General features: G+C 71.0%; 84 protein-coding genes, 2 pseudogenes and 1 riboswitch. Of the genes and pseudogenes, 47 read left to right on the plus strand and 39 right to left on the minus strand.

What is annotated here, in order from left to right; translation table 11 throughout:
- Nucleotides 1–259 precede the first annotated feature (259 nt).
- Entirely contained in the window at nucleotides 260–1,492 is a 1,233-nt protein-coding gene (locus tag AB0C46_RS26425; RefSeq protein ID WP_362830755.1) for an RICIN domain-containing protein, read from the minus strand.
- A gap of 323 nt (nucleotides 1,493–1,815) precedes the next feature.
- On the opposite strand from AB0C46_RS26425, the gene AB0C46_RS26430 reads away from it, so the two are divergent.
- Nucleotides 1,816–3,021, plus strand: coding sequence for an alpha/beta hydrolase (locus AB0C46_RS26430; protein WP_362830756.1), 1,206 nt, complete (start codon nucleotides 1,816–1,818; stop codon nucleotides 3,019–3,021).
- A 288-nt stretch (nucleotides 3,022–3,309) separates the two neighbouring features.
- On the opposite strand, the gene AB0C46_RS26435 is transcribed toward AB0C46_RS26430, so the two are convergent.
- Both AB0C46_RS26435 and AB0C46_RS26440 read right to left on the minus strand, forming a co-directional pair.
- Nucleotides 3,310–3,579 carry a helix-turn-helix domain-containing protein gene (locus AB0C46_RS26435; RefSeq protein ID WP_362830758.1) on the minus strand — a complete coding sequence of 90 codons (270 nt, stop codon included), beginning with the start codon at nucleotides 3,577–3,579 and terminating at the stop codon, nucleotides 3,310–3,312.
- An 89-nt stretch (nucleotides 3,580–3,668) separates the two neighbouring features.
- Nucleotides 3,669–4,484 carry a helix-turn-helix transcriptional regulator gene (locus AB0C46_RS26440; RefSeq protein WP_362830759.1) on the minus strand — a complete coding sequence of 272 codons (816 nt, stop codon included), beginning with the start codon at nucleotides 4,482–4,484 and terminating at the stop codon, nucleotides 3,669–3,671.
- Between the two features lie 71 nt (nucleotides 4,485–4,555).
- On the opposite strand from AB0C46_RS26440, the gene AB0C46_RS26445 reads away from it, so the two are divergent.
- Nucleotides 4,556–5,272, plus strand: a complete 717-nt coding sequence (locus AB0C46_RS26445) for an SDR family oxidoreductase (RefSeq protein ID WP_362830760.1) — start codon at nucleotides 4,556–4,558, stop codon at nucleotides 5,270–5,272.
- A gap of 46 nt (nucleotides 5,273–5,318) precedes the next feature.
- Here the strand turns inward: AB0C46_RS26445 and AB0C46_RS26450 are convergent, their stop codons facing one another.
- Both AB0C46_RS26450 and AB0C46_RS26455 read right to left on the minus strand, forming a co-directional pair.
- On the minus strand, nucleotides 5,319–5,567 hold the full coding sequence (locus AB0C46_RS26450) for a hypothetical protein (protein WP_362830855.1): 249 nt from the start codon (nucleotides 5,565–5,567) through the stop codon (nucleotides 5,319–5,321).
- Between the two features lie 90 nt (nucleotides 5,568–5,657).
- Nucleotides 5,658–6,080 carry a MarR family transcriptional regulator gene (locus tag AB0C46_RS26455; RefSeq protein WP_362830761.1) on the minus strand — a complete coding sequence of 141 codons (423 nt, stop codon included), beginning with the start codon at nucleotides 6,078–6,080 and terminating at the stop codon, nucleotides 5,658–5,660.
- Nucleotides 6,081–6,269: 189 nt separating this feature from the next.
- Here AB0C46_RS26455 and eno point away from each other — a divergent pair, with 189 nt between their 5' ends.
- The gene (gene eno / locus AB0C46_RS26460; RefSeq protein ID WP_362830762.1) at nucleotides 6,270–7,589 is read left to right on the plus strand and encodes a phosphopyruvate hydratase; all 1,320 of its coding nucleotides are present in this window, start codon (nucleotides 6,270–6,272) and stop codon (nucleotides 7,587–7,589) included.
- Between the two features lie 172 nt (nucleotides 7,590–7,761).
- Here the strand turns inward: eno and AB0C46_RS26465 are convergent, their stop codons facing one another.
- Nucleotides 7,762–8,574: a methyltransferase domain-containing protein gene (locus AB0C46_RS26465; protein WP_362830764.1), complete on the minus strand. Its 813-nt coding sequence runs from the start codon at nucleotides 8,572–8,574 to the stop codon at nucleotides 7,762–7,764.
- 305 nt (nucleotides 8,575–8,879) lie between these two features.
- Nucleotides 8,880–9,254, minus strand: a complete 375-nt coding sequence (locus tag AB0C46_RS26470) for a hypothetical protein (protein ID WP_362830765.1) — start codon at nucleotides 9,252–9,254, stop codon at nucleotides 8,880–8,882.
- A gap of 171 nt (nucleotides 9,255–9,425) precedes the next feature.
- On the opposite strand from AB0C46_RS26470, the pseudogene AB0C46_RS26475 reads away from it, so the two are divergent.
- The 10 genes and pseudogenes from AB0C46_RS26475 to AB0C46_RS26520 form a co-directional block, all read left to right on the plus strand.
- Nucleotides 9,426–9,515 (plus strand): annotated as a pseudogene (locus AB0C46_RS26475) (transposase); the annotation flags it as partial.
- A gap of 118 nt (nucleotides 9,516–9,633) precedes the next feature.
- Nucleotides 9,634–10,458 carry a HipA family kinase gene (locus tag AB0C46_RS26480; protein ID WP_362830766.1) on the plus strand — a complete coding sequence of 275 codons (825 nt, stop codon included), beginning with the start codon at nucleotides 9,634–9,636 and terminating at the stop codon, nucleotides 10,456–10,458.
- Nucleotides 10,419–10,850: a DUF3037 domain-containing protein gene (locus tag AB0C46_RS26485; protein ID WP_362830767.1), complete on the plus strand. Its 432-nt coding sequence runs from the start codon at nucleotides 10,419–10,421 to the stop codon at nucleotides 10,848–10,850. Before AB0C46_RS26480 ends, AB0C46_RS26485 begins: the two co-directional genes overlap by 40 nt.
- Before the next feature lie 251 nt (nucleotides 10,851–11,101).
- Nucleotides 11,102–11,863: a 3-oxoacyl-ACP reductase FabG gene (fabG, locus tag AB0C46_RS26490; RefSeq protein ID WP_362830768.1), complete on the plus strand. Its 762-nt coding sequence runs from the start codon at nucleotides 11,102–11,104 to the stop codon at nucleotides 11,861–11,863.
- Between the two features lie 29 nt (nucleotides 11,864–11,892).
- Nucleotides 11,893–12,663: an SDR family oxidoreductase gene (locus AB0C46_RS26495; protein WP_362830770.1), complete on the plus strand. Its 771-nt coding sequence runs from the start codon at nucleotides 11,893–11,895 to the stop codon at nucleotides 12,661–12,663.
- Nucleotides 12,664–12,786: 123 nt separating this feature from the next.
- Complete coding sequence (locus tag AB0C46_RS26500) at nucleotides 12,787–13,752, plus strand: aldo/keto reductase (RefSeq protein ID WP_362830772.1); 966 nt, start codon at nucleotides 12,787–12,789, stop codon at nucleotides 13,750–13,752.
- 111 nt (nucleotides 13,753–13,863) lie between these two features.
- Nucleotides 13,864–14,532, plus strand: a complete 669-nt coding sequence (locus tag AB0C46_RS26505; protein WP_362830847.1) for a uracil-DNA glycosylase — start codon at nucleotides 13,864–13,866, stop codon at nucleotides 14,530–14,532.
- Nucleotides 14,533–14,655: 123 nt separating this feature from the next.
- Nucleotides 14,656–15,195 (plus strand): hypothetical protein, encoded by a 540-nt coding sequence (locus tag AB0C46_RS26510; protein ID WP_362830774.1) that lies wholly within the window; start codon nucleotides 14,656–14,658, stop codon nucleotides 15,193–15,195.
- A gap of 365 nt (nucleotides 15,196–15,560) precedes the next feature.
- Nucleotides 15,561–15,686, plus strand: a pseudogene (locus tag AB0C46_RS26515) (monooxygenase); the annotation flags it as partial.
- 44 nt (nucleotides 15,687–15,730) lie between these two features.
- Complete coding sequence (locus AB0C46_RS26520; protein ID WP_362830775.1) at nucleotides 15,731–16,639, plus strand: Gfo/Idh/MocA family oxidoreductase; 909 nt, start codon at nucleotides 15,731–15,733, stop codon at nucleotides 16,637–16,639.
- Here AB0C46_RS26520 and lnt read toward each other — a convergent pair.
- The 4 genes from lnt to AB0C46_RS26540 all read right to left on the minus strand — a co-directional run bounded on the left by lnt (nucleotide 16,608) and on the right by AB0C46_RS26540 (nucleotide 22,583).
- Nucleotides 16,608–18,140, minus strand: coding sequence for an apolipoprotein N-acyltransferase (gene lnt, locus AB0C46_RS26525; protein ID WP_362830776.1), 1,533 nt, complete (start codon nucleotides 18,138–18,140; stop codon nucleotides 16,608–16,610). The two genes, AB0C46_RS26520 and lnt, sit on opposite strands and share 32 nt — an antisense overlap.
- Nucleotides 18,141–18,280: 140 nt before the next feature.
- Nucleotides 18,281–18,763, minus strand: coding sequence for a nuclear transport factor 2 family protein (locus AB0C46_RS26530; RefSeq protein WP_362830777.1), 483 nt, complete (start codon nucleotides 18,761–18,763; stop codon nucleotides 18,281–18,283).
- A gap of 60 nt (nucleotides 18,764–18,823) precedes the next feature.
- The gene (locus AB0C46_RS26535; protein WP_362830778.1) at nucleotides 18,824–20,767 is read right to left on the minus strand and encodes an ABC transporter ATP-binding protein; all 1,944 of its coding nucleotides are present in this window, start codon (nucleotides 20,765–20,767) and stop codon (nucleotides 18,824–18,826) included.
- A gap of 280 nt (nucleotides 20,768–21,047) precedes the next feature.
- The gene (locus tag AB0C46_RS26540) at nucleotides 21,048–22,583 is read right to left on the minus strand and encodes a GAF domain-containing protein (protein WP_362830779.1); all 1,536 of its coding nucleotides are present in this window, start codon (nucleotides 22,581–22,583) and stop codon (nucleotides 21,048–21,050) included.
- A 551-nt stretch (nucleotides 22,584–23,134) separates the two neighbouring features.
- Between AB0C46_RS26540 and AB0C46_RS26545 the strand changes: the two genes are divergently transcribed.
- The gene (locus AB0C46_RS26545; RefSeq protein WP_362830780.1) at nucleotides 23,135–23,491 is read left to right on the plus strand and encodes an STAS domain-containing protein; all 357 of its coding nucleotides are present in this window, start codon (nucleotides 23,135–23,137) and stop codon (nucleotides 23,489–23,491) included.
- A gap of 57 nt (nucleotides 23,492–23,548) precedes the next feature.
- Here AB0C46_RS26545 and AB0C46_RS26550 read toward each other — a convergent pair whose 3' ends face one another.
- The 3 genes from AB0C46_RS26550 to AB0C46_RS26560 form a co-directional block, all read right to left on the minus strand.
- Nucleotides 23,549–24,037: a glutathione peroxidase gene (locus AB0C46_RS26550; RefSeq protein ID WP_362830781.1), complete on the minus strand. Its 489-nt coding sequence runs from the start codon at nucleotides 24,035–24,037 to the stop codon at nucleotides 23,549–23,551.
- The gene (locus tag AB0C46_RS26555) at nucleotides 23,997–24,308 is read right to left on the minus strand and encodes a hypothetical protein (RefSeq protein WP_362830783.1); all 312 of its coding nucleotides are present in this window, start codon (nucleotides 24,306–24,308) and stop codon (nucleotides 23,997–23,999) included. The genes AB0C46_RS26550 and AB0C46_RS26555 overlap by 41 nt, the downstream gene beginning before the upstream one ends.
- A gap of 208 nt (nucleotides 24,309–24,516) precedes the next feature.
- Nucleotides 24,517–26,151, minus strand: coding sequence for an FAD-dependent monooxygenase (locus AB0C46_RS26560; RefSeq protein WP_362830849.1), 1,635 nt, complete (start codon nucleotides 26,149–26,151; stop codon nucleotides 24,517–24,519).
- 248 nt (nucleotides 26,152–26,399) lie between these two features.
- Between AB0C46_RS26560 and AB0C46_RS26565 the strand changes: the two genes are divergently transcribed.
- From AB0C46_RS26565 to AB0C46_RS26595, 7 genes are all read left to right on the plus strand, one after another.
- Nucleotides 26,400–27,518: a SchA/CurD-like domain-containing protein gene (locus tag AB0C46_RS26565; protein ID WP_362830784.1), complete on the plus strand. Its 1,119-nt coding sequence runs from the start codon at nucleotides 26,400–26,402 to the stop codon at nucleotides 27,516–27,518.
- Nucleotides 27,519–27,587: 69 nt separating this feature from the next.
- Complete coding sequence (locus tag AB0C46_RS26570) at nucleotides 27,588–28,022, plus strand: cupin domain-containing protein (protein WP_362830785.1); 435 nt, start codon at nucleotides 27,588–27,590, stop codon at nucleotides 28,020–28,022.
- The gene (locus AB0C46_RS26575) at nucleotides 28,019–29,287 is read left to right on the plus strand and encodes a beta-ketoacyl-[acyl-carrier-protein] synthase family protein (RefSeq protein WP_362830787.1); all 1,269 of its coding nucleotides are present in this window, start codon (nucleotides 28,019–28,021) and stop codon (nucleotides 29,285–29,287) included. The genes AB0C46_RS26570 and AB0C46_RS26575 overlap by 4 nt, the downstream gene beginning before the upstream one ends.
- On the plus strand, nucleotides 29,284–30,534 hold the full coding sequence (locus tag AB0C46_RS26580; protein WP_362830788.1) for a ketosynthase chain-length factor: 1,251 nt from the start codon (nucleotides 29,284–29,286) through the stop codon (nucleotides 30,532–30,534). Before AB0C46_RS26575 ends, AB0C46_RS26580 begins: the two co-directional genes overlap by 4 nt.
- A 15-nt stretch (nucleotides 30,535–30,549) precedes the next feature.
- Nucleotides 30,550–30,819, plus strand: a complete 270-nt coding sequence (locus AB0C46_RS26585) for an acyl carrier protein (RefSeq protein ID WP_042152343.1) — start codon at nucleotides 30,550–30,552, stop codon at nucleotides 30,817–30,819.
- Nucleotide 30,820: 1 nt separating this feature from the next.
- Nucleotides 30,821–31,294 (plus strand): SRPBCC family protein, encoded by a 474-nt coding sequence (locus AB0C46_RS26590; RefSeq protein ID WP_362830789.1) that lies wholly within the window; start codon nucleotides 30,821–30,823, stop codon nucleotides 31,292–31,294.
- A gap of 55 nt (nucleotides 31,295–31,349) precedes the next feature.
- Nucleotides 31,350–31,682: a TcmI family type II polyketide cyclase gene (locus AB0C46_RS26595; protein WP_362830790.1), complete on the plus strand. Its 333-nt coding sequence runs from the start codon at nucleotides 31,350–31,352 to the stop codon at nucleotides 31,680–31,682.
- Between the two features lie 113 nt (nucleotides 31,683–31,795).
- Here AB0C46_RS26595 and AB0C46_RS26600 read toward each other — a convergent pair whose 3' ends face one another.
- From AB0C46_RS26600 to AB0C46_RS26610, 3 genes are all read right to left on the minus strand, one after another.
- Nucleotides 31,796–32,824, minus strand: a complete 1,029-nt coding sequence (locus AB0C46_RS26600; RefSeq protein WP_362830791.1) for a methyltransferase — start codon at nucleotides 32,822–32,824, stop codon at nucleotides 31,796–31,798.
- Between the two features lie 7 nt (nucleotides 32,825–32,831).
- Nucleotides 32,832–33,935, minus strand: a complete 1,104-nt coding sequence (locus AB0C46_RS26605; protein WP_362830792.1) for a right-handed parallel beta-helix repeat-containing protein — start codon at nucleotides 33,933–33,935, stop codon at nucleotides 32,832–32,834.
- Nucleotides 33,936–34,428: 493 nt separating this feature from the next.
- Nucleotides 34,429–35,229, minus strand: coding sequence for a TetR/AcrR family transcriptional regulator C-terminal domain-containing protein (locus tag AB0C46_RS26610; RefSeq protein WP_362830793.1), 801 nt, complete (start codon nucleotides 35,227–35,229; stop codon nucleotides 34,429–34,431).
- Nucleotides 35,230–35,310: 81 nt separating this feature from the next.
- On the opposite strand from AB0C46_RS26610, the gene AB0C46_RS26615 reads away from it, so the two are divergent.
- On the plus strand, nucleotides 35,311–37,620 hold the full coding sequence (locus AB0C46_RS26615) for an excinuclease ABC subunit UvrA (protein ID WP_362830850.1): 2,310 nt from the start codon (nucleotides 35,311–35,313) through the stop codon (nucleotides 37,618–37,620).
- Nucleotides 37,621–37,713: 93 nt separating this feature from the next.
- Nucleotides 37,714–38,577 carry a siderophore-interacting protein gene (locus AB0C46_RS26620; RefSeq protein WP_362830794.1) on the plus strand — a complete coding sequence of 288 codons (864 nt, stop codon included), beginning with the start codon at nucleotides 37,714–37,716 and terminating at the stop codon, nucleotides 38,575–38,577.
- Nucleotides 38,578–38,584: 7 nt separating this feature from the next.
- Here AB0C46_RS26620 and AB0C46_RS26625 read toward each other — a convergent pair whose 3' ends face one another.
- Nucleotides 38,585–38,959 (minus strand): VOC family protein, encoded by a 375-nt coding sequence (locus AB0C46_RS26625; protein ID WP_362830795.1) that lies wholly within the window; start codon nucleotides 38,957–38,959, stop codon nucleotides 38,585–38,587.
- Between the two features lie 433 nt (nucleotides 38,960–39,392).
- Between AB0C46_RS26625 and AB0C46_RS26630 the strand changes: the two genes are divergently transcribed.
- Together AB0C46_RS26630 and AB0C46_RS26635 are read left to right on the plus strand one after the other, a co-directional pair.
- Entirely contained in the window at nucleotides 39,393–39,791 is a 399-nt protein-coding gene (locus AB0C46_RS26630; protein ID WP_362830796.1) for a metalloregulator ArsR/SmtB family transcription factor, read from the plus strand.
- Nucleotides 39,792–40,096: 305 nt separating this feature from the next.
- Entirely contained in the window at nucleotides 40,097–40,264 is a 168-nt protein-coding gene (locus tag AB0C46_RS26635; RefSeq protein WP_362830797.1) for a DUF6126 family protein, read from the plus strand.
- Here AB0C46_RS26635 and AB0C46_RS26640 read toward each other — a convergent pair.
- Nucleotides 40,233–40,976 (minus strand): CDP-alcohol phosphatidyltransferase family protein, encoded by a 744-nt coding sequence (locus AB0C46_RS26640; RefSeq protein ID WP_362830798.1) that lies wholly within the window; start codon nucleotides 40,974–40,976, stop codon nucleotides 40,233–40,235. The two genes, AB0C46_RS26635 and AB0C46_RS26640, sit on opposite strands and share 32 nt — an antisense overlap.
- A 166-nt stretch (nucleotides 40,977–41,142) precedes the next feature.
- Here AB0C46_RS26640 and AB0C46_RS26645 point away from each other — a divergent pair, with 166 nt between their 5' ends.
- The 5 genes from AB0C46_RS26645 to AB0C46_RS26665 all read left to right on the plus strand — a co-directional run bounded on the left by AB0C46_RS26645 (nucleotide 41,143) and on the right by AB0C46_RS26665 (nucleotide 45,605).
- Nucleotides 41,143–42,129: a zinc-binding alcohol dehydrogenase gene (locus tag AB0C46_RS26645; protein ID WP_362830799.1), complete on the plus strand. Its 987-nt coding sequence runs from the start codon at nucleotides 41,143–41,145 to the stop codon at nucleotides 42,127–42,129.
- A gap of 86 nt (nucleotides 42,130–42,215) precedes the next feature.
- Complete coding sequence (locus tag AB0C46_RS26650) at nucleotides 42,216–42,614, plus strand: 6-carboxytetrahydropterin synthase (RefSeq protein ID WP_018091685.1); 399 nt, start codon at nucleotides 42,216–42,218, stop codon at nucleotides 42,612–42,614.
- Nucleotides 42,611–43,729 (plus strand): glycosyltransferase family 4 protein, encoded by a 1,119-nt coding sequence (locus AB0C46_RS26655; protein ID WP_362830800.1) that lies wholly within the window; start codon nucleotides 42,611–42,613, stop codon nucleotides 43,727–43,729. Before AB0C46_RS26650 ends, AB0C46_RS26655 begins: the two co-directional genes overlap by 4 nt.
- Nucleotides 43,726–44,601, plus strand: a complete 876-nt coding sequence (locus AB0C46_RS26660) for a class I SAM-dependent methyltransferase (RefSeq protein WP_362830801.1) — start codon at nucleotides 43,726–43,728, stop codon at nucleotides 44,599–44,601. Before AB0C46_RS26655 ends, AB0C46_RS26660 begins: the two co-directional genes overlap by 4 nt.
- Nucleotides 44,601–45,605 (plus strand): lysylphosphatidylglycerol synthase transmembrane domain-containing protein, encoded by a 1,005-nt coding sequence (locus tag AB0C46_RS26665; RefSeq protein ID WP_362830802.1) that lies wholly within the window; start codon nucleotides 44,601–44,603, stop codon nucleotides 45,603–45,605. Before AB0C46_RS26660 ends, AB0C46_RS26665 begins: the two co-directional genes overlap by 1 nt.
- Here AB0C46_RS26665 and AB0C46_RS26670 read toward each other — a convergent pair.
- Entirely contained in the window at nucleotides 45,507–46,346 is an 840-nt protein-coding gene (locus tag AB0C46_RS26670; RefSeq protein WP_362830803.1) for a RibD family protein, read from the minus strand. The genes AB0C46_RS26665 and AB0C46_RS26670 overlap by 99 nt on opposite strands.
- Nucleotides 46,339–47,094 (minus strand): creatininase family protein, encoded by a 756-nt coding sequence (locus AB0C46_RS26675; protein ID WP_362830852.1) that lies wholly within the window; start codon nucleotides 47,092–47,094, stop codon nucleotides 46,339–46,341. Before AB0C46_RS26675 ends, AB0C46_RS26670 begins: the two co-directional genes overlap by 8 nt.
- A 123-nt stretch (nucleotides 47,095–47,217) precedes the next feature.
- Between AB0C46_RS26675 and ribA the strand changes: the two genes are divergently transcribed.
- The gene (ribA, locus tag AB0C46_RS26680; RefSeq protein WP_362830853.1) at nucleotides 47,218–47,898 is read left to right on the plus strand and encodes a GTP cyclohydrolase II; all 681 of its coding nucleotides are present in this window, start codon (nucleotides 47,218–47,220) and stop codon (nucleotides 47,896–47,898) included.
- Between the two features lie 112 nt (nucleotides 47,899–48,010).
- Here the strand turns inward: ribA and AB0C46_RS26685 are convergent, their stop codons facing one another.
- Entirely contained in the window at nucleotides 48,011–48,760 is a 750-nt protein-coding gene (locus tag AB0C46_RS26685; RefSeq protein WP_362830804.1) for a CbtA family protein, read from the minus strand.
- 15 nt (nucleotides 48,761–48,775) lie between these two features.
- Nucleotides 48,776–48,994 carry a CbtB-domain containing protein gene (locus tag AB0C46_RS26690; RefSeq protein WP_362830806.1) on the minus strand — a complete coding sequence of 73 codons (219 nt, stop codon included), beginning with the start codon at nucleotides 48,992–48,994 and terminating at the stop codon, nucleotides 48,776–48,778.
- Between the two features lie 64 nt (nucleotides 48,995–49,058).
- A riboswitch (cobalamin riboswitch) is annotated at nucleotides 49,059–49,145 on the minus strand.
- A 157-nt stretch (nucleotides 49,146–49,302) separates the two neighbouring features.
- On the opposite strand from AB0C46_RS26690, the gene AB0C46_RS26695 reads away from it, so the two are divergent.
- The 5 genes from AB0C46_RS26695 (at nucleotide 49,303) to AB0C46_RS26715 (ending at nucleotide 56,195) form a co-directional block, all read left to right on the plus strand.
- Complete coding sequence (locus tag AB0C46_RS26695) at nucleotides 49,303–49,875, plus strand: histidine phosphatase family protein (protein ID WP_362830807.1); 573 nt, start codon at nucleotides 49,303–49,305, stop codon at nucleotides 49,873–49,875.
- Between the two features lie 155 nt (nucleotides 49,876–50,030).
- On the plus strand, nucleotides 50,031–50,471 hold the full coding sequence (locus AB0C46_RS26700; protein ID WP_362830808.1) for an SPW repeat protein: 441 nt from the start codon (nucleotides 50,031–50,033) through the stop codon (nucleotides 50,469–50,471).
- A 593-nt stretch (nucleotides 50,472–51,064) separates the two neighbouring features.
- Nucleotides 51,065–52,105, plus strand: a complete 1,041-nt coding sequence (locus AB0C46_RS26705; RefSeq protein WP_362830809.1) for a methyltransferase — start codon at nucleotides 51,065–51,067, stop codon at nucleotides 52,103–52,105.
- Between the two features lie 129 nt (nucleotides 52,106–52,234).
- Nucleotides 52,235–54,061: an alkyl sulfatase dimerization domain-containing protein gene (locus AB0C46_RS26710; protein WP_362830810.1), complete on the plus strand. Its 1,827-nt coding sequence runs from the start codon at nucleotides 52,235–52,237 to the stop codon at nucleotides 54,059–54,061.
- A 100-nt stretch (nucleotides 54,062–54,161) separates the two neighbouring features.
- A complete protein-coding gene (locus AB0C46_RS26715) occupies nucleotides 54,162–56,195 on the plus strand; it encodes an NB-ARC domain-containing protein (protein ID WP_362830812.1) in 2,034 nt (677 codons plus the stop codon).
- 47 nt (nucleotides 56,196–56,242) lie between these two features.
- On the opposite strand, the gene AB0C46_RS26720 is transcribed toward AB0C46_RS26715, so the two are convergent.
- The 5 genes from AB0C46_RS26720 to AB0C46_RS26740 are packed head-to-tail and all read right to left on the minus strand — an operon-like array spanning nucleotide 56,243 to nucleotide 60,077.
- The gene (locus tag AB0C46_RS26720; RefSeq protein WP_362830813.1) at nucleotides 56,243–57,277 is read right to left on the minus strand and encodes a serine hydrolase domain-containing protein; all 1,035 of its coding nucleotides are present in this window, start codon (nucleotides 57,275–57,277) and stop codon (nucleotides 56,243–56,245) included.
- Nucleotides 57,274–58,197 (minus strand): hypothetical protein, encoded by a 924-nt coding sequence (locus AB0C46_RS26725; protein WP_362830815.1) that lies wholly within the window; start codon nucleotides 58,195–58,197, stop codon nucleotides 57,274–57,276. Before AB0C46_RS26725 ends, AB0C46_RS26720 begins: the two co-directional genes overlap by 4 nt.
- Nucleotides 58,194–59,177: a hypothetical protein gene (locus AB0C46_RS26730; RefSeq protein ID WP_362830816.1), complete on the minus strand. Its 984-nt coding sequence runs from the start codon at nucleotides 59,175–59,177 to the stop codon at nucleotides 58,194–58,196. The genes AB0C46_RS26725 and AB0C46_RS26730 overlap by 4 nt, the downstream gene beginning before the upstream one ends.
- Nucleotides 59,174–59,875 (minus strand): hypothetical protein, encoded by a 702-nt coding sequence (locus tag AB0C46_RS26735; protein ID WP_362830817.1) that lies wholly within the window; start codon nucleotides 59,873–59,875, stop codon nucleotides 59,174–59,176. The genes AB0C46_RS26730 and AB0C46_RS26735 overlap by 4 nt, the downstream gene beginning before the upstream one ends.
- Before the next feature lie 16 nt (nucleotides 59,876–59,891).
- Nucleotides 59,892–60,077 (minus strand): hypothetical protein, encoded by a 186-nt coding sequence (locus AB0C46_RS26740; RefSeq protein WP_042152426.1) that lies wholly within the window; start codon nucleotides 60,075–60,077, stop codon nucleotides 59,892–59,894.
- Between the two features lie 718 nt (nucleotides 60,078–60,795).
- Between AB0C46_RS26740 and AB0C46_RS26745 the strand changes: the two genes are divergently transcribed.
- The 3 genes from AB0C46_RS26745 to AB0C46_RS26755 all read left to right on the plus strand — a co-directional run bounded on the left by AB0C46_RS26745 (nucleotide 60,796) and on the right by AB0C46_RS26755 (nucleotide 63,824).
- Nucleotides 60,796–62,715, plus strand: a complete 1,920-nt coding sequence (locus tag AB0C46_RS26745; protein WP_362830854.1) for an MFS transporter — start codon at nucleotides 60,796–60,798, stop codon at nucleotides 62,713–62,715.
- Complete coding sequence (locus AB0C46_RS26750; RefSeq protein ID WP_362830818.1) at nucleotides 62,715–63,242, plus strand: MarR family transcriptional regulator; 528 nt, start codon at nucleotides 62,715–62,717, stop codon at nucleotides 63,240–63,242. Before AB0C46_RS26745 ends, AB0C46_RS26750 begins: the two co-directional genes overlap by 1 nt.
- Nucleotides 63,243–63,416: 174 nt before the next feature.
- On the plus strand, nucleotides 63,417–63,824 hold the full coding sequence (locus AB0C46_RS26755; protein ID WP_362830820.1) for a TOBE domain-containing protein: 408 nt from the start codon (nucleotides 63,417–63,419) through the stop codon (nucleotides 63,822–63,824).
- A gap of 66 nt (nucleotides 63,825–63,890) precedes the next feature.
- Here the strand turns inward: AB0C46_RS26755 and AB0C46_RS26760 are convergent, their stop codons facing one another.
- Nucleotides 63,891–65,090, minus strand: coding sequence for a helix-turn-helix domain-containing protein (locus AB0C46_RS26760; RefSeq protein WP_362830821.1), 1,200 nt, complete (start codon nucleotides 65,088–65,090; stop codon nucleotides 63,891–63,893).
- A gap of 345 nt (nucleotides 65,091–65,435) precedes the next feature.
- Here AB0C46_RS26760 and AB0C46_RS26765 point away from each other — a divergent pair, with 345 nt between their 5' ends.
- Complete coding sequence (locus AB0C46_RS26765; RefSeq protein WP_362830822.1) at nucleotides 65,436–65,990, plus strand: molybdopterin-dependent oxidoreductase; 555 nt, start codon at nucleotides 65,436–65,438, stop codon at nucleotides 65,988–65,990.
- A gap of 37 nt (nucleotides 65,991–66,027) precedes the next feature.
- Here the strand turns inward: AB0C46_RS26765 and AB0C46_RS26770 are convergent, their stop codons facing one another.
- Nucleotides 66,028–66,447 (minus strand): TOBE domain-containing protein, encoded by a 420-nt coding sequence (locus AB0C46_RS26770; protein ID WP_362830824.1) that lies wholly within the window; start codon nucleotides 66,445–66,447, stop codon nucleotides 66,028–66,030.
- A 293-nt stretch (nucleotides 66,448–66,740) separates the two neighbouring features.
- Between AB0C46_RS26770 and AB0C46_RS26775 the strand changes: the two genes are divergently transcribed.
- The 3 genes from AB0C46_RS26775 to AB0C46_RS26785 all read left to right on the plus strand — a co-directional run bounded on the left by AB0C46_RS26775 (nucleotide 66,741) and on the right by AB0C46_RS26785 (nucleotide 70,156).
- Entirely contained in the window at nucleotides 66,741–67,136 is a 396-nt protein-coding gene (locus tag AB0C46_RS26775; RefSeq protein WP_362830825.1) for a helix-turn-helix transcriptional regulator, read from the plus strand.
- A 148-nt stretch (nucleotides 67,137–67,284) separates the two neighbouring features.
- Complete coding sequence (modA, locus tag AB0C46_RS26780; RefSeq protein WP_362830826.1) at nucleotides 67,285–68,088, plus strand: molybdate ABC transporter substrate-binding protein; 804 nt, start codon at nucleotides 67,285–67,287, stop codon at nucleotides 68,086–68,088.
- 91 nt (nucleotides 68,089–68,179) lie between these two features.
- Nucleotides 68,180–70,156: an ABC transporter permease gene (locus AB0C46_RS26785; protein ID WP_362830827.1), complete on the plus strand. Its 1,977-nt coding sequence runs from the start codon at nucleotides 68,180–68,182 to the stop codon at nucleotides 70,154–70,156.
- A 19-nt stretch (nucleotides 70,157–70,175) separates the two neighbouring features.
- Here AB0C46_RS26785 and AB0C46_RS26790 read toward each other — a convergent pair whose 3' ends face one another.
- Complete coding sequence (locus AB0C46_RS26790) at nucleotides 70,176–70,622, minus strand: nitroreductase family deazaflavin-dependent oxidoreductase (protein WP_362830828.1); 447 nt, start codon at nucleotides 70,620–70,622, stop codon at nucleotides 70,176–70,178.
- A gap of 196 nt (nucleotides 70,623–70,818) precedes the next feature.
- Here AB0C46_RS26790 and AB0C46_RS26795 point away from each other — a divergent pair, with 196 nt between their 5' ends.
- The gene (locus AB0C46_RS26795) at nucleotides 70,819–72,288 is read left to right on the plus strand and encodes an APC family permease (RefSeq protein WP_362830831.1); all 1,470 of its coding nucleotides are present in this window, start codon (nucleotides 70,819–70,821) and stop codon (nucleotides 72,286–72,288) included.
- Nucleotides 72,289–72,442: 154 nt separating this feature from the next.
- Here AB0C46_RS26795 and AB0C46_RS26800 read toward each other — a convergent pair whose 3' ends face one another.
- From AB0C46_RS26800 to AB0C46_RS26830, 7 genes are all read right to left on the minus strand, one after another.
- On the minus strand, nucleotides 72,443–73,897 hold the full coding sequence (locus AB0C46_RS26800; RefSeq protein WP_362830833.1) for a SulP family inorganic anion transporter: 1,455 nt from the start codon (nucleotides 73,895–73,897) through the stop codon (nucleotides 72,443–72,445).
- Between the two features lie 17 nt (nucleotides 73,898–73,914).
- The gene (locus AB0C46_RS26805; protein WP_362830834.1) at nucleotides 73,915–74,517 is read right to left on the minus strand and encodes a carbonic anhydrase; all 603 of its coding nucleotides are present in this window, start codon (nucleotides 74,515–74,517) and stop codon (nucleotides 73,915–73,917) included.
- 93 nt (nucleotides 74,518–74,610) lie between these two features.
- Nucleotides 74,611–74,985 carry a hypothetical protein gene (locus AB0C46_RS26810; protein ID WP_362830835.1) on the minus strand — a complete coding sequence of 125 codons (375 nt, stop codon included), beginning with the start codon at nucleotides 74,983–74,985 and terminating at the stop codon, nucleotides 74,611–74,613.
- 196 nt (nucleotides 74,986–75,181) lie between these two features.
- Nucleotides 75,182–76,492, minus strand: coding sequence for an MFS transporter (locus AB0C46_RS26815; RefSeq protein WP_362830837.1), 1,311 nt, complete (start codon nucleotides 76,490–76,492; stop codon nucleotides 75,182–75,184).
- 31 nt (nucleotides 76,493–76,523) lie between these two features.
- On the minus strand, nucleotides 76,524–77,039 hold the full coding sequence (locus AB0C46_RS26820; RefSeq protein WP_362830838.1) for a hypothetical protein: 516 nt from the start codon (nucleotides 77,037–77,039) through the stop codon (nucleotides 76,524–76,526).
- A gap of 53 nt (nucleotides 77,040–77,092) precedes the next feature.
- Nucleotides 77,093–78,331, minus strand: a complete 1,239-nt coding sequence (locus AB0C46_RS26825) for a hypothetical protein (RefSeq protein ID WP_362830839.1) — start codon at nucleotides 78,329–78,331, stop codon at nucleotides 77,093–77,095.
- 127 nt (nucleotides 78,332–78,458) lie between these two features.
- Nucleotides 78,459–78,614: a hypothetical protein gene (locus AB0C46_RS26830; protein WP_167536049.1), complete on the minus strand. Its 156-nt coding sequence runs from the start codon at nucleotides 78,612–78,614 to the stop codon at nucleotides 78,459–78,461.
- A gap of 355 nt (nucleotides 78,615–78,969) precedes the next feature.
- Here AB0C46_RS26830 and AB0C46_RS26835 point away from each other — a divergent pair, with 355 nt between their 5' ends.
- Nucleotides 78,970–80,679: a hydrogenase maturation protein gene (locus tag AB0C46_RS26835; protein WP_362830840.1), complete on the plus strand. Its 1,710-nt coding sequence runs from the start codon at nucleotides 78,970–78,972 to the stop codon at nucleotides 80,677–80,679.
- A 180-nt stretch (nucleotides 80,680–80,859) separates the two neighbouring features.
- Here the strand turns inward: AB0C46_RS26835 and AB0C46_RS26840 are convergent, their stop codons facing one another.
- Nucleotides 80,860–81,387, minus strand: a complete 528-nt coding sequence (locus tag AB0C46_RS26840) for a winged helix-turn-helix domain-containing protein (protein ID WP_362830841.1) — start codon at nucleotides 81,385–81,387, stop codon at nucleotides 80,860–80,862.
- Between the two features lie 964 nt (nucleotides 81,388–82,351).
- On the opposite strand from AB0C46_RS26840, the gene AB0C46_RS26845 reads away from it, so the two are divergent.
- Together AB0C46_RS26845 and AB0C46_RS26850 are read left to right on the plus strand one after the other, a co-directional pair.
- On the plus strand, nucleotides 82,352–83,308 hold the full coding sequence (locus AB0C46_RS26845) for a hypothetical protein (RefSeq protein ID WP_362830842.1): 957 nt from the start codon (nucleotides 82,352–82,354) through the stop codon (nucleotides 83,306–83,308).
- 204 nt (nucleotides 83,309–83,512) lie between these two features.
- The gene (locus tag AB0C46_RS26850; RefSeq protein ID WP_362830843.1) at nucleotides 83,513–84,964 is read left to right on the plus strand and encodes an amino acid permease; all 1,452 of its coding nucleotides are present in this window, start codon (nucleotides 83,513–83,515) and stop codon (nucleotides 84,962–84,964) included.
- The last annotated feature ends 184 nt before the right edge of the window (nucleotides 84,965–85,148 follow it).

Raw genomic sequence — 85,148 nt, forward strand, 5'->3', positions numbered from 1 at the left:
GGCCCGGGCTCCTGTCGAACGCGGCATGGCACGGCCCTCGCCGACCTTCCCGCTCGTCGCTGGGCAGGCCGGCGAGCAACCGCCTTCGACCGCGGGGTCTCCAAGCTGCGCAACACCGTCGAGCGATGCAGCAACGCCTCAAGCAGCGGCGAGGCATCGCCACCGCTACGCGAAGGCCGCAACATCCACGGAGCCGGCACCATGCGGCCCGGTCAGGCCCGCCGATGTGCCGACGGGCCTGACCGGGCCCGCGAATGCACTACGGCTTCCCGGGATCGCTCTTCGTGCAGATCGGGTCTTTGCTGTCAGAGGTGCAACCGGTGACCTTGCTTTCCATGCCGTCGACTTTTTCGACAGGTACGGTGGCGGTTCCGAGGCCGGTCCACGTCGTCCCCATGTCGTTGGTGATCGTCCACGGGCCGCGCACGGTCTTCTCCAGCTGGGCCCGCATGATCCAGCCGTACGTGCCGGGCTTGATGTGGATGGTCCGGGTGCTAGTGAGCGTTTGATCCTGTCTCGTGGCCGTCGACCAGTTGACCCCAACCGCCAGGGAAGACTGAACCGTCGCCTTTACCGGACCGAGTTCGAACCCCATACTGGCGCCTGTTGTGTAGGTGACATCTCCTCCAACGGTGTATGTCGTCCCGGTGGTCTGGGCCCAAGCCACGGCTGCGTCCATGATTTCAGTCGTGAGGTTCTCCGTGACCCCACCCACCGTCACGTTTTCGTAGTTACCGAGCTTCGCTGTGGTCTCTCCAGTCACCTCGTACGTTGCCGATTTGATGACACTGGACTTGCGGTCGAACTGGCTCAGACCGTATTTGACGGCCAGTTCAGAGAGCATGGGTTGTGGAGACTCGGAGCCGCTCTTGGAGGACATGAGCCACGCTTGTTCCTTGTCGCCCTTAGCGCAGTCTTCGAGCCCCACCACGGGGTTGTCGGTTCCGCCAACGGTGGCCATGCACTTATCGTTGTTGACGTTCCGTATCACGAAGTAGTCGCCGCCAATATCCGATGGCTGGGCGTACCAGTTCTGTTTGCTGTTTTTCCAGTCACAGCTATTCTCGACGACGTGATTGTTGTCGGTGTTGAAGTCGAGGCACGCCGTAAGTGAGTCATTGCGAATTGCGAATCTTCCGTCGTTAGTTTGGGGATTGATCCCGAAACTCCAGGTTGAGTTGGCTCCCCCTCGCTCGATTTTGGCGTCAGTCCAATACTCTGCGTCGTACGGCACACCCACCTGGAGATCGACACCGTGATGGGCCGTCGACATGGAGATGCCCAATAGGGCGTTGGGACTTGCTGCGTGGGCTGGTCCGGCACTGAGCACCGGCAAGGCGACGATGAGTGCGAGCGGGATGGATGCCGCTACCGTACGTAGCGGACGGCGCGAGGTCGCGTCAATAATTACGGTCTTTCCATTCTCCTTCGGCGGGTCATGCTCTTTGGGATCGGCCCAGATCGCTGGCCGCTCACGGGCTTGCCCCTCCATTGCTGTGATCCGTCATGGAGCCTGCACGGTACGAACCATTCGAGGGCTGATGCCTCCGTCAACTGACGTAGCGCTGCTTCCAGGGCAGTCGTCGGACAGCGGGAGGTGGTGAGTCCTGTGGGTACTCCAAGGCGTGGTCGCGAGTGTGGTTGTCCTGGAGACCGTGGATGAGTCGTGCGGCCACGTCGTCGGCGAGTTCGGTTCGGTGGCACCATTACGGAAGTTGCTCAGGGGCAGCAATCAGCCGTCGGAACCCCTCATTCGCCATACGCATCCTTCCAGCTGTGAATACGCGAAAACTCCGGTCTGCGAGCTTCACGGCCGTGACCGCCACCCTCGCCATGACCCTCGTATGCGGCGCCTCCGAAGCGTCGGCGGATACCACGAGCACGCCGAAGCCCAGTGACCGAGCAAGCCTGACCAGCTATCAACTCGCCCCTGGCCTCCTCAAGATCACCAGCTCGCCACTGGGGAACCCGACACAGGTGCACGGCGTCCTCGGCATGCCCAAGGGGAAAGGACCCCACCCGGTCGTCGTCGTCATGCACGGCTCGCATCACAACTGCGCCTACTCCGACAAGCCGCCCTACTTCCCCCGTAAGCCGGTCAAGGCTCAATGGCCCTTGGTCTGCGCCAAACCCGGCGATGCCGGAAACCCCAACCTTGGTCCTGACTACCTGCGCCATGACGTGGGTCTGTCACACGTCGTGCAGGCACTGACCCGCAAGGGCTTCGCCGCCGTGTCCATCGACGTCGTCTCCCCGGAAACATGGTGGTCAGGCGAGACCCATCCGGAGAAGGGCTACACGGAACTGATCAACGCGCATCTACGACTGCTCTCCGATCTCAACAACGGCGTCAACCACGGCCTGAACATCCCAGGGGTCCAGGGGCGGATCGACACCTCCCGCGTGGGGCTGGTCGGGCACAGCCGGGCCGGTGGCTACGTCCTGTCACCGCAGGCCGCCAAGCGGGCCGGCCTCTTCGGCGCCGTCGCCCTCGAACCCGCCGCAGGGGCCGAGAAGCCGACGCACAAGGTCCCCGTCCTCAATGTCCGCGGAGGGTGTGACGAGGACGTCGAACCGAGCGCCGGCCTGGAGGAGATGAAGGATCTGGCCAAGTCGGGCTCGACGAAGGTCGCGGCGGACGTACTCCTCGCGGGTACGGGCCACCGGATGCTCAACACCAACCTCCCCCCGACGGACACGAAGGAGGGCGGGGTCGGGGACTGCCCGGCCTCCAAGGTTGCCGCACCGGCGGCAGCCCAGGCCCAGGCCGCTCAGATCACCGCTTCCTTCCTGGACCAGGCGCTGCACGGAGCGAAGTCCTACCGGCTCCCGGCGCTCAAAGGCCTCGCCCCCAAGGGGGGCAATCTGCGCAAGACAGGCCCGGCCGTCACCTTCCATCAGGCCCCTCAACAGACCTTCACCAACCCTCATGCGATCCGCGAGGTCACCTCGAAGCAGCGACTGCTGCCGGCGATTCCGAAGGACCTGAAGGTGAACAAAACGCCGGGAGCTGATATCTGACAGCTCGAAGGGCGGCCCGCTGACCGGCCGTCCGAGGCCGAGAGCAGACAGAGGTGTGGTGGTGCCTCCCGGGCCAACCGGCAGGTACCACCACGTGGGTACCCCGCTCTGAGGAGTTGAGCCGTTTCAGGACTGGGGGGTGGCCGGCGTGGGCACCGCTGGACTCCGGCGCCCCGCTGACGCCGCGCGCTGTGTGGCCTGCGAGGACGTAAAGCCGGCGCGGTCCCCGCCCGCGACGGTTGCAGGATGCGCGGGGGAGCGTGGCAAGGAGGGAAGGAGAGGCTGGGTCTACCTCCGGGCTGCCGTGTCCGAGGGCAGTTCGTGAAAGCGGTGGCGATACTGGCCGGCGAAGCGGCCAAGGTGGTGGACACCCCACCGATAGGCGATCGTGCTGATGGGGTCGGTGGAGGCGAGGATGTCCTCACGAATCCGGTCGAGTCGCAGGTTGCGGACGTAGGACATGGGCGAGAGGCCGAGCCGGTCGCGGAATGCCGAACGCCTCGAAGGCCGCCACGGAGCGAAAACCTTAAGAACCCGCGCGGACAGGCGGCGTGGCAAGCCTCAGCATCGAGATGGGCACCAGCCCCGGTGACCATGGAGGTGCGACGCTCCGTGACGGCTGGTGAGACCTGTGCGCATCCTTCGTGTCAGGTCGTCTGCCTGGCCAGCCTGCGCAGGGTCCGCGCGGCAGGTGATCCGGGGTCGGCCGATATCAGGACGACCTCCTGGTCATCCTCGGGCACGAGCAGGACGTCGCAGTTCAACCGCAGCGCACCGGCCTCCGGATGGTCCAGGGTCTTGGTGCGGTGGCCGGGAGTGTGGACCGGACGCGCCTGCCAGATCTGCCGGAACTCCTCACTCCCGGCGTGCAGTTCGGCCAGCAGGGCGGCCAGCTGCGGGTCATGCGGGTAGCGGTCCGCGGCCCGGCGCAGCCGCGCCACCACGATGTGCCCGAATTCCTCGGCGCTGGAGCTCTCGCGCATCCGCTCCTGGCTCAGGAAGCGGCGTCGGGCCAGGTTCGTCGTCCCGTCTCCAGGGCCGGCGCGGAGCAGTGCCCGGGCCAGGGGGTTCCAGGCGATGACGTCGTACACCGCGTCGGTGACGATGGCACCGGTCTCCGGCAGCCGCTCCAGCATCCGGGCCACGTGCGGGCGTACCCGCCGCACGGCGCTGATGCCGGGCGGCGCGCTCGAACCCGCCAGGCGGAACAGGTGGCTGCGCTCGGCCGGTGTGAGCCGCAGTGCGCGGGCCAGCGCGTCCAGGATCCGGGCCGATGGCCGCGGCCCCCGGGCCTGCTCCAGCCGCGTGTAGTAGTCGACCGACATGTGCGCGAGCTCCGCCACCTCTTCGCGGCGCAGACCCGGTGTGCGGCGGTCGGTGCCCGTCGCCGCCAGGCCGATCTCGTGCGGACGCAGGGCCGCCCGGCGGTCCCGCAGGTAGTGGGCCAGCTCCTGCCGCACCATGCCGCCTCCTCCCACTGCCTGGTACAGGCTGTCCCTGGCAGGGCACCCACGACCAGGGAAACGTAGTGGCCATGAACGCACACACAGCTCTGGTCACCGGTGCCGACAAGGGCATCGGCCAGCATATCGCCCGGCTGCTCGCCGCCGAGGGCCTCACCGTGTACGTGGGCTCCCGCGACCCCGGACGCGGGCAGCGGGCCGTCGAGGAGATCGGCGCCGGGGCCCGCCTGCTGGTCCTCGACGTGACAGATCCCGGCAGCATCGCACCGGCCGCGGCTCAGGTGGACCGCCTGGACGTGCTGGTCAACAACGCCGGCATCGCACCGTCACTCGCCCCGCCGGCCGACACCGGCGTCGAGGATTTCCGGCGTACATACGAGACCAACGTGTTCGGGGTGGTGGCGGTGACCAACGCCTTCCTGCCCACCCTGCGCCGGTCCCCGCGCCCGCGCATCGTCAACGTCTCCAGTGGCACCGCGTCACTGACCTGGAGCACCACCCCCAACCCCCAGTTCACCCCGGGAAGCGGAGGCGGAGCCGCTTACCGGTCCTCCAAGGCCGCCCTCAATGCCCTCACCGTCTTCTACGCCCAGACGCTGGCCGAGGACGGCTTCAAGGTCAACGCGCTCGCCCCTGGCCTGCGGGCCACCGATCTCAACCCCCGGGCCGCCGCTGCCGGGGGCGATCCGGCCGAGGCCGCCCAGGGTGCTCTCCGCCTGGCCCTGCTGCCGGATGACGGCCCCACCGGTGGCTTCTTCTCCTGGGACGGAACGCCCGTGCCCTGGTGATCAGTCATGGGCGGCGCCGGGGACGGGTGTCCCAGCGGTGGGTGGTTCAGGCTCGGCGGATCAGACGACGGACCGTGACGAGCGTGTCGGCAAGGTCGAAGAAGGCGACGAAGAAGGCGACGAAGAAGGCGACGAAGAAGGCGTCGAAGAAGGCGTCGATGACGGTGGCGCGGCGTTCGTAGCAGCGAGCGAGGCGCTGGGAGGCGTTCTGCCACGCATGGGTGCCGGGCGTTTTGGTGATCGCGCCGTCCACGGCGATCTCCTCCAGGACCAAGCCGACGATCGAAGGGGGCACGTCGCTGCTTGAGCGAAGCCGAGAGCTTGGAGGAGCGTGCCGGGCGTCACGACGGGGCGAACGCTGCCTGTCGGGGCGCTAGTCGGGGCACTAGTGGGTGGCGAGCCGCTCCAGCAGGGCGGCGCTCTGTGCCAGCAACGCCCGTTCCTCATCTGTGAGTTCGGCCTCGATGGCCTGCGCGAGCCAACCGGCCCTGCGGCCGCGCTCCGCTTCGAGCGCGGTCCGGCCCGCGTCCGACAGCTCGACCAGCGACTTGCGGCCGTCCGTGGGGTGTGCCCGGCGCGTGATCAGGTTCTGTTCCATGAGCAGCCCCACCGACCGGGCCATCGACTGGGGGCGTACGCGCTGATCTGCGGCGAGGTCGCTGGTGGTCATGGCGCCGTTGCGGTCGAGTGCACCGAGCACGGCGGCCTGGCCGAGGGGGATGCGGTCCTCGTGTTTGACGCGTCGGGTGAGCTTGCCCATCGCGGTGCGCAGTTCGGCGGCGATGGCGGCGGCTTCCGAGGTGGGCATAGGGCACTTTACCCCGTTGGTCAGCAGGCCTGCGTGCCTGACCTGCATACCTGACCTGCGCAGCAATGCTGCATAGGTCAGATATGCAGCAAAACTGAGCAGCATTGCTGTAGGGTTTGGCGTTGTCGGGCTCAGCGCCAGCGTTGTCGCAGCCGGGGCCACGGCACACGACAACGGGAAGGAACTCCCATGTCCGCAACGGCAGTCGGAACCGTCAACGCCGCCATTGAGACCGCCATCGAGACCGTCATCGCCCGCCGGATCATCGACAGCCGGGGCAACCCCACGGTCGAGGTCGACGTCGTCCTGGCGGACGGGGCCCTGGGGCGCGCGGCTGTCCCCTCCGGTGCCTCCACCGGTGCGCGGGAGGCCGTGGAACTGCGCGACGGAGACTCCGCGCGCTGGCACGGCAAGGGCGTCGACCGCGCGGTGGCCCACGTCAACGGGGAGATCGCGGCGTCCGTGCGCGGCCGGGACGCGGCGGACCAGGCGGGTCTCGACGCCGCGCTGGTCGCCCTCGACGGCACCGCCACGAAGTCCCGGCTCGGCGCCAACGCGATCCTCGGCGTCTCCCTCGCCGCCGCCAAGGCCGCCGCGGCGGCCCACCGCCAGCCCTTCTACCGCTACCTCGGCGGCGCCGACGCCCACCTCCTGCCGCTGCCGATGATGAACATCGTCAACGGCGGCGCCCACGCCGACAATCCGCTGGATTTCCAGGAGTTCATGATCGCTCCCGTGGGCGCGGACACCTTCGCCGAAGCCGTCCGTATGGGCAGCGAGGTCTTCCACTCCCTGCGCCGCGATCTGCTGGCCGCCGGGCACTCCACGGGCGTCGGCGACGAGGGTGGCTTCGCGCCCGCGCTCCGTACCGCTGAGGAGGCGCTCGACTTCGTGATGACCGCCATCGAGCGCACCGGCTACCGCCCCGGCACGGACATCGGCCTGGTCATGGACCCGGCGTCGTCGGAGTTCTTCCGCGACGGGGTGTACGACTACGCGGGCGAGGGGGTGCGCCGCAGCCCCTCCGAGCACGCCGACTACCTGGCCAAGCTCATCGACGCCTACCCGGTCGTCTCCATCGAGGACCCGATGGCGGAGAACGACCTGGACGGCTGGCGCGAGCTGACCGCCCGCGTCGGCGACCGCTGTCAGCTCACCGGCGACGACGTGTTCTGCACCAACGAGACGCTGCTGCGCGAGGGCATCCGCACCGGCGTCGGCAACTCGGTCCTGGTCAAGGTCAATCAGATCGGGACCCTGACCGAGGCGCTGGCCGCGGTGGCCACGGCCCACCAGGCGGGCTGGACGGCTGTCATGTCGCATCGCTCGGGCGAGACGGAGGACACCACCATCGCGGATCTGGCGGTGGCTACCGGCTGCGGTCAGATCAAGACCGGCTCACTCTCCCGGTCCGACCGCACGGCGAAGTACAACCAACTGATCCGGATCGAAGAGGAGTTGGGCGACTCGGCGCGCTTCGCGGGCCACTCCGCACTGCGCCGGGCGTGAACAGCAGGCAGAGGCAGAGGCAGAGGCAGAGGCAGAGGCAGAGACCACGCGGGCCCCCAGCACAACCAGAACGACACCCGGTCCGCGCTCCGCCCAAGCGGCGTCACCCGCGGCTGCTCTGGCTTGCCTGTGCCGTGGGCGGAAGGCCAGGGAAGGCTTGACGGTCTCCCGATCAGACCGACGCGTTCGGCATTTCCCGGGGGCGGCGGCCCCATGCGGAGATGGTGACTTGCGGGATGTCGATGAACGTTGGGTCCTTCAACAGGGTGGCGAACTCGGTCAGGTCGGCTTCAGTGATGAGACCGTCGGCGAGAAGAGCGGGGGCCGCCTGGGTGATGAGAGGGAGCCAGCGGTCCTTGTCCAGCCCGCCCATGCAGCCGAGGTTTCCGGCGAAGGCCACCTCGGTCAGTGCGTTGCGCGCGAGGAGTGAGGGCAGGGCGCGGGCCCAGGTCATGTCGGCTCCGTGCGCGCGGTAGGTGCGCTGATAGGCGTCGAGGATGCGCCGGACCAGCGGGATGGGCGAGGTGTCGGCCGGCAGGTGGTAGGGCTCTTCGAGGACGAGCCAGCCACCGGGGGAGAGCCAGCGGGCGGCCCGCGCGACCATCTCGTCGCGGTCCGGAAGATGGCAGAACAGGTAACGGGCATGGATGAGGTCGAAGCTGCCAGGCCGGTAGTCCCCGCGCGTGATGTCGGCTTCCTGGATCTCCAGATTCGCCGCCCGGCCCGCGTCCAGGTGGCGGGTGTCGAGATCGACAGCGACCACGCGTCCATCCTGGCAGCGGTCGGCGAGCCAGTAGGCGATGGAGCCGGTGCCCGCGCCCAGTTCCAGGCAGTTCCATGAGGCTTCGATGGGAAGGCCATCAAGGATTCCGGTGGTGAACGCGTCGACGCTGCGTTGGATGGACTCCAAGCGGTCACGTTCACGCTGGGCGTCATTGCTCAACAAGCCGCTGTTGTACGGGGTGGTGGCAGGCCGCTGTGTCATGGGTACGTCTCTCTCGTGCGAGTGGCCGGAGTGTGGGGATCGCGCCGCCACCAGAAGGGCCCTCCTGTCGTGGCTGTCAGACCGGCTGTGGGCCTCGGACACCGGCCGTGCGAACCTGCCGACTTCGCGCCGCCGGACGAGCGGACGACGTATCTCGCTGTGCTCAAGCTCCTCATCGCTCGGCTCAGCCGAGGACATCGGCGAGGATGCCCCGAGGTGGGGCGAAGCACAGCGAGGGCTGTACCCGAGGGAACTCGTACAGCCCTCCCCATGTGCGCGCCCGTGTCAGCCGGTGCCGCCCGGCCTCAGCGCTTCTCGCAGGCAAGCGTCAGGCACAGCATCAGCACCTCGTAGGGGATGCTGTCGCTCTGTGCGGTGGTCGCCTTGTCGAAGTCCGCGACGAACCGCCACTGCGATGGGTGGGCGTGCTTGGTCTCTCCCTTCTTCTCCACCTCGACGTGGAGTGTGCGGGCCTGCGGATCGTTCGTCTCGACGAGCACTTCGTCGCCGCCGACCGAGAAGTGGTCGTGTAACAGGACCAGACCGAACCGGTCCAGGTTGCCGTGCTTCTCCAGCACGGCCTTGATGTCCCTGGCGAACTCCGCGTCCTGTGGGCCGAGCGGTTCTGCGTCTTCGAAGCGAGGAAGGTTGTGTGATGCGCGGCTGGTCTGCGTAGGCATGAGTATCTCCCTTCGACCGCGCTCTGCGGTCTCAAGACACCATACGCAAAGGGTGAGTTGCGACAGAAGTGCCGGACGGGGCCGGCCGTCCCATGGCAGGGGTCCCACGCGAGCCGGACGGCGCTGCTGGGACTCAACGCCCACGCCGGACTGCGCCGGCACCGGTCCGCCATCGAGCGCCTTGGCGGCCCCGAGGCCGTGCTCATCGTGGATGACACCGGTTTCCTGAAGAAAGGCGTGTGCTCGGCAGGTGTCCAGCGTCATGCCGGTCGAGACTCTCCAGATTCTCCCCGGCGTGCAGGAAGGGCATTCGTGTGCGCGCTGGCGGTGGAAGAAAATCCTTGGATCTCCCATCTGGGGTGCCAGGTAGCCTGGGAAAATGCTGACTGAAGTCACCGCGACCCGCTATGTCACGCCCTTGCGTGAAGGTGGATCGCTCCCGGGGATCGTGGAAGCGGACGATCTCGGTACGTACATCATGAAGTTCACCGGTGCCGGGCAGGGGCGCAAGACGCTCGTTGCCGAGATCATCTGTGGGCAGCTGGGGCGTCGGCTCGGGCTGCGGGTGCCGGATCTGGTGCAGATGCAGCTCGACCCCGTCATCGGTCTGAGCGAGCCCGACCAGGAGGTCCAGGAGCTGTTGAAGGCCAGTGGCGGGCTCAATCTGGGGATGGACTACCTCCCTGGGTCGCTGGGCTTCGATCCGCTCGCCTTCGAGGTCAGTGCCCGCGAGGCGGGTCGTGTGGTGTGGTTCGACGCGCTGATCAACAACGTCGACCGGTCCTGGCGTAACCCCAATCTGCTGGTGTGGCACGGCGAACTGTGGCTGATCGACCATGGCGCGGCGATGATCTGGCACCACAACTGGCCCACTGCGGAGAAGGCTTCGGCCCGCCCGTACAACGCCTCCGACCATGTCCTCGCCACCTTCGGCCCGGACATCGCATCGGCGGCCGATGAATTCGCGCCGCAGATCACCGAAGAGCTGCTGACCGAGATCGCGGCGGACGTCCCGGACGAATGGCTGGCCCACGAGCCCGGCTTCGACTCCCCGGACGTCCTGCGCCAGGCCTATGTGAAGACCCTGGTGGCCCGCGCCCGGACGATCAGCGATCACATTGCCCTCGGGGAGCCGTCCCAGGACACGCCCTCGCGGGCACCGGAATGGCTGGCCGGAAAGCCGCCGCGGAGGGCAGTGAAGTGACCGGTCTGCACAACGGGCGCGATGTTTTCGAGTACGCCCTGCTGAAGGTCGTACCCCGGGTCGAGCGCGGCGAGATGATCAATGCCGGTGTGGTCGTGTACTGCCATGCCCGGCGCTTCGTCGAGGCCAGGACCTATCTGGACGAGGCCCGGCTGCTGGCCCTTGACCCCACGGCCGATGTGGCCGGCGTACGGGCCGCGCTCGGCGCCGTCGAGGGCATCTGCCAGGGCGGTGAGCGGGCCGGACAGGCGGCGGGGGACGACGCGGGACGTCGCTTCCGCTGGCTGATCGCACCGCGCAGCACCATCGTCCAGCCGGGACCGGTGCACACCGGCCTGACCGCCGATCCCGCCGCCGAGGCCGAGCGGCTGGTGGAGTTGTTGGTGCGCTGAGGAGCACGGGGTCGCTGTGAGGGGCGCCCGGCACCGCCATCGGGCGGGCCGGGCGCTCCGTCGTGGGGCGCCCGTGCACCGGGTCCCGGCCTGTCTCACAGGTGAGGTGGGCAACGGCGCGGTGGTGGGGCGTTGACAGCGGGTTGCCGGGCTTCTAGCGTCAGCCCTGCTCAGGCTACTAAGCGGTTGCTCACCTACGGGATCGGTGCGGCGGACCGCTTGTCGAGGTTTCGAGGGTGAGGAGAACCCGCATGTCCACCACCGAGCAGCGCGTCGCCATTGTCACGGGCGCGGCCCGCGGTATCGGCGCGGCCACCGCCGTACGCCTGGCCGCCGAGGGCCGTGCCGTCGCCGTACTCGACCTCGACGAGGCGGCCTGCAAGGACACCGTCGAGAAGATCACCGCGGCCGGAGGCAAGGCCATCGCGGTCGGCTGTGACGTCTCGGACGCGGAGCAGGTCGAGACGGCGGTCGCCCGGGTCACCTCCGAGCTCGGTGCGCCGACCGTCCTCGTCAACAACGCCGGTGTGCTCCGCGACAACCTGCTGTTCAAGATGAGCGAGAGCGACTGGGACACGGTCATGAACGTGCATCTGCGCGGTGCGTTCCTGATGTCCCGCGCCTGCCAGAAGCACATGGTGGACGCCAAGTTCGGGCGGATCGTCAACCTCTCCTCCAGTTCGGCGCTCGGCAACCGCGGTCAGGTCAACTACTCGGCGGCCAAGGCCGGTCTGCAGGGCTTCACCAAGACCCTCGCCTTCGAACTCGGCAAGTTCGGCGTCACGGCCAACGCCGTCGCCCCCGGCTTCATCGTCACCGACATGACGGCCGCCACGGCCGAGCGCGTCGGTATGGGCTTCGAGGAGTTCCAGGCCGCGGCCGCCACCCAGATCCCGGTCCAGCGCGTGGGCCGGCCCGACGACATCGCCAACGCGATCGCCTTCTTCACCGGCGACGCGGCCGGCTTTGTCTCCGGCCAGGTCATGTACGTCGCCGGCGGCCCGCTCAACTGACCGCCCCACCGACCTCAGGAGTTCTGGACATGACCGAGCAGGACAGCGGGCTCCCCGAGCCCACCGGCAAGGTGGCGCTGGTCACCGGCGCCAGCCGCGGGATCGGCTACGGCATCGCCGAGGCCCTGGTGGCCCGCGGCGACCGGGTCGTCATCACCGGCCGCAACGAGGACGCCCTCACGGAGGCCGCGGAGAAGCTGGGCGCCGATCGGGTGCTCGGCGTCGCCGGAAAGGCGCATGACGAGGCCCACCAGGCCGTCGCCGTCGAGCGCGCGATGGAGACCTTCGGCCGCGTCGACTACCTCGTCAACAACGCCGGAACGAACCCGGTGTTCGGCCCCATCGCCGACCTCGACCTGGGTGTGGCGCGCAAGGTGTTCGAGACCAATGTCGTCTCGGCGCTCGGTTTCGCGCAGCGCACCTGGCACGCATGGCAGAAGGACAACGGCGGCGCCATCGTCAACATCACCTCGATCGCCGGCCTCGCGCCCTCGCCCTTCATCGGTGCGTACGGGATGAGCAAGGCCGCGATGGTGAATCTGACGCTGCAGCTCGCCCACGAGTTCGCGCCGGGCGTGCGGGTCAACTCCATTGCGCCCGCGGTGGTCAAGACCAAGTTCGCGGCGGCGCTCTACGAGAACCGCGAGGAGGAGGCGGCGGCCGGCTACCCGCTGGCGCGGCTCGGCGTCCCGGAGGACATCGGCGGGGCCGCGGCCTTCCTGCTGTCCGACGCCTCGGGCTGGATCACCGGCCAGAACCTGGTCGTCGACGGCGGGCTGTTCCTCAACGCCGGGGCCTGACAGTACCGGGCGGGTCCCGAGCGCCCTTGCCTTGGTGTGCGCTCCAAGAGGCAGAGTCCGTGGTGCCGGTCCTCATCTGGGCCGGCACCACGCGCGTCAGCGGACCTGTCAGGGAGACATGCCATGCACTACCGCACGCTCGGCGGCGATCAGGGACCGCGCATCAGCGCGATGTGCCTGGGGACGCTGCCGTTCGGCACCACCGTCGACGAGCCGGCCGCCTTCGCCGTGCTGGACCGCTTCGCCGAGGCCGGCGGCACCTTCGTCGACACCGCGAACCACTACGCCTGCTGGGTCCCCGGCGCCACCGGGGGCGAAAGCGAGCTGCTGCTCGGCCGCTGGCTGCGCAGCCGGGGCGCGGCCGGCCGTACGGTCCTGGCCACCAAGGTCGGCGCCCGGCCCGACCCGGCCCGTGGCGCCGTCTGGCCCGCCAATGCAGAGGGCCTGGGCGGACCGGCCATCCGCGCCGGGATCGAGGGCAGCCTGCGCCGCCTGGGCACCGACCGGGTGGATCTCTGCTACGCGCATCTGGAGGACCGTCGCGTACCGCTGGACGAGACCGTCGAGGCGCTGGCCGGCCTCGTCCGGGACGGCACCGTGGGCACCCTCGGGGCCGGCAACCACCGGACCTGGCGGCTCGCCGAAGCCCGGCAGACCGCCGCCGGGCGCGGCCTGCCCGGCTTATGCGCCGTACAGCAGCGGCACACCTATCTGCGGCCGCGCCGGGGCCTGCCGCCCGACATGCAGGGGGAGGCCGACGAGGAGCTCCTCGACTACGCGGCGGCGCACCCCGATCTGACGCTGGCCGGCTATGGGACGCTGATGGCGGGCGCCTACTCCCGTACGGACAGACCACTGCCGGAGCGCTACGACCATCCCGGCTCGGTGGCACGGCTCCGGGTGCTGGCGGAGGTCGCGGCGGAGTGCGGAGCCACCGTGAACCAGGTGGTGCTGGCGTGGCTGATGGGCGGCCCGGTGCCGGTGGTGCCGGTGCTCGGGGTGAGCTCGGTGGCGCAGCTGGACGAATGCCTGGCGGCGCTCGATCTGCGGCTGGACCCGGTCCAGCGCGCCCGGCTGGACACCGCCTGAGGGGGCAGGCCCTGGGCCGATCGGCCCGCGGACGGCGTTGTCAGTGGTCACCGGTAGGTTCTGTGACGGAGAACGCAACGTACACCGGAGGTTGTTGACGTGGTGACCGACATGCTGCCCGAGTCCTGGCGCGGGGTCCTCGGCGAGGAGTTGGAGAAGCCCTATTTCAAGGAGCTCACCGACTTCGTCGAGCAGGAGCGGGCCAACGGTCCGGTTTATCCGCCGCGTGATCAGGTCTTCGCGGCGCTGGAGGCGACGCCCTACGACCAGGTGAAGGTGCTCATCCTGGGCCAGGACCCGTACCACGGTGCGGGGCAGGGCCACGGCCTGTGCTTCTCCGTGCAGCCCGGCGTCAAGACGCCGCCTTCGCTGCGGAACATCTACAAGGAGATGAAGGAGGAGCTGGGCCACCCGGTTCCGGACAACGGCTATCTGATGCCCTGGGCCCAGCAGGGCGTGCTGTTGCTGAACGCCGTCCTGACGGTCCGCGAGGCCGAGGCCAATTCACACAAGGGCAAGGGATGGGAGAAGGTCACCGACGCGGTGATCCGCGCGGTGGCCTCCCGGCCCGACCCGGCGGTCTTCGTGCTGTGGGGGAATTACGCCAAGAAGAAGCTGCCGCTGATCGACGAGGAGCGGCATGCCGTGGTGCAGGGCGCCCACCCCTCCCCGCTGTCCGCGAAGAAGTTCTTCGGCTCCCGCCCGTTCACCCAGATCAACGCGGCGGTCGCCGCGCAGGGCCATACCCCGATCGACTGGCGCATCCCTGACCTGGGCTGAGTCGGCAGGCCTGGCCGGCGGGCCCGACCACCCGGTGCGTCGCGCACACCGCGCGCAGCTCCCTTCCGGCGGTTAGCGTCGAGGGAACGGCAGCGTGGTGTGAGCGGATACGGGAGTGCAGTGGTGGAAACGCGGCGGGAGGCGACGCCCGAGGACGGGGTGCTGACCCGGATCGGCCAGGCGATCATGCTGCATCGCGCCGGCGACCGGGAAGAGGCCCGCAACCGTCTCTCGGCGCTGTGGCACGAGATCGGGCCGCAAGGAGACGCCTTCCACCGCTGCACCCTCGCCCACTACATGGCCGACACCCAGGATGATCCCCGGGACGAACTCGACTGGGATCTCCGGGCCCTGGAGGCGGCCGAGGGCTTTGTCACCGAGCGGCCCGCGGGCACCGGCACCACGCCGGGGGAGTCCAGGGTCGCCGACGGCCCCGGCCCCCGCCACCCCCTCGTCGCGCTCCGGGCGTTCTTCCCCTCACTGCATCTCAATATCGCCGCCGACTACGCCGCCCTCGACCGGCCGGCCGATGCGCGCGCCCAGCTGCGGCGCGCCCGGGTCTCGGTCAACGCCCTCGCCGACGGTGAATACCGCCAAGGCCTCAGGGACGCGATCGAACGGCTGCAACTGCGGATCGACCGGGCGGCGGGGCACACGCCGTAGGGGGCGCCGAGGGGCTCGGCCGCCTCGGAGGTACCTCACCCACACAGCATCCCGTTCACCCACGCAGCATCCCGTCGAGCAGCTCCGCGCGGGAGGTGCGCAGCGCCGTACGGGTGGGGACAGCCGTAGGGAACTGTCCCGCGGTGCGGAGAACAGCACTCCGTCGCAACAGGCGATCATGCTCAGTGCGTGCCGTTCGGGTGCGGTGGACCCGGCCGCCTACCCGGGCATCTCGCGCGGCGTCAGCACCGCCGCCTCCCGCTCCGCCGGCCGCCGTACCTCCGTACCGCCGTTTCCAGCAGGGCCGCCCGGGTGCGCGCGAGATTCGACGTGGAGCCCTGGGCAGCCCGGCCGCCTGGCACGACTCCCGGCCGGCCTGTGCGCTGCGCGCCGCCCTGATGGCCGCCACCGCCCGCCTGGCACCGGATCTGGCAGTGCGGAGCATGGACGGGATCGCCGACTGGCGGCCGCCGGCCGGCACGTATGCTTCCGGCACGTGAGGCACCAGGGCCGCGGCGCAACCCAAGGAGCACGAGTGAAGGTCGGCTGCATCGGACTCGGCGACATCGCCCAGAAGGCGTACCTCCCCGTCCTGGGCACACAACCGGGGCTCGAACTGCATCTGCACACCCGCACCCCGGCCACCCTGCAACGGGTCGGCGCCACCCACCGGCTGCCCGCGTCGCAGCTCCACCCGGACCTGGACTCGCTGCTCGCCACGGGCCTGGACGCCGCCTTCGTGCACGCCGCCACCGCCGCCCACCCCGAGATCGTGACCCGGCTGATCGAGGCCGGCGTCCCGGCCTATGTCGACAAGCCGATCTCCTACGAACTCGCGACGTCCCAGCGCATCGTCGCGCTCGCCGAGGAGCGGGGAGTGGGCCTCACCGTCGGCTTCAACCGCCGCTTCGCGCCCGCCTACGCCCAGTGCCGTGAGCACGCCCGCGACCTGATCCTGATGCAGAAGAACCGCATCGGCCTGCCCGAGGACCCGCGCACGCTGGTGCTGGACGACTTCATCCACGTCGTCGACACTCTGCGGTTCCTCGTCCCCGGGGAGGTCGACCACATCGATGTGCGGGCCAGGATCCGTGACGGGCTGATGCAGCATGTGGTGCTGCAGCTGTCCGGCGACGGCTTCACCGCCCTCGGCACCATGAACCGCCTCAGCGGCTCCGCGGAGGAGATCCTCGACGTCTCCGGGCAGGACACCAAGCGCCAGGTCGTCAATCTCGCCGAGGTCATCGACCACAAGGGGCAGCCGAGCATCCGGCGCCGCGGGGACTGGGTGCCGGTCGCCCGCCAGCGCGGTATCGAGCAGATCGTCCTGGCGTTCCTGGACGACGTACGGGCCGGCCGGCAGCCGTCCGCCCGGGACGCGCTGCGCACCCACGAACTGTGCGAACGGGTGGTCACCGACGCACTGGCGCAGACCGCCTGCTGAGCGCCCGCAGCCCCGCATACCCGCCGGCGAGCACCAGCGCACCCATCGCCCCGTACACCGCCCAGTCGCCGAACCGGGTGTACGGGCTGGTGCCCTCGGCCAACGGCAGGTCGTAGACGGCCGCCGCGCTGCGGTCGGTGCCGAGCCGTTCGCCGATCTGCTCGCCCCGTGGGCCGTACACGGCACTGATGCCGGTGAGGGTGGCGTGCACCATCGGCCGCCAGTTCTCTGCGGCGCGCAGCGCGGCCAGCGAGGCGTGCTGCGCGGGTGCCCAACTGCCCTGGAAGGTCGAGGTCGAGGACTGTGCGACCAGCACCTGCGCGCCGTCGCGCACCAGATGGCGGCTCATATCGGGGAAGGCGCTCTCGAAGCACACCAGCGGTCCGATGCGCAGTCCGCCCGCGGTGGCGACCGGCATCACCACCTGGTGGGTGCCGCGCAGCCGGTCCGTCGGGGCGGCCTTGCCCACCCGGGTCGCCCAGCCGAGCAGCGACCGGAACGGGATGTACTCGCCGAAGGGCACCAGCCGCATTTTGGCGTAGCGGTCCCCGGTAGGTCCGTCCGGCCCGATCAGCACCGCGCTCTTGGAGATGCCCGGCCGATCGGCGTGTGCGGAGTCGGCGTTGATCAGCAGCTCCGCGCCGGTCTGCCGGGAGAGAGCGGCCAGGCGCTCGGCGAGCGCCGGGTGGTCCGCCGGATCCTGGGAGAGGCTGCTCTCGCCCCAGACGACCAGCCGCACCCCGCGGCCCGCCAGCGACCGGGTGAGGGTTTCGCTCCGGACCAGCCGTTCCGTCGGGGTGCCGGTCAGGTTGGGCTGGACGACGGCGACCCGTACCGTGCCGGCGGCGCGGGGGACCGGCGCCCAGAACCAGGCCGCGGTGACCGCCAGCGCGCACACCAGCAGCCCGGCGACGGCGGGCAGCCGGGCCGCGGGGCGGGCGATCAGTTCGGCCAGTGCGGTGTTCACCGCCACGATCAGCAGACTGACCAGCCACACCCCGCCGATCGACGCCAGCCGCAGTGCGGGCGGCACCTGCCACTGGCTGGCGCCCAGCAGCCCCCACGGGCCGCCCAAGTACTCCCAGGACCGGACCAGTTCGACCATCAGCCAGCCCGAGGGCACCAGCACCAGCGCCGCGGTGCACCGGGCCGCGCCGGGCGCACCGCCCAGCAGCGCACGCACCAGCAGCCCCCAGGGCGCCCACAGCGCACCGAGCAGCAGGGCGAGCACGAGGATGAAGACGTGCAGGCTCGGCAGCAGCCACTGGTGGACGGCGAGTATGAAGCCGGCGCCGCCCAGCCAGCCGTCCAGCGCCGCCCGCCGGTTTGTCGGCGCTGTCCGCAGCAGCAGCAGCCAGGGCACCAGGGCGGCACCGGCCAGCCACCACCAGGACGGGGCGGGAAAGGTGAGGGCCGGCACCGCACCGGCGAGCGCGGCGGCCACGCCCCGTGTCCAGGGGGAGCCGGGCCACCGCGCCTGCCGGCCGAGCGGTCTGTCCATGCCGGGCTCCCTGGTGCCGGTTTTCGCCGGTCGGACGGCCAGTGTGCGCGGGTGCGCCGATCAAGGAAAGGGGGTGTCGCCGCAACAGCCGATAGCGGGACATAACGGTTGCCGCCGGGTCGCGACGGACGGCGGGCCGGTCAGTCGTCCACCGGCCGCACCTGGCGCCACTTCTCGTGGACGACGACCCCGGTCAGCCGCCAGCCGTCGGTGGTGCGGCGGGCGGCGAATTCGTAGCGCCCGGCGCAGGTGTAGTTGGGGGCGGTCGGTCCGTCCCCGGCGTCCGACGCGGGGTCGGCGAGCCGCATCGGGTTGAGGTAGTCGGCCTGGATGGTGGCCGTGTCGCCGGGGGCGCCGTCCCGCCGGGCGAGGGTGATACGGCGGTTGACGACCAGATGCTGCCGTATGGCGAAGTGCCGCAGCATCTCGGCGAGCCAGGAGGCCATCTCCTCGGCGCCGCCCTCGATGCCGCCCGCGGAGCGGTAGTCGGCCCGCCCGTCCGGGGTGAACAGGGCCAGATAGCCGGGCCAGTCGCCGTCGTCCACGGCGATGGCGTACCCGGTGACCAGATCGTCGAGGGCGAGGCGGTCCATGAGCGTGGAGTGTTCCGCGCGCTGCGTCATCGCCTCAGTTTTCGGCATACGGAGGCCCCCGCCAAGAGGCGGGGGCCTACCGGCGCGGCGTCAGTTCACCAGCGCCGACTCCGGCAGGAGATCCGGGCCGGAATCCGGGTGCCCGGTTTCCGCTGCGGCGGCCTGCCGGTCCTCCGAGTCGGTGAACTGGGTCCGGTACAGCTCCGCGTACCGCCCCTCGGCCGCCAGCAGCGTCTCGTGCGTCCCGCGCTCGACGATCCGCCCGCCCTCGACGACCAGGATCAGGTCCGCGGCCCGCACGGTCGACAGCCGGTGGGCGATGACCAGGGCGGTACGGCCGTCCAGCGCCTCGGTGAGCGCCTCCTGCACCGCCGCCTCGGAGGTGTTGTCCAGGTGGGCGGTGGCCTCGTCCAGGATCACCACCCGGGGGTGGGCGAGCAGCAGCCGGGCGATCGTCAGCCGCTGGCGTTCACCGCCCGAGAGGCGGTAACCGCGCTCGCCGACGACGGTGTCCAGCCCGTCGGGGAGCCCGGCGATCAGCTCCTCCAGACGCGCCCGGCGCAGCGCGTCCCACAGCTCCGCCTCGGCCGCCTCCGGCTTGGCGAGCAGCAGGTTCTCGCGGATCGAGTCATGGAAGAGGTGCCCGTCCTGGGTGACCATCCCGAGGACGTCGCGCAGCGAGGCGGCGGTCAGATCGCGGACGTCCACCCCGGACAGCCGGACCGCCCCCGCGTCGGTGTCGTACAGCCGCGGCAGCAGCTGGGCCACCGTCGACTTCCCGGCGCCCGAGGAGCCGACCAGGGCGACCATCTGGCCGGGTTCGGCGCGGAAGGAGATGCCGTGCAGGACCTCTTCGCCGCCGCGGGTGTCGAGGGTGGCGACCTCCTCCAGGGAGGCCAGCGAGACCTTGTCGGCGGCCGGGTAGCCGAAGCGTACGGAGTCGAACTCCACGGACACCGGGCCCTCGGGGACGGTGCGGGCGTCCGGCTTCTCGGTGATCAGCGGCTTGAGGTCGAGCACCTCGAAGACCCGCTCAAAGCTGACCAGCGCGCTCATCACCTCGATATGGGCGCCGGACAGCGCGGTCAGCGGGGCGTAGAGCCGGGTGAGCAGCAGGGCGAGCGAGACGATCGCGCCGGCCTCCAGCTGGCCGCGCAGCGCGAGGAAGCCGCCCAGGCCGTAGACGACGGCCAGCGCCAGGGCGGAGACCAGGGTGAGGGCGGTGACGAAGTACGTCTGGACCATGGCCGAACGGACCCCGATGTCGCGCACCCGGCGGGCCCGGGTGGCGAACTCGGCGGACTCGCGGTCCGGGCGGCCCATCAGCTTGACGAGCGTGGCACCCGGCGCGGAGAACCGCTCGGTCATCTGCGTGCCCATCTCCGCGTTGTGGTCGGCGCCCTCCCGGCGCAGATCCGCCAGCCGCCGGCCGACCCGGCGGGCGGGCAGCACGAACACCGGCAGCAGCACCAGCGCGATCAGCGTGATCTGCCAGGACAGACTGAGCATCACCCCGAGGGTGAGCAGCAGCGTCACGATATTGCTGACGACCCCGGACAGGGTGTCGCTGAATGCCCGCTGCGCACCGATCACATCGTTGTTCAGACGGCTGACCAGCGCTCCGGTGCGGGTGCGGGTGAAGAAGGCGATCGGCATCCGCTGGACGTGGTCGTACACCGTGGTGCGCAGATCCAGGATCAGGCCCTCGCCGATGCCGGCCGACAGCCAGCGGGTCAGCAGCCCCAGGCCGGCTTCTGCGACCGCGATGACGGCGATCAGTACGGACAGGCCGACGACGATGGAGGGTGAGTCGCCGCCCACGATGGCGTCCACCACCCGGCCCGCGAGCAACGGGGTGGCCACCGCGAGCGTCGCGGTCACCGTGCTCAGGACGAGGAACCACACCAGGTGGCGGCGGTGTGGGCGGGCGAACGCCGTGATGCGGCGCAGGGTGCCGCGGGAGAAGCGGCGCCGCCCCTGCTGCGCGGTCATCGAACTGTGCAGTGCATGCCAGGCGGTGACTTCCATGTCCATCGTGGCCTCCAGGGTGCCGGGGTCGCATCACGGGATCGCCGTGAGTGACCGGCGACATAACAGGAACCTAGGACCTCAACCAATGTTGAGGTCAAGCGATTCCGGTGCGGTCACCCGCCAGGGCCTCCACGGGGCACCACGGCCACCGTGCAACGGGGCCCGGAGGCACCGCGAGGTCCCACGCGGCGCGCCCACGCGTCGTTCCGCGCCCACGCGCCGCGCCGCGCCCACGCGCCGCGCCGCGCCCACGACCGTCCCGCCGAGGGGCCCGTCCGGCGGATCAGGAGCCGGACCGGCCGTGGAGGGGACGCTCCCAGGTCATGGGCGGGTGCCAGCCGTCCGGGCAGCTCACCGTCAGCCGTACGCCCGCCCGTCCGTCGGGCAGCGTGACGGTGGCGTCCACGACGACCGAGACCCGGGCCGGCTGCGGCGGTGCCGGCGCCGAGGCCTCCACGGCCGCCAGCGCCTCGCCGAGCGCGGCCACCAGCTCCCGGCCGCTCCGGTCGTCGACCCGCGCGTCGACCGGGCCGGCGAACCGCACCGACGGGCGGCCGCCGAGGGCCGCGGTGGCCGCGCCGGCCGCCCGCAGCACCCGTGCCCGGAGGCCGGGCGGCGCCTCCGGCGGCCCCTGCTGCAGCGCGACGATCGCCGTCCTGATCTCCTGGATCGTCGCGTCCAGCTCGTCGATCGCCTCGCCGAGCCCCTCCTGCACCTCCGGCAGCAGAGCCTTGCGCCGGGCGGTCTCCAGCAGCATTCCGGTGGCGAACAGCCGCTGGATGACCAGATCGTGCAGATCGCGGGCGATGCGGTCGCGGTCCTCGAAGACGGCGAGCCGCTCCCGGTCCCGGTGCCGGTCGACGAGCACCAGCGCCACCGCGGCCTGGGCGGCGAACTGGGTCCCCAACGTCCGTTCGGTGTGGCTGAAGCGGCGGTCGCCGGACATCCGGCACAGTGCGAGAGCTCCCAGCACCCGCCCGTTGCTGCGCAGCGGCAGCAGCATCGTCGGGCCGTAGTGGCGCGACAGCGGGGAGATCGAGCGGGGGTCGGCGGCGAAGTCGTCGGAGAAGACCGCGAGCCCGGCGTGCAGCTGGTGGAGCACCGGGCTCTCCGGCGGGATCCGGCCGCGAAAGGCCTCGGTCCGTACGGCCTCCGACAGCACGGTGGAGATCGCCACCACCTGCATACCGCCCTCGGCGTGCGGCAGCAGAACCGCTCCGGTCGCGGCCTCGGCCAGCTCCCGGCCCTGCTCCGCGACGACGGTGAGGGCGTTCGTGGCCGTGGAGCGGGTCCCGGGCCCGGCCAGCAGCGCCGTGGTGACGGAGGCCGCCCCGTCGATCCAGCGTCTTCGCTGCCGGGCGGCCGAGTGCATCCGGGCATTGCCCAGGGCGATCCCGGCCTCGGTGGCCAGCACCCGCACCAGATGCAGATCCCCGTCACCGAACTCCTCGCCGTCCCCCTTCCCCGCGAGATACAGGGTGCCGAACAGCTCCCCCTGCACCTGGATGGGTACCTCCAGCGAGACTCCGGTGACCGGCCCGGCCTCGGGGGAGACGCCGTGGCTGATCGGACCGCCTGTCCCGCCGCCGTCCTCGTCGTGGATGCGGACGGCGGCATGGCGCGCACTCGTGAGGGAGGCGGCGGTCTCGGCGATACGGTCCAGCGCGCGGCGCAGATCGTGGTCGGAGCCGACCGTCACCATCGCTTCCAGGAGCTGCGGAAGCCGGGAGATCGGCCCCCCGGCCAGCGCACGCAGGCTCTGCGCGGTCCGTTCGGGGAGATCTCCCGCGGGATCCGACGGCTTCAGGGCACACCTCACACTTTCCGGCGATCCGGACAGTCTAATTCGCCCGAAAGTGTGTTGTTCGAGCTGCTCGGGTGATGGGCGAGGGAGGCGCCGCGGAGGCGGTCAGGGGCCGATCACTCGGGGCACCGGGCCGGTCCGACCGCCGGGACGACCGCCGGGAGGTGCGCCTGGACGGGCGACTGGAGGGCGTTGCCCGTCGTCAGCGGGGGAGCGGGCCCTTGGTCACCTATCTCGGCCACGCCGACAAGGGGCGACTTTGAGACAACCTATAGATGTCCCGGCCGCTGGGACTTGGAGGCCGCGGCCTGCGGGTAAGCCGTAAACAACTACGGACAGCTGCAGAAACGCAGGAACACAGACGACACACCAACGCATCACCCACGACCCGGAAACGGGCCGACCCGCCCGGATTGCGCCGGGCGCCCCCCACACCTACCGAACGTCTCCGCCGCAGACGCGTGGCCATATCCCGCGCCTCGGCACGAAAGTGGGCCGGGCCGATGGATGAAGGTCAGTACTACCCGAGACTTGTGGGACCCAGCTGCGCGGCAGGGGGCACGACCGTGCTCGAACTCCGCGGTGAACTGGACATCCTCGCCGTGTCGGTGCTGTCCGACCGGCTGGACGACCTCACCGGTGTCCAGGGCACCGATCTCCTGCTCGATGTGCGCGCGGTGACGTTCATCGACTGCGCCGGTCTGTCACTGCTCAGCCGCGCCCGCTACCGGACCCGGCAGCGGGGCGGCCGGCTGCGGCTGACCGGTGTCACCCGCGGCGGAAGCGTGGCGCGGCTGTTGCGCATGACCGGGCTGACCGGCGCCTTCGAGATCGTGTCCGACGAGGACGGTGCCGCGGAACCGGCCGGCGGCACCACCGGATCAGCCGGTGTCACGGACGGCGCCGGCACCGCCGTTGCCTGACCGGCGCCCCCGTACGCCGCCCGCCCGCCGCTGCGGACCGGCGGCGCGGCCAGTGGCTCAGGCCGGCAGGACCGCCTCGATGGCGGTGACCAGCTCCTCGGCCTCCGGATCGGTCCGCGGCCGGAAGCGGCCCGCGACCTCGCCCTCGGCATCGATCAGGAACTTCTCGAAGTTCCACTGGACGTCGCCGGACGCCCCCTCGGCGTCCTCGGTGCCCGTCAGCGCCGCATACAGCGGGTGCCGTTCCGCGCCGTTGACCTCGGTCTTCTCGAACAGCGGAAAGCTCACGCCGTACGTCGCGGAGCAGAAGGTGGCGATCTCCTCGGCGGTGCCCGGCTCCTGGCCCGCGAACTGGTTGCTGGGGAAGCCCAGCACACTGAAGCCACGGTCCCCGTAGCGCTGCTGCAGCCGCTCCAGGCCCGAATACTGCGGGGTCAGCCCGCACTTGGACGCCACATTCACCACCAGCAGGGCCTTGCCCCGGTAGTCGGCGAGTGAAGCGGGCTCACCGGTCAGGGTGCGCAGGGGAATGTCGTACAGGCTCACGGTCATGCTCCTCGTCGCGGTTCCGCGGATAGGGACGGCCATCATCCATCCCAACAGCGGAGCCCACTCTGATCTTCCCCGGATCGTCCACCGGCCAGGACACGACCGGCCGCAGCTCCCCCGAGCGCCACTCCTTGAGCAGCTGGTCGAAGATCGGCGTCTCCTCCTCGGCCGGGCGGCGCGCCTGTGGAGCGGGGGGCGGCAGGGGCGGCGGCTGGTGGGGGAGCGAGATGCGCTGAAAGGGGTGTGCGGCGGGCTTCTTGGCGTCCATGCCCGGACTCAACCGGAAATCGGTCCCCGAGTTGCGGGACGCGGCCGGGACGGCCCTCAGATGCCCCTGCGGTGGTGACGGGCAGAAGATACGTTCGCGCGCCGGAGGGGCCGGCGGATGTCCCGCCGGCCCCTCCGTCATCAGCAGCCTCGTGCGTCACGCGGCCCGGCCCCTGCCGTTCGAACAGGGCCGGAGCGGGCCGCCCCGGTCAGCTCCGGCACAGCAGCGAGGCGAGGACCTCCCGGAGCGCCGCCTCGGGGTCGGCCACCCGCCCCTCGGCCCGCCACGCGACAAAGCCGTCGGGGCGCACCAGCACCGCGCCTTCCGGTGTCGTCCCGTGCTTCTCGGCCCAGTCGGCGCCCTCTTCGGGAGCCAGGTCGTCGTTCGGCCCGGTGCCGATCATGTAGCACTGCAGCCCCAGGGAGAACTCCTCGTTGGCGCCCTTGGCCGCGGTGCGCCACATCTCGCCGTCGGAGCCGGTCAGCAGGACGAAGGACTTCTCGTACAGGTCGATGGTCGAGCGGCGTTCACCGGCGGCGTGCAGCCACATGTGCGGGGCGCGGGTGCCCGGCTCGCCGGTCAGCCGCATCTGCTCGGGCACCACCGGCAGCTCGGGATCGGCGCCGACGACCGCGCCGTGCGGATAGCAGTAGCCCAGAGCCACGGTGAGCACCCCGCGCTGCCGGCCGCCGCCCGCGCCGGGCGCCGGGGCGTACCCCGGGTGGCTGTGCTCGGCGGAGCGGGCCGAGGCACGGGCACTGGTCTCGCGCGCCACCGGCTGCCGCTCCGCCTCGTACGAGGCCAGCAGTTCGGGTCCCGCCGAGCCGTTCAGCACGGTGGCGAGCTTCCAGGCGAGGTTGTGGGCGTCCTGGATACCGGTGTTCGAGCCGAACGCCCCGGTGGGGGACATCTCGTGGGCCGCGTCGCCGGCGAGGAAGACCCGGCCGGCCCCGTACCGTTCGGCGACCCGTTCCGCGGCGTGCCAGGGCGCCTTGCCGGTGATCTCAACCGCCATGTCCGGTACGCCTGTTGCCCGGCGGATGTGGTCGATGCACCGCTCGTCGGTGAAGTCCTCCAGGGTCTCGCCCCGGTCCGGGTGCCACGGGGCGTGGAAGACCCATTCGGCCTGGTTGTCGACCGGCAGCAGGGCCCCGTCCGCCTCGGGGTTGGTCAAGTAGCAGGCGATGAAGCGGCGGTCGCCCACGGCGTCCGCGAGCGCCGGCGCGCGGAAGGTGATGCTCACGTTGTGGAACAGGTCGCCGGGTCCCGTCTGGCCGATGCCCAGCCGCTCCCGGACCGGGCTGCGCGGGCCGTCGGCCGCGATCAGGAAGTCCGCGTGGACGGTGCTCTGCTCGCCGGTCTCCCGGTTCCTGAGGACCGCGGTCACACCCTGCGCGTCCTGCTCGAAGGAGCTCAGCTCAGTGGAGAACCGCAGGTCACCGCCGTGCTCACGGGCGCAGCGCACCAGCACCGGCTCCAGGTCGTTCTGGCTGCACAGGCACCAGGCGGACGGGCTGAACCGGGCCAGCCCGCCGCCCGGGTCGATCTCCTTGAACAGCCACTCCTGGTCGTCGCCGGTGAGTGAACGGGCCTGCAGGATCCCGTGGTTGTCGGCCAGCGTTGACGCGGCCTCGCGGATCCGCTGTTCCGCGCCGGCCACGCGGTACAGCTCCATGGTGCGGACGTTGTTCCCCCGCCCGCGCGGGTGGCGGGAGGTGTCCGAGTGCTTCTCGACCAGCAGATGTCGGACACCCAGACGTCCCAGGAACAGCGACGCGGACAGGCCGACCAGGGACCCGCCCACGATGAGTACCGGAACCCGGTCTTCGGCGGTGGGATTCATTGCGTGCTCCAGCTCCAGGGGCGTGTACGGCAGATGGAGCACGAATGCCCGGCCGCGGCCCTGTTCGATCACGGTTCACCTGCATGGCTCACAGATCTCGCGCCGCCCGTGGGTCCCGGCCACGATCGAATCCGGGACGCCCCCGGACACCGGGCGGGCCGCCCCACCATCCGGCTCAGTCACCGGATCGCACCGGAACTGACGACGCACCACTGGGGCCGTCGGGCCCCGAAGGAGATGCGTAGACGATGACAACGCTGTCGGAACGAATATCGCAGTCAGCCTTCGACGGCTCGCGGCTTCGGGTCGTGCTGCTCCTGGATCTCCACGAGGGAGCCCAGCAGGACTTCCTGGAAGCCTACGAGCACCTGCGCAACCAGGTCGCGTCCGTTCCCGGGCACATCACCGACCAGCTGTGCCAGTCCATCGAGAACCCCTCGCAGTGGCTCATCACCAGCGAATGGGAGAGCGCACCGCCGTTCCTGGCCTGGGTGAACAGCGAGGAGCACGTCAAGATGGTCCAGCCGCTGCACGGCTGTGTCCGCGACACCCGGTCGCTGCGCTTCAGCGTGCTGCGCGAGACCTCGAACATCGCCAGCCTCGCGCCCGAGCCCCCCAAGGGACGGCTGCAGGCCAACCCCCGCGTCGGTGACGGCGTGGTCCGGCACGCGCTGACCTTCACCGTGAAGCCGGGCAGTGAATCGATGGTCGCGGAGATCCTCGCCGGGTACACCTCCCCGGAGGCCCGGGTCGACGACACCACCAGGCTCCGCCGCACCTCCCTCTTCATGCACGGCAACCGCGTCGTGCGCGCGGTCGAGGTGCAGGGCGACCTCGTCGCGGCGCTGCGGCACATCTCCCAGCAGCCCGAGGTCCGGGCCGTCGAGGAAGCCATCAACCCGTATCTGGAGCAGGACCGCGACCTCAGCGACCCGAACTCCGCCCGGGTGTTCTTCACCCGCGCCGCACTGCCCGCGGTGCACCACGTCGCGGCGGGCGGACAGCAGCCCGACGGCATCCGCCGGCATGCGCTGTACTACCCGGCCAGGGAGGGCTGCGGCATGGCGCTGGCCCGGATGCTGGCCCGCCAGGACGAACTGGCCGCCGACGACCCGTCCTGCCCCGTCGCCGGCAGCACCATCTTCCAGCGCGACGACGTCGTGGTCCGGATGGTCGATCTGCGGATCCCCGTCGACAGCGATCCCATGCTGTCGCTCGGTGTCCGCGGCCCCCGCAAGACGGCGGTGCTGCGGCGCCTCATCGACACCGATGTGGCCGGCGGTCTGTCGAACGACCGCGAGATCGCGCACTTCCTGGAGCGCTCGGACATGGCCCTCATCACCGACCGCCGGGCACCGGGCGCCTGACCGCCGCCGGCCGTAGCAGGCCTCCCATCCCCATTCAACCGCCGGCACCACGCCCCTGGAGGAACAGCCATGACCACGCACCGCCCACGCATCGTGGACCTCAGCGAGACCCAGCCCAACCGCCGGCGCGGAGGTGATCTGCGCGCCATGCTGACACCCAGCGCGGTGGGCGCCACGAGCGGCTTCATGGGCATGGCACTCGTGCAGCCCGGCGAGCGCATCGGCGAGCACTACCACCCGTACTCCGAGGAGTTCGTGTACGTCGTGCAAGGCGCCCTCGAAGTCGACCTCGACGGGGAACCGCACCCGCTGCGCCCGGACCAGGGTCTGCTGATCCCCCCGTACATGCGGCACCGCTTCCGCAATGTCGGGGACGAAGAGGCCCGCATGGTCTTCCACCTCGGCCCGCTGGCACCGCGCCCCGAGCTCGGACACGTCGATACCGAGGGCACGGAGGAGAGCACACCGGCCGCGCCACCGGAACGCACGGAGCCGGTGTCATGACCCGCCGCGTGGCGGTCACCGGCGTCGGCATCGTCGCTCCGGGCGGCGTGGGTGTGCCCGCCTTCTGGGACCTGCTGTCCTCCGGCCGTACGGCGACCCGTGGCATCACCCTCTTCAACCCCGAGGGTTTCCGTTCACGTATCGCCGCCGAGTGCGACTTCGATCCCGCGGCCCACGGTCTGAGCGAGGAGCAGGTGGCCCGCTCGGACCGGTACATCCAGTTCGCGCTGGTCGCCGCGGACGAGGCGCTGCGCAGCGCCGGCCTGGACACCGAGGCCGAGGACCCCTGGCGCGTCGGGGTGTCCCTGGGCACCGCGGTCGGCGGCACCACGCGGCTGGAGCACGACTATGTCGCCGTCAGCAGCCACGGTGCACGCTGGGACGTCGACCACCGGCCGGCCGGCCGCCACCTGGAGCGGGCGTTCTCCCCGAGTTCGCTCGCCTCCGCGGTGGCGGAACAGATCGGCGCCCACGGCCCGGTGCAGACCGTCTCCACGGGCTGCACCTCCGGCCTCGACGCCATCGGGTACGCCTTCCACTCCATCGAGGAGGGCCGGGTCGATGTGTGCATCGCCGGTGCCTCGGACTCGCCGATCTCCCCGATCACCGTGGCCTGCTTCGACGCGATCAAGGCGACCTCGGCGAACAACGACGATCCCGCACACGCCTCCCGTCCGTTCGACGCCAACCGCGACGGATTCGTGATGGGCGAGGGCGGCGCAGTGCTCGTCCTGGAGGAGCTGGAACACGCCCGTGCCCGTGGAGCGACCATCCACTGTGAGATACGTGGCTATGCCACCTTCGGCAACGCGTACCACATGACCGGTCTCACCCAGGAGGGCCTGGAGATGGCCGAGGCGATCAACCGCGCACTCGGCCACGCCAGAGTCGACGCCACCCAGGTGGACTACGTCAATGCGCACGGCTCGGGCACCCAGCAGAACGACCGGCACGAGACGGCCGCGGTCAAGCGGTCGTTGGGTGCCCATGCTCACAAGGTGCCGATGAGTTCCATCAAATCCATGGTGGGCCATTCGCTCGGGGCGATCGGCGCGATCGAGATCGTGGCCTGTGTGCTGGCACTCACCCACCAGGTGGTGCCGCCGACGGCCAACTATGAGACTCCGGACCCGGAGTGCGACCTCGACTATGTGCCCAAGACGGCCCGGGAGCTGCCGCTGCGTTCGGTGCTCTCGGTCGGCAGCGGCTTCGGTGGATTCCAGTCAGCGGTGGTACTGACCCGACAGGGTGGGAGGGCATCATGAGCTCCCCGAAGGAACGTCGTTCCGTCGTCACCGGCATCGGCGTCATCGCCCCCAACGGGGTGAGCACCGAGACCTTCTGGAAGGCGACGGTGGAGGGCATCAGTGTCCTCGACCACGTCACCCGTGAGGGGTGTGAGCATCTGCCCCTGAAGGTCGCCGGTGAGGTCCGGGGGTTTGATCCGGCGGATCTGATCGAGGAGCGTTACCTCGTCCAGACCGACCGGTTCACCCACTTCGCCATGGCGGCGGCCAATCTCGCGCTGGACGACGCGCGTCTCGGCCGTGCCGACTACAACGACTCACCGTTCGCGGTGGGAGTCGTCACGGCCGCCGGATCGGGTGGTGGCGAGTTCGGCCAGCGGGAGCTGCAACGGCTCTGGGGCCAGGGCTCCCGCCATGTCGGCCCGTACCAGTCCATCGCCTGGTTCTACGCGGCGAGCACCGGACAGATCTCCATCCGTGGCGGCTTCAAGGGGCCGTGCGGAGTCGTGGCCAGCGACGAGGCGGGCGGTCTGGATGCCCTGGCGCATGCCGGCCGCACCATCCGGCGCGGCACCGACGCGGTCGTCGTGGGTGCCGCCGAGGCACCACTGGCCCCCTACTCGGTCGTCTGCCAGCTCGGCTACGACGATCTGAGCAAGCTCGACGATCCGGCCCGCGCCTACCGCCCGTTCACCAGCGGCGCATGCGGATTCGTGCCCGCCGAGGGCGGCGCGATGCTGATCGTCGAGGAGGAGGCGGCGGCCGGGAGCCGCGGGGCGAGTGTCCGGGCCGTGCTGGCCGGGCATGCCGCGACCTTCACCGGGGCCTCCCTGTGGGAGGAGTCCCGGGAGGGGCTCGCCCATGCGATCCGTGGCGCGCTGGAGGATGCGCGGTGCGCCCCGGAGGAGATCGACGTGGTGTTCGCGGATGCGCTCGGTGTTCCCGCGGCCGACCGGGCCGAGGCGCTGGCGCTCGCGGACGCCCTGGGCCGGCACGCCTCGCAGGTCCCGGTGACCGCACCCAAGACGGGCACCGGACGGGCGTATTGCGGCGCCCCCGTCCTGGACACCGCGGCCGCGGTGCTCGCGATGGAGCACGGCGTCGTGCCGCCCACCCCCAACGTCGTCGACGTCTGCCACGACCTTGACGTGGTGACCGGCCGGGCCCGCCCGGCCGAGTTGCGGACGGCGCTGGTGCTGAGCCGGGGACTGATGGGTTCGAACGCGGCGCTGGTGCTGCGGAAGGGCTCCGGGTCCCCCTCATGAGAAGGAGAACCTCAGATGACCGCTCAACTGACGCTCAATGAGCTGGCCGCACTGATGAAGTCCGCGGCCGGCCTCACCGTCGACCCCAAGGAGCTGGCGAACCGGCAGGACGCGACCTTCGCGGACTTCGGACTCGACTCGCTCGGCCTCCTCGGCATCGTGGGCGAGCTGGAGAACCGGCAGGGCCGGCCGATGCCGACCGACGCGGAGCGCTGCAAGACGCCGCGCGACTTCCTCGCCCTCGTCAACACCGCCAACGACACCGTGCCTACGACAGGAGCATGACATGCCTGGCCACACCGAGAACGACATCACCATCGCGGCCCCCCTGGACCTCGTCTGGGACATCACCAACGACATCGAGAACTGGCCGCAGCTGTTCAGCGAGTACGCCTCGGTCGAGGTGCTGTCTAGGGAAGGTGACAAGACCACCTTCCGGCTGACGATGCACCCGGACGACAACGGCACGGTCTGGAGCTGGGTCTCCGAGCGGGTCGTCGACCGTCAGAACCGCTCGGTCCGCGCCCGCCGCGTCGAGACCGGCCCGTTCGCGCACATGGACATCCACTGGAAGTACGCCGAGATCCCGGGCGGCACCTCGATGCACTGGACCCAGGACTTCGCGATGAAGCCCGACGCTCCGGTCGACGACAAGGGCATGACCGAGATGATCAACCGCAACTCCCGGATCCAGATGGAGCTCATCCGGGACCGGATCGAGCAGCGGGACCGCGAACTCCGGTCCGCCACCGTCAGCTGACGGCCCGCCAGGCCGCGTTCGGACCGCCGCTCGGCGGTAACGAAGGGACCCCCTGATGCATCACGCTCTGATCGTCGCTCGGATGGCACCCGGTTCGGCTCCGGACATCGCCGAGGTCTTCAAGGCCTCCGACCGTACGGAACTGCCCCACCTGGTCGGTGTCTCGCGGCGGACCCTCTTCCAGTTCGGTGACGTGTATCTGCACCTCATCGAATCCGACCGGCCGCCCGGCCCGGAGATCGCCAAGGTGACGGAACACCCCGAATTCCGCGCTGTCAGCGACAAGCTGTCCGCCTTCGTCAGCGCCTACGACCCGGAGACCTGGCGAAGCCCCAAGGACGCGATGGCCCAGCAGTTCTACAGCTGGCAGCGCGACGGCAGCAGCTGACGCGCCCGCGGAGCCGAGGGGACCCCTCGGCTCCCGCGCATCCCCGGGCAGGGGCAAGGCCGCCCGGTGAGGAGCACTCTCCTCACCGGGCGGCCTGCCGTGCCCGGACCTTCTCATTCGGGGACGGTGCATTCGAAGGCGTGCAGATACGGGTTGACGACCAGGATGTCGCCGACCTTCAGGCCGGCCTCCGCCATACGGCTGACGAGGCTCGCCTTGGAGTGCTTGGCGCCGCCGACATTGAGCAGCAGCAGCAGATCCATGGCGGTGGTGAACTTCATGGAGGGGCTGTCATCGACGAGATTCTCGATGATCACGACGCGGGCGCCGGGGCGGGCGGCCCTGACCACGTTCCGCAGCGTTCTGCGGGTGCTCTCGTCGTCCCATTCCAGGATGTTCTTGATGATGTAGACATCGGCCTGGACCGGGATGTCGTCGCGGCAGTCCCCGGGCACGATCCGTACCCGCGGGGCCAGCGCGCCGCCGTCCCGCAGCCGCGGGTCCGGGTTCGCCACGACCGTGGGCAGATCGAGCAGGGTGCCCTGGAGCGTGGGGTACTTCTCCAGCAGGCCGGCGAGGACATGTCCCTGGCCACCGCCGATGTCCGCCACCGAGGACGCCCCGCTCAGATCGAGCAGCCCCGCGATGTCCTGCGCCGACTGCTTGCTGGACGTGGTCATCGCCCGGTCGAAGACCTCGGCGGACTCCCGTGCGTCCTGGTGCAGGTAGTCGAAGAACCCCTTGCCGTACAGGTCGTCGAAGACGCTGCTCCCGGAGCGCACCGCGTCGTCCAGCCGCGGCCAGGCCTCCCAGGTCCACGGCTCCGTGCACCACAGGGAGATGTAGCGCAGGCTGTTCGGGGTGTCCTCCCGCAGCAGCCGGGACATCTCCGTGTGGACGTACTTCCCGTCGTTGGTCTCGGCGAAGATCCCGTAGCAGGACAGCGCGCGCAGCAGCCGGTCCAGCGGCTGCGGCTCGGTGTGCACCGCGGCGGCCAGCTCCTCCGCGGTGGTGGGCCGGTCGCCGAGGGCATCGGCGACGCCGAGGCGTGCCGCCGCCCGTACGGCCGCCGCACACGCGGCTCCGAAGATGAGCTCCCGGAGCTGCATGGCGGGCTGGGGAGTGGGACTTACGGTCGTCATGGCGCCTCTATTCTCCCGTTGACGACGGGTTCAGCCCGTCCCGGTGCAGCCGCCGGCACAGCCCGGCCGGCTCCGAGGTCCGGCAGACGTTGTGGATGAACCGGTTCCCCTTGCCGGGGAGGTCCCGGTTGGCCAGGTCCACCGGCTTGTTGTGCAGCACGATGTTGTGGCTGATGACGTTGTGGTGGTTGAGCACCTTCACGAAGCTGTGGAACAGCACGACACCGCCGGAGAGCCGGGACTTGCCATGGTGGTCCCGGATCACATTGCGCCGCACCAGGACGTGCTCGGCGCCGGTGAGCACGATGCCGGATCCCTGGATGTCCGGCAGCCGGCTGTTGCCCTTGCAGAACTTGTTGTTCTTGTAGATGGAGTTGTTCCGTACCGTCAGCGCTCCGGCCTGGGGGCGGGACTCGTCGCCGACGACGAACACCCCACCGCAGTTCCTGGTCATGGTGTTGTAGCTGACCGTCAGGTTCCTGACCCGCCGGATCGTGACCCCGATCCGGTTCCCTGCGAGGTAGTTGTCGCTGATCACGGCGCCCCGGGTGTCGGAGCCGCCGCCTTCTTCCTTGGTCTTGTTCGCGAGGAAGATGCCCGCGTCGCCGTTGTCGACGACGGTGTTGTCCCGGAACATGCCCCGGATGGACTTCTCCTGCGCGATGCCCCACACGCCGCTCTTCCGCACGGTCACGTGGTGTACCGAGAGCCGGTCGGTCCCGGAGGCCCAGATCCCGGTCTTCTTGGCGCCCCTGACGGTCAGCGAGCGGATGCTGACGTCCCGGAGCGTTCTGTTCTTCCCGACGACGCAGATGCCGTGGCCGGCCTGCCCGCAGGCGTTCGTGGCCCGTCTGCCCGACGGAGTGATCACCGTCTTCCGGCCCGCACCGACCAGGTGCAGCCGGGACTTGTTGATCTGCACGCTCTCTCTGTAGATCCCGGGCCGGATGACGATGGTGTCACCCGGCCTTGCCTTGTTCACCGCGCGTTGGATCGACTCGCCTGCGTGGACGACATGGTGTCCCGTCGCATCGCACGGTGACGCCGCACCCAGGCCGCCGATCATCATCGCGGCGACGCAGCCCATGTATTTCACGTGTCGTAGCACCATGAGGCGAAGCTATGGGTGATCACTCCGGCTCGCCACATGTAGTGACCCGATCGTCACGGTGTGTGCAGACGCCAGCTTTCGACACGCCGTCAGCTCCCTTGCCCGGCCCGCCGTCGGGCCCGCTGTCAGGGCCGGTCAGCGGGCTTGTCCGGGGCCTCGTCGAGGGCGCCGGGGGAGTCGGGGCGCGACCGGCAATCGGTCGGTCCGGAATCAGCTGACCGGGTATCGGACGGGGTGCCGGACGGCGTGCCCGACGGCGCGTCGGGCCCGGCGCCGGGCCGGGCATCCGACGGGTCATCAGCCGGCCCGTCCGGCCACACCTCGGTCAGGAAGGCCGCGAGGCTGGTCGGCAGAAACCATGGTCGGGCACGGAAAACGGTCACGGAAGACCAACGCGCCAGGCCCGGCCGACGACACCGGCCCGGGGGCAGTGAGCGCGCTTGATCACCCCAACGGCCGTGGGGAAGCCGGATCGCCGCCCGCGGGAGACCGCTCAGCGGCCCCGACGGACCGCCGCCTCGATGCCGTCCAGGATGACGCCGAGTCCGATGTCGAAGGTGCTCCTCGCCTCACGTTCCAGATAGGGGACCGAGTCGCCGGGGTCCGCGGCGGCGCCCTCGGTCTCAAGCCGGACCAGGAGGGGATAGCGCTCCGCGAAGTCGGGGACCATCTCGGTCAGCAGGCCGGAACGGGCCTGCCACCACTCCTCGTCGGAGACCCCCGTCGAGGCCGCGGCCAGCCGTGATTCCGTCACCGTCTGCGCGGCGCCGCGGATGAAGTGGAACAGTGCTCCGACGACCCGCCGCAGTACCGCGGAGCTCAGCTCCGTCGCGTACAGCAGGCGGAGCAGCGTCTCCAGGGCGCGGTACTCGTTGGGGCCGAGCACCGGACGTGCCTGGGAGACCTGGAGTACCCAGGGGTGGCGGAGGTAGAACTCCCAGGTGTCCTCGGCCCAGGAGGTCACCGCGGTGCGCCAGCCCGGCGTCAGGTCGTAGTCGGTGGGCATCTCGGCCAGCACCTGGTCGTACATCAGGTCCACCAGCTCGCTCTTGCCGGGGACGTAGGTGTAGAGCGCCATCGCGGTACGCCCCAGCCGCTCGCCGACCGCGCGCATGGACAGCGCCGCCATACCGTCGGCGTCGGCGACCGCCACCCCGGCGTCGACGATCGCCGCCACGCTCAGTGCCGGCTTGGGGCCGGGCCACCGCCTCGTCCGCGCTCCGGCGGAGCCTTCGGCCCGCCACAGCAGCGCCATCGAACGACGGGCGTCGCCCTGGCCCGCGAAAACCACCACTTGCGACTCCTTACGCCATAAAGTAACGTCCCCGAGCGAACTCTTTACGGTGTAAAGATATCAGGAGGGGTGGCAGCACACATGGGGGACCAGCAGACCCGCCGGCGGGCGGGCGACGGGGAAACGTCCGCCGCGGACAGTCACGACATGATCCAGGTCCGCGGCGCCAGGGAGAACAATCTCGCCGATATCTCGCTCGACATACCCAAGCGCCGCCTCACGGTCTTCACCGGCGTCTCCGGCTCGGGGAAGTCCTCCCTGGTCTTCGGCACCATCGCCGCCGAGTCGCAGCGGCTCATCAACGAGACCTATACGGCCTTCCTCCAGTCCTTCATGCCGAGTCAGGGACGTCCCGACGTCGACGCGTTGCGCAATCTGAGCGCGGCGATCGTCGTGGACCAGGAGCGGATGGGCGCCAACTCCCGCTCCACGGTCGGCACCGCGACCGACGCGCACACCATGCTGCGGATCATCTTCAGCCGCCTCGGCACCCCGCACGCCGGCACCTCCACCGCCTTCAGCTTCAACAGCGCCGAGGGCATGTGCCAGGAATGCGAGGGCCTCGGCCGGGTCTCGGCGATCGACACCGACGAGCTGCTGGACACCGAACTCTCCCTCAACGAGGGCGCGATCACCGCTCCCGGCTTCACCGTCGGCTCGTGGTACTGGCAGACCCTCGCGCACTCCGGATTCTTCGACCCGGACGTCAAGCTCAAGGACTACACCCCCACCCAGTGGGACGACTTCCTGCACAAGCCCGCCACCAAGATCAAGGTGGGCACCTCCACCATCACCTACGAAGGCCTGCTGGTGCGGGTGCAGCGCACCTATCTCGCCAAGGACCGCGCCGCCATGCAGCCGCACATCCGGGCCTTCGTCGACCGGGCGGTGACCTTCACCGCCTGCGGTGCCTGCGGTGGTGCCCGCCTCAACCCCGCCGCGCTCGGCTCCCGGATCGCCGGCCGTAACATCGCCGAATGCTCGGCCCTGCAGATCAGCGACCTGGTCAGCTTCGTCCGGGGCATCGACGACCCCGCCGTGGCCCCCCTGGTCGCCACCCTCTGCCACACCCTCGACTCGCTCGTCGAGATCGGACTGGGCTATCTGAGCCTGGACCGGGAGTCCGCCACGCTGTCCGGCGGTGAGGCCCAGCGGGTGAAGATGGTCCGTCACCTCGGCTCCAGCCTGACCGATGTCACCTATGTCTTCGACGAGCCGACCACCGGACTGCACCCGCATGACATCCAGCGGATGAACGACCTGCTGCGGCGGTTGCGCGACAAGGGCAACACGGTCCTGGTCGTCGAGCACAAACCCGAGACGATCGCGATCGCCGACCATGTGGTCGACCTCGGCCCGGGAGCCGGAGCCGCCGGGGGAGAGGTCTGCTTCACCGGCGATGTCGCCGCGCTCCGCACCTCCGGCACCCGGACCGGGCGCCATCTCGACCACCGCGCCACGCTGCGTGAGCAGGTCCGGCGGCCCGCGGGAGAGCTGTCGATCAGTGGCGCGAACGCCCACAACCTCAAGGACGTCAGCGTCGGCATCCCGCTCGGGGTGCTCACCGTCGTCACCGGCATCGCGGGGTCGGGCAAGAGTTCCCTGATCCATGGGGCACTGCCCGGGCGGGACGGCGTGATCATCGCCGACCAGTCCCCGATCCGGGGCTCCCGGCGGTCCAACCCGGCCACCTACACGGGGCTGCTCGGCCCGATCCGTACGGCGTTCGCCAAGGCCAACGGCGTCAAGGCCGCCCTGTTCAGCGCCAACTCCGAAGGGGCCTGTCCCACCTGCAAGGGCATCGGCCTGGTCTACACCGACCTCGCGATGATGGCCGGGGTGGCCTCGGTGTGCGAAGAGTGCGAGGGCAAGCGGTTCACCCCCAAGGTCCTCACCTACACCCTGCGCGGCAAGAACATCAGCGAGGTCCTCGCCATGTCGGTGGCCGAGGCCCGGGAGTTCTTCACCGCCGGGCAGGCCCGCACCGTCCTCGACCGCCTCGCGGAGGTGGGCCTGGGCTATCTCGGTCTGGGCCAGCCGCTCACCACCCTCTCCGGCGGCGAACGCCAGCGGCTCAAACTCGCCCTCCACATGGCGGAGCGGGGCGCCGTCTATGTCCTCGACGAGCCGACCACCGGACTGCATCTCGCCGATGTGGACCAGCTGCTGGGCCTGCTGGACCGGCTGGTCGACGATGGCAACACCGTCATCGTCATCGAGCACCACCAGGCCGTGATGGCCCACGCCGACTGGATCGTCGACCTCGGCCCCGGCGCCGGCCAGGACGGCGGCCGGGTGGTCTTCACCGGCACCCCCGCCGATCTCGTCGCCACCGGCGACTCGCTGACGGCACGCCATCTGCGGAGCTACCTCACGACGCCCACCGCATAAGTCCCCGTACGAGGGCCTGTCCGGTGGGCCCACACCGGCCCACCGGACAAGCCCTGGGGAGACCACCAGCCCTGCTGCCCCATGGAGGCCCCGATGACGGCCGTGCCCGTCGCGCTCATCCAGGTCACCGACGTCCGGCGGATCACCCCGCGCATGGTCCGGGTCACCTTCGCCGGTGACGGCCTCGACGACTTTCCGACCTGGCCCGACCAGCAGCTCAAGCTGCTCTTCCCGAGACCGGGCCGGCGTGCGCCCCGGCTGCCCGACGCAGCCGCCGACGGCGATCCGATGCGCTGGTACCAGGCGTTCCTCGCCCTCCCCGAGGACGAACGGCCGTGGATGCGCAGCTATACGGTGCGCTCCTACGACCCCGTCCGGCACCGGATCACCATCGACTTCGTGCTGCACGGGACGACGGCGACGGCCGGTCCGGCGACCCGGTGGGCGGCCTGTGCCGCCGTGGGCGACCTCCTCGCCCGGTACGGCCCGGTGGCCGCGTACGCCAAGCCGCTGCCGCTCGACCGGGCCGACTGGCTGCTGCTGGCCGGTGACGCGACCGCACTGCCGGCCATCGGCTCCCTCGTCGAGGCGCTGCCGGCCGGCGCCCGCGCACTGGCCTGCGTCGAGGTGGCCGACGCGGCCGAGGAGCAGCACCTCACGACCCGGGCGGACCTCACCGTGCAGTGGGTGCACGCGGACGGGCGTCACGACGCCCTGCCGGCGGCCGTGCGCGCCCTCACCTTCCCGCCCGGACCGGTCTTCGCCTGGCTGGCCGGCGAGGCGGGCGCGGTCCGTGCGCTCCGGCGCCATCTGGTCGAGGAGCGCGGTATCGGCAAACGGCAGATCGACTTCAGCGGGTACTGGCGCCGCACGCTCACCCAGGACGACGCCCCGACCGAGGAGGACCTCGCGGAGGCACAGGAGCGCCTCGCCGCCGCCCGGTCCCCGCAGGACTGAGGCAGGCTCAGCCCGCCCGCTCCGCCGCGCTGCGCTCCACGCAGAACTCATTGCCCTCGATATCGGCCAGCGTCACCCACCCGGTCCCGTCCGCCCGCCGATGGTCGGCCACCAGGATCGCGCCGAGCGCCAGCAGCCGCTCGACCTCGTCGTCCCGGTCCCGGTCCTGCGGCTGCAGATCCAGGTGCACGCGGTTCTTGCCGGTCTTGGCCCCGGGGACCGCGACGAACAGCAGCGCACCGTTCGCGGCCGTGACCGTGGCCTCCGGATCGCCGGGCAGATCGTCCTCGGCGAGCGAGCCGTCCAGCACCTCCGCCCAGAAGCTCGCCAGGCGATAGGCGTCGGTGCAGTCGATGGTGGTGTGACGAACCAGTGAAGTCATGGGCGTCACTATGTGGTTGGAGGGTGGAGCTGTCCACCGGAATTCCGGCGGGCGGGCTCCGGCGGCTCCGGCACCGGTGCCCGGTGCACGCCTGGCCCGAAACGCCTCGTCCTCGACGGTCCCGCCCGGCAGGTGCGGCAACTGCGCGCGGAGGCCGAAGAGTTCGTCCGGGCGGGAGATCCGGGTGGTGCGCGGGCGGGCGAGTGCGCGCCGTACCGCGCGCCGTACCGCACCCGCACCGGGATTGTCCGCCACACCCATTCAAGTGGCCCGCCCCCGTCGTCTACAGTTGCGGAATTCCGCAATTCAACAGATGACGCGATGGCCATGCGGCCTGAACGCGGAGGACATGCGTGGGCGGTTTCGCCGAATCGGCAGGGGAACGGGTGTGTGCGGCGTGGTCCGCGGCCGGTCCCGGGAGCGGGGCGCGGACATGAACGGTGCGTGGTTTCCGGTCTGTCAGGCCAAGGCCGATTTCTTCCGGATGCTGGGCCATCCGGTCCGGATCCGGGTGCTGGAACTGCTCCAGAGCGGGCCGATGCCGGTGAGCGGTCTGCTCTCCGCGATCGGGGTGGAGCCGTCCGCCCTCTCCCAGCAGCTGGCGGTCCTGCGCCGCTCGGGCATGGTGACGGCCACCCGCAGCGGATCCACCGTCGTCTACGAGCTGGCCGGCGGCGAGGTCACCGAGCTGCTGCGGGCCGCCCGCCGGGCCCTCACCGAGGTGCTCACCGGGCAGCACGACCTCCTCACCGAACTCCGGCAGGCCGACGCCCGCGCGCGGCCGACGGCCGGTGGGGTGCCGGCGACCGGTGGTGTGGGGGCGGTCTCGTGATCCGCTCGCTCCGCTCCGTCAACGCTGGCCGGACGGGAACGGTCCGCATGTGCCCCACCGGAACAGGGTGATCGCGGATGTCCGGCGCACCGCGGCGTAAGGGGCCGCCGCCCTGGCGGGCGGTCCGCTCCCGTACCTGCATACCCATGCCCTCCGGTCCGGGCACCGTACGGCCCTGCCGGGGGCGCCCCCCTGGACGCGGGACGATCCGTACGGCACGCGGCCACGGCCGTGCCTGCCCGGAGAGCGCCGTCCGCCCGCACCCCTCGGCGCGCTGCGGTGTCCGGCGTCCCCGGGCGACCGCGGTGCGCCCCGGGACCCAGCTGGCGCGGCTGCCCGGCGCGGTACTGCTCACCCACCGGGCTCCGCGGCGCGGCCTGTGGCGACGGGTGTTCCTCTACTTCGCCGTCAGCCATCTGCTGCTGGTCTTCCTGGCCCTCGTCATCTATCTGGGCCGGCACGCCGGGACATAGCGGGCGGGGCGGCCTCGGCCGGGTCCCGGCCATGTACCGCGGCCGGGGCGCCCGTGAGCCCCCTGACCCGCCACAGCCAGGCGACATCACGCCCGAAGGACCACACGAGCAGCGCCAGCGCCCCGCTCACCGCGGTGACCGCCGAGGCCGGCGGCAGCACCCCCGCACCGGCCACGACCAGCACGACGCCCTGCAGCGCCGCCACCGTCTTCCGGGCCATGCTGTGCGGCAGCGCGCCGCGCAGCCAGGGCCATGGCCAGGACGCCGCGACGAAGACGTACCGCATGAGACCGATGGCCAGCACCCAGGCGCCCAGAGGCATCGCGAGATAAACACAGAGCACCAGGATGAGGAAGGCGTCGACCTCCATGTCGAAGCGCGCCCCCAGCGGTGTCACCGTGCCGGTGCGCCGGGCCACCTGACCGTCCACCGCGTCCAGGATCAGCGCCACGGCGGCGAGCGTGACCAGCACCGCGACCGGCACCGGCCGCTCGAAGGAGTCCGCGACCAGCGCCGTCACCCCGCCGACGAGGATCGTGCGGGCCAGCGTGACGCGGTTGGCCATGCCGAACGACGGGGTCCACGACCGGCGCAGCGCGAGGGTGAGCACGAGCCAGGTGGCCACGGCGAACGCGCAGCCCGTCAGCCACCCCGTGGTGCCCAGACCGGCCACCCGGCAGAGCGCTTCCAGTACGAGCAGCTGCACTCCCATGCCCGCCGTTATGTCCGGTCCGAACGGCCTTGTGTCGTAACGCTCTTGTACGGCCACCATGCCTCCCGGGATGTGTGGCGGAGTCGAGAGGTGCCGCGTATGGTGACGGCGTTCTCATGATCCCCAGCATCGACGAATCATCGCCGGAGCGTCCAGGAGGATTCCGATGCCGCGCGTCGCTTGTGCGTTTTGGCTAAACGCTCCAGGTCAGGGTGAAATCCGGTCGGTGCCGCTGCCGGACCCCGGTGCCGATGAGGTTCTGGTGCGCACACTCTGTTCCGGAGTGAGCCGCGGAACGGAGACCCTGGTCTTCCGTGGCGGCGTCCCCGCGAGCCAGCATTCCGTGATGCGGGCGCCCTTCCAGGAAGGCGACTTTCCCGCACCGCTCAAATACGGCTACCTCAATGTCGGTGTCGTCGAGGAAGGGCCGTCCGCGCTGCTGGGCCGCACGGTCTTCTGCCTCTATCCGCACCAGACGCACTATGTGGTCCCGGCGAGCGCCGTCACTCCGGTACCCGATTCCGTCCCCGCCTCGCGTGCCGTGCTGGCGGGCACGGTGGAGACCGCGGTGAACGCTCTGTGGGACGCCGCGCCGCTGGTCGGCGACCGGATCGCGGTGATCGGCGCGGGCATGGTGGGCTGCAGTGTCGCCGCGGTCCTCGCCCGCTACCCCGCGGTCCGGGTGCAGCTGGTGGACGCCGACCCCACGCGGGAGGCGACCGCGAAGGCACTGGGCGTGGACTTCGCGCTGCCGCAGGACGCCCTGGGCGACTGCGACCTCGTCGTCCACGCCAGCGCCACCGAGGAGGGGCTGGCGCGCTCGCTCGAACTGCTCGCCCCGGAAGGCACCGTCATCGAGCTGAGCTGGTACGGAGACCGGCAGGTCAGCCTGCCGTTGGGGGAGGCCTTCCACTCCCGTCGGCTGGTCGTCCGCAGCAGTCAGGTGGGCGCGGTCTCCCCGGCCCGGCGTGCCCGCCGTACCTTCGCCGACCGGCTCGCCCTCGCCCTGGACCTGCTCGCCGACCCCGCCTTCGACGCACTGATCACCGGCGAGTCCGCCTTCGAGGATCTGCCGGCGGTGCTGCCCCGGCTCGCCTCCGGCGACCTCCCGGCGCTGTGCCACCGCATCCGGTACGCGCCGGCGGACGGCTGAACCCCCTCGAAGCCCCCTCGAAACCGCCCTGAATTCGACCCCGGCGACACCGCCACTGAGACCGACATCACACCGGAGGAACGGCCTTGTTCAGCATCACCGTCCGCGATCACCTGATGGTCGCCCACAGCTTCCGTGGCGCGGTCTTCGGCCCCGCGCAGCGTCTGCACGGCGCGACCTTCATCGTGGACGCGACCTTCCGCCGGGCGGAACTCGACGCCGACAACATCGTCGTCGACATCGGCCTGGCCACCCAGGAACTCGGCGGCGTGGTCGGTGAGCTGAACTACCGCAATCTCGACGACGAGCCCGCCTTCGCCGGTATCAACACCTCGACGGAGGCCCTGGCCAAGGTCATCGCCGACCGGCTTGCCGACCGCATCGAGGCGGGCAACCTCGGCGAGGGCGCACGCGAGCTGGCCGGGATATCGGTCACCCTGCATGAGTCACACATCGCCTGGGCGACGTACGAGCGCACTCTGTGACCCGCACCGGCGCCACCGCGGCGGAGCGGGTGGTGCACGTCGTCCTGCCCGGTGACGTCGACGATCCGGCGGCACCCAGCGGCGGCAACACCTACGACCGCCGGGTGTGCCGCGACCTCCCGGCCGCGGGCTGGCAGGTACGGCCGTACGCGCTGCCCGGCAGCTGGCCGCGGCCGGACGCCACGGCCGGCGCCGGGCTGGCGCAGCGGCTGGCGGCGTTGCCGGACGGCGCCGTGGTCCTCCTCGATGGCCTGGTCGCCTGCGGCGTCCCCGAGATCCTCGTCCCCGAGGCGGAACGGCTGCGGCTCGCCGTCCTGGTGCATCTCCCGCTGGGTGACGAGACCGGCCTCGACCCCGCCCTGGCGGCGGAGCTGGACGCCCGTGAACACCGCACGCTGCACGCCGTGGAGGCCGTCGTCGCCACCAGTGACTGGGCCGCCCGCCGGCTCGTCACGCACCACGGACTGCCGGCCGCGCGCGTCCACGCGGTCCTCCCCGGCGCCGACCCGGCGCCCCTCGCGCCCGGCACCGACGGCGCCACCGGGCTGCTGTGCGTCGCCGCGGTCACCCCGCGCAAGGGACAGCACCGGCTGGTCGACGCGCTGGCGACCGTCACCGATCTGCCGTGGAGCTGCGCATGTGTCGGCGCGCTCGGCCGCGACCCCGGGTACGTCGCCCAACTCCGCAGCGCGGTGGCCACGTTCGGCCTTGGCGACCGGATCACCTTCACCGGGCCACGGGCGGGCGCGGACCTGGAGGCGAGCTATGCCGCCGCCGATCTGCTGGTGCTCACCTCGTACGCCGAGACGTACGGCATGGTCGTCACCGAGGCGCTGGCGCGCGGGATTCCGGTGCTGGCGACGGCGGTGGACGGCGTACCGGAAGCGGTCGGGCAGGCCCCCGACGGCAGTGTGCCCGGTCTGCTCGTACCGCCCGGCCCGCCGGCGGCGCTCGCCGATGCGCTGCGCGGCTGGCTCGGCGATCCACAACTGCGGGACCGGGTCAGGAGTTCGGCACGCGGACGGCGTGCCATGCTGGAGGGGTGGGAGATGACGTCGCACAGTCTGGCCGGGGTGCTGGAACGGCTTCGGCACAAGCCCCGGAGCACGCGATGAGCGCGCCCGACCGGCCTCGCTTCGCCCCGCGGTGGCTGGATCTGCGGGAGCGCGCCGACGCCGCGGCCCGGGCGCCCGAGCTGCTGCGCCCGCTGCGGGCGTGGCTGGCGGCGCAGCCCGCCCCGGCGGGCCCGCCCGGCGGCCCCCGCGGTCTGGTGATCCGTGATCTCGGCTGTGGCATCGGCTCGATGGGGCGCTGGCTCGCCGTCCGGCTGCCCGGCCCGCAGCAGTGGATCCTGCACGACCTGGACCCCGCGCTGCTCGCCCTCGCCGGTGCGCGGATGCCGGTAACGTCCGCCGACGGCATGCCCGTTGCCGCCACGACCGCGGTCGGCGATCTGGCCGCGCTCACCGCCGACGACTTCGCCGGCACCTCGCTCGTCACCGCCTCCGCGCTGCTCGATCTGCTCACCCGCGAGGAGGTGGACGACCTCGCCGAGGCCTGTGTGGGCGCGGGCACCCCGGCGCTGCTGGCCCTCTCCGTCGCCGGGCGGGTCGAGCTCACCCCGTCCGATCCGTTCGACGCCGAGATCACCGACGCCTTCAACGAGCATCAGCTCCGCACGGATCAGGGCCGCGCACTGCTCGGTCCGGACGCGATCGCGGCGGCGGTCACGGCGTTCGAACGGCGCGGTGCGACGGTGCTGGTGCAGTCCAGCCCGTGGCGGCTCGGCTGCGCCGAGTCCGCGCTGACCGCCGAATGGCTGCGCGGCTGGGTCGGTGCCGCGCACGCCCAGCGGCCGGAGCTGGCACCCGAGGCCGTCGCGTATCTGCGGCGGCGGCTGGAGGAGTGCGCGGCGGGGGAGTTGACCGTCGCGGTGCACCACACCGATCTGCTGGCGCTGCCCCGGCACCCGGCAGGGAGCGTGTGATGAAGCGGTCCGAATGGGCGGCATGGCTCAGGATGCTCGCGGGACTGGGCATCCTGGTGGCGCTGGTGTGGCATCTGGGATCGCAGGCCTTCCTGGCCGGGCTGCGCCGGATCGACGCCGCCACCCTGCTGGCCGCGCTCGGCATCGGCGTGCTGACCACGGTGTTCAGTGCCTGGCGCTGGTGTCTGGTGGCCCGCGGCCTCGGCCTGCGGCTGCCGCTCGGCCGTGCCGTCGCCGACTACTACCGGGCGCTGTTCCTCAACGCGGCGCTGCCGGGTGGCGTCCTGGGCGATGTGCACCGCGCCGTACGCCACGGCCGTACCTCCGGCGACCTCGGCCGGGGCGTCCGTGCGGTGGCCCTGGAACGGACCGCCGGCCAGGTCGTGCTGCTCGTCACCGGGGCGGTGGTACTGCTCGCCCGGCCGTCGCCGGTCCTGGCACCGGTCACCCGCTTCCTCGCCTCGCCCGCCGTGGTGCTGCCGGTGGCCGCGGTGGGTCTGCTGGTGCCGGTGGTGGCCGTCCGGCTGCGCCGGCGCCGGGGCGCCTCCCGCGGCGAACGCGCCCTGCGCACCGTACTGGCCGAAGCACGCCAGGGCCTGCTGGCCCGCGGTGTCTGGCCCGGTGTCGCGCTCTCGTCCGTGGCGGTCCTGGCGGGCTACCTCGGGATGTTCGTGCTGGCCGCCCGGGTCGCGGGAGCCACCGCACCGACCGCCGAGCTGGTGCCGCTGGTGGTGCTGGCGCTGCTCGCGATGGCGCTGCCGTTGAACGTGGGCGGCTGGGGCCCCCGGGAAGGCGTCGCCGCCTGGGCCTTCGGCGCCGCCGGACTGGGCGCGGCGCAGGGGCTCACCACCGCGGTGATCTACGGCGTGCTCGCCTTCGTCGCAAGCCTCCCGGGGGCCGCGGTACTAGTCCTCCGGTCCGCCGGATGGCGCACCGCTCGCCCGCAGTTCGAGCTCGAAGAGCGTGTCCTCGCCGAGCAGGGCGCGCCGCAGCGGCGGGCGTAGCGCCTCCCGCATCACCGGCGTCCCGGGAAACCGCAGGCCGGGGACGCCGTCGCCGAGCAGCACCGGCGCGACGGTGACATACAGCCGGTGCAGCGCCCCCTCCTGCAGAAACCGCGACACGGTGACCCCGCCCCCCTCGATCAGCACCCGGCCCAGCCCGCGCTCCGCCAGCGCCGCCAGCAGACGTTCCGGGGCGAACGCGGCCACATCCGGCAGCGCCAGGACCTCGGTTCCGGCGCCCCGGGCGGTGGGGGTGACCTCCGGTCCCACCACCCACAGCGTCGGTGCGGCCCCGTCCGTGAACACCCCGCTGCCCCGCGGCACCCGGCCCCGCGGATCGAGCACCACCCGCACCGGGTGGTCGCCCGCACAGGCGCGTACGGTCAGCTGCGGATCGTCCGCCACGGCGGTTCCGGCCCCGACGACCACGGCATCGGACAGTGCGCGCAGCCGGTGCAGATGGCAGCGGTCCTCCGCGCCGGTGACATAGTCGGCATCGCCGGTACGGGTCGCGATGAAGCCGTCCAGGCTCTGCCCGAGCTGCGCGAACGCGACCCGTGGGCCGGCCAGGCAGAGCGGCAGATAGCGGTCGGCGAGCTCCACCGCCTCGGGTGTCGCGGGCCGTCCCCAGCGCAGCCCGCCGTCCCCGTCCGCCACCATCCCGGCGGCGAATGCCTCATCCGTCGTCCGGATACGCCGCAGCCGGTCCCAGGCGGCCGACGCGTCGAGCGGCTCAGACATCGGCTTCCGCCCGGTCGCCGAACAACACGGCATATTCGCCGAATGAGTTGGCCAGACCGGCCAGCAATTCCCGTCCCTTCCGGGCGGACGCCAGCGACGGCCGCCCGATGACGCCGGATTCGGTATAGGCCGACATGCCGAGCGTCAGCAGGTGCTTCCGGTCATCGGCGACGCAATCCGCCGATTCATAGCCTTCCTTGACCAATTCGGGATGGGCATACAGCAGAATGGACGTCTCGACCTCTCCCGCATGCATATCGGTGTGCGAAGGTGTCGCCACCCCGGCCCGGGTGCGTGCCGCGTCCCAGTCGGCCGATCCGGGGAACAGCGCCATGCGCACGCCGTGCCCGGCAGATTCCTGCACCACATTGCGCAGGACGTAATTTCCGCCATGTCCGTTGATGAGAATCAGGGTGTCGATACCGGACCGGCGGAGCGAATCGGCGATGTCCGTGACGACCGCATGCAGGGTGCGCGCCGAAATACTGACGGTTCCCGGCCAGGCGGCGTGCTCATGCGAACAGGACACTGTCAGCGGCGGCAGCACCTGGACGGGACGGCCGGCGGCCACCTCCCGGGCGATGGTGCAGGCGATGACGGTATCGGTGGTCAACGGCAGGAAGGCGCCGTGCTGTTCGAAGCTGCCGATGGGCAGTACGGCCATCGTCGGCCGCCGTGCCCGTACGTCCTCCGTGGTGTCCGCCGGCAGCGGGCCGGGGGCCGAAGTCGGGTGTCCCGAAGCGGTCATGGGTGCTGCGGCCTTTCGTCGCCGACTCGCGGAGTCGTGGTTGTCACGGCGTCGCAGCATACTTGTTGTCATGTTGAGTGAGTTCTGCCGATCATTTACCCGCGCGGGTACGATCGCGCCATGATGGACCCCGACGGCTCTGCCGGCCCCGATCTCCGTGTCGCAATCGATGATGCCCTCGGCCAAAAGCCGGGCGTGGAACAGGTGGTGACGGCCAGGCTGCCCACGACCTACGGCGAATTTCTCGCCGTCGGCTATCTGGACCTCCGCAGCGGGATCGAGCAAGTGGCCCTGGTTCACGGCGATGTTGTGGGGGAGGCGGTGCTGACCCGGGTGCATTCGGAATGCCTGACCGGTGATGCCTTCGCGTCCACCCACTGTGAATGCGGCGATCAATTGTCCGCGGCGCTGCGCGCGATCGTGGCGGCCGGGCGCGGCATTCTCGTCTACCTTCAGGGCCATGAAGGCCGCGGTATCGGGTTGTTGGCCAAGCTCCGCGCGATGAAGCTGCAGGAGGGCGGGCTGGACACGGTCGAGGCGAACATCGCGCTCGGGCTGCCGGTCGACGCCCGTGAGTACGGCGTCGCGGCGGAGATTCTGCAGGATCTCGGTGTCCGGTCCGTGCGGCTGCTGTCGAACAATCCGCGCAAGCGCGAGGCCCTGCTGCGGCACGGGATCGCCGTCGACGAACAGGTCCCGCTGCTGATGCCGCCCGGTGCGGAGAACATCCGCTACCTCCGCGCCAAACGGGAGCGCCTCGACCACGATCTGCCGCATCTGGACGGCATCCCCGGTCTGTCCTGATACGTCCGCACGCGGCCGGACCGTGCACCAGCACGGCACCCCATGCGACGAGGGAGGGCCCGCGACACGGAGTCGCGAGCCCTCCCTCGTGGGGTTGCGGCCGGCCGGCGGCTCAGGAGACGGCGGGTGCCGCCTCGGCCGAGGTGGCCTCCTGCCGCGCCGGTACGACGCGCTCCGCGAGGTGACCGAAGAGCAGCCCGAAGGCACTCCACAGCACCAGTTGGATGGCGAGCGCCGACAGCCGGAACTGCCAGAGCAGTGTGCCGGGGAAGCCCGCGGGCACGTTGTCGTACGCGGGCAGGAACGCATAGGCGAGGCCGATGGCGACCACGAACGCGGCGCCGGCCGCGACCGTGGCGTTCCAGTTGCCCAGCTTCGGAGCCAGCCGCCGGCCGAACAGCGTGGCGGCGACTGCCAGCAGGATGCCGAGCAGCATCATCAGGAAAAACAGGGCGGTGCGGGTCCCGATCGTGTCGGGATCGCCGACGGCCGGGGGATTGGCCGGGTACTTGAGGAACGGTACGAGGTAGACGGCCACCAGCGCCGCGCCGGAGAGCAGCGCCGCCGTGGTGCGGGCACCGAACCGGCCGATCCGCCCCAGGGCGAAGCAGAAGACCAGTGCGGCGATCCCGCCGAGTGCCACGCCGTAGACCAGTACGCCGGTCGCCAGCCCCGCCGTGGACTGCACGCCGCGGCTGACGACCTCCATCCCGTGTTCGTGGCTGTGTGCGTCCTCGAACGCGATGGCGGCGTCCACCTGCGGTTCGCCCAGCAGATAGGCGACGACGAGGGCCAGGAGACCGGCGGCCAGACCGGCGAGCATCCCGCGCACCAAGAGGGTTCTGACGGTGACGGAGTTCATGGGTGCGGGGTCCGATCAGTGGCAGGGGAAGCCGAGAAGGTGGCGCCCGTCGTGGACCCACTCGTGGACGTCCGTACCGGAGAGCAGTGAAGTGGCACCCTGCTCCGCGCCGATGAAGTACAGCAGGACCAGCATCAGGACGCCGATGAACAGCGCCCACGGGGCGATTGCCTTGAGGGGGATCGGAGCCGGGGTGACGGCGCCGCTGGCCGGGGGTGCGATGGTCTGGGCCATGGCAGGACCTCCTGTGCGGGGGAACTCGCGTCCCTGTTCGTTGGAGTGCGTAACGACATGCCGGGTCTGGCTCGCCCGGTCCCGGCCCTGTGGGGCTGGTAAAAAACCGGACATACAGTGGCGCGACCGCGCCGGGATCCCACCGGCTTCCGTCATGTCGTCGTCAATATCATCGGGAAGGTACCGCGAACCGACCCCCCGGCCAAGGCCGCGGAGGGGGCGGAAAGGCGCAGGGCAAGGCGTGCCGCCCGGGCAACTCCCTTGTGCGGGCATGGGGTTGCCGCCCCTGTGGAGCGAGAGAAGAGGACATGACAACTCGGGTGATGTTGGTCTCACCGGCCGCGGGCGATGCCCAGCGTGAGGTGCGCTTCGATGACGACGGCCCGCTGAGTGAGGCCGGGCTGCGCCGTGTCCGGTCCGCCGCCGGGGCGCTGCCGGCCGTCGACCGCACCTTTGCCTCGCCCTCCGTCCGGTGCCGCCGCACGGCCGAGGAGCTGGGGCTGTCGGTGCTGCCCGCGGGGGAGCTGGCGGGCTGTGCGATGGGTGGCTGGCGCGGGCGGACCCTGGCCCAGGTCGCCGACGCCGAGCCGGTCGCGGTGTCCGCCTGGCTCTCGGACCCGGATTTCACCGGGCATGGCGGGGAGTCGCTGCGGCAGCTGTGCGACCGGATCGCGGGCTGGCTGACGCGGATGGCCCTGGACGCCGGCCGGGTGCTGGCCGTCGTCGAACCCGATGTGGTGCGCGCCGCGGCGGTGTGTGCCCTGCGGGTCTCTCCGGACGCGTTCTGGCGGCTGGACGTGCCGCCGCTGACCGTGACCGAGCTGAGCGGCCGGGGCGGGCGCTGGAATCTGGGGCTGGGGCGGGAACTGGGCCGCGGGTGACAGTGGCGCGACGGCAAGACAGTGGCGCGACGGCAAAACTTTAAAATTCACCTGCCCCTTCATCTACACATAAAGGCGACATAAGCGCAGAATAAAGATGCGCGGCCCGATGCCGCGCGGAACGGCCAGACTTGTGAACGAAGGAGGCGAGTCGCATGGCCGACGTCTCACACCACAGGGGAGATCTCGCAGGTCACCCCGACGCTTCTGAGATGCAGGCACGGTATGAGCGGGTGCTCGGCGGGCGTGATGTGGTACTCGTCGACGGACCGGTGCTCCTGGTCGGCCTGTACTGCGCCGTCTCACCGTGGGTTCTCCACTTCGCCGCCGCACAGCCGGCGCTCGTGGCGCACAACCTCATTCTCGGTATCGCGATCGCCCTGATGGCGGTCGGGTTCACCGTGGCCCCTGAGCGGATGTACGGCCTGAGTGGCGCGATGTGCGCGATCGGCGTGTGGATGATCATCTCGCCGTGGATCGTCGGCAGCGCTCCGGACGCCGGCGTGATCTGGAACAACCTCATCATCGGTGTCCTGACCTTCCTGCTCGGTGCCATGTGTGTCGCCGCAGCGTCGAAGAGCCGCCGCGGCACCTGACCGCACTCCCCACGGGGGCGTGAAAAGCCGCCGGCCGCTCGCCTCTGATGGGGGCAAGTGACCGGCGGCTGTGTGTGCGGGGCGGTGCGGCGCGCGGCGCCACGACCTGCCCGGCGGATCAGGGCCTGACAGGCCCTAATGGCGCCGGTCGCGGCCGTTCGCGGAGAGCTGCCCCAGTAGTCCGGCCAGCACCAGCCCGCTCGCCAGGAGCAGGCCGTGGGCCAGCGCGATACCGGCGGCCAGGCTGCCGGCCGCGACGACCGGTGCCAGCCAGGCGAAGCGGTGGTGCAGACGTGGCCGGGCGGGGTGACGTAAGGGCGGACGGGGGCGGGGGCACTGGGCGGCGCCGTGCCGGAACAGCTCGGTGAGCTCACCGAAGGCGCGGTCGTCGTGCGGGGACAGGGACGTCCCTCCTCTCCCGGTCGTGCGGACGGCCGCGCCGTAGAGGCAAGGCGAAGGAGATGTGGCATTGCCCCGCTGATCGCGCGAAGTTAGGGTTGCCTAACCAAGGTGTCAAGGGTGCAGTGCCGCCTGCGTTGTTGTGCCCTGTCACGCCCTGTCCGTAACGCCGTTGACCGGAGAGGTGTCACACCATGTCGCACGAGAACCAGCCATCGGACGAGGCCCAGGGGACCCTGGTCCGGCTCGCCTTCGGAGCGATGGCGACCCATACGGTGGGCGCCGCCGCCCGGCTGGGGATCGTCGATCTGATCGCTGACGGCGCGCGGACCGCGGACGAACTGGCGGCGGAGTGCGCGGCCCACCCGCAGGCCATGGGCCGGTTGTTACGGGCGCTGGCCGGTCTCGGACTGCTCGACGAGCGGTCCGGCGGCACCTTCGCCGTCACCCCGGCCGGCGCACTGCTGCGCCGCGACGGCCACCGGTCGCTGCACTCCTTCGTCCGGATGTTCAGCGACCCCACCATGCTCCGGGCCTGGGAGCGGCTGGACGACAGTGTGCGCACCGGCGAGACCTCCTTCGACGCGGTCTTCGGCAGGGATTTCTTCTGCCACCTCGCCGAACAGCCGCAACTCTCCGCCGACTTCAACGCCGCGATGAGCGAGGGCAGCCGCGACACCGCCGCCCTGCTGCCGTCGGCCTTCGACTTCGGCCGCTTCACGACCGTGGCCGATATCGGGGGCGGTGACGGCACCCTGCTCGCCGCGATCCTGCAGGCCCATCCGTCGCTCGGCGGCATCCTCTTCGACAGCGTGGAGGGCCTCGCCCAGGCCGGCCCGAAGCTGGCGCACGAGGGGCTGGCGGACCGCTGTTCCCTCGTGGCCGGGGACTTCTTCGCCACCGCCCCCGAGGGCGCCGAGGTATATCTCCTCAAGAGCGTGATCCATGACTGGAACGACGCGCAGTGCACGGACATCCTCCGCCACTGCCGGCGGGTCGTCCCCGACGGTGGCCGGCTGCTGATCGTCGAGCCGGTGCTGCCGCCCGTGGTCGATGCATCGGTGTCCGGGGTCGTCTACCTCAGCGACCTCAACATGCTGGTCAACGTCGGCGGCCGGGAGCGCACCCGGGACGAATTCGCGCAGCTGTGCCATGGCGCGGGCTTCGAGGTCCGGACGGTCACCCGGCTCCCGGAGCCCAGCCGCTTCAGCACCATCGAGGCCGCACCGGTGTGAGACGGCGGCGAGTGCCCGTGTGCGGGCGCCGGCGGGCGCCCGCACGCATGCGACAACCCGGCACATTGGGTTAAATCGGTGACATGGGTCTTCCGACTGTGGCCCGCCGCCCCGGAGAGGTAGCGCCCCGTGACCGCTGTACCCGTGGATGATCACGAAGACTTCGCCGACGCCGACCGTGGCTTCATCGCCGCGCTCGACCCGCCCCAGGTCACTGCGGACGACGGCCGGGTGATCTGGGACGCGGAGGCTTACGGATTCCTGGCCGGAAACTGCCCCGACACCGCCAACGAGAGCCTGTGGCGGCAGGGCCGGCTGGTGAGCCGGCAGGGCCTCTACGAGGTCACCGACGGTATCTACCAGGCGCGTGGTCTGGACCTCTCCCATATGACGCTGGTCGAAGGCGACCACGGCGTCATCATCATCGACCCGCTCCTCTCCCTCGAAACCGCCGCCGCGGCCCTGGAGCTCTACCGCAAGTACCGCGGCGACCGGCCGGTCACCGGCCTGATCTACACCCACTCGCACGGTGCGCACTTCGGCGGTGGCCGGGGCGTGCTGCCGCCCGGCCACCACCCCGTGCCGGTGCTCGCCCCGGCCGGCTTCCTGGCGCACGCGGTCAGCGAGGGCGTCTACGCCCGTACGGCGCTGAGACGGCGTGCCGTCTACATGTACGGGGCGGAGCTCCCCAAGGGGCCGGAGGGCCAGATCGGCTGCGGCCTGGGCGCCGGCCGCTCCACCGGCACCATGACCCTCATTCCGCCGACCGTCGACATCACCCGCACCGGCCAGGAGGAGATCGTCGACGGCATTCGCATCGTCTTCCAGCTCACCCCGGGCACCGAGGCACCCGCGGAGATGAACTTCTGCTTCCCGGTGCACCAGGCCCTCTGCCTGGCCGAGAACGCCACCCACACCATGCACAACATCCTGACGCTGTCCGGCGGTGCTGTCCGTGACGCCCGGGCCTGGTCCCACCACCTGGGTGAGGCGCTCGCCCTCTTCGGCGACGAGGCCGAGGTCGCCTTCGCCTCCCACCACTGGCCGACCTGGGGCCAGGACCGCGTCAAGGCCCTGCTGGCCAACCAGCGGGATCTGTACGCCTACCTGCACGACCAGACGCTACGGCTGCTCAACGAGGGGCTCACCGGCGCCGAGATCGCCGAGGAACTGCGGCTGCCGCCGGGCCTGGAGCGGGTCTGGGCCCACCACGGCTACTACGGTTCGCTCAGCCACAACGTCAAGGGGATCTACCAGCGCTACCTGGGCTGGTTCGACGGCAACCCCGCCCATCTGTGGGAGCACCCGCCGGCCGAACAGGCCCGGCGTTATGTGGACACCATGGGCGGCGTCGAGGCCACGGTGGACGCGGGCAAGCGGTACGCCGCCGACGGCGATCTGCGGTTCGCCGCCACCCTTCTCAACCATGCCGTCTTCGCCGCCCCGAAGAACCTCCGCGCCCGCCGCGAACTGGCCCTCGTCTACGAACGGCTGGGCTACGGCAGCGAGAACGGCACCTGGCGCAACGTCTACCTCACCGGCGCCATGGAACTGCGCGGCAGCCTCGCCGAGTCGATGCCGGGCATCGTCCACCCCGACATCGCGATGGCGCTGACCGTCGACCAGTTGATCGACTCGCTCGCTATCCGTGTCGACGGTCCCCGGGCCTGGTCCACCGCGCTCACCCTCGACCTCTACCTCCCCGAAGAGGACCGCACCTGGCAGCTGACGCTCTCCCACGGGGCCCTCACCTACGTCAGTTCGCCCGGTGTCCCCGCCCCGTCCGAGGACCGCACACCGGATCTCACCCTCACCCTCACCAAGCCCCAGCTGCTCGGCCTGCTCACCGGCCAAGGACCGGGAGACGCCGCACAGCACGGCGAGACGGGGGCACTGCAGCAGCTCCTGGGCCTGCTCAGCACGCCGCACCCCACCTTCCCCGTCGTCACGCCCTGACGGAGAACGCGCCGAGCCTGGCCGGCGGCCGTCAACCTCGTGCCCCGGCCCGCTGCCACCGCTGGACCGCCGGACGCCGCGGCTGGGGCAAACTGGGCCGGTGGCGAGCAACATTCCCGAGGAGTCGACCAGCTTCGTCGGCCGGCAGGCCGAACTGCGGCGGATCGACGACGAGTTGACGGAGCACCGGCTGATCACTCTGACCGGCCCCGGTGGTGTGGGCAAGACCCGGATCGCGATCCGGGCCGCGCGTGCGGCGGCGGCCCGGTTTCCCGACGGGGTCTGCTGGGCCGATCTGTGGCCCTTGCAGGGTGACGGACTGCTGGTGGCCAGTGTCTGCGATGCCGTCGGCCTGGCCGACCACACGGCGCGGACCCCGGTGGCCGCGCTGTGCGAATGGCTCTCCGACAAACGGCTGCTGCTGGTGCTGGACTCCTGCGAACACCTCGTCGACGCCTGCCGTGACCTTCTCGGAGACCTGCTGACCGCCGCCCCCGCCGTGACCGTGCTGGTCACCAGCAGACAGCCGCTGGACATCGTCGGCGAGTGGACCACCGAGATCGGCCCACTGCCGTACACCGGCGACAACGACGCCCTGACCCTGTTCACCCAACGGGCCGGCGCCGCGGCCCCCGGACTGCGGCTCACCACCCCGCTGCACGCGCAGGCCGCCGCCGTCATCTGCCGCCGCCTCGAAGGTATCCCGCTGGCCCTGGAGCTGGCCGGCGCCCAGCTGGCGAGCAGCTCCGTCGAGCAGATCGCCGAGCGGCTCACCTCCCGCTTCGACACCCTCGACCCCGCAGACGGACCGGTACGGCTGCCGCGGCACCGCACCCTGCGCTGCGCCATCGGCTGGAGCCATGAGCTGTGCGCACCGCTGGAACGGCTGCTGTGGGCCCGGCTGTCCGTCTTCCGCGGCACCTTCGACGAGGACTCCGCCAGTGCCGTGTGCGCCGGGGGGCCGCTCACCGGACCAGGGGTACGCAGCACACTGGCCGCCCTGGCCGCCAAATCGGTGCTCACCCGTGAGGGCACGCGCTTCCGCATGCTCGACACCCTGCGCGAGTACGGCCGGATGTGGCTGGCCGAACTGGACGAGGTGACCGCCCTCGCCGACCGCCACGCCGCGCACTTCGCCGACTTCGGCCGCCGCGCCGAGCTGGGCTGGCTGGGCCCCGAACAGGTCAGCTGGTACCGCCGGGTCGCCGACTCCCATGTCGACCTGTGCACCGCACTGGACCACCTCCTGGTCACCGACCCGCAACGCGCCCAGGAACTCAGCGCCTCGATCGGCCTCTTCTGGAGCTGCTGCGGCCATCTGCACGAGGCCCGCGACTACGTGGCCCGCGCCCTCGCCGCGCACCCGGCCCCGAGTCCGGCCCGCACCCGGGCGCTGTGGGCGCTCGGCGTCGCCGTACTGCTCCAGGGCGATCTGGCGCTGGCCGACGCCCTGGGCCTGGAGTGTGCCCGCGCGGCACGGGCGGCAGACGACGCGGAGGCGGTGCTGGCGGCCGGCTACCTCATCGGCCTCACCCATCTGATCGCCGGCCGCCCGATGTCCGCACACACCGTCGCGGAACAGGTGCTGGGCCCGCCGCCGTACGACCCGTTCGACTCTCCCGGGCGGCTGCGCTGCCAGCTCGTACAGATCTTTGCGCTCACCGGCCTGGGCGAACTCGCCCGCGCCCGGGCCGAGGCGACCGCACTGCGCCGCGGCTGTGTGGAGCGCGGCGAATACTGGACCCGCTCCTACACCGACTACCAGCTCTCCCTGATCTCGCTGTTCCAGGGCCGCCCCGAGGAATCGGCGGACCACGCCCGCGCGATGCTCGCGGCCAAGCAGGGCATCGGCGACAAATTCGGGATCGCGCTCGGCCTGGATCTGCTCGCGGCCGCGGTCGCGGCCCAGGGCGACGGTGCCGCGGCCGCCCGCGTCTACGGAAGCGGCCAGGCCATCTGGCGCACCGTCGGACATCCGCAGCGCGGCACCCCGGAACTGCGCGCCGTACGCGAGGAGTGCGAGCAGCGGGCCCGCGCGGCGATCGGCGACGAGGCGTACACGGAGCTCTTCCTCCGGGCCAGCGAGGAACGCCCGGGGACCTCGCTCGGCAGAATCCTGGCGGGCGACCTGTGACCTGTGGCCTGTGACTTGTGACCGGCGGCGCCCCTCCCGGTTCGCCCCTAGGGATCGCCGGCCAGGTTGTACAGCAGCTCGTAGGCGGTGCTGATCATTTGGCAGGTACGGCCGCGGCGGGTGGCCAGCGCGACCAGGCCGGTGTGCGACGCCGGGTGGTAGCCGAGGAACGCCTGCTGGCCGAAGGTCGCCCCGACATGGAAGAGCAGCGGCCCGCGCGCGGCGGGGTGCTGATACCACGTCAGGGTATGGGTGTCGCGCTTCCGCCAGCCGCGGCGCAGCAGCGGCACCTGGACATCGCGCAGCGGCCGGGCCAGTGGTGTGTCGTCGGGGGAGAGGTGCGCTTCGAGATAGGTGAGCAGATCGCCGGGGGTGGCGCGGACCGACCCGGCGGCGATGAAGGCTCCCATGTCGGCGCTGCGCACCGGCGTCACCCCGTTCGTCCGGTGGCCGATGGCGTCGGTGCCGGTGGTGCCGGGGCCCAGGGTCGTGTCGGTGAGTTTGAGGGGGTTCAGCACCCGGTCGGTGAGCAGCGCGGGGTAACCGGCGCCCGCCGCACGGGACATGGCCGGGCCGAGCAGCGCCAGCCCGAAATTGGAGTAACGCCAGCGGGTGCCCGGTACGTTCCGCGGCCGGGTCCGGGCGAAGGTGCGCAGCAGACGCTCCGTGTCGTAGCGGGCATAGCCGTTGGCGTACGGGTGCACCAGTGCACCGGCGATCAGATCGGCGGGGATCCGCGGCAGCCCGGAGGTGTGGGTGGCCAGATGCCACAGGGTGATCCGGCGTGAGTACGGATGCGGCAGCGGCAGATCCGGCAGATGGGCGGCGAGCGGATCGTCCAGGGACAGCACACCCGCTCGGGCGAGATCGGCGAGCAGCAGCACGGTGAAGGTCTTGGACAGCGACCCCAGCTCATAGCGCAGGGCATGACGGGGGGTGGGCGGTGCCATGGCCGAACCGCCGGTCATCACGGTCCGCCGGCCGCGCCGGGTGACGGCCAGCACGATGTCCGGGGCATCGATCAGGGTGACCGCGTCCGCAAGACGGTCGGCGAGCGCGGGTCCGGGGCGGTCGGGGCTCATCCGACGGCGGACATGGCCCGGGAAGTGGCCATCGCGGAGGCGAACGCGGCGACCAGGGTGGGGTGGTGGACCAGGTCGAAGACCCGCGCCGCGTCGCCCTGCGGCATCCGGCGCTGGATGGGCATCGCGCCGGTGGCCGACTGTGCGGCGGCGTACCGCTCCCACAGCTCCGCGTCCAGGGTGGGCCGCGGCAGACAGGCGTCGACGACGAGGAGTTCGCCGAGCAGATCCCAGTGTTCGAGGTCCGCCCAGTCCTCCATCCAGGCGGGCAGGTAGCACGCCAGGTAGTCGGCGATGGCCGGCGGGATGCGCTCGGGGGCCTCGCCCCAGTTGGTGAGGTGGAAGACGGTGTGGGTGAGGTCGTAGGCGATGTGCAGCTGCACCGTCCACGGCTCCGGCAGCTGCCCCAGCCAGGTGCGCGCCACCGCCTCGTCGAAGTTGCTGCTGGGCGGCAGGCCGAGCTTGCGTTCCGCGTTGAGCACACCGAGCCGCCGGTTGGGCATCATCTCCAGCGCCGTCCAGGTGGTGGTGCGCCGGCACACCTCCAGCGCGGACTCCAGCCCCGGATGACGGTGGCCCAGTTCGTGGAAGGTCGCATAGACCTCCAGGGGCACCGGGGAGATCGGCTCGTCGTGCTGCAGCCTGGCCAGGACGTTGCCGCCGTCCAGCAGCTCCCGCCAGGTGAAGTCCAGCAGCTGCCCGGCCCGCGCCTTCTGCCGGGAGCCCGCCACACCCTCCCGGAACAGCACCTGCATATTGAGCGCCAGCTCCCCGATGGGCTTGAGCCGCTCGACGACCGCGCCGTTGTTGGCGAAGTCGTCGGGGGTCAGCCGGAAGTGCTCACGGTGGTCGTCGAGCCAGGTCAGGGCCCGGTCGCCGACACTGTGCAGCAGGGCGGGGGATGCGGCCGTCACGGTCACGGGGCAGTCTCGCTTTCGCAGGGGGTCCGCCCGCCCGCCAACGCCGCGTTCCCGGCCGGGGCACCGGCCTCGGCCTCGTCGGAGGCGATACGGGCGAGGGTGGCGGCGAACGCGGTCACCAGGGTGGAGTGGTAGCAGGCCGTGAACGCCTCGGCCCGGTCGCCCGTGGACGGTGCGGCACCCAGCTCGGGCACACTGCCGTCGGCCGCCTGCGCACCGGCCAGCCGCTGCCAGGCCACCGCCTCGTGGGGAGCCGCGGGCAGACAGGCCGTCACGGCCAGCAACTCGCCCACCAGGTCCCACAGTTGTTCCTCCAGCCAGTTCTCCAGCCAGGAGGGGACCCACAGCCGCAGGTAGTCGGCGAGTTCGGGGGACACCCGCTGCCGGTTGCGCCCCCAGTCGGTGAGGTGGAAGACGTCATGGGTGATGCCGTAAGCCGCCTTGCGGTCCAGCGCCCAGGGCTCCGGCAGCCGGCCGAGACCGGTCAAGGCGAGCACGGCACCGAAGTCGGCGTGCCGGCGCAGGCCGATCCGCCGCTCCGCGTTGAGCACGCCGAGCGTACGGGTGTGGTCCTCGCGGGCCACCCGCCAGCCGCGCAGCCGCGTCGTGGTCTGCGTCAGCGCATCGGCCTCGGCATGGCGCAGCCCGGCCTGGGCGAAGACGCCGTAGAGCTCCACCGGATAGGTGGCGAACGGCTCACCGCGGATCAGCTCGGCGAACAGCTCACCGTCGCGGGTCTCGTTCCAGGCGAACGCGAAGAGACCGCGGGCCGTCTGCCGGATGTCGTCCCGCGGGTGCAGTTCTCCGATCAGCTGGGTCAGTTCGGCCAGCTCACCGAGTGGTTTGAGGGTCAGATTGGGATCGGCGTCCGTGGTCACGTTCGGGGGCAGGCGGAAGAAGGGGCGCGCCTCGTCCAGCCACCCCAGGCTGTCGCGGACCATCCGGTCCAACAGCCCGGGGTCGCCCCGGTCCCCGGTCACCAACCCCGTCCGTAGAAGCGCTGGGCGGCCACGACATGCAGCGTCACCCGGGGATCACCACCACCCATTTGGCGGACGAACGCCAGCCCGCTGTCGAGCCCCAGGGTCTGGGGTGCCTCGGGCAGCCGGGCCAGCCAGCGGCCCAGACCGGCCGCCTGCAGCCAGTCCCGGCGGCGTACCGCCCGGACGAAGCCGCGGGCCAGATCGTCGGTGCGGGTGGCCAGCTGCTCGGCAAGACCGGGCGACAGCCCGGGCAGGGCGAGCGCGGCAAGCTGGGACACCCGATGAGAAAGCTTGGGCCATGGGTCGTGGTCGACCCATCCGGCCGCGGCCTCGGGCGGCGGCGGCCAGTGCTGTGCGCTTCCGGGGAGAAACGCATGCGAGGCCTCGACCAGGCCCCGGTAGCTCCACACCGAGACCTCCGAGGCATCCGCTCCCGGCGGATAGGCCGTGAGCGCCTGCCGGACCACCGCTTCGTCGTCCGCGCCGACGGGCGCCCCGAGGTGGTCCATTGCGTACGGCGCGAGTGCGTCGGCGCCGAGCACCCGGAGGGCGGCCGGGCTCAGTGCGTCACTCTGCCGCAAAATGCCGGACAACGCATAAGGGTCGCCCTCACCCCGCAGGGCGAGGGCGACCCCGGTTGCGGCATCGGCAATCACAGCGCTCAGCGGGACTGCTCCCTGCGTCTGTTCAGCCAACGCTTTCCCCTCAGCCTTAGCGAATGTCAGTCTTGGGCCGGGGGGTGGGCGGCGAGATCAGGAGCAGCGCGGCCAGCAGCAGCGCACCTCCACACTCGCGGGTATCGCGGAAAACACCGTCGGCCTCGGCGGGTTCAAGCAGTCCCTCGACCTCGGCGGCCAGGGCAGCCGTCTCGACCGGCGCTGTGCGATCCGTAACCATGCGATCAACTCCTTCGACGAATGGGATACCAGATTCACATCGGCATAATTCGGGCGCAAGGGGAGAAATGGGGTAAATCGCAATCTTTTGGGTGGGGGTGATGGATGTTCAGCAGGGCCGTGGGCTCTCAACTCTCTTGATATGTAAAGCAGATGGCGAGGTGTCGGGCCGGGCAGGCGGGGGTATGACGCGACCGCGCCAGGAGTGCGAATGATGCGCTGATGGCGGAGCGAACTGCTCTGTTCGGATGCACCCACGCTGCACGGATGGCCCCCCGCGGAAGGCGTCCGGGAGGGCCCGGCGGGACGGAAGCGGGCCCCTCCCGGCGCCTCCCGGCCCCCCTCCCGGCACCCTCGCTCCGGTCGTCGGCCGGCGGCCTCCCGTCCGCCGCGACCGTCGCGACCGCCGACCGAGTGGCGCCCCGTACCGCCTCGCGATCCCTCCGCCGCCCGCGAGGCCCCCTCTGCCCCGGCCGACCGGCACCGCTCCGGATCCACCCCGCCGGAACCCGGAACAAAGGGGTAAAATTGGTTGAAATCAAGCAAGTAAATGTCCCGGTGGGAGTGGGTGTCCCGTGGGAAGAATCGCTGCTGAGGACGGCGCCCGGGCCGCGCCCGGCCCGGGGCCGCGCCGTGCGCCGCAGCCGCACCGTGAGCCGCAGCCGCACCGTGCGCCGGGGCCGCGCCCTGCGCCGGGGCCGCGCTACAAATGGGTCGCCCTGTCGAACACGACCCTGGGTGTGCTGATCGCCACCATCAATATGTCGGTCATGCTCATCGCGCTGCCCGACATCTTCCGGGGTATCGGGGTGGACCCGCTCCAGCCGGGCAACACCGGGCTGCTGCTGTGGCTGATCATGAGCTACCTGGTCGTGACCGCCGTGCTGGTGGTCAGCTTCGGCAGGCTCGGCGACATGTACGGCCGAACCCGGATGTACAACCTGGGCTTCGCCGTCTTCACCGTCTTCTCCGTGCTGCTGTCGGTTACCTGGCAGCACGGCACGGCCGGCGCCCTCTGGCTGATCGCCATGCGGGTCCTGCAGGGCGTCGGCGGCGCGATGCTGATGGCGAACTCCAACGCGATCCTCACGGACGCCTTTCCCGCCCGGCAGCGCGGCCTCGCCCTCGGCCTGAACCAGGTCGCGGGCATCACCGGATCGTTCGTCGGGCTGGTGCTCGGCGGGCTGCTCGGGCCCGTCAACTGGCGGCTCGTCTTCCTGGTGCCGGTGCCGTTCGGGGTGTTCGGCACGGTCTGGGCCTATCTGAAGCTGCGGGACACCGGCATCCGCACCCCGGCCCGGCCCGACTGGTGGGGCAACCTCACCTTCGCGGCCGGCCTGATCGCCGTGCTCGCGGGGATCACCTACGGCATCCAGCCCTACGGCGGACACACCATGGGCTGGAGCAACCCCGCCGTCCTCACCACGATGGCGGGCGGCGTGCTGCTGCTGGCCGTCTTCTGTGTCGTCGAGACCAGGGTCCCGGCGCCGATGTTCCGGCTCGGGCTCTTCCGGATCCGCGCGTTCACCGCGGGCAATCTCGCCAGTCTGCTCGCCTCACTCGGCCGTGGCGGCCTGATGTTCCTCCTCATCATCTGGCTGCAGGGCATCTGGCTGCCCCGGCACGGCTACGGCTTCACCGAGACACCGCTGTGGGCCGGCATCTACATGCTGCCGCTGACGCTGGGCTTCCTGGTGGCGGGGCCGGTCTCCGGATGGGCGTCGGACCGGTTCGGGGCACGGACCTTCGCCACCGGCGGGATGCTGCTCGCGGCCGGTACGTTCACGGCGCTGCAGGCCCTCCCGGTCGACTTCGGCTACCCGGGCTTTGCGCTGATCCTGCTGCTCAACGGCATCGGCATGGGCCTGTTCGCGGCCCCCAACCGCGCCGCCGTCATGAACAGCCTGCCGCCGGACCAGCGCGGGGTGGGCGCCGGCATCAGCACCACCTTCCAGAACTCGGCCATGGTGCTGTCCATCGGGATCTTCTTCTCCCTGATGATCGCGGGCCTGGCCGGGACCCTGCCCCGCGACCTCACCAGCGGCCTGACCGCCCAGGGTGTCCCGGTGGCCGATGCCGCCAGGGTCGCCGCACTGCCACCGGTGGGCGTGCTGTTCGCCTCCCTGCTGGGCTACAACCCGGTCCAGACCCTCCTCGGACCCCAGGTACTCGACCGGCTCCCGCCCGATCGTGCCGCGTATCTGACCGGCCGGGACTTCTTCCCCCAGCTGATCTCCCAGCCGTTCTCCGACGGCCTGGCCGTCGCCTTCGGCTTCGCCACCGCGGCCTGCCTGATCGCCGCCGTCGCCTCGCTGCTGCGCGGCGGACGGTACGTCCATGACGACGCCCGGCCCTGCACGGAGGCGCGGCAGGCACCGGCACCCGTCACGGCGGGGGTGGCCGGGAAACCAGGGTCCGCGACCTCCGACGGACCCGGCACGGCCCCCGGTACCGGCCCGCCCACCGGCATCGGCCCGCCCACCAGTACCGGCCCGCCCACCAGTACCGGCCCGCCCACCAGTACGGGCCCGCCCACCGGCACCGACACCGGCGTCGCGAGGGTTACCGGCGCGGCGAACGGCACCGGCGTGCCGCCACCCCCGCCACCCCCGCCACCTCCGCCCCCCAGGAGCCCTTGATGGAGCTGCCCGACACCCCGGCCGAGCAGTCGCTGTCCTCCCGGACCGAACCGCCGGAGCTGGCCGGGCGGCTGCGCGCGGTGCTCCAGCAACTGCTGCCGCTGATCCGCGGCCGGAGCCCGCACCGCGACCTCACCCCCAGCCGCACGGCCGCCCTCGCGGCGCTCGCCGCCCACGGCCCGATGCGCATCAGTGAACTCGCCGCACGGATGAACATCGCGCTGTCCACCACCTCCCGCATGGTGGATCTGCTCGACCATTGCGGCTGGATCGCCCGCCGCCCCGACCCCGCGGACCAGCGCGCCAGCCTGATCAGCCTCAACGAGGACGGGCTGGCGCTGCTGCGCGCCGTACGCCGGGAAACCACCGGCCTGCTCGCCGAGCGCATCGGCCGGCTGGCCCCCGACCGGCAGCGGCTGCTGTACGACGCGCTCCCGGCGCTGGAAGAAATGGTCGAGTGGACACCGCCCCCGGCCGGCCCGCCGAGCCGCGGCCCGGCGGCCGGCGCCACCGACCCCGCGCCCTGACACCCCGTCGCTCCGCTCCGGCAGCCCCCGACCGCGGCAAGGACCGTACGGGGACGGCGGGCAGTAACGGACCGTCCCGGCCACACCCCAGCCGGCCGCGTCACCAGCCTCTCCGATCAGCACACCTGAGGCCGGTCCGACCCTGACCCATCGGACAGGCCCTAGAGTGCGGGGGTGCCGACGTACAGCATTGGTCAGGCAGCGGGGCTGCTGGGTGTGAGCGCGGAGACGGTCCGCCGCTGGGCCGATGGCGGTCAGCTGCGGATGGAACGGGACGGCGCGGGAAACCGGGTGCTCGACGGGGTGAGCCTGGCGGCGTTCGCCAAGGAGCGCGCGGCGGGCCTGCATCCGGTGCCGGGCGAGGTGCTGACCTCCGTACGGAACTCGTTCGCGGGGATCGTCACCCGGGTGACCCTCGACGAGGTGATCGCCCAGGTCGAGATCCAGTCCGGACCGCACCGGCTGGTGTCCGTGGTCAGCCGGGAGGCGGTCGAGGAACTGGGGATCGAGGTCGGGGTGACCGCCACGGCCCGGGTGAAGTCGACCCATGTACATGTCGACCTGCCGGACGCCCGTCGTTGAGCCGCCCGTCGTTGAGCCGCCCGTCGGGGCGCCGACCGGGCCGCCCGGCCCCGCCGCGCGCGCCGTTCAGCGGCAGAGCAGCGCCGCCTGCAGATCCAGTTTGTGCTCGAGCCGGGACAGATCGCGGCCGGTGAGCGACTCGATGCGCTGGATGCGGTAGTGCACCGAGTTCACATGCAGCTGCAGTGCCGCGGCCGTCCGTGCCCAGGACCCGTGATGCGTGAGGAAGACCTCCAGCGTCCCCAGGAGCATCCGGTGCGAGCCGCCACCGCGCGACAGCGGACCCAGCACCCGGCTGCTGAAGGCCGTACGGACCTCCGCGGGAACCCCGGCGAGCAGGGCACCCAGGGTGCTGAGGTCCTCGACGGCGGTCACCCGGGCCCGGTCCGGGGCCTGCGCACGGGCCGCCTTCAGGGCATAACGCGCCTGTTGCAGCGCGGAGTTGAGGTCTTCGGGGGCACGCACCGGGCCGCTGATCCCGGCGTGCAGTGGTGTCTGCGCGCGGTGGGCGTACAGCGTCGGCCACAGGTCGCCGGGTGACAGCCGCCGCTCGGCGTCGGGGTCCGCGGGGACCAGGGCGACCGCCTCGCCGTCCGGGAGCCGCCCGGCGACGAGCGGCTCACCGGGGGAGCGCCGCAGCGCGTCCGCCAGCGCACTCACCGCCTGCCCGCTCTCCTCGCCGACCGTCGTCGCCACCACCACCCGGTACGGACCGGAAGTGGGCAGCCCGCAGGCGCGCAGCGCGGCATCGAGCGCCGCACCCTCGGCCGGGCCGGCCGAGGCGAGCGCCACCAACGCGTCCGCCGCCGGACATCCGGCGGCCTGCGGTATGCCGCCCCCGCTCTCCGACAGTCCGTCAGGACCGGTGGCGCGCCCGCCCGGATCGCCCCGCCGGCGCTGGTTCACCGCCTCCGTGACGGTACGGAACGTGGTGTGCGCGGGCACCGCGACCAGCGCGATGCCGTGCGCACGGCAGGACTCGACCAGATCGTCCGGGACCTTGCCATGGGTCTCCTCGGCGGCCAACAGCGCGGCGGCGCCCGCGGAGTGCAGCGCCGAGACAAAGCGGTCGGCCTTCCTGCGGCCGTCGTCGGGTGTCCACCACTCCAGTCCGCTCAGCACCAGCTCGTCCGGCCGCGGACACGGCGCCGGATCCTCGTGGTCGGTGGCGGTGACACCACTGATGTCCCGTGCGAGCGCGGGGCCCTCGCCCCACAGCAGGGTCAGATCGAGCGGGTTGAGCTGGAGGAGATCGTGGACGTGCATGTGCTGGCTCCTTGGGCGGCTGCCGGGGACGGTCCGGCATCTCACATTCACCAGGCTAATGCGAGTTCCAGCATGGTAAATGCCAGATGATCCGGGCCATAGTCCTCTTGGTTGATTCTCCAGGCCTCGGGTCGGGGAAGGGGTGTTTCCCACAAGGTGCGGCCGGTACCCGACGGCACACTGCCTCGCCCCACCCCGTACCGGATCTGCCGCCTTCTTGACTCCTCTTGCCTCACACCAGCGAGGCAAGAATGCATAGCAGGGTGGCATCCGTGGTTCGGGGGCGGGCCGGTCGGGCATCGCACGGAGGCAGTCGTCGCGTGGATCGCCTCAAGGAGGTCTCGAATGAGCGGACCCGGCCCGCTATCCCGCACCACCGCCGTACGCCCGATGCCCGGGGGTGCCGTCCCTGCCGGCCAGCGGCGCTTTCTGATCCGCGGTCAGCTGCGGCGTCCGCTGGCGCTGACCGTCGCGGAACTGCGGGAGCGCTGGCCGCAGCGGCGGGCCGAGGTGGTCTTCGACTGCGCCACGAACGGGCCGCAGCACCACACCTTCGAGGGGCCCCTGCTGCGGGAGGTCATCCAGGCGGCGGGCCCGGCCTTCGACGCCCGGCGGCGCAAGGACCGCTCCCGCTATCTGCTGGCGGTCACGGGCGGGGACGGGCACCACGCCGTGCTGTCCTGGGCGGAGCTCGACGCCGACTTCGGCGATGCGCCGGTCCTGCTGGCCACGGCCATGGACGGGCGTGCCCTCGACGAGGCGGGCAGTCAGCTCGTGGTGCCCTCCGACCGCTGCGGGGCGCGCTACATCAGCGCCCTGACCGGCATCTGGTTCGGGACCTGTGTGCCGCCCGAGCTGTCGCCAGAACTGTCCCCTGCTGATCAGGTGGACAGATACTGACCCCTCGTCAGCCCGGGGGTTTCGGGAGGGCGCCGGCTCAGGAGGCGGCGAGTGCGATCTCGGTCGACTTGATCAGTGCGGTGACCTCGGAACCGGCCGCCAGGCCCAGTTCCTCGACCGCGTCCCTGGTGATCGCCGCGGTCAGTTCACCGCCCGCGACAGCCACCTTGACGCAGGCCATCGCGCCCCCGGTGGCCACCTCGGTGACAGTGCCGGGGAGCTGGTTACGGATACTGAGGCCCTCGACCGCGCCGGTGGCGAGCGCGACCTCGGTGGACTTGATCAGCGTGCGCACCGCGGAACCCTCCTCGATGCCCAGCTCCCGCACCGCCTCCCGGGTGATCGCGGCGGTGATCTGCTGGCCGCCGTCCAGCCGGACCTTGACGGTCGCCATGACCTCGCCGGAGGTGACGGAGGTGACGGTGCCGGGAATCTGGTTACGGATGCTCAGGCTCATGGTCATGCCTCACCGGGGGAGTGGAATCGCGAAGGAGGCGGGGAATTGCGGAGTGTCTCCTGCTCTGGTCTGCACTTTAGCCATGGTCCGCGCGGTCGTCCTGGTGTGCCGTGCGGGTGCCGGAGGGGTGCCTGTAGGTGCCGGGCGCAACGGAGCGAGGTGGGGTGGCTCCGCGGTCGGGGCTCGGGACCGGATGCCGGACTTCGTTCCTTCCTCCAAGGTGCCTGGCATGTGCTATAGAGCTTCGCCTTATGAATTGCAGATGCGAGCCAATGTTGCCTATCTTGTCGCACATGCAGTCCTATACGATCGGCCAGGCCGCGCGGCTGCTGGGCGTCAGTCCTGACACCGCGCGCCGCTGGGCGGACGCCGGCAAGGTCGCGACCCATCGCGACGACGGCGGCCGCCGCCTCATCGACGGCCGTGATCTGGCCGCCTTCTCCATCGAGGTGGCGCAGAACGGCACAGGTGAGGACGAGGCCTCGTACACCTCCGCGCGCAATGCCTTCCCGGGCATCGTCACCGCCGTCACGCTCGGCGATGTCGCCGCCCAGGTCGAGATCCAGGCCGGTCCGCACCGCCTGGTCTCCCTGCTGACCCGGGAAGCGGTGGAGGAACTGGGCCTGGAGGTCGGCATGCAGGCCACCGCCCGCGTGAAGTCCACCAGCGTGCACATCGACCGCACCTGACCCCACCGCGGCAGCACCCCGGCCGATCCGCAACCACCGCCCCCACCGGCCGGCTGCCTCACCTCAGCGGCGTCGCCCGTCCACGGCGCGGCTTTTCCCATCCGCTCGGACGACACCCGTCGTCCTGGGTTCCAAGGAGTCCCGCCTCATGTCCCAGCTCGTCACCGCGCGCCGCGCCGCCGCCGCGCTCGTCACCGCCGCCCTGCTCGTCCCGCTCACCGCCTGCGGCGGGAACGAGGACGGCAAGAAGGACCAGGGCGCCGGGAAGTCCGGCAGCTCCGCCCCCAAGGCGGACCTCACCGTGCTCGCCGCGTCCTCGCTGACCGATGTCTTCAAGAAGGCCGGTGCGGTGTACGAGAAGGACCACCCGGGCACCAAGGTGAACTTCTCGTTCGCCGGGTCCCAGGAGCTGGCCGCCCAGGTCCGGGAGGGTGCCCCCGCCGATGCCGTGGTCACCGCCGACACCAAGACGATGGATGGCATCAAGGCGGACGTCGGCACTCCCACCGTCATCGCCAAGAACCGCCTGGTCATCGTCACCGGTGAGGGCAACCCCAAGAAGATCGGCAGCCTCAAGGGCCTCGCCGACAGCAAGCTGAAGGTCGTCCTCGCCGCCTCCCAGGTGCCGGTCGGCCGCTACAGCAAGCAGGTTCTCGACGCGCAGAAGCTGAACGTCAAGCCGGTCTCCCAGGAGCCCAACGTGCGCGCGGTGCTCAGCAAGGTCGAGCTCGGTGAGGCCGACGCCGGTCTGGTCTACAAGACGGACGCCGCCACCGCGCCGAAGAAGGTCGATGCCGTCGAGATCCCCGACGCGCAGAACGCCGTCGCCTCCTACCCGGCCGCGACCCTGAAGATGTCCCAGCACGGCGCTGCCGCGGCCGCGTTCGTGAAGTGGCTGAGCACGCCCGAGGCCCAGCAGATCCTGCAGCGGGCAGGCTTCCAGAAGCCGTAATCCGGTACGGCGCGCACGGGACTGTCCGGCTCGGGGGAGCGGACAGCCCCGTGCGCGCGCTGCCCGGCCCGCCCCGAGCCGAGGAACCCCGATGAGACGCCCCCGCACCCTCCCCCCGCCCCCGGCAGGCGGGTTTCGTGCGCCCGGCGCCCGCACTCCTGTTGTGCTGGCCGTGCCCGCGCTGGTCGCCGTCGCCTTTCTGCTGCTGCCGCTCCTCGGCATCCTCGCCCGCACCACCTGGAGCGACCTCGGCACCCACCTGACCAGTCCGGGCGTCCTGGAAGCGCTCCGGCTGTCGCTGCTGGTCTCCTTCTCGGCGCTGGGGCTCGCGCTGCTGCTGGGCGTACCGCTGGCCTGGCTGCTGGCGCGGGTCAGCTTCCGCGGCAAGGCGCTGGTCCGCTCGCTGGTGCTGCTGCCGATGGTGCTGCCGCCGACCGTCGGCGGGGTCGCGCTGCTCCTCGGCTTCGGCCGCCGTGGCCTGCTCGGCCCCTGGCTGGAGGGCACCTTCGGCATCGTGCTGCCGTTCCACACCTCCGGCGCGGTGGTCGCGGCGACCTTCGTCGCGATGCCGTTCCTCGTCATCAGCCTGGAGGGCACGCTCGCCGGACTCCGCCCGAGCTACGAGGAGACCGCGGCTTCCCTCGGCGCCTCGCCCGTACGGGTCTTCCGCACCGTCACCCTCCCCATGGTCGCCCCTGGCCTCGCCGCCGGCGCCGCGCTGACCTGGGCCCGTGCGCTCGGTGAATTCGGCGCGACGATCACCTTCGCCGGGAATCTGCCCGGCACCACCCAGACCCTTCCGCTCCAGGTCTATCTGCTGCTCCAGGACTCCCCGGAAGCCGCCACCTCGGTCTCGCTGCTGCTGCTCGTCATCGCCATGGCCGTGCTGATCTGTCTGCGCGGCCGCTGGACCGGCGCCACCACCGCCGACCGCGCGGCCCGCACCGTACGCGCCGCCGACGACACCGGCCCCCCGGCCGCGCCCGCCGCGGGCACCGAGGAGTTCGTCCCACCGTCCGCGGCGCACCGGGAGCGCTGGCCACTGCACGCCGAGGTCACCGGCTTCAACCGGCTGACGCTGGACGCCGACCCGGGCACCACCATCGCCGTCGTCGGGCCCAACGGCGCCGGCAAGACCACCCTGCTGCGCGCCCTGCTCGGCCTCACCCCGCGCGCCCGCGCCGCGCTCCGCCTAGGCGACACGGACGTCACCGCGCTGCCCCCGCACCGCCGCGGCGTCGCCTGGGTCCCCCAGGACGGTGCGCTCTTCCCGCATCTGAACGCCCTGAACAACACCGCTTACGGGCTGCGCGCCCACGGCACCCCGCGGGCCCACGCCCGCCGCACCGCACAGCAGTGGCTCGACCGGCTCGGCGTCGGCCATCTCGCGCACCGCAAGCCCGCCCAGCTCTCCGGCGGACAGGCCCAACGCGTCGCCCTGGCACGGGCGTTGGCTGCCCGTCCGCGTCTGCTGCTGCTCGACGAGCCGCTCGCCGCGCTCGACCAGACCACCCGCGCCCAGGTCCGGCACACGCTGCGCGGCCATCTCGCGGAATTCGGCGGTGTCTGTCTGCTCGTCACCCATGACCCCGTCGAAGCGGTCTCGCTCGCCGACCGGGTCCTCGTCCTCGACGACGGGTGCGCCCTCCAGGACGCCCCGCCCGCCGAGGTCACCCGGCACCCACGCTCGCCCTGGGTGGCCCGGATGCTCGGCCGTAACGCCTGGCCGGGCACCGCCGCCGGCGATGTCCTCGCCCTCACCGACGGCGGCCGTCTGGTCGTCGCCGACCCGCTCCCCGACGGCGCCCGGGCGCTGGCGATCATCGCCCCCGAGGCCGTGTCCGTACACCTCGACAGACCCACGGGCAGCCCCCGCAACGTCTGGCCGGGCACCGTCCGCGAAATCACCTCAGCGGGCAGCCGGCTGCGGGTCCTCATCACCTCGCCCGAGGCCCCCGACCTGGTGGCCGAGATCACCCCCTCGGCGGCACTGGAACTCGGCCTGGCCGATGGCGTGCCCGTATGGACCAGCGTCAAGGCCACCGAGGTCTCCCTGGTGACGCTCTGAGCGTCAACGGACGGCAGGTTCAGTGCTCCGTGGCCGCCGGCTCCAGCACGAACACCGGGATCTGCCGGTCCGTTTTCTTCTGGTAGTCGTCGTAATCGGGGAACGCCTCGACGGCACGCCCCCACCACAGGGCCTTCTCCGTCCCGGTGACCTCACGGGCCGTCATGTCCCGGCGCATGGGGCCGTCCTGCAGTTCCACCCGGGGATCGGCCACGAGATTGTGGTACCAGACCGGATGCCGGGGCGCCCCGCCCATGGAAGCCACCACCGCATACGCCCCGTCGTGCTCCACCCGCATCAGCGGGCTCTTGCGGATCTTGCCGCTCTTGGCGCCCCGGGTGGTGAGGATGACGACCGGCATCCCGCGCATCGTCGTCCCTTCCCTGCCACCGGAGGTCTCGTACTGCGCGACCTGATCGCGCACCCACTGCGCCGGGCTCGGCTCGTACTCACCCTGAAGAGGCATGCTGTCCGTCCCATCTCCGTAGACCAGCGTGGCATCGCCCGCGGGCCGGCGGCGGCGCCGCCCACCACGCCTGACCTTGGCTCAACAACCGCGGCGGAGGCAATCTTCCGGGCTCCGTCGTCGTGTCCGGTGAGCCCCTGGTGTGCACCTCGCGCGGTCTTCCGTACATGGCGTGCCGCGCCTACGGTTCTCGCGCATGAGCATCCAGTCGGCCACCCCCGCGGCCTCCTCGCCACACCCCGCCCGCACCCTCGGACGGAACGCCATCGGCACCGGTGACCTGGTCTTCTTCGTGGTGGCCGGGGCGGCCCCGCTGACCGTGATGGCCGGTGCGGCGCCGGTGGCGATCGGGATGGCCGGTCAGGCGGCACCCCTCGGCTATCTCCTCGCCGGGCTGCTGATGACCGTCTTCGCCGCGGGCTTCACCGCGATGAGCCGTCACGTCCGCAACGCCGGTGCGTTCTATGCCTACATCGGGCGCGGGCTCGGCCGGGCGACGGGCGTCGGCTCGGCGTATGTCGCCGTGCTGTCGTACAACGCCATCGAGGTCGGCCTGCTGGCGGTCTTCGGCTGGTTCGCCGAGTCCGGGTTCCAGGATCTGACCGGCGTCCATGTCCCCTGGTGGGCCTGGGCGACGGCCGGCCTCGTCGCCATCGGGGTCCTCGGATGTCTCAAAGTGACCCTCAGCGCCAAGGTACTTGCCGTCGCGCTCGCCCTCGAAGTGCTGATCCTGCTGGTGTTCGAGGCCGCGGTGTACGCGCACGGGGGCGGGCCCGGCGGTCCCCGGTTCGACATGCTCTCCCCGGCGCATCTCGGCACCGCGGGCGCCGGAGGCATGTTCGTGCTCTCCGTCGGCGCGTTCATCGGCTTCGAGGCCACCGCGGTCTACGCGGAGGAGGCCCGCCGGCCGGAGCGCTCGGTGCCGCGCGCGACTTACCTCGCCGTCGGATTTCTCGCGCTCTTCTACACCTTCACGGTCTGGACGGTCCTCAACGCCTATGGGGCGGACCGGGCGCGGACGGTCGCGAACGGCGCCGCGGGCACCGATATGGTCTTCGCCGCCACCGCCCGGTTCGCCGGGGCCTGGGCCGCCGGCGCCATGCAACTCCTCATCGTCACCAGCGCCTTCGCCGCCACCCTCGCCTTTCACAACGGCGCCACCCGCTACTTCTACGCCCTCGGCCGGGAACGCCTGCTGCCCCGCCGCCTCGGCACCGTCACCGCACGGCACCGGTCCCCGGCCACCGCCGTCGCGCTCCAGTCGGCGATCGCCCTCCTCGCGGTGCTCGCCACGGTCGTCTCCGGACAGGACCCGTACGCCGTCACCTTCCTGTGGAGCAACGGCACCGGCATCCTCGGCATCATGCTGCTGCAGACGCTCGCCGCCCTCGCCGTGTACGGCTTCTTCCGGCGTGACCGCCGCGGGCTGCCCGCCTGGCGGGTGGTGGCCGCACCGCTGATTTCCGGTGCCGGTCTGGCCGTCCTCATCGTGCTGGTCTGCCGTAACTTCGGCCTGCTGACCGAGGCGTCACCGGGCGTCAACCTCGCACTGCTCGCACCCCTGCCGCTCGTCTTCGCCCTCGGACTGGGCGTGGCACTGCGCATCCGGCGCCGCGCGCCCCGGACGTACGCACGGCTGACGACGAGGGACGTGGAACGCGGCTGAGCCCCCGGCCCGCCCGGGGCACCACGGCGCCGGCCACCGGCGGCTGCCCCGGGACGCCTCAGCGGCGGCACGGGAACAGCCGGACCGGTGGCCGGCGGACGGGGTGGACGGCTGCTGCCCGCACTGCCAACCGGCGGCGCGGGCACGCCCGTTGTCAGGACACCAGCTCCACCTCTCGGGCGCTCCGGCGATGCTGCTCGGCCCAGTTCGTGAGCGCGGCGCCACAGGCGTGGTCGAGATGGCGCAGCCCGCTCAGGTCGAGCTCCACGTCCCGGTCGGCGGGCAGCGTTTCGAGCTGGTCGAGGAGCTTGGGCAGCCGCAGGAACGTGGCGTTCCCGACGGCCCGCACCTGCACCGGCTCCGCCGGGTCGTCCGGGATCTGGATGTCGAGGTGGATATGGGAGGTCTCCCAGGCCGTCTTCGCGACGGCCATCAGCAGACCGATGAGCACACCCTCGAACATACTGACCGTCACGATCGCGAGCGCGGTGACCAGGAGGACGACGGCCTCCCCGCGGTGTTCACGCCACAGCGGCCGCAGCGCACGCAGCGGGATGAGCTTGCAGCCCGCATGCACCAGGACGCCCGCCAGCGCGGCCACCGGCACCACACCCAGCGCGGCGGGGAAGGCCGCGGCGAACACCAGCAGCCAGAAACCGTGCAGCACCCGCGAGGCCTTGGTCTTCGCGCCCGCCTGCACGTTGGCGGCGCTGCGGACGATGACGGCGGTCATCGGCAGGGCACCCAGAACACCGCAGACGGCATTGCCCGCACCCTGGGCGATCAGCTCCTTGTCGTAGTCCGTACGCGGCCCGTCGTGCAGCCGGTCGACCGCGGCGGCGCTGAAGAGGGACTCGGCCGACGCGATCAGCGCGAAGGCTAGGACCGTACCGATCACACTGATGCTGCCGAGCTGGCCGAGGTCGTCGAGACCGGGTGGCTGAATCGCGTCCAGCAGCCCGCTGACCTCGACCCGTGCGACGGGCATGTCCAGCGCCCACACCGAGGTGGTGGCGAGCGCCACCGCGGCCAGCGGCGCGGGGAGGACCCGTGCGGCGCTACGCCAGCGCGGCCACAGCACCAGGACGGCGATGGTGCCGGCACCGATGGCGAGCGCGGCCAGCGCGCTCCCCGACCGTACGGTCGAGGTCACCAGGTCGGGGAGCCCGCCGATGTTGGCGAGTCCGCTGCCCGGCGCCTTGGCGTCCGTGAGGGCGTAGAGCTGCCCGGCGATCAGGACCAGGCCGATACCGGCCAGCATGCCCTGGACGACGGCGACCGAAATCGCCCGGAACCAACGCCCCAACTTGAGGGCGCCCATGGCCAGTTGCAGTACTCCGGCCGCCAGCACCAGCGCGCCGAGCGCACCGAGGCCGTACTCCTTGACGGCTTCGAAGACCAGCACCGTCAGGCCCGCGGCGGGGCCGCTGACCTGGAGGCTGCTGCCGGGGAGCAGACCGGTGAGCAGTCCGCCGACCACACCGGTGACCAGGCCCAGTTCGGCCGGGACACCGGAGGCGACCGCCACCCCGACACACAGCGGGACGGCCACGAGAAACACCACGAGGGAGGCGGTGAAGTCCGCCCGGAAGGAGGGGAAACGCTTCATGAGAGCCAGACCCGCCTTCACAGGGGGAGGAACAGGTCGGAGGCCGGGTGATGCGCTGCCACCATGCCGGTGTGCACCTCGTAGAACCAGCCGTGCAGATTCACCTCTCCGGCAGCCAGCCGCTCCTGTACACAGGGGTAGCCGCGCAGCCGCCCGAGTTGTTCGCGCACATGCTGTTGCACCGCGGCGGCGACCGTCGGTTCCTCGTCCTTGGGCAGTTGGTCGGACAGTTGCTGCGTCAGCCAGTCCCGTACGGCCGGAGCGCCGGTCAGGTCCTCGCCGCGGGCCTTGGCGCCGACCGCGCCGCAGTGCGAGTGGCCGCAGACCACGATGTCGGCCACGCCCAGTACGCGCATCGCGTACTCGATGGTCGCGGCCTCCGCGCAGGCCGCCATGTCTTCCTGGTACACGGGCACGGCGTTGCCGGCGGTCCGCAGTTCGAAGAGTTCACCGGGCCGCGCGCCGGTGATCAGGGACGGTACGACCCGGGAGTCGGAGCAGGTGATGAACAGGGCGAGGGGCGACTGGCCGGCCGCGAGCCGGCCGTAGGTTTCTTGTTCTTCGCGCCGATCGGCGATACGGGCCATCAGGCCCCGGGCATGCTGGATGAAGGTCTCCACGAGGAGGTCTCCTGCTGATGAGTGGTGCCACTGTGGGGGTGGTGGCGGGAAGGTACGAGGGCGCGGCAGGTGGGGCAGGCCACCACGCCGCGCTCAGCAGCGGAAGACGCAGTGGAGAACGGGGATGCTGTCGGGTCTTGAGGCGGCCTTGGTGGTGCTGCCGGGTGTCGGGTCACCCGATACCGGGGTGGTGGCAGACACCAAGCCGGTGCCGCTGAGCGTCGACAGCGGACGCCCGCTGTGGTGCGGGTTACCGACAGAGGTCCGCACGGTGCGCCGGGGCTGACCGCGCTCGGCCTTCCCCTTGGACTTTTCCTTGGTGCTGCCGTAGCTGGGCTTGACGGCCGGAGTGGAGTGCACGGATTCCGCGGCGGGCGCCGTGGCGAAGGTGGCCCGCGCCCCGTCGGGGGTCGCCTTCATGCCGCCCAGCAGGAATGCCAGGATCACCATGAGCGAGAACAGGGGCATGCGGAACCGACGCTGCGCCGGAATGCCCGGTGTGCAGGTGTCCTTCCGCATAGTTGCCCCCCGTGGTTCGTTCACACGGTTCCACCCTGCCCTCACAGTGCAGCATCCAGGTTTCCGGTGTGATAACGAGAAATGACGCCAAGTTTCAAGATGTCCCGAATCTCGATTCAGGCACATCCGTGTGACGAACGGGTGTTCATTTTGGTTCCGGCTCCGCGTGGGGAGTTGCCGGGACGGCGTCGGTGTGGGTGGGCCGGCGGACCGCCCACGCGACCACGGGCACGACCGCCAGCGCGAGAATCCCGCCCGCCAGCGCCAGTGCCGAGTAGCCGCCCAGCACGACGACCAGCCCCGAGGACATCCCCCCGGTGGCCCCCGCGAGGGCGATGCCGACGTCCACCAGCCCCTGCGCCGAGGCGCGTCGGGCGGGTGGCAGTGCGTCAGTGACGATGGCGGTGCCGCTGACGAGCCCGAAGTTCCAGCCGATGCCGAGCAGTACAAGTGCCGTGGCGAGCGCGGGAACGGAGTGCGGTGGCGCCACGGCGGCCAGTACCCCGGCGGCCGCCAGCGTCACACCGGAAGCGCCGGCGATCCACCGCCGGCCGAGGCGGTCGACCAGCAGTCCGGTGAGCGGGGAGGGCAGGAACATCGCTCCGACGTGCAGGGCGATGACCAGCCCGGCCGTCTGGGTGTGATGGCCGTGCGCCCGCATGTGCACGGGCGTCATCGTCATGATCGCGATCATCACGAGCTGGGTCAGGACCATGACCGTGGTGCCGATGACCACCTCGCGACGGTTCGGCCGGACCTCCGGCCGAACCGCCGCGTCCTCCGCTGGGCTCTCGGCCGCCACTGTCTCCTGAGCCGCCGCCAACTTCTCGGCCAGCCGCAGTGGATCGGGCCGCAGCAGCGCGGCCAGGGCCACGGCCGCCGCCCCGAACGCGGCGACGGCCAGCAGGAACGGCCCGGCGAGACGGGGGATTCCCCAGGAGTGTGCGACCTCTCCCGTGAAGCTCACCAGGTTGGGGCCGACCACCGCGCCGAGCGTGGTGGCGAAGAGCACGGTGCTCACGGCCCGGCCGCGCCGCTCGGGCGAGGCCAGATCCGCCCCGGCGTAGCGCGCCATCAGATTCGTCGCGGTGCCCGCCCCGTAGACCAGCAGCGCCAGGAACAGCAGCACCACACTGCCGACGGTGGCCGCGACGACGACCCCGAGGCTGCCGAGTGCCCCGACGGCGTACCCGAGCGCCAGCCCGGGGCGGCGGCCGTGGCGCCGGCATATCTGACCGATGCCGAGAGCGCCCAGCGCGGCCCCGGCGGTGAACAGCGCACTGGGCACACCGGCCAGACCGGTCGAGCCGAGCATCTCCTCGGCGAGCAGCGCGCCGACGGTGATTCCCGCGGCGAGGCCTGCGCCGCTGAGGACCTGGGCGAGCACCAGGACGGCCAGAATCCGCCGCTGTTCGGGTGCCTCGTGGCCGGCCGTTACGTCCTTCCGGTCCCTCATGATTCCTTTCGGTTCCAGCGGATGTGGGCCCCTAGGGGGCCGTTGCCATCGGTTCCAGCGCCGCGATGTCCGCGAGCGACAGTCCCATCTGCTCGTGGAGGAAGCGCACGATCGTCCAGTGCGGCAGCGCTCCCTCGTCGAACGGGCCGAACTCCTGGCAGTACAACGGGATCCAGCGCAGGGCCTCTTCGAGTGCCTGCTCGCGCCCCGGCTCCTGCTGGTAGTCCTCGTAGGCGATGCTGCGGTGTTCGATGAAGAACTGCCCCGGCAGCCGTTCCTCACACAGCGCACGGTATTCGCGGGTCTGCAGGATGAGGTAGTGCCAGATCTCGTCGATGTCCTGCTCGACCGGCAGGAAGAGGCCGCTGAGCCGGTCGTGATGCCGGGAGACGAGATAGAGATAGCGCAGACACTCGGTGACCTGGCGCTCCACGAACTCCCGCGGCGCCGCGCCCTTGTCGTCGAAATGCGTCACCACTTCGGCGTGCAGCGCCTCGCCGAGCAGGTCCTTGAGGTCATCGGCGGATATCCGCGGCTGGCTGGTCATGCTTCTCCTGTCCGAGTGTGCGCGGACGTCCGGGGGCGCGGACGTCCGGTGGGTCAGCTGCCGGTCGTGAGCCAGGCGTACTTTCCCGACTTCCCGATGGGGACATGCGTACGGTGTTCGAGCCGGCAGCGCCGCGCGGTCAGTTCACCGATGCTCTGTTCCAGCGCCGTGGCCTGCGCGCGTTCGACGGGCGCGCCGTGGAACGTCGTGTACACCAGCCGTGCCTCGGCATCGCCGGTCAGCTGCAACTGGTACACGAAGACGTCCGGGGACGCCTCGCTGATGCACCGGTCGAGGTCGCCCTGGGCGACGGGCCCGTGCGGAGTGCTGAGCAATTCCTTTTCCCGGCCGCAGAATTGGGAGATCTTTCCCGGATCGGGCGTACCGTCCAGGGTCCGTACACAGTCGCCCGAGCGGTAGCGGATCAGCGGCATATAGGGATTGCGCACGCTCGACACGATGAGCTGGTAGATCGTGCTCCCCTCGGCGACCGGCTGGAGCTCGACGCTCATTTTGTCGAGATGCGGCCAGTAGGTGCCGCGGCGGTCGCTGAAGTAGAGGTAGCCGAGTTCCGTGCTGCCGAACAGGTCGATGATGGGGCAGTCGAAGTGCTGGTGCAGAAAACGCCGGACGTTCACCGGGGTGTATTCGTAGGCGTGGATGATGCTCGCGGGCGGCGGGAAATCGTCCCACAGCCCCCATTCGCCGACCTTTCGCACCAGATGTGCCAGGTGGTAGCCGGAGCAGTCGAGGTGGTACCAGCCGCGCGGGTGCGCCTGCCGGGCGGCCCGGATCTCCTCGAGCATCCGCTCCACCTCGGCACGCTCCCACAGCGCCGGGTCCAGCCGCAGATTGACGTAGCAGGTCCGCTCGTCGAGCCGGCGGTCGTCGAGGGCGGGCACCGGCTCCGGCACGGTGCCGCGCCGTGCGGCATTGACCCGCGCGACATGTTCCGTCGCCAGCACCGTGGTCAGCGACACCCGCCGGCAGCCCGATTCCCAGGTGTCGGCGATATCGGGGTGTTCGCGCCAGAGCTGGTAGTAGGAGCGCAGCAGGAAATACGGGGGCCGGATGATCTGCATCCGGGCGTGGTGGGTGCCGGTGGAGAGGACGAACTCCGCCTCTCCGGACTCCAGCGCCGCGGCCAGCCGGGGCGTCATCCAGTTGTCGGGAAAGCCGCGCGCGATCTCCGGCTTGTCGAGTATGGGGAAGTAGCCCTTCGCCAGCGACTCACGGTAGATCGGTATGTCGCGGATCTGCTCGATGACCTCGGCGGTCGGCTGACCATCCATGGAATCCTCGCCGTTGCTGGGATGCGGTGCCACACGGGGAATGAGGGACGATGCCCGGGAGCGGGCGGCGGGCGGCCGGGTGCTCACCGCCGCCGGCCCGCTCCCGGGCCTCTGATGGGTGCGAGGGTCAGGAGATGCAGCCGGCCTTGGGCGCGGCGCTGATGCAACCGGCCTTCGGGGCGGCGCTGATGCAGCCGTTCTTCGCCGCCTGCTGTGCGGAGTTGGCGGCGATCCAGTTCTGCCAGACGTTGTCCTGGGCCATCTTCTTGATGAGCTGCTCCATGGGAACCTCCGAGAGAGAGTGCGGAAGACGAACTGGGCACACGGCGCTGACCTGCGCTGATGCCACAGCACTGAAAGTAAAAGTATGACCAAGCGAATGTCAATTAAAGGCAATCTTTAGGGGTGCGGTTGGGCGGCCGGTGCGCCAACTTTGGCGGGAACCTGTCGAAGTGATCAGCGGCGGAACTACATGACGAGCAGTCAGCCGGCGGCCTCCCCGGCGCCGCCCGCTCCGCATTGCGCCGCACGGCGGCCGTCGATCGGGTGACCCGTAGCGCGGGTCCGGAGCCCGGCGGCCGCCGGTGCGGGACGATCCAGCCGTCCGCCCATCGGTCCCAGCTCCAGGGGAGTCTGCTGTGCGCATTCTGCTCATCGCCGGCGCGTTCAACAGTCTGACGCAGCGCGTGTACGCCGAACTCGGCGACCACGGACACCAGGTGAGCGTGGAGCTGGTGACGCGGGACACACCGCTCCTTGAGGTCGTACGCCGTCATGCTCCCGACCTGATCGTGGCACCGATGCTCAAGACGGCCGTTCCCCGGGAGGTGTGGTCCACCCACACCTGTCTGATTGTGCACCCCGGTCCCGTCGGTGACCGGGGCCCGTCCTCGGTGGACTGGGCGGTGCATCTGGGCGCGGACCGGTGGGGCGTCACGGTCCTGCAGGCCAACGACGAGATGGACGGCGGAGACATCTGGGCCGCGGCGAGCTGCCCCGTCCCCGACGTGGGCAAGAGCGACCTGTACCGCAACGAGATTGCCGATGCCGCGCTGGAGGCGGTCCGGTCGGCCGTCGCCCGTGTGGCATCCGGCACCCACCGCCCGCAGCCACAGGCCGAGCTGTCCGACGCCGCGAAACCCGGCCGCCCCCGCCCGCCGTTCCGCCAGGACCTGCGCCGGATCGACTGGCGCTCTGATCCCACCGACACCGTCGTTCGCAAGCTGCGCGCCGCCGACTCCCAGCCCGGTGTACGGGACGAACTGCTCGGCGACACCTGGCACTTGCACGGTGGCCACCCGGAGGACACCCTGACGGGCCGGCCGGGCGAGCTGCTCGCCACCCGAGGTGGCGCGATCTGCCGGGCGACGGCCGACGGCGCGGTATGGATTCCGGAACTGCGGCCGCCCCGGGTGCCGGGGGAGCCCGGCACCCTCAAGCTGCCCGCCACACTGGCGCTGGGCGACCGCCTCCCGCCGCTCCCCGAGGTCCCGGCCCCGCTCGAACCCGGCGACGGCCCCCGGACCTGGACCGACATCCGCTACCGCGAGGACGGCCCGGCCGGCTTCCTGGAGTTCTCCTTCCCCGGCGGCGCGATGAGCACCGACCACTGCCGGCGCCTGCTTGCCGCCTACCGCCACGCCTGCGCCCGGCCGACCTCCGTGCTGGTCCTCGGCGGCCGCCGGGACTTCTTCTCCAACGGCATCCATCTGCACGTCATCGAGGCCGCCGCCGACCCCGCCGAGGAGTCCTGGGCCAACATCAACGCCATGGACGATCTGGTGCACGCCGTCCTGACCACCACCGACCGGCTGGTGGTCGCCGCGCTCGGCGGCAATGCCGCGGCCGGCGGGGCGATGCTGGCCCTTGCCGCCGACGAGGTGTGGTGCCGCTCGGCCGTGGTGCTCAACCCCCACTACCGGCTGATGGGGCTCTACGGCTCGGAATACTGGACCTACACCCTGCCGGGCCGGACGGGGCCCGAGGTGGCCGGGCAGCTCACCGTACATGCCCTGCCGATGACCGCCGCCGCCGGAGCGCGGCTCGGCCTGGTGGACCGGATCATCGACTGCCCCGCACAGGACTTCGCCGCGCAGAGCGCCCGGCTCGCCGTCCGACTGGCCTCGGCACCCACGACACAGGCCCGTATCGCCACGAAGAAGGCCGACCGGGAGCGCGACGAGGCCCACCGCCCGCTCGCCGCCTATCGGGAGCACGAACTGGCGCAGATGCACCGCATCTTCTTCGACCCGGAGCAGCCCTATCACGCCCTGCGCCGGGCCTTCGTCCGCAAGGAACCCGCGGCGGCAACCCCCGAGCACCTCGACTTCTCACCCCCCGGGGTCTGAGGTGAGGTGCCGCCCCGTCCTCCCCGGGGAGGACGGAGGCTTCCGCCGGGACGTCCGGAGCCCGTCGAAAGGCCGCACGGGGGTGGGCCGCGGCCCGTGCCCGGACCGCACGGCGGCGGGCCGGTGGCCGGCATACGTCGGCCACCGGCCCGCCGCTGAGCGTCCGCCGCGGTGACCGGCCTACGAGGCGGGCTGGTACTTGTACCCGATACCGAAAACCGTGCTGATGGAGTCGCGCAGGCCAGGTCCCAGGCGCCGGCGCAGACGGGCGATGTGGACATCGACGGTGCGGTTGCTGGACTGACAGCTGGGCCAGACGGCGGCCATCAGCTGTTCCCGGGTGAAGGCCCGCCGTGGATGCAGCACGAGATGGGCCAGCAGATCGAACTCCAGCCGGGGCAGATCGAGTTGGCGGCCTCTGATGAAGACGGTCCGGGCTGCGGTATCGATCCGGATCGGCTCCGGCCGGAGCCGGCCGGCCGTTGGTTCACCGGACGGTTCCGCACGCGGCGGCGCCAGGATGATGTGGACCTCGTCCGACGGCAGCCGGTGCACCGATATGGGTTCCAGAGCGTGCAGGGTCAATTGCCACCTGCCGTCGGGGAGCCGGTCGACCGCGAGGGGTGGCCCTTCGCCGGGCCCGGCTGTGGGCGGCCGGCCGAAGTCGGCATCCGGTCGCAACGCAAGCGGGGTCGTCGAGGAGTTCATAAACATGATCTGGGCCCATTCCTCTTGCAAAGCAGGCGTGTACGGACAGACATGGCGGTGCTCGACGTTCAAGGGTGCTCAGGTGCTGTGCAGCGATCGCGGCGCAGTCCGGTGTGCGGCCGGGGGACGACCAGGCACTTGTGGTGCAGGTCCGCCCAGCGGGGCGATCGCTCCGTTCCAGCCGCAAGAACGCTCGCGCCCATGCCCGTACCCAGCCATGACGTGGTGTGAAGTCACGGCCTCCGGTCCAGACGAACGCTACATGTGATCGCGCGCTTCCGGAAAGTAGCATCCGCTAATTCGGTTGCTCTTGAGCCGAGTTTGTGATGCGCGGCGCCAACGTGGTTGGCGGCCCGGCGGGTTGCGTCCGGGCGGGCCGCTGATTCGTTCAACAAGTGCACCGGGAATTCATTGAATGTTGTGACGTCGGTACCCGCGCTGCCGGGTGGTGGCGGTGGCCGCCCGGGCCGGTGCGCCCCTCGCGCGGCAGTGGACTCCTTCCGGCCGGTGCGGCTGGAAGGGGTCGGTGAATCAACGGGGCCCGCCGAGGAGTTGTGGGTGGCCGGCCTGGAGCGGGCCCGCCCTCCGGGATTCGGAGCGCCGCGGTCCCGTCCGCGCCGCACGGGCGCGCAGCCGTGGAAACGATGGATACGGAGGGGTAATCGGCAACGATGTGTACTTGTGGAGGGCTTGTGAACACATGAATATGCCAAATAAATGCCCTGTGACGAACGAAGTGGCAAAGTGGAGGGCTTCTGAAGGTCGGTCGAGAAGTTGTTTCCTTTTCAATCTCATCGAGACTAAAAGGTGCGGAACCAGATATTCCAGGCGGCTTGTTTTCGCAATGAGTTGATGGTGAGTAGGGTGTGGCCGCTGTCACTTGACCGGTGGCAGGGGTCCAGCTGAATTCGGCGCAGCTGGAATGCGGTGTGGGGGAAGACGCCTTCGTGACCGGGAGGGGACCATGGCGGCCGGCTCTTTCGAGGGGCAGTACGTGTGGAGTCCAGCGGCCGATGACCGGGCGCTGGCGCGCGCGTGCATGGACGTCAGGGCCGGGCGGTACTTCAGCGCGCACGAGGTTCTGCAGGAGGCCCGGGAGGATTTCGAGGTGCGCGCCCACCGGTCCCTGGTGCTGGCGTCCGTGGCGGCCGATTCCGACCTGGCCGAGCGCTGGCTGGCCGAAGAGCCGGGTCCGGAGGCGGCGCTGCTCTGGGCCCGGGTGGCGATGCTCCGGGCCCTGCGCATGGCCGACGCCGGTGACCGGCGGCAGGGCGCCCTGGCGCGGATAGCGCAGTCGGCGTGTGAGCGGGCCGCGAAGCTGCTCCCCGACGACCCCACCCCGTGGGTGGCCCAGCTGGCGCTGGCGCGCCTCGACCGCCCTCAGGACCCCGCACCGCAGGGGTTGCTGACCGCGCCGGCCGGCCCGTGGTACCTCTTCGCGCACATTCTCCGGCTCGACCCCTGGCACCGTGAGGCGCACCACCGCTTTCTGTCATTCTTCTTCACCCGCTACGGCGGTTCGTCCAGCGCGAGCTGGGACGTGGCCGCGTTCCTGAGCCAGCGGGCCACGGCCACCTCACCGCTGCGGCTGCTGCCGCTGGTGGCGCTGGTCGAGGACTACAACCCGTCCGCGCTGCTCGCGGACCACGCCTGGGAGCAACCCCAGTGGATCACCGCCGCGATGGGCATCTACCACAACTGGTTCCCGCAGGTGGCCGGTTACCGCTTCACCCCGGTGCTGGACCTGGCGTATCTGGCGCATGCGCTGCTCATGGCGAAACGTGAATTCGAGGCGCGGGAAGTCTTCACCGCCATGGGGCCCTACGCCTCGCGTATGCCCTGGAGTGCATTCGGCGACCCTGAGGAGCAATTGACCAAAGCCAGGCGCTCATGCGGACTTCCCGTTCCCCATGGCGGCTGATTCACCGGCAGGCCGGTGGCGGCGTGAATTCTCGCTGCCGAAGGTAACGCGTTCTGCACCATCCGTTCGAACAACTCAGCCCGATCCATTCATCCCCGGTTTCCCCCCAGAAAGGTTTCGGTTGTGTCCGAGCGTACGTCTCCAGCTCGCTCGCAAAACCCCCACACGGCAGATCCCCTCGACGACGATGCCACGCTCCATGCCATGGGCTATCCGCGGAAACTGACCCGTAGATTCCGCGCGTTCGACAACTTCGCCATTTCCTTCACCATCATCAACATCATTTCCGGCATCTTCTCCTCCTTCGGGTTCGGGATGAACGCCGGCGGCCCGCGGATCCTGGTCTTCGGCTGGATCGGCGTATCGATCATGGTGCTGTTCGTCGGCGCCGCGATGGGTGAGATCGCCTCCGCCTACCCGACCAGCGGCGCGCTCTACTTCTCGGCCGGCAAGCTGGCCAAGCGGCACCAGGGTGCCTGGTCCTGGTACACGGGCTGGCTGAACTTCGTCGGCCAGGTCGGCGGCACCGCCGCCACCAACTTCGCCGCCGCCACCTTCATCCAGGCGTTCATCGCCATGCAGTGGCCGTCGTACGAGGCGACGCCGCAGCAGACGGTCGGCATCACGGCGGCCATCCTTCTCGTCCAGGCGCTGGCCAATACGTACACCGTGCGTCTGGTCGCGGTGGTGAACCGGATTTCCGTGTGGTGGCTGCTGATCGGCATGGTGGTGATCGTCGGTGCGCTGACCGTGATACCCGACCACCATCAGTCACCTTCGTTCGCGCTGCACTTCGCCAACAACACCGGCTTCACACAGGCGATTTACGGCGGAATGCTGGGTCTGCTCGTCACCAGCTGGACCTTCACCGGTTTCGACGGCAGTTTCCACATGTCCGAAGAAACGGTGAAGGCAACGGTCAACGCGCCCAGGGGCATCATGCGGGCGATCAGCTGCTCCGCGATCACCGGACTGATCCTCATGCTCGCACTGGTGTACGCGATCCGTGACTACGGCCATGCAGCGAGTGCCGAAGCGCCGCCGGTGCAGATTCTCATCGACGCGCTCGGCCAAAGCACCGCCAAGTTCCTGCTGTTGATCGTTATCGGTGCCATGCTGTTCTGCGGGCTGGCCAACATGACCAGCAATACCCGGCAGATCTTTGCCTTCTCCCGCGACGGCGCGATGCCCGGCTCCCGTTGGTGGCATTCCGTCTCCGCGCGCACCCGCACCCCCGTCAAGGCCGTCTGGCTCGCCGCGGCCTGCCCCCTGGTGCTGGTGCTGCCCGGCTGGTGGTCGCACACCGCCTTCACCGCGGTGGTGAGCGTCAATGTGGTCGGGCTGTTCCTCGCCTACGCCGTGCCCATCTTCCTGCGGCTCCGGCTCGACGACTTCCAGGCCGGTCCGTGGAACCTCGGGCGCTACGGCAAGCCCGTCGCGGCGATCGCCGTGACCTGGATCCTGATCAGCAATGTGCTGTTCATGCTGCCCCAGGCGTCCCCGATCACCCCCGCCTCGTTCAACTACGCGCCGATCGCGCTGGCAGTGGTGCTGATCATCGCCACCGTGTGGTGGTTCGCCACCGCCCGGCAGCGCTTCCAGGGACCGGTCAGCTACGGCCGTCCCGACGAGGTCGCCGCCATGGACCTGATCTAGCGCCGGTCCGGTGCGCAGGCGGGGAGGGTCCGCCGGAGGAGGCACGTCCTCCGGCGGACCCCCCCCCCCCCCCCCCCCCCACCCCCCCCCCCCCCAGCCCGTGACATCCCGCCAGACCCCCCCCCAACGGTCGAACACCCCCTATTCCCCCCCCACGGCACCCACCCCCTCCCCACCCCGGCAC

Source organism: Streptomyces sp. NPDC048637, assembly GCF_040650675.1.
Taxonomy (GTDB): Bacteria; Actinomycetota; Actinomycetes; order Streptomycetales; family Streptomycetaceae; genus Streptomyces.

Excerpts from the sequence above, each read along its gene's own strand:
- AB0C46_RS26425 (WP_362830755.1), bottom strand. The coding sequence starts at position 1,492 with ATGGAGGGGCAAGCCCGTGAGCGGCCAGCGATCTGGGCCGATCCCAAA.
- AB0C46_RS26440 (WP_362830759.1), bottom strand. The coding sequence starts at position 4,484 with ATGGTGCGGCAGGAGCTGGCCCACTACCTGCGGGACCGCCGGGCGGCC.
- AB0C46_RS26445 (WP_362830760.1), top strand. The coding sequence starts at position 4,556 with ATGAACGCACACACAGCTCTGGTCACCGGTGCCGACAAGGGCATCGGC.
- AB0C46_RS26455 (WP_362830761.1), bottom strand. The coding sequence starts at position 6,080 with ATGCCCACCTCGGAAGCCGCCGCCATCGCCGCCGAACTGCGCACCGCG.
- eno (WP_362830762.1), top strand. The coding sequence starts at position 6,270 with ATGTCCGCAACGGCAGTCGGAACCGTCAACGCCGCCATTGAGACCGCC.
- AB0C46_RS26465 (WP_362830764.1), bottom strand. The coding sequence starts at position 8,574 with ATGACACAGCGGCCTGCCACCACCCCGTACAACAGCGGCTTGTTGAGC.
- AB0C46_RS26470 (WP_362830765.1), bottom strand. The coding sequence starts at position 9,254 with ATGCCTACGCAGACCAGCCGCGCATCACACAACCTTCCTCGCTTCGAA.
- AB0C46_RS26480 (WP_362830766.1), top strand. The coding sequence starts at position 9,634 with ATGCTGACTGAAGTCACCGCGACCCGCTATGTCACGCCCTTGCGTGAA.
- AB0C46_RS26485 (WP_362830767.1), top strand. The coding sequence starts at position 10,419 with ATGGCTGGCCGGAAAGCCGCCGCGGAGGGCAGTGAAGTGACCGGTCTG.
- fabG (WP_362830768.1), top strand. The coding sequence starts at position 11,102 with ATGTCCACCACCGAGCAGCGCGTCGCCATTGTCACGGGCGCGGCCCGC.
- AB0C46_RS26495 (WP_362830770.1), top strand. The coding sequence starts at position 11,893 with ATGACCGAGCAGGACAGCGGGCTCCCCGAGCCCACCGGCAAGGTGGCG.
- AB0C46_RS26500 (WP_362830772.1), top strand. The coding sequence starts at position 12,787 with ATGCACTACCGCACGCTCGGCGGCGATCAGGGACCGCGCATCAGCGCG.
- AB0C46_RS26505 (WP_362830847.1), top strand. The coding sequence starts at position 13,864 with ATGCTGCCCGAGTCCTGGCGCGGGGTCCTCGGCGAGGAGTTGGAGAAG.
- lnt (WP_362830776.1), bottom strand. The coding sequence starts at position 18,140 with ATGGACAGACCGCTCGGCCGGCAGGCGCGGTGGCCCGGCTCCCCCTGG.
- AB0C46_RS26530 (WP_362830777.1), bottom strand. The coding sequence starts at position 18,763 with ATGACGCAGCGCGCGGAACACTCCACGCTCATGGACCGCCTCGCCCTC.
- AB0C46_RS26535 (WP_362830778.1), bottom strand. The coding sequence starts at position 20,767 with ATGGACATGGAAGTCACCGCCTGGCATGCACTGCACAGTTCGATGACC.
- AB0C46_RS26555 (WP_362830783.1), bottom strand. The coding sequence starts at position 24,308 with ATGGACGCCAAGAAGCCCGCCGCACACCCCTTTCAGCGCATCTCGCTC.
- AB0C46_RS26560 (WP_362830849.1), bottom strand. The coding sequence starts at position 26,151 with ATGAATCCCACCGCCGAAGACCGGGTTCCGGTACTCATCGTGGGCGGG.
- AB0C46_RS26565 (WP_362830784.1), top strand. The coding sequence starts at position 26,400 with ATGACAACGCTGTCGGAACGAATATCGCAGTCAGCCTTCGACGGCTCG.
- AB0C46_RS26570 (WP_362830785.1), top strand. The coding sequence starts at position 27,588 with ATGACCACGCACCGCCCACGCATCGTGGACCTCAGCGAGACCCAGCCC.
- AB0C46_RS26575 (WP_362830787.1), top strand. The coding sequence starts at position 28,019 with ATGACCCGCCGCGTGGCGGTCACCGGCGTCGGCATCGTCGCTCCGGGC.
- AB0C46_RS26580 (WP_362830788.1), top strand. The coding sequence starts at position 29,284 with ATGAGCTCCCCGAAGGAACGTCGTTCCGTCGTCACCGGCATCGGCGTC.
- AB0C46_RS26585 (WP_042152343.1), top strand. The coding sequence starts at position 30,550 with ATGACCGCTCAACTGACGCTCAATGAGCTGGCCGCACTGATGAAGTCC.
- AB0C46_RS26590 (WP_362830789.1), top strand. The coding sequence starts at position 30,821 with ATGCCTGGCCACACCGAGAACGACATCACCATCGCGGCCCCCCTGGAC.
- AB0C46_RS26595 (WP_362830790.1), top strand. The coding sequence starts at position 31,350 with ATGCATCACGCTCTGATCGTCGCTCGGATGGCACCCGGTTCGGCTCCG.
- AB0C46_RS26600 (WP_362830791.1), bottom strand. The coding sequence starts at position 32,824 with ATGACGACCGTAAGTCCCACTCCCCAGCCCGCCATGCAGCTCCGGGAG.
- AB0C46_RS26605 (WP_362830792.1), bottom strand. The coding sequence starts at position 33,935 with ATGGTGCTACGACACGTGAAATACATGGGCTGCGTCGCCGCGATGATG.
- AB0C46_RS26615 (WP_362830850.1), top strand. The coding sequence starts at position 35,311 with ATGGGGGACCAGCAGACCCGCCGGCGGGCGGGCGACGGGGAAACGTCC.
- AB0C46_RS26620 (WP_362830794.1), top strand. The coding sequence starts at position 37,714 with ATGACGGCCGTGCCCGTCGCGCTCATCCAGGTCACCGACGTCCGGCGG.
- AB0C46_RS26625 (WP_362830795.1), bottom strand. The coding sequence starts at position 38,959 with ATGACTTCACTGGTTCGTCACACCACCATCGACTGCACCGACGCCTAT.
- AB0C46_RS26630 (WP_362830796.1), top strand. The coding sequence starts at position 39,393 with ATGAACGGTGCGTGGTTTCCGGTCTGTCAGGCCAAGGCCGATTTCTTC.
- AB0C46_RS26640 (WP_362830798.1), bottom strand. The coding sequence starts at position 40,976 with ATGGGAGTGCAGCTGCTCGTACTGGAAGCGCTCTGCCGGGTGGCCGGT.
- AB0C46_RS26645 (WP_362830799.1), top strand. The coding sequence starts at position 41,143 with ATGCCGCGCGTCGCTTGTGCGTTTTGGCTAAACGCTCCAGGTCAGGGT.
- AB0C46_RS26660 (WP_362830801.1), top strand. The coding sequence starts at position 43,726 with ATGAGCGCGCCCGACCGGCCTCGCTTCGCCCCGCGGTGGCTGGATCTG.
- AB0C46_RS26665 (WP_362830802.1), top strand. The coding sequence starts at position 44,601 with ATGAAGCGGTCCGAATGGGCGGCATGGCTCAGGATGCTCGCGGGACTG.
- AB0C46_RS26670 (WP_362830803.1), bottom strand. The coding sequence starts at position 46,346 with ATGTCTGAGCCGCTCGACGCGTCGGCCGCCTGGGACCGGCTGCGGCGT.
- AB0C46_RS26675 (WP_362830852.1), bottom strand. The coding sequence starts at position 47,094 with ATGACCGCTTCGGGACACCCGACTTCGGCCCCCGGCCCGCTGCCGGCG.
- ribA (WP_362830853.1), top strand. The coding sequence starts at position 47,218 with ATGGACCCCGACGGCTCTGCCGGCCCCGATCTCCGTGTCGCAATCGAT.
- AB0C46_RS26685 (WP_362830804.1), bottom strand. The coding sequence starts at position 48,760 with ATGAACTCCGTCACCGTCAGAACCCTCTTGGTGCGCGGGATGCTCGCC.
- AB0C46_RS26690 (WP_362830806.1), bottom strand. The coding sequence starts at position 48,994 with ATGGCCCAGACCATCGCACCCCCGGCCAGCGGCGCCGTCACCCCGGCT.
- AB0C46_RS26695 (WP_362830807.1), top strand. The coding sequence starts at position 49,303 with ATGACAACTCGGGTGATGTTGGTCTCACCGGCCGCGGGCGATGCCCAG.
- AB0C46_RS26700 (WP_362830808.1), top strand. The coding sequence starts at position 50,031 with ATGGCCGACGTCTCACACCACAGGGGAGATCTCGCAGGTCACCCCGAC.
- AB0C46_RS26705 (WP_362830809.1), top strand. The coding sequence starts at position 51,065 with ATGTCGCACGAGAACCAGCCATCGGACGAGGCCCAGGGGACCCTGGTC.
- AB0C46_RS26720 (WP_362830813.1), bottom strand. The coding sequence starts at position 57,277 with ATGAGCCCCGACCGCCCCGGACCCGCGCTCGCCGACCGTCTTGCGGAC.
- AB0C46_RS26740 (WP_042152426.1), bottom strand. The coding sequence starts at position 60,077 with ATGGTTACGGATCGCACAGCGCCGGTCGAGACGGCTGCCCTGGCCGCC.
- AB0C46_RS26750 (WP_362830818.1), top strand. The coding sequence starts at position 62,715 with ATGGAGCTGCCCGACACCCCGGCCGAGCAGTCGCTGTCCTCCCGGACC.
- AB0C46_RS26760 (WP_362830821.1), bottom strand. The coding sequence starts at position 65,090 with ATGCACGTCCACGATCTCCTCCAGCTCAACCCGCTCGATCTGACCCTG.
- AB0C46_RS26765 (WP_362830822.1), top strand. The coding sequence starts at position 65,436 with ATGAGCGGACCCGGCCCGCTATCCCGCACCACCGCCGTACGCCCGATG.
- AB0C46_RS26770 (WP_362830824.1), bottom strand. The coding sequence starts at position 66,447 with ATGAGCCTGAGCATCCGTAACCAGATTCCCGGCACCGTCACCTCCGTC.
- AB0C46_RS26775 (WP_362830825.1), top strand. The coding sequence starts at position 66,741 with ATGCAGTCCTATACGATCGGCCAGGCCGCGCGGCTGCTGGGCGTCAGT.
- modA (WP_362830826.1), top strand. The coding sequence starts at position 67,285 with ATGTCCCAGCTCGTCACCGCGCGCCGCGCCGCCGCCGCGCTCGTCACC.
- AB0C46_RS26785 (WP_362830827.1), top strand. The coding sequence starts at position 68,180 with ATGAGACGCCCCCGCACCCTCCCCCCGCCCCCGGCAGGCGGGTTTCGT.
- AB0C46_RS26790 (WP_362830828.1), bottom strand. The coding sequence starts at position 70,622 with ATGCCTCTTCAGGGTGAGTACGAGCCGAGCCCGGCGCAGTGGGTGCGC.
- AB0C46_RS26795 (WP_362830831.1), top strand. The coding sequence starts at position 70,819 with ATGAGCATCCAGTCGGCCACCCCCGCGGCCTCCTCGCCACACCCCGCC.
- AB0C46_RS26800 (WP_362830833.1), bottom strand. The coding sequence starts at position 73,897 with ATGAAGCGTTTCCCCTCCTTCCGGGCGGACTTCACCGCCTCCCTCGTG.
- AB0C46_RS26810 (WP_362830835.1), bottom strand. The coding sequence starts at position 74,985 with ATGCCCCTGTTCTCGCTCATGGTGATCCTGGCATTCCTGCTGGGCGGC.
- AB0C46_RS26815 (WP_362830837.1), bottom strand. The coding sequence starts at position 76,492 with ATGAGGGACCGGAAGGACGTAACGGCCGGCCACGAGGCACCCGAACAG.
- AB0C46_RS26820 (WP_362830838.1), bottom strand. The coding sequence starts at position 77,039 with ATGACCAGCCAGCCGCGGATATCCGCCGATGACCTCAAGGACCTGCTC.
- AB0C46_RS26825 (WP_362830839.1), bottom strand. The coding sequence starts at position 78,331 with ATGGATGGTCAGCCGACCGCCGAGGTCATCGAGCAGATCCGCGACATA.
- AB0C46_RS26830 (WP_167536049.1), bottom strand. The coding sequence starts at position 78,614 with ATGGAGCAGCTCATCAAGAAGATGGCCCAGGACAACGTCTGGCAGAAC.
- AB0C46_RS26840 (WP_362830841.1), bottom strand. The coding sequence starts at position 81,387 with ATGAACTCCTCGACGACCCCGCTTGCGTTGCGACCGGATGCCGACTTC.
- AB0C46_RS26845 (WP_362830842.1), top strand. The coding sequence starts at position 82,352 with ATGGCGGCCGGCTCTTTCGAGGGGCAGTACGTGTGGAGTCCAGCGGCC.
- AB0C46_RS26850 (WP_362830843.1), top strand. The coding sequence starts at position 83,513 with ATGGGCTATCCGCGGAAACTGACCCGTAGATTCCGCGCGTTCGACAAC.